General features: G+C 53.2%; 79 protein-coding genes, 2 tRNA genes and 2 pseudogenes. 36 read left to right on the forward strand and 47 right to left on the reverse strand.

The features are described from left to right. Positions 1-185 precede the first annotated feature (185 nt). The 3 genes from JUJ53_RS23275 to JUJ53_RS23285 all read right to left on the reverse strand — a co-directional run bounded on the left by JUJ53_RS23275 (position 186) and on the right by JUJ53_RS23285 (position 2,459). A complete protein-coding gene (locus JUJ53_RS23275; protein ID WP_204154441.1) occupies positions 186-935 on the reverse strand; it encodes a DUF561 domain-containing protein in 750 nt (249 codons plus the stop codon). A 231-nt stretch (positions 936-1,166) separates the two neighbouring features. After that, complete coding sequence (gene petD, locus JUJ53_RS23280) at positions 1,167-1,652, reverse strand: cytochrome b6-f complex subunit IV (RefSeq protein ID WP_343328024.1); 486 nt, start codon at positions 1,650-1,652, stop codon at positions 1,167-1,169. 138 nt (positions 1,653-1,790) lie between these two features. After that, positions 1,791-2,459 (reverse strand): cytochrome b6, encoded by a 669-nt coding sequence (locus tag JUJ53_RS23285; RefSeq protein ID WP_204154443.1) that lies wholly within the window; start codon positions 2,457-2,459, stop codon positions 1,791-1,793. Positions 2,460-2,854: 395 nt separating this feature from the next. Between JUJ53_RS23285 and ctpA the strand changes: the two genes are divergently transcribed. From ctpA to JUJ53_RS23300, 3 genes are all read left to right on the forward strand, one after another. Continuing rightward, positions 2,855-4,090, forward strand: coding sequence for a carboxyl-terminal processing protease CtpA (ctpA, locus tag JUJ53_RS23290; RefSeq protein WP_204154444.1), 1,236 nt, complete (start codon positions 2,855-2,857; stop codon positions 4,088-4,090). After that, positions 4,065-5,336, forward strand: a complete 1,272-nt coding sequence (locus tag JUJ53_RS23295) for an HD domain-containing protein (protein WP_204154445.1) — start codon at positions 4,065-4,067, stop codon at positions 5,334-5,336. The genes ctpA and JUJ53_RS23295 overlap by 26 nt, the downstream gene beginning before the upstream one ends. Positions 5,337-5,488: 152 nt before the next feature. Continuing rightward, entirely contained in the window at positions 5,489-5,785 is a 297-nt protein-coding gene (locus tag JUJ53_RS23300) for a hypothetical protein (protein ID WP_204154446.1), read from the forward strand. Between the two features lie 58 nt (positions 5,786-5,843). Here the strand turns inward: JUJ53_RS23300 and cysC are convergent, their stop codons facing one another. Continuing rightward, the gene (gene cysC, locus JUJ53_RS23305; RefSeq protein WP_204154447.1) at positions 5,844-6,383 is read right to left on the reverse strand and encodes an adenylyl-sulfate kinase; all 540 of its coding nucleotides are present in this window, start codon (positions 6,381-6,383) and stop codon (positions 5,844-5,846) included. 356 nt (positions 6,384-6,739) lie between these two features. Between cysC and JUJ53_RS23310 the strand changes: the two genes are divergently transcribed. Beyond that, the gene (locus tag JUJ53_RS23310; RefSeq protein ID WP_204154448.1) at positions 6,740-8,944 is read left to right on the forward strand and encodes an AAA family ATPase; all 2,205 of its coding nucleotides are present in this window, start codon (positions 6,740-6,742) and stop codon (positions 8,942-8,944) included. A gap of 285 nt (positions 8,945-9,229) precedes the next feature. On the opposite strand, the gene JUJ53_RS23315 is transcribed toward JUJ53_RS23310, so the two are convergent. After that, positions 9,230-9,628 carry a PIN domain-containing protein gene (locus JUJ53_RS23315; protein ID WP_204154449.1) on the reverse strand — a complete coding sequence of 133 codons (399 nt, stop codon included), beginning with the start codon at positions 9,626-9,628 and terminating at the stop codon, positions 9,230-9,232. A 9-nt stretch (positions 9,629-9,637) separates the two neighbouring features. Next, positions 9,638-9,868 (reverse strand): hypothetical protein, encoded by a 231-nt coding sequence (locus JUJ53_RS23320; protein ID WP_204154450.1) that lies wholly within the window; start codon positions 9,866-9,868, stop codon positions 9,638-9,640. Between the two features lie 507 nt (positions 9,869-10,375). Between JUJ53_RS23320 and JUJ53_RS23325 the strand changes: the two genes are divergently transcribed. Further along, positions 10,376-10,606, forward strand: coding sequence for a DUF433 domain-containing protein (locus JUJ53_RS23325; RefSeq protein WP_204154451.1), 231 nt, complete (start codon positions 10,376-10,378; stop codon positions 10,604-10,606). Positions 10,607-10,699: 93 nt separating this feature from the next. Here the strand turns inward: JUJ53_RS23325 and JUJ53_RS23330 are convergent, their stop codons facing one another. The 10 genes from JUJ53_RS23330 to JUJ53_RS23375 all read right to left on the reverse strand — a co-directional run bounded on the left by JUJ53_RS23330 (position 10,700) and on the right by JUJ53_RS23375 (position 22,695). Continuing rightward, the gene (locus JUJ53_RS23330) at positions 10,700-11,452 is read right to left on the reverse strand and encodes a hypothetical protein (protein ID WP_204154452.1); all 753 of its coding nucleotides are present in this window, start codon (positions 11,450-11,452) and stop codon (positions 10,700-10,702) included. A gap of 2 nt (positions 11,453-11,454) precedes the next feature. Then, on the reverse strand, positions 11,455-12,207 hold the full coding sequence (locus tag JUJ53_RS23335) for a hypothetical protein (RefSeq protein ID WP_204154453.1): 753 nt from the start codon (positions 12,205-12,207) through the stop codon (positions 11,455-11,457). After that, complete coding sequence (locus tag JUJ53_RS23340) at positions 12,101-12,829, reverse strand: TIGR04255 family protein (protein ID WP_204154454.1); 729 nt, start codon at positions 12,827-12,829, stop codon at positions 12,101-12,103. The genes JUJ53_RS23335 and JUJ53_RS23340 overlap by 107 nt, the downstream gene beginning before the upstream one ends. A gap of 1,008 nt (positions 12,830-13,837) precedes the next feature. Beyond that, on the reverse strand, positions 13,838-14,407 hold the full coding sequence (locus tag JUJ53_RS23345; protein WP_204154455.1) for a Uma2 family endonuclease: 570 nt from the start codon (positions 14,405-14,407) through the stop codon (positions 13,838-13,840). Positions 14,408-14,620: 213 nt separating this feature from the next. Further along, on the reverse strand, positions 14,621-15,550 hold the full coding sequence (locus tag JUJ53_RS23350; protein ID WP_204154456.1) for a GAF domain-containing protein: 930 nt from the start codon (positions 15,548-15,550) through the stop codon (positions 14,621-14,623). Between the two features lie 4 nt (positions 15,551-15,554). Continuing rightward, on the reverse strand, positions 15,555-15,932 hold the full coding sequence (locus JUJ53_RS23355) for a response regulator (protein WP_204154457.1): 378 nt from the start codon (positions 15,930-15,932) through the stop codon (positions 15,555-15,557). Between the two features lie 19 nt (positions 15,933-15,951). Further along, positions 15,952-19,092: an ATP-binding protein gene (locus JUJ53_RS23360; protein ID WP_204154458.1), complete on the reverse strand. Its 3,141-nt coding sequence runs from the start codon at positions 19,090-19,092 to the stop codon at positions 15,952-15,954. Further along, positions 19,089-20,522, reverse strand: coding sequence for an ABC transporter substrate-binding protein (locus tag JUJ53_RS23365; protein ID WP_204154459.1), 1,434 nt, complete (start codon positions 20,520-20,522; stop codon positions 19,089-19,091). Before JUJ53_RS23365 ends, JUJ53_RS23360 begins: the two co-directional genes overlap by 4 nt. Positions 20,523-20,557: 35 nt before the next feature. Beyond that, positions 20,558-21,691, reverse strand: a complete 1,134-nt coding sequence (gene wecB / locus JUJ53_RS23370) for a UDP-N-acetylglucosamine 2-epimerase (non-hydrolyzing) (RefSeq protein ID WP_204154460.1) — start codon at positions 21,689-21,691, stop codon at positions 20,558-20,560. Then, positions 21,688-22,695: an AEC family transporter gene (locus tag JUJ53_RS23375; protein ID WP_204154461.1), complete on the reverse strand. Its 1,008-nt coding sequence runs from the start codon at positions 22,693-22,695 to the stop codon at positions 21,688-21,690. Before JUJ53_RS23375 ends, wecB begins: the two co-directional genes overlap by 4 nt. Positions 22,696-23,235: 540 nt before the next feature. Between JUJ53_RS23375 and JUJ53_RS23380 the strand changes: the two genes are divergently transcribed. The 3 genes from JUJ53_RS23380 (at position 23,236) to JUJ53_RS24885 (ending at position 26,475) form a co-directional block, all read left to right on the forward strand. Then, on the forward strand, positions 23,236-24,438 hold the full coding sequence (locus tag JUJ53_RS23380) for a bifunctional oligoribonuclease/PAP phosphatase NrnA (RefSeq protein WP_343328021.1): 1,203 nt from the start codon (positions 23,236-23,238) through the stop codon (positions 24,436-24,438). A gap of 3 nt (positions 24,439-24,441) precedes the next feature. After that, positions 24,442-25,461, forward strand: coding sequence for a tRNA epoxyqueuosine(34) reductase QueG (gene queG, locus JUJ53_RS23385; RefSeq protein ID WP_204154462.1), 1,020 nt, complete (start codon positions 24,442-24,444; stop codon positions 25,459-25,461). A 309-nt stretch (positions 25,462-25,770) separates the two neighbouring features. Beyond that, positions 25,771-26,475, forward strand: coding sequence for a hypothetical protein (locus tag JUJ53_RS24885; protein WP_239125317.1), 705 nt, complete (start codon positions 25,771-25,773; stop codon positions 26,473-26,475). Here the strand turns inward: JUJ53_RS24885 and JUJ53_RS23395 are convergent. Then, complete coding sequence (locus tag JUJ53_RS23395; RefSeq protein ID WP_204154463.1) at positions 26,472-27,041, reverse strand: metal-binding protein; 570 nt, start codon at positions 27,039-27,041, stop codon at positions 26,472-26,474. The genes JUJ53_RS24885 and JUJ53_RS23395 overlap by 4 nt on opposite strands. Positions 27,042-27,133: 92 nt before the next feature. On the opposite strand from JUJ53_RS23395, the gene JUJ53_RS23400 reads away from it, so the two are divergent. Further along, a tRNA-Val gene (locus tag JUJ53_RS23400) sits at positions 27,134-27,206 on the forward strand. 332 nt (positions 27,207-27,538) lie between these two features. Beyond that, positions 27,539-28,813 (forward strand): glycosyltransferase, encoded by a 1,275-nt coding sequence (locus tag JUJ53_RS23405; protein ID WP_204154464.1) that lies wholly within the window; start codon positions 27,539-27,541, stop codon positions 28,811-28,813. A 75-nt stretch (positions 28,814-28,888) separates the two neighbouring features. On the opposite strand, the gene bchH is transcribed toward JUJ53_RS23405, so the two are convergent. After that, positions 28,889-32,593 carry a magnesium chelatase subunit H gene (bchH, locus tag JUJ53_RS23410; RefSeq protein WP_204154465.1) on the reverse strand — a complete coding sequence of 1,235 codons (3,705 nt, stop codon included), beginning with the start codon at positions 32,591-32,593 and terminating at the stop codon, positions 28,889-28,891. Positions 32,594-32,928: 335 nt separating this feature from the next. On the opposite strand from bchH, the gene JUJ53_RS23415 reads away from it, so the two are divergent. After that, positions 32,929-36,918: a magnesium chelatase subunit H gene (locus JUJ53_RS23415; RefSeq protein WP_204154466.1), complete on the forward strand. Its 3,990-nt coding sequence runs from the start codon at positions 32,929-32,931 to the stop codon at positions 36,916-36,918. Between the two features lie 132 nt (positions 36,919-37,050). Next, positions 37,051-37,124, forward strand: a tRNA-Pro gene (locus JUJ53_RS23420). A 127-nt stretch (positions 37,125-37,251) separates the two neighbouring features. On the opposite strand, the gene JUJ53_RS23425 is transcribed toward JUJ53_RS23420, so the two are convergent. Then, a complete protein-coding gene (locus tag JUJ53_RS23425; RefSeq protein ID WP_204154467.1) occupies positions 37,252-38,712 on the reverse strand; it encodes a YdiU family protein in 1,461 nt (486 codons plus the stop codon). Positions 38,713-38,908: 196 nt separating this feature from the next. On the opposite strand from JUJ53_RS23425, the gene JUJ53_RS23430 reads away from it, so the two are divergent. Then, positions 38,909-39,757 carry a potassium channel family protein gene (locus tag JUJ53_RS23430; protein WP_204154468.1) on the forward strand — a complete coding sequence of 283 codons (849 nt, stop codon included), beginning with the start codon at positions 38,909-38,911 and terminating at the stop codon, positions 39,755-39,757. A gap of 165 nt (positions 39,758-39,922) precedes the next feature. Here JUJ53_RS23430 and JUJ53_RS23435 read toward each other — a convergent pair whose 3' ends face one another. Continuing rightward, complete coding sequence (locus tag JUJ53_RS23435; protein ID WP_204154469.1) at positions 39,923-40,876, reverse strand: LysR family transcriptional regulator; 954 nt, start codon at positions 40,874-40,876, stop codon at positions 39,923-39,925. Between the two features lie 184 nt (positions 40,877-41,060). On the opposite strand from JUJ53_RS23435, the gene JUJ53_RS23440 reads away from it, so the two are divergent. Genes JUJ53_RS23440 through JUJ53_RS23450 form a run of 3 tightly spaced genes read left to right on the forward strand, consistent with a single transcriptional unit; the run spans position 41,061 to position 43,211 of the window. Beyond that, positions 41,061-41,957, forward strand: coding sequence for an SMP-30/gluconolactonase/LRE family protein (locus JUJ53_RS23440; RefSeq protein ID WP_204154470.1), 897 nt, complete (start codon positions 41,061-41,063; stop codon positions 41,955-41,957). 4 nt (positions 41,958-41,961) lie between these two features. After that, complete coding sequence (locus JUJ53_RS23445) at positions 41,962-42,513, forward strand: antibiotic biosynthesis monooxygenase (RefSeq protein WP_204154471.1); 552 nt, start codon at positions 41,962-41,964, stop codon at positions 42,511-42,513. 47 nt (positions 42,514-42,560) lie between these two features. Next, a complete protein-coding gene (locus tag JUJ53_RS23450; RefSeq protein ID WP_204154472.1) occupies positions 42,561-43,211 on the forward strand; it encodes an SDR family NAD(P)-dependent oxidoreductase in 651 nt (216 codons plus the stop codon). A 494-nt stretch (positions 43,212-43,705) separates the two neighbouring features. Here the strand turns inward: JUJ53_RS23450 and JUJ53_RS23455 are convergent, their stop codons facing one another. The 3 genes from JUJ53_RS23455 to JUJ53_RS23465 all read right to left on the reverse strand — a co-directional run bounded on the left by JUJ53_RS23455 (position 43,706) and on the right by JUJ53_RS23465 (position 47,924). Then, positions 43,706-45,880, reverse strand: coding sequence for a glutamine synthetase III (locus JUJ53_RS23455; protein ID WP_204154473.1), 2,175 nt, complete (start codon positions 45,878-45,880; stop codon positions 43,706-43,708). Positions 45,881-45,976: 96 nt separating this feature from the next. Next, positions 45,977-46,939 carry a hypothetical protein gene (locus JUJ53_RS23460; protein ID WP_204154474.1) on the reverse strand — a complete coding sequence of 321 codons (963 nt, stop codon included), beginning with the start codon at positions 46,937-46,939 and terminating at the stop codon, positions 45,977-45,979. A 319-nt stretch (positions 46,940-47,258) separates the two neighbouring features. Next, entirely contained in the window at positions 47,259-47,924 is a 666-nt protein-coding gene (locus JUJ53_RS23465; RefSeq protein ID WP_204154475.1) for a CsgG/HfaB family protein, read from the reverse strand. A gap of 306 nt (positions 47,925-48,230) precedes the next feature. Here JUJ53_RS23465 and JUJ53_RS23470 point away from each other — a divergent pair, with 306 nt between their 5' ends. Beyond that, the gene (locus tag JUJ53_RS23470) at positions 48,231-48,740 is read left to right on the forward strand and encodes a pentapeptide repeat-containing protein (RefSeq protein WP_239125318.1); all 510 of its coding nucleotides are present in this window, start codon (positions 48,231-48,233) and stop codon (positions 48,738-48,740) included. A gap of 254 nt (positions 48,741-48,994) precedes the next feature. Here JUJ53_RS23470 and JUJ53_RS23475 read toward each other — a convergent pair whose 3' ends face one another. Continuing rightward, positions 48,995-49,708, reverse strand: a complete 714-nt coding sequence (locus JUJ53_RS23475) for a GDSL-type esterase/lipase family protein (protein WP_204154477.1) — start codon at positions 49,706-49,708, stop codon at positions 48,995-48,997. 299 nt (positions 49,709-50,007) lie between these two features. On the opposite strand from JUJ53_RS23475, the gene JUJ53_RS23480 reads away from it, so the two are divergent. The 4 genes from JUJ53_RS23480 (at position 50,008) to JUJ53_RS23495 (ending at position 52,041) form a co-directional block, all read left to right on the forward strand. Then, on the forward strand, positions 50,008-50,238 hold the full coding sequence (locus JUJ53_RS23480) for a DNA-directed RNA polymerase subunit omega (protein ID WP_204154478.1): 231 nt from the start codon (positions 50,008-50,010) through the stop codon (positions 50,236-50,238). Between the two features lie 115 nt (positions 50,239-50,353). Then, complete coding sequence (locus JUJ53_RS23485) at positions 50,354-50,953, forward strand: hypothetical protein (RefSeq protein WP_204154479.1); 600 nt, start codon at positions 50,354-50,356, stop codon at positions 50,951-50,953. Positions 50,954-51,003: 50 nt separating this feature from the next. Then, positions 51,004-51,384 carry a DUF1818 family protein gene (locus JUJ53_RS23490; protein WP_204154480.1) on the forward strand — a complete coding sequence of 127 codons (381 nt, stop codon included), beginning with the start codon at positions 51,004-51,006 and terminating at the stop codon, positions 51,382-51,384. A gap of 66 nt (positions 51,385-51,450) precedes the next feature. After that, positions 51,451-52,041 (forward strand): DUF3122 domain-containing protein, encoded by a 591-nt coding sequence (locus JUJ53_RS23495; RefSeq protein WP_204154481.1) that lies wholly within the window; start codon positions 51,451-51,453, stop codon positions 52,039-52,041. Here JUJ53_RS23495 and JUJ53_RS23500 read toward each other — a convergent pair. The 5 genes from JUJ53_RS23500 to JUJ53_RS23520 all read right to left on the reverse strand — a co-directional run bounded on the left by JUJ53_RS23500 (position 52,038) and on the right by JUJ53_RS23520 (position 56,836). Continuing rightward, positions 52,038-53,423, reverse strand: a complete 1,386-nt coding sequence (locus JUJ53_RS23500; protein ID WP_204154482.1) for an HlyD family type I secretion periplasmic adaptor subunit — start codon at positions 53,421-53,423, stop codon at positions 52,038-52,040. The two genes, JUJ53_RS23495 and JUJ53_RS23500, sit on opposite strands and share 4 nt — an antisense overlap. Positions 53,424-53,559: 136 nt before the next feature. Beyond that, the gene (locus JUJ53_RS23505; RefSeq protein ID WP_204154483.1) at positions 53,560-54,006 is read right to left on the reverse strand and encodes a hypothetical protein; all 447 of its coding nucleotides are present in this window, start codon (positions 54,004-54,006) and stop codon (positions 53,560-53,562) included. Between the two features lie 268 nt (positions 54,007-54,274). Next, positions 54,275-54,505 (reverse strand): hypothetical protein, encoded by a 231-nt coding sequence (locus tag JUJ53_RS23510; RefSeq protein ID WP_204154484.1) that lies wholly within the window; start codon positions 54,503-54,505, stop codon positions 54,275-54,277. 22 nt (positions 54,506-54,527) lie between these two features. After that, positions 54,528-55,382, reverse strand: coding sequence for an S-formylglutathione hydrolase (gene fghA, locus JUJ53_RS23515; RefSeq protein WP_204154485.1), 855 nt, complete (start codon positions 55,380-55,382; stop codon positions 54,528-54,530). Positions 55,383-55,411: 29 nt separating this feature from the next. Further along, complete coding sequence (locus JUJ53_RS23520; RefSeq protein ID WP_204154486.1) at positions 55,412-56,836, reverse strand: sensor histidine kinase; 1,425 nt, start codon at positions 56,834-56,836, stop codon at positions 55,412-55,414. A 588-nt stretch (positions 56,837-57,424) separates the two neighbouring features. Between JUJ53_RS23520 and JUJ53_RS23525 the strand changes: the two genes are divergently transcribed. The 5 genes and pseudogenes from JUJ53_RS23525 (at position 57,425) to JUJ53_RS23545 (ending at position 62,968) form a co-directional block, all read left to right on the forward strand. Next, complete coding sequence (locus JUJ53_RS23525; protein ID WP_204154487.1) at positions 57,425-57,826, forward strand: hypothetical protein; 402 nt, start codon at positions 57,425-57,427, stop codon at positions 57,824-57,826. Between the two features lie 253 nt (positions 57,827-58,079). Next, on the forward strand, positions 58,080-58,730 hold the full coding sequence (gene hisG / locus JUJ53_RS23530; protein WP_204154525.1) for an ATP phosphoribosyltransferase: 651 nt from the start codon (positions 58,080-58,082) through the stop codon (positions 58,728-58,730). A gap of 117 nt (positions 58,731-58,847) precedes the next feature. Next, positions 58,848-61,787, forward strand: a complete 2,940-nt coding sequence (locus JUJ53_RS23535; protein WP_204154488.1) for a glycerol-3-phosphate acyltransferase — start codon at positions 58,848-58,850, stop codon at positions 61,785-61,787. A gap of 141 nt (positions 61,788-61,928) precedes the next feature. Next, positions 61,929-62,129 (forward strand): annotated as a pseudogene (locus tag JUJ53_RS23540) (hypothetical protein); the annotation flags it as partial. 2 nt (positions 62,130-62,131) lie between these two features. Further along, entirely contained in the window at positions 62,132-62,968 is an 837-nt protein-coding gene (locus JUJ53_RS23545) for a hypothetical protein (RefSeq protein WP_204154490.1), read from the forward strand. 26 nt (positions 62,969-62,994) lie between these two features. On the opposite strand, the gene JUJ53_RS23550 is transcribed toward JUJ53_RS23545, so the two are convergent. The 4 genes from JUJ53_RS23550 to dacB form a co-directional block, all read right to left on the reverse strand. Next, positions 62,995-64,242 carry a hypothetical protein gene (locus JUJ53_RS23550; RefSeq protein WP_204154491.1) on the reverse strand — a complete coding sequence of 416 codons (1,248 nt, stop codon included), beginning with the start codon at positions 64,240-64,242 and terminating at the stop codon, positions 62,995-62,997. Positions 64,243-64,314: 72 nt separating this feature from the next. Then, complete coding sequence (locus JUJ53_RS23555) at positions 64,315-66,888, reverse strand: dynamin family protein (RefSeq protein ID WP_204154492.1); 2,574 nt, start codon at positions 66,886-66,888, stop codon at positions 64,315-64,317. A 495-nt stretch (positions 66,889-67,383) separates the two neighbouring features. After that, positions 67,384-70,779: an EAL domain-containing protein gene (locus JUJ53_RS23560; protein WP_204154493.1), complete on the reverse strand. Its 3,396-nt coding sequence runs from the start codon at positions 70,777-70,779 to the stop codon at positions 67,384-67,386. Positions 70,780-71,149: 370 nt separating this feature from the next. After that, positions 71,150-72,649: a D-alanyl-D-alanine carboxypeptidase/D-alanyl-D-alanine-endopeptidase gene (gene dacB / locus JUJ53_RS23565; protein WP_204154494.1), complete on the reverse strand. Its 1,500-nt coding sequence runs from the start codon at positions 72,647-72,649 to the stop codon at positions 71,150-71,152. A gap of 821 nt (positions 72,650-73,470) precedes the next feature. On the opposite strand from dacB, the gene JUJ53_RS23570 reads away from it, so the two are divergent. The 5 genes from JUJ53_RS23570 to ftsH3 all read left to right on the forward strand — a co-directional run bounded on the left by JUJ53_RS23570 (position 73,471) and on the right by ftsH3 (position 78,860). Beyond that, positions 73,471-73,947 (forward strand): type IV pilin-like G/H family protein, encoded by a 477-nt coding sequence (locus JUJ53_RS23570; RefSeq protein WP_204154495.1) that lies wholly within the window; start codon positions 73,471-73,473, stop codon positions 73,945-73,947. A 193-nt stretch (positions 73,948-74,140) separates the two neighbouring features. Next, on the forward strand, positions 74,141-74,620 hold the full coding sequence (locus JUJ53_RS23575; protein ID WP_204154496.1) for a type IV pilin-like G/H family protein: 480 nt from the start codon (positions 74,141-74,143) through the stop codon (positions 74,618-74,620). A gap of 430 nt (positions 74,621-75,050) precedes the next feature. After that, the gene (locus JUJ53_RS23580; RefSeq protein WP_204154497.1) at positions 75,051-75,842 is read left to right on the forward strand and encodes a hypothetical protein; all 792 of its coding nucleotides are present in this window, start codon (positions 75,051-75,053) and stop codon (positions 75,840-75,842) included. Between the two features lie 162 nt (positions 75,843-76,004). After that, positions 76,005-76,841 carry an aminotransferase class IV gene (locus JUJ53_RS23585; protein WP_204154498.1) on the forward strand — a complete coding sequence of 279 codons (837 nt, stop codon included), beginning with the start codon at positions 76,005-76,007 and terminating at the stop codon, positions 76,839-76,841. Positions 76,842-77,018: 177 nt separating this feature from the next. After that, positions 77,019-78,860, forward strand: a complete 1,842-nt coding sequence (gene ftsH3, locus JUJ53_RS23590; RefSeq protein WP_343328022.1) for an ATP-dependent zinc metalloprotease FtsH3 — start codon at positions 77,019-77,021, stop codon at positions 78,858-78,860. Between the two features lie 225 nt (positions 78,861-79,085). Here ftsH3 and JUJ53_RS23595 read toward each other — a convergent pair whose 3' ends face one another. The 8 genes from JUJ53_RS23595 to JUJ53_RS23630 form a co-directional block, all read right to left on the reverse strand. After that, positions 79,086-80,486 (reverse strand): TldD/PmbA family protein, encoded by a 1,401-nt coding sequence (locus tag JUJ53_RS23595; RefSeq protein WP_204154500.1) that lies wholly within the window; start codon positions 80,484-80,486, stop codon positions 79,086-79,088. A 186-nt stretch (positions 80,487-80,672) separates the two neighbouring features. After that, positions 80,673-81,485, reverse strand: a complete 813-nt coding sequence (locus JUJ53_RS23600) for an ABC transporter permease (protein WP_204154501.1) — start codon at positions 81,483-81,485, stop codon at positions 80,673-80,675. Positions 81,486-81,493: 8 nt separating this feature from the next. After that, positions 81,494-82,351 (reverse strand): ABC transporter permease, encoded by an 858-nt coding sequence (locus JUJ53_RS23605; protein WP_204154502.1) that lies wholly within the window; start codon positions 82,349-82,351, stop codon positions 81,494-81,496. Positions 82,352-82,678: 327 nt separating this feature from the next. After that, complete coding sequence (locus JUJ53_RS23610) at positions 82,679-83,995, reverse strand: extracellular solute-binding protein (protein WP_204154503.1); 1,317 nt, start codon at positions 83,993-83,995, stop codon at positions 82,679-82,681. A 114-nt stretch (positions 83,996-84,109) separates the two neighbouring features. Then, a complete protein-coding gene (locus tag JUJ53_RS23615) occupies positions 84,110-85,267 on the reverse strand; it encodes an ABC transporter ATP-binding protein (protein WP_204154504.1) in 1,158 nt (385 codons plus the stop codon). 116 nt (positions 85,268-85,383) lie between these two features. Beyond that, the gene (locus tag JUJ53_RS23620) at positions 85,384-85,761 is read right to left on the reverse strand and encodes a GNAT family N-acetyltransferase (RefSeq protein ID WP_239125319.1); all 378 of its coding nucleotides are present in this window, start codon (positions 85,759-85,761) and stop codon (positions 85,384-85,386) included. A gap of 259 nt (positions 85,762-86,020) precedes the next feature. After that, positions 86,021-86,953, reverse strand: coding sequence for a carbohydrate ABC transporter permease (locus JUJ53_RS23625; protein ID WP_204154506.1), 933 nt, complete (start codon positions 86,951-86,953; stop codon positions 86,021-86,023). Then, positions 86,950-87,915, reverse strand: coding sequence for a sugar ABC transporter permease (locus JUJ53_RS23630; protein ID WP_204154526.1), 966 nt, complete (start codon positions 87,913-87,915; stop codon positions 86,950-86,952). The genes JUJ53_RS23625 and JUJ53_RS23630 overlap by 4 nt, the downstream gene beginning before the upstream one ends. A 686-nt stretch (positions 87,916-88,601) precedes the next feature. Here JUJ53_RS23630 and JUJ53_RS23635 point away from each other — a divergent pair. Together JUJ53_RS23635 and JUJ53_RS23640 are read left to right on the forward strand one after the other, a co-directional pair. Beyond that, a complete protein-coding gene (locus JUJ53_RS23635; RefSeq protein ID WP_204154507.1) occupies positions 88,602-89,519 on the forward strand; it encodes a J domain-containing protein in 918 nt (305 codons plus the stop codon). Between the two features lie 133 nt (positions 89,520-89,652). Next, positions 89,653-90,018, forward strand: a complete 366-nt coding sequence (locus JUJ53_RS23640) for a DUF2237 domain-containing protein (protein ID WP_204154508.1) — start codon at positions 89,653-89,655, stop codon at positions 90,016-90,018. 249 nt (positions 90,019-90,267) lie between these two features. Here the strand turns inward: JUJ53_RS23640 and JUJ53_RS25645 are convergent, their stop codons facing one another. Then, positions 90,268-90,918, reverse strand: a complete 651-nt coding sequence (locus JUJ53_RS25645) for a LuxR C-terminal-related transcriptional regulator (RefSeq protein ID WP_204154509.1) — start codon at positions 90,916-90,918, stop codon at positions 90,268-90,270. 651 nt (positions 90,919-91,569) lie between these two features. Between JUJ53_RS25645 and JUJ53_RS23650 the strand changes: the two genes are divergently transcribed. From JUJ53_RS23650 to JUJ53_RS23660, 3 genes are all read left to right on the forward strand, one after another. Next, a complete protein-coding gene (locus tag JUJ53_RS23650) occupies positions 91,570-92,622 on the forward strand; it encodes a hypothetical protein (RefSeq protein WP_204154510.1) in 1,053 nt (350 codons plus the stop codon). 97 nt (positions 92,623-92,719) lie between these two features. Then, positions 92,720-92,860: a hypothetical protein gene (locus JUJ53_RS23655; protein ID WP_204154511.1), complete on the forward strand. Its 141-nt coding sequence runs from the start codon at positions 92,720-92,722 to the stop codon at positions 92,858-92,860. Between the two features lie 218 nt (positions 92,861-93,078). Next, a complete protein-coding gene (locus JUJ53_RS23660; RefSeq protein WP_204154512.1) occupies positions 93,079-93,315 on the forward strand; it encodes a hypothetical protein in 237 nt (78 codons plus the stop codon). 6 nt (positions 93,316-93,321) lie between these two features. On the opposite strand, the gene crtB is transcribed toward JUJ53_RS23660, so the two are convergent. The 5 genes and pseudogenes from crtB to JUJ53_RS23685 form a co-directional block, all read right to left on the reverse strand. Next, complete coding sequence (gene crtB, locus JUJ53_RS23665) at positions 93,322-94,245, reverse strand: 15-cis-phytoene synthase CrtB (protein WP_204154513.1); 924 nt, start codon at positions 94,243-94,245, stop codon at positions 93,322-93,324. Between the two features lie 94 nt (positions 94,246-94,339). Beyond that, on the reverse strand, positions 94,340-95,767 hold the full coding sequence (pds, locus tag JUJ53_RS23670) for a 15-cis-phytoene desaturase (protein ID WP_204154514.1): 1,428 nt from the start codon (positions 95,765-95,767) through the stop codon (positions 94,340-94,342). A gap of 257 nt (positions 95,768-96,024) precedes the next feature. After that, positions 96,025-97,116 (reverse strand): chorismate synthase, encoded by a 1,092-nt coding sequence (gene aroC, locus JUJ53_RS23675; protein WP_204154515.1) that lies wholly within the window; start codon positions 97,114-97,116, stop codon positions 96,025-96,027. 66 nt (positions 97,117-97,182) lie between these two features. Then, positions 97,183-97,587, reverse strand: coding sequence for a polymer-forming cytoskeletal protein (locus tag JUJ53_RS23680; RefSeq protein ID WP_204154516.1), 405 nt, complete (start codon positions 97,585-97,587; stop codon positions 97,183-97,185). Between the two features lie 252 nt (positions 97,588-97,839). Beyond that, positions 97,840-98,186 (reverse strand): annotated as a pseudogene (locus tag JUJ53_RS23685) (photosystem II q(b) protein); the annotation flags it as partial.

Here is a 98,186-nt window from a genome sequence, read left to right on the forward strand (position 1 = left end):
TCGAAGTCGTCTCCGAACCTGTGGTGTTATCCATCTCCCTGGGCTGCTCGATGTTCTTGGGATACTTGATGTCCTGAGAGCTGTTCCCAGATAGACACCCACGCCAAGGATGGTCACGAACAACCAGAATGAGGCTGTTCAGGATTGACCGCTATCCCAACCGATAACCGCTATCCCAACCAACGTTAGGACAACCGCGACACAGAGGTCGCCGCTTTCAGAGCATCAGCAAGGCTACGAACAACGGCAATCATCGCTACGTCACTATTGAGTTGATTGACCGCAGAGCCAACTCCAATCCCCGACGCACCGGCAGCGATCGCCATGGGAGCCGTGACGTTGGATAGACCCGACGCACACATCACCGGCACCGACACCGCCCGAGAAATTTCATAGGCCGCTGCTAGGGTAGGAGCAGCTTTTTCAATCAAGCCCAACGTTCCAGGATGGCTAGGTTGGCTGCTGGTACCGCCCTCAGTTTGAATGATATCTGCGCCAGCTTGCACCAAGTCTTCCGCAAGCTGTACCTGGTGATCGAGGGTGAGAATATGGGGCACCGTCACTGACAGGGTCACCGTGGGCAAGAGCGATCGCGTTTGCCGAGTCAGTTCCAATACTTCCGCCGCTTCAAACCGTCGTCCTTGGGCATAGAAAGCGTCGAAGTTACCAATTTCGATTACATCAGCCCCGGCCGCAACGGCCTGCGCCAAGACCTCTGCATCCACCGCCGACACGCAGATAGGTAGCGCTGTCGTTTGCTTCGCCAACCGGATCAAAGCTGGATCGGCAGCAATGTCTACAAAATCAGCCCCGCCTTGGTCGGCAGCGCGCACAACGGCCTGCACCCGTGATGCATCGAAGTTCATCAATCCGCTGATAATCTTTAGCGCACGGCGATCGCTAAAGGCAGCTTGCAGCCTAGGATGAATACTCATGGTTGTCTCGACTTACGAAAAATAGCATGGTCTATTGTCCCACCCCTAGCGGTGATTCATCAAACCTAGGCGCTAATTCCTCATGCCAACATAAGTTTGATGACGTTAGGGCTCCAGTAATCCTTCTGGTTAGACACAGCGAAGCCCGTGAACAGGCTGAGTCTATCAAGATCTCAACCCATACACGGGCTATTTAACGGTGAGCTAGCCTAACCAGACTTCAACGACAGATTAGAACAGGCCCAGCGTCAACGAAGTGTCGATGGGGAAGGTTGCGCCGATACCCAACCACAGGGTGACCACAGTACCAAACAAGAATACGGTGGTTGCCAAAGGACGACGGAAGGGGTTTTGGAACTTGTTCACGTTTTCAATGAACGGAATCAACATCAAGCCCACAGGAATCGCAGTTTGAAGGGCGATACCCAAGAGCTTGTTGGGGACAACCCGCAGGATTTGAAACGCGGGATAGAGGTACCATTCGGGCAAAATTTCGAGGGGGGTGGCGAAGGGATCGGCCGGCTCACCCACGAGTGCTGGATCTAGCACACCGAGAGCAACACAGCAGGCGATGGTTCCCAAGATCACCACCGGGAAGGTGTAAAGAAGGTCATTCGGCCAGGCAGGCTCACCGTAGTAGTTGTGCCCCATGCCTTGCTTCAGCATCTCGCGTAACTTGGGATCACTGAGATCCGGTTTTTTGAGAATTGACATGATTCTGCAGGGTTCTCCTTAAATCTCTGGAATAAAAGGCTATAGGAAGGATATGAAGACCAATGTATCGTTAAGTTTCAGTCTATCAGACCAGTTGATAGAGGGTTGCCTAACGTTAGCAAAGCCTAACAGAGGCTGACCTTACAACGGGCCCGAAATCCCCTGCTTGCGGATCATCAAGAAGTGCAGCAGCATGAACACCGCAATCAACCAAGGCAGAACAAAGGTATGCAGGCTGTAGAAGCGGGTGAGCGTCGGTTGACCCACGCTTGCACCACCCCGCAGGAATTCCACCATGGTGGTACCCACGATAGGAATAGCTTCCGGTACGCCAGACACGATTTTTACGGCCCAGTAGCCCACCTGATCCCAAGGAAGCGAGTAGCCCGTTACCCCAAAGGTCACGGTGATCACCGCCAAAATCACGCCGGTCACCCAGGTTAGCTCACGGGGCTTTTTGAAACCACCGGTGAGATAGACCCGAAACACGTGCAGAATCATCATCAGCACCATCATGCTGGCAGACCAGCGGTGGATGGAGCGAATCAACCAACCAAAATTCACGTCGGTCATCAGGTATTGCACGGATGCAAAGGCCTCAGTGACGGTTGGTTTATAGTAAAACGTCATTGCGAATCCAGTAGCGAACTGGATAACGAAGCAAGTCAGCGTGATGCCGCCCAAGCAATAAAAGATGTTGACGTGGGGCGGGACATACTTGCTGCTGATGTCATCCGCGAGGGCTTGAATTTCAAGCCGCTCATTAAACCACTGGTAAACTTTTGAGTCAGTTACCTGTTTAGTAAACATGAAGCCAGAGTTCCAAACAAAGCATTGTTACTAAAAAATGTAACATAGCACTCATGCAAATCTACAGGCTCGGCCACTGAATCCTGGCTTTTCCAGGCCATAGCTCACTGCAATTGTTACATTTCATAACAACTTATTCCATTTATACCCTTCACTGGTTCCTAATATTAAAAAAAAGTGGGAACTTAGTGAGCCTGCACAAACCAGAAGCAGCGATCGCTCCAGGGTTGTGCATCAGCCTTGCCAGCAGTCCCTAAGCCCCCTACCCATCTTGGGTTTGCCCCGGTTCTGCCCTCTCCTCCCCAACCCATAGATGTAGCCCAGATCTAGGCATCTGGGGTCACTTCTCGTTGAGCCCTAGCCAATCTTTTTCGATCAAGGCTAAGATTTGATATATGAGAAACCGCCTTTTTCAAATTAGCCTTTCTTTCATCGTGATGCTGGGTGTGGTTCTTGGACTTGCTGTTCCAGGAAGCTATGCCTTTAGTGATGAACAGCAGCTTTTAAGTGAGGTGTGGCGCATTGTCGATCGCACCTATGTGGATGACACCTTTAATCATCAAAATTGGTGGTTTGTGCGGCAGCGATCGCTCCGTCAACCCCTGCCCGATCGCGATGCCACCTATGATGCCATCCAGCAGATGTTGGCTAGCTTGGATGACCCATTCACGCGGCTGCTGAAGCCCGATCAATACCGGAGTCTGCGCACCAACACCTCGGGTGAGCTGACCGGCGTGGGCCTACAAATTGCTAAGGATCTGGAAACCGGCGACCTGCAGGTGATTGCTCCCATTGAAGCGTCGCCAGCAGACCAGGCAGGCATTCAGCCCCGCGATCGCATCATGCAAATCGACGGTAGACCGACTCGGGATCTCACCCTGGATGAGGCGGCAGACCAAATGCGCGGGGTGATTGGCAGCCCGGTCACGCTGACCATTGCTCGGGACGAAGAGCCAGCCTTTGACCTGACCTTGGTGCGCGATCGCATCACCCTCAACCCGGTCTATGCAGACCTGCGCATTCAGTCGGACGGCTCGCAGATTGGCTACATTCGCCTAAAACAGTTCAATGCCAACGCGGCGGTCACGGTAGCCGATGCGATCGCTGAATTTGAAGCGGCACCGGTGGACGGCTACATCCTCGACCTGCGCAACAATCCTGGCGGACTGCTGCAGGCTGGCATTGAAGTGGCCCAACTGTGGCTCGACGAAGGGCCGATTGTCTACACCGTGAATCGTCAAGGCGTGCTCGATACCGTAGAGGCCAACGGCGAATCGCTCACTGACGCGCCCCTGGCCGTCTTGGTCAACCAAGGTACGGCTAGTGCTAGCGAAATTTTAGCGGGAGCCCTACAGGATCAGCAGCGGGCCAAGCTGGTGGGCGAGCGCACCTTTGGGAAAGGGCTGATTCAGTCTTTGTTCAACCTGTCGGATGGATCGGGGCTAGCCGTCACCATCGCCAAGTATGAAACCCCCGACCACCACGACATTAACCGTCAGGGCATTCAACCCGATCTGGTTGTGCAGCCCATCGCCCTCAACCGCGAAGACTTTGGCACCGATCGCGATCCGCAATATCGAGCAGCGGTAGACCTGCTGACCAACCATGCCGTCGTGGCCAACGCTGCCTAACCTCAGTCGCACCTATCACGACCCCCTGCACGGGGCGATCGCCCTCGATCGCAGTGACCCAGTGGAGTGGTTGTTGATTCAGCTCATTGATACCCCGGCCCTGCAGCGGCTGCGGCGCATTCGCCAACTGGGCCCCGCCAGCCTCACCTTTCATGGGGCAGAGTCATCCCGGTTTACTCATTCCTTGGGCGTGATGGCGATCGCTCGTCGGGCCTTCGATCACCTAGCCAACCGCTATCATGAGCTGCGTCCCCATCGCGCAGCCGTCCTCTGTGCGGCCCTGCTGCATGACGTGGGCCATGGCCCCTTTAGCCACACCAGCGAAGAGATCTTTGGCTGCCACCACGAAGCATGGACGCTGCGGATTTTGAACGAATCCCCGTCGGTGCGCCACCTGTTGGATGCCTTTGATCCAACCTTGATCCAGCAACTGGAGCAGATTTACAGCAAAGAGCATCCCATCCCCTGCATTTGGCAACTGGTATCGAGCCAGCTCGACTGCGATCGCCTCGATTACCTGATGCGCGACAGCTACATGACCGGGGCCTCCTACGGCAGCTTGGACCTCGATCGCATCCTGCTGGCCCTAGACTACGATCCAGTCAGTCAGCAACTGATCGTACAGCGCAAGGGCATGGCGGCTATTGAGCATTACCTGATCGTGCGCTACTTCATGTATGCCCAGGTCTATAACCATCCCAAAAACCTAGCCGCCACCTGGGTGCTTCAGCAAGCGATGGATCGGGCCCGCCAGCAATCGTCCCTGACCGCCGATGACACCGTCACCGCCTGGCTCCATCACGTGGATCACCTGACCCTAGAGCAATATCTAGCCGCGGACGATGGCGTTTTTCTCTACCATCTGCAGCGCTGGCAGCAGCATTCTGACCCCGTGTTGGCAGATTTATGCCGACGGTTTATCCATCGAGATCTGCTCAAAACCCAAGACCTCACCGCTTACAGTCCTGGTGAACAGCAGACCATCCTCGCCGCCGTTCACCAGCAGCTAGAGCAAGCCGGCTGGGCCAGCCAATGCTACGCCGGGTTACGCACCACCGTCAGCCGTGGCTATACACTCTACCAACGCGGCATCCAAATCCAGACCGCCGATGGTCTCAGGGACATTAGCGACCTATCTCCCTTGGTCACCACCCTAGCCCAGGCCATCCCTCGGCACTGGCTGATCTATCCCCGCGAAGTGGATATCACCCCATCGGTTGCCGCAGCCCGCTGCACCTCCATCTAAATCCCAAATCTAAATGCCAGATCTCAACCCCAAATCTGAATCTTTGTAAGCAGAGGAGGGCGATCGCCTGGGAATCTGGGTAGAGTAGCAGCAGGAGTGGGAGCTATGCCCTATCCTTAAATGTTCGTTCAGGTATCCATCCGCTTGAATCTATGCAAAGTCAAGACAGTGTTACCCAACTAACCGTCTACTATCTAGACGGCAGCAGTGAATCCTTCAATATTTTTGACGCGATCGCCGGCCTCGACGCCGAGGAGCAAGATCCAGCGATCGACCTAGAACAGCTTCTTCAGCAGCCCCTCTGGGTATTGCACCTACCCGACCAAACCGTCATGATTCGGTCTGAAACGGTGTTGAAAGTTGAAGTGAAGCCACCTTTATTGCACATCCAAGGGGCCGGCGTGATCAACAACAGCGATCGCGTCACGGCCCTTACCCGTATGAGATAGCCGGCTTCGGGCGGGCCAGCCCCGCCCAATAGGTTGATCTAGAGCAATCTAGTTCCAATCACTCGTTCAAATAGCCGAGGGATTTTAGCCCAGCTAGCACCTTCTCCGTGCTTTCCTCTAGGGTTTCCAGATCCGTACGGCATTCAATATCTGGGTTGAGAGGAGCTTCATAGGGATCATCAATCCCCGTGAACTGCTTAATTTCACCAGCACGGGCCCGCTTATACAGTCCCTTCACATCGCGATCTTCGCAGACCGCTAGGGGAGCATTCACAAAGATTTCTACAAAATCACCAATCTTTTGACGCACCTCATCACGAATGTTGCGGTAGGGAGAGATGGCAGAGACCAAAACAATCACACCATTGCGCGTGAGCAGATGGGACACAAAACCAATACGGCGGATGTTTTCGTCACGGTCTTCCTTGCTGAAGCCTAGCCCTTTGGTGAGGTTCTCGCGCACAATATCCCCATCTAACACTTCTAGGGCATAGTTTTGCGCTCTCAGTTTTTCCTCAACCGCCATACGAATCGTTGTTTTGCCGGCTCCGCTCAATCCCGTAAACCAAACGGTGACACCGCGTTGATTTGCTGCCATAACGTTCATCCTTGTGGTACACATACATAATTCGGCTTGGTGGCTTGGTCTGCCCCGCAGTACCTGCCTCCTAACCCTGACAAACAAGCCTTTTTGATACTACGTCGTTTTTGTGTAGAAATGCGTCGTTTTTACCGGGGTTTGCCCAACAACCCTGGGGATAAGAGACGCTGAGATAGGTCGTCTTGCCTACCTCTATCCCCCCATATCTCCCTTGTTCAGGACGTTAACGCTAAGCCCTGCTCGATCCAAGATGGATCCCATGGATCACGTCGATCGTTAGGGAGATTCGTTCCCAGCCTCAACGCCCTCTCAACGTCCTGCCAACATCGGGCGATCGCTCCCCCCCGTCCCCTATGACCTTATTTGAGCAGCATCGTCAGCGCCTGCTGGCCACTGAAGCACCCTTGGCCGCCCGGATGCGCCCCCGCACCCTTGATGATTTTGTGGGACAGGATGCGATCATCGGGCCGGGCCGCTTACTGCGCCGGGCCATTGAAGCCGATCAGTTGTCCTCCCTGATTTTCTTTGGCCCGCCCGGCACCGGCAAAACCACCCTAGCCCAAATTGTCGCCAACACCACCCGCGCCCAGTTTATTCCCCTAAATGCCGTCCTAGCCGGGGTGAAGGATATTCGGGAAGCGATCGCCTCTGCCCAAGATCAGCGCGGCATGTATGGCCAGCGCACCATCCTGTTTGTGGATGAGGTGCATCGGTTCAACAAGGCCCAGCAAGACGCGCTGCTGCCCTGGGTGGAAAACGGTACGGTGATTCTCATCGGGGCAACCACGGAAAATCCCTATTTTGAAGTCAATCAAGCGTTGGTAAGCCGATCGCGGGTGTTTCAGCTCAAGCCCCTAACCGACGATGATCTGCGCCAAGTGGTTCACCAAGCCTTGGCCGACCCTGAACGGGGCTATGGCGATCGCTCCGTCCAGCTCGATCCCGATGCCCTAGAGCATTTGATTCACGTAGCCAACGGCGATGCCCGCGCCTTGCTGAATGCCTTGGAGCTAGGAGTAGAAACCACGAGCCCCAATGACCAGGGCATCCTGCACATCACCCTAGCGGTCGCCGAGGATTCGATTCAGCAGCGGGCGGTGCTCTACGACAAAGAGGGGGACGCCCATTTTGATATCATCAGCGCCTTCATCAAAAGCGTGCGTGGGTCTGACCCCGATGCGGCGCTCTATTGGCTGGCCCGCATGGTCTACGCCGGCGAAGATCCGCGCTTTATTTTCCGTCGATTGGTGATTCTTGCCAGTGAAGACGTGGGTTTAGCCGACCCCCAAGCGATCGCCATCGTCAATGCCTGTGCCCAAGCCTTTGACCGGGTAGGGATGCCCGAGGGACGCTATCCCCTAGCCCAAGCTACCCTCTACCTAGCCACGGCGGCCAAGTCCAACAGCATCATGGGTTTCTTCGATGCCCTAGCGGCCGTGGAGCAGGAGCGAGAAGCGGAGGTGCCCAATCCCCTGCGGGACGACAGCCGCGACAAGCATAGCTTTGGTCATGGAGCCGGCTATCTCTATCCCCACGCCTATCGCGACCACTGGGTTGCCCAGCAGTATCTGCCCAGCAGCCTCCAGGGCCAGGTGTTTTACCAACCCTCTGACCAGGGCTACGAACACCAGATTCAGCAGCAGGTGGCCCGGCAGCGCGAGGCCCAGTTGGCCGCCTTGGTAGACAGCAGCGATACTCCCGAGGTGTTGACCTTCAGCCCTGCCGATGTCTCCACCGATCGCTGGGTGCAGCGATCGCTCAGCCAACAGGGTCATCATCTGGCCCAGGTGCGCGATCGCCTGTTTGAGCTGGCACACCTGCAGCGCCATCATGTGGTGATTGACCTGAACGGCGGCAGTGGCTTGCTGACCTGGGAGGCGGTGCGCCAAGTGCCGGAGGGCGGCGTCTATGTCTGCGTTGCCCAGTCCACCGATCAAAACGCACTCCAGGAACAGGCCAACGCCTTACCCGACCTACGACAACCGATGATTCTCCCCGTCGCCGCCACCGATCTGGGTAATTGGCTGGCAGAGCATAGACCGGATCTGCGGGGCGATCGCCTTCTGGGTCGCAATGCGATCATGACCACGATCGATCCAGCCCAACTTCTTACCTCCCTGCGGGCTTGGCTACAGGCGGATGGACAACTGGTGTTCGCCGAATCGATTCCCCAGCAAACTCAACGACTCTATGCGCTGCTCGATCGCCTCCCAGACGATCTGTACCAACAGGTTTCTATGGCGGAAGAGGCCATGTACCAATCTGAGGATCCACGCCTGGCTTGGACGGTAGATACCCTGCGATCGCTTCTGGAAACCACCGGCTACAGCGCGAATCTAACCGTGACCGTCACCCAAACGCCCCTGCGGATTACCCCTGCCCTAATCCAGCGCTGGTTTAGCCCAGGGCGCGATCGCCCTAGCTACCAAGATCATCTACAGCGCCATCTTTCTCCCGACCAGATTGCGATCGTGAAAACCCAAGTGCAGCGGCAGTTGGCTAACCGGGTGGTCGATTGGCAGGGAGCGATCGCCTATGGGGTTGCTACACCCACATGACCGATAGTCCTGGGATGCTCATACCTATTCTCGGATTATTCGGGAGCGATCGCCCTTACGCCAACCCCTCTCCCATGCTTTGCCACTCTATCAATCGATGGGAGAACTAGGGCAAGGACTCAACGCAGGGACAGCTGACGCTCGGCTCTGCGGCTGGTAACCTTTGTATCTTCACCAATATTTCTCAACTGTCCGCTGCAAGGGATTTGTTGGGCAGCGTTTGTAACAACAAGCTGACAATGCGATCGCAATCTATACCTCCCAACTAACCTAAGCACCATTTTTCTATCTGACTTGCTGCAACAACTCTTGAATGGATAAAACGGGTATAGGTGAACTCAAAAAACCTTGAGCATCACGAGTCACAATTACTTCTGATCCTTGTTTAACGGCGCTAAAAATTTGAACAGCGTCTTCAAAATCAGCTAAGCCAGAGTTAAAAGCCAATTCCAGAACAACTCGATCAACTGGACAAATCATCATGGCAGTCAGTATTTCTGAGACTGCTTGCCGCGCTCGCTCAATATTACGGGTATATCTGCGTGAGATATAGAAAATATCCGTTAGTGTTGTTGCTGTAACATAGCCAACAATCTCGCCTCCATCAATTGCCTGAAACAGCAGTTCTGCATCCTGCGAAAATGGCTCTCGTTGCAGCAAAAAATCTAGAACAATATTGGTCAACTAAAACTCTCACTGAAGATACTTCTCCGCCCGTCTCTCTTCCAGCATCACTGCCACTTCTTCATCTGTTGGTGCAGGCTGGTCTGTTTTTAACAATCCCCTCATCCGCCAAATTGCACTAGAACGATCTGGTTGAGCAACACTCGTATCTTGTAAGGACTCAACGATAGCAGAGATCAGTGCGAGGCGATCGCTGGGCGGCAACTTGAAGATTTGCGCTTTTAGTTCTTGTAGCAACATAGACTGCTTCCGGGTTCAACGGGATTTAACATCTAGTATGAGCGATCCTATCCTGAATGACCAAACTGGTATTTACGTTACAGCTTCCATTAAAAGATGCTTACTGTGACCAGACGGCTTTTGCTGTCCAACGTTGCCCATCACCCGCCGCAGACAACCTTTCATGCCTACAGATAACCTCTCGGCGATCGCTTGCACTAGCCTATGCCTGACGTAGCCTACTGTGTTGTGTAGATAGAAAACCAGTTCCGAATGTTCCGGGGGGCACAAGCGACTATCTGATGGTGGAGGCGATCGCCTATGGGGTTGCCACACCGACATGACGGACATCCCTGGGATGCTTATGCCAATTTTTGGATCACCTGGTAGCGATCGCCCTCTCCCCAAACCCTCTCCCATGCTTTGCCACTCCATCTCTAGCAATCGACTGATCAGCTAACACCCGTCCGTTGCAGCGAGGTGTTAGCCTGCTCTAAACTTAGACGTATACAAATACCTGTTCTTATAATGAGCTATCGTGACATCATTACGATTGAGCCTGATAAACGTGGTGGCAAGCCGTGTATCCGCCGGATGCGCATTACGGTCTATGATGTCTTGGGCTGGTTAGCGGCTGGCATGTCTAACGCTGAGATCATTGACGACTTTCCAGAACTGACAGAAACCGATATTAGAGCCTGCTTGGAATTCGCCGCTGATCGCGAGCATCGTTTAGTGGCATCAGTGAGTGCCGCTTGAAACTTCTATTAACAGCTTTCTGGTAGTGCTCAAAATTGGTAATGGTAGCGGAATGAGACCCCTGATTCTTAAGGGTTCTAGTGATAGACAGCATTACTTTTGTAGCACTACCGGACTATCAACTGTGACTGTTTGTGCCAAGTACTTAAGAGTATCAATTTGCTCTGAGGCAGTTACTGTCTTACCATCTATCCAATTAGATGGAGGCACAGAAGGATTTAGCTTTCCAAAAGCTTGAAGGCAATGTGAGTAAGCAATTGCCGCCTGCAGTCTGTAGCTTCCTGTAAATTTTCCATCATTGCCAAGGATCGACCACGCGATCATTCCTTGCTTGATCCCATCCAAAAGAGCTACTGCCAGTTCTTCGATATCATTTATAGTCAGATCAAAGTGATGTTGATTAGCTGGATAGAATTCCAGATTATTTTTAGGAGTAAAGTCGTAATAAGTAGTTTTAGGAAGACAAGATATTGGAATGATTAGGGAACCACGTGTACAACTAGACTTCCGTTTAGAGCCTCTATTAGAACGAAAGTTACTTTGCGACATACCTTCTGCTACAACGGCAAAAGCATGTCCACGATCTAGAGGGTCAAGAGTAGCTGAGCTATAAACTGATACACCTGAATCTGCTCCCTCCAAAACAAATTGGATAACTCTATCAACAAGTTCTTGATTCCAACTTTGATTAGGATAATGAATTGCTTCATTAATTATAGTAATAAATTCAACACGATTCCTACAAAGGCGCACTAAATTCTCAGGGTGAAGCTTACTGGGTTTTGAACTTGTAGCCCTCCCTAAAGATATATAAATTCGCTGCAAGAAGTTAGGAAATGATGGCATCATTAACTCAGAAGTTCGCTTATGCCTCTAACAAGTTGTGAATGAGGCAATTTTTGAGTAGCAAGTACTTGAAATAGAAAATCTCTACCTAAACTACCACCGCATGTAAGTAGAAAAGCTGCTGCCGTTTGAGCTAAACGTTTGTCAGTGGATTTAAGGAATGAACTAACAGAGGCAATCAAACTGCCGTTATCAGTTGAAAATTCTGCATCACTGAGAGCCGCGATTAGAATTCGGACGCTCTTTGAAGGGATAGTTTGAATATAACCAGCAAAAAATGTTTGATATTCATGAGGAGCATCCATTAACCACTCAGCTATCAAACTCGAGGTCTCGTATAAATTATTATCACCCTCCTGAAAATGAGAAATTCTGCCAAAGCACTCTCTAACTTTATGAGGAATACTTTTTAGAGTTGCAAATTGGACTGAGGAAAACGTAGATGTCCCTGCTTCTTGTAAATACTGAAAGCTTGCTACACCTTTGTGCAGAAATATTCTCCGAACAGCTTCATTTTGGAGAATTCTTCTATCAGCTGAAATATGATTAATTGAAGCTTGAAAATACTCTTCAAGTATCGAGGAGGTGTCATCTGTAAGAGTTGTCGAAGCAAGAGAAAAAAGTATCCTTTTAGATTTTTCTTTGGTTTCATGTAAGGGGTTTAGGCTGGAGAGCTTGTTGTAATTCTTCTGTGATACACCAGCGGAAAAAGTTTCCTGCTTCTCGGTTAAATTGGTCGAGAGAGTGAGTGACATCGTTTATCTCCGTGTTATTCTCAGTATAGAAATCAGCATCTATTAAATATCCCAATTCGTCGGATTCATCTTCCCTGGCAAGACCATACCGAACCCGTAGAACTGCATCTGCATAATCAAGACGACAAGCGAACACTGATAATGCTTCAGTGAAATCATGCTCTGGCAAATTATCAGCTACGAAAACTCCTAATACAGGAGGTTGAAGCAATCTTCGCCAAGGATGCTGTTCTAATCCAAGTTCCGAGCGGATAATGAGGTCTTGATAACGTAATCCAACTCTAGTGAAGTGTGAAGGAGAATAATACTTAACTAATAAGCTAATAGCAGAAGATAAACGAGATCTAAAGTCTTCCCACTTCTCATAATCTACCGTTGAAAGAGCAATAAAGTCACTAGATAAGACAAGTTTCCACTTTCCTTCCTTGTCAAAAAACTCGTAAGTCAATCCTTGACCCATTACTATAGGAGGTGAGTTAGTCTGAGGATTTGACAAAAATGGTAGTTCAATAGCATGAGAAGTATTCAAAGTTGGGTATTCAGCACGAATTGCTTCCTGAAAAGCAACCGGAACCTCAGTGTCAATCCGTAGAATTTTTGGAAAGCGAAGTTGACAAATCACCTCTAAAAGAGGGTTCCGGGAATACGTTACACGTTGAGATTCAGGGAAATTCATGTCTTATCAAAAAGTTACTACTATGAGTTTCCACATCAAGAAAGACAAAACCATGTGCTTTTTGGCGTACACGTGTGCTAACAATGCATAGGTATGACCCGCCAGGTTAATTATCTGCGTTGCGTTACCCTCATGGCAATGCCCGCTTCCGACGTCATCGCAGCTAATAAGCCCTCCTTATCATAAGCCAGTGCAGCAACTCAACCTATGTAGATCAAGTAGATATAGTATTTATTATAGCCTCTCAGTTGCAACCATTATAGATATGAGGAGTCGAGGGCTAACTATTGTTTATGGTGAACATCCCTCCTCTGATCTGCATAACACCTCTCCCAAGGATGATTAGTAAGACCACAATTGAATGTTACTCCCTGCAGAGGGGACTAGGCTGAAAATTGTCTACATAGTCTTTTATCTGGGTGTTAAGCAGACTTCCATCAGCCTATACACCTAATAGGGGAATTATGCTGATTAGATGCTTGATAAAGCTCTAAATAGGGTAATTATGCAGACTGACGTCAATATAATACGCCCATTTCAGGGTGTTATGCGGCTATCTTCAAACAATCTTCACGGTCAGCCCAGGATCAACGCGTGCAGTATTTAGTACACGGGTTCTAGTTGAAGATTCCTGACTTATGATCGATTCTCAACCCAGAAAACTCTTGGATCAAGTTCGCGATGTGATGCGGCTGAAGCACTACTCCTATCGAACCGAGTAGACCTAGGTCGGTTGGATTCGTCGCTCCATCATTTTTCATCACAAGACCTATCCCAAGGATATGAGTGCCCCTGAGATTGAAGCCCTTTTGACACATCTAGGCGTATGGAAATGTGTCCGCATAAGCATCGCCTTCAACCTCACGAGTTGAAGCGGAGTTGCCCGCAGGAGGAGCGATCGCCCAAGGCTGGAAAGACGACCCCGAGATCATCCAGTTACTGTCACAACCCTAGTCAACCCACCTGCAACACCTGGGTAGCGGTTAGGTTCAGATTGCCCAGCAGCGGCGAGGCCATGGGGTCGTCCCCGGAATATACCGCCTCTTCATAAAGTCCCTCCACCCACTCCAGCACCGTCACCCGCTGTTGCATCGGGTCTACAATCCAATATTCAGCAATGCCCCGTGCAGCATACTCCGATCGCTTATAGCGATAATCCCGATTCTCCTGCCCTGGGCTGACCACCTCAACCACCAACAGCGGCGGCGGCATATCAAGCAAGACAAGCGATCGACTGGCTCCTGCTAATGCAGCGACTCCCTCATCTGAGAAGATCACCAGATCGGGGACACGCACAGATAGGCGAGTGCTACTCACCGCAACCTCTGTCTTCATCGACAGGCGATCAAATGAAATCCCCAGCTTCAGGAACGTCGCCACCAAAAACATTGCGATGCGGCGGTTCAGTTCACTCTCGGCAGGCATCGCAATCAAGTCCCCATTTTCTAATTCATACCAGTTATCCGTTCCATCGTCATAGGACAGGAAGTCCTCAAAGGTCATCTTTGCAACGGCAATCGTCATCTCCCTACCTCCTGACACATGTGACGGCCCCCTGCATGACGTTGAAGCCGAGTCTCTCCATTATCCCAACATCTCCTTCAGTTCAAGCATCCCCTTGTGATGTTGAGTCCGGTTGAAGGGTCATGACTGGAATATCCTGCATTCAATTCCCCGCTTCGCCGCCCCCTTGGCAAGGGAACTACAGATATTGGGGTTCTGCCACAGCCTTGAAGTCTACCGCCGCTGCCGGAGATCCTTGGCCTTTTGCCGCAGCCGCACAAAGAAATCCGACTCGGTGATTTCCGCCACCTGGCTAGCCCGCTTCGCCTCATCCACCTCAATACGCAACTCCTGCAATTGCTCCTGCAGCTTCGCCTCCCGCTGCCGAGCGGCCTCCATTTGCCGTTGGTAGAACAGCGCATTTTCAATCGCCGGGGCAGACTGGAGGGCGATCGCTGTCAGCAGTTTCAAATCCGCTGCGGTATAGGTAAACAACTCCGAGTGATGGATGCTAATCACCCCAATGACCCGATCCAGGGCCTTCATGGGCGCACAGAGGAGCGATCGAATACCGGGGACAACCTCCCCATAGCGAACATCAGCGGCCACATCGTTGACAATTTCGGAGATGCCCGTCTTGGCCACATAGCCAGCAATCCCTTCGCCTAGGGAGGTTTTGGGTTCCGTTACGGCCGGATCCCCCACCATGAGCTGCAGATCCAAGACCTGGGTTTCAGGATTCAGCAGCATCAACACAGCACTGGTGCCATAAATCAACCGCTGCGCTTCCTCTAGGGCAACGGTGGCAACGGTGGACACTTCTCGACAATGGGTTAACTTTGCCGCAATGTTGTAGAGCAGATTAATTTCTCGATATCGATCCAACACCTCATTGGCCAGGGTTTTCTTTTCCACAGCGCGCAGGGCCAGGTCGGAGAGCAGGGACGCTAGGGGCGCAGCTTCTGCACCACCCTGCACCCAACCCAACGTTTCCTCACCAACAGCGATCGCATAACGGTCAGCCTCTGTCTCAAAGGTTTCACCCACCAACAGATTGCCCTGGACATCATAAACCGCTAGGGGGAGATGGCTGATCTGCAGAATGCGCTGGGCTAAGGGCAAAAGCTCCTTGCGTAGGATAGATCGGAGCCGAATTTCTGCCATGGGCTTACAAACCTAAAATTTGCTGGGATTTTTGTAAAATTTCATCTGGATCAAAGGGTTTCGTCATATAGATATCTGCCCCCATATTCTCACCCTTCTGCTTATCAATTTCCTGCCCCTTGGCCGTCAGCATGATGATGTAGATGTTACGAAGATTGCTATCTTGCTTAACAGCAGCACAAACCTCATAACCATTCATCTTCGGCATCATCACGTCTAAAAAGACGAGCTGAGGGCATTCACGGCGAATGAGGTCTAGGGCCTGCTGGCCATCGCCTGCCGTCAACAGTTCTACCCCCTCATCCTCCAGGTCTTCTAGGGTTTGTTCCATCAAAGCCCGAATATGGGGCTCGTCGTCCACAATGAGAATTTTTTGGGTCATGACATCAAGATTCCTAGAGCTAGGATGAAGGATGGGATACACCCTCCGATGGTTGATCAGCTAGCAAGAAAAAGCATAGGTTTTCAGCTCCTTTTTCCCACTGAAAGCGCTTGAGGATATCGTGCTGCTCGGCATCGGTGATGCTGGCGATCAGCATATCAGGCTGGGCCAAGGCCACCTGATTGAGAAACTCTTGGCGGTTGTAAACCTGAACGTTATATCCACCGGTGCGCAAAGCGCTCACCAGCGCACTCGTGGTGGATACATCATCATCCACCACCAAGACGGTTTTCTGGGATGCACCATAGGAGACGAGACGATCGACCTCATGAATGAGATTGCTAACCTCTAGCGGTTTTGTAAAGTAGCGATCGACACCTAGGCGATAGCCACGTTCGCGGTCTTCTAAAACAGACAAGATGATGATGGGGATGCGAGAGGTTTGAGGATCGCGTTTGAGGGTTTCGGCAACCTGAAAACCATCCACCCCTGGCATCACTATATCTAAGATGATCAAACTAGGGCAAAAACTACGCACTTTTGCGATCGCTTCTTCACCATTTTCGGCTTCTTGCACCTCATAGCCTTGCGATTCCAATTCCTGGCGCAGCAGGTTACGAATGTTGGCATCATCATCCACCACCAAGACGCTTTTGGCAGCAGGCAGCAGGCTAGAAGGCTGAGGTAGATAGGCTCTGAGCTGCTTGAGGAGGTCATCCCGGTTCATTAAGGGGCGATCGCTCTCCTCGGAATCAGAGACAGCCTCCTCTAAAACCGGCAGGGTGAAGTAGAACGTACTACCATGGCCTAGTTCACTTTCCACCCACAGCTCCCCGTTGTGGTGTTCAACAATTTGTTTACAAATAGGCAACCCGAGCCCCGTGCCCTGGGGCTTGTCGGTGAGGGTATCGCCCACCTGCCTAAATTTTTCAAACACCTTAGGCTGATCCTCGGGCGCAATGCCGATGCCGCTGTCGGTAATGCCCACCACCAAGCGATCGCCCTCCTGCCTAGCCTGACAGTGCACCACACCGGCGGGGGTAAATTTGACCGCATTGGACAAGAGGTTGATGATCACCTGAATGATGCGATCGCCATCCGCCTGCACCAGGGGTAGCTGCGGCCCGATGTCGCGCTGCAGGTCTAAGGACTTTTGCTCAAACAGAGAGGTGGTGGCAGCGATCGCCCGATCCATCAGTTCATCAATCCGCAGCGGCTGCATATTCCAATCTACTCGACCCGCTTCCATTTTGGCGATGTCAAGTAAGTCATTGATCAAGGCCGTGAGGCGCTCCCCTTCAGACACAATGATGTCGATGTTGTCCCCCACCTGGCGGGCTGTGCGTTCGACCTTGCGATCGCCCTCGGGCACTAACGGCAGCAAAACATCCTGGAGTTTCTTTTTAATAATCTTGGCAAATCCTAGCACCGAGGTGAGGGGCGTCCGCAGCTCATGGGACACGGTGGAGATGAAATCGGTCTTCATGCGATCGATTTCTTTCTCGGAGGTAATATCCTGCACTAGGATTACGGCACCAATATAGTCCGTAGCAACGCCAGGAGTATCTGTTATTTCAGATTTGCCATTCTCAGATTTGCCGTTCTCAGATTCACCATGATCAGACTCACTGCTAGCGGGTCTAAGAATCGCCGTTGCAGATGCCTTGCCCACCCGTCCTCCTCCCAGGTCAAGCTCTGTCGTCCATACATCTTGGGGCGATCGCATGGTGTTTCGAACTAGGTCTGCTACATCATCGCCTAGGAGGGTCTCACAGGACTTATGCTCAATATCTTCTTCCGCAGACAGGCTAAACATTTTTAGCAATGCTGGATTATAGCGGGTCACACGTCCATGAATATCGGTGACCAGCAACCCGTCGGCCATATTGTCAATAATTGAGGATAAGTAAATTAAGGTATCCTGTAGATCGTGCGTGGCATCTGCAACCCGCTGTTCTAGGGTATAGCTATACTCGGCCATCTGCTGGTTCGAGTCTCGCAATTGCCCCGTCATTTGATTAAAAGCGCGGGCCAGGAGCCCAATCTCATCGTCTGTTAACACTGGAGCTTTCAGGGACAAATCTCCATCTGCCAATTGAATGGCAGTATTGGCGATCGCCATGATCGGCTGGGTAATGCGTCGAGAGAGGAGATACACAGCGACGAGGAGCAATCCAGCAGAACTCAGTCCGATCAACAAAATTTGGCGGGCTAGTTGGCGAGCAGGGAGGAAGGCTTCATTTTGGCTAATTTCAGCCACAAGGGCCACGTTTTGCTTAGGCAGCCAGCGATAGACCCCCACAACTGGAGTCCCTTCATAGTTGACAAAGCTCCCTTGGGCACTGCGTTTAGCGATCGCTAGATCAATGCCTGGACTGCTGACGCCCTGGCTAGGAGAAGCATCGGCATCTTGATCCTCCGTCTCGCCCTCACTCTCAGCCTCAGCCTCGGTCTCAGCCTCGGTCGTTGTCCGCGAGATAAACACCGTCTCGGAGCCAGAGCGGCCAATCAAGTACGTCTCTGCCTCTTCCCCAAGCCCTGTATTCTCGCGAATGAGGTTGTCAATATCGGTCAGGTCTAGATCAACAGCGATCGCTCCCATTTGTACGTTCTCTTGGTCTAGCAGCGGGGTGGCAAAGGTGATAGCTGCTCGCCCTGCAGAGGTAAGGTAGAAGTTAGGCACCACAGACTGGGCTCCATCCTGGGTAAAGTAGGTGGTGGGCTCTCCCAGAGCTTTATAACGACCCTCCAGATTTTTATCGCGGGACGAAAACACTACAAAGCCGCCGTTGGTAGTGATAGACACATTACCCAGGCTCGACTTCACGCGGCTCAGTTGGTTAAAGTAATCCGTCAAGATCCCATAGGCTTCTTGATACTCAGGCTCGTCAGGATCATAGATCAGCAGCGCCGCCACCTGTTGCCGCACCTCCGGCAGTTGGCTGATCAGCAGCACATCTTCCCGCTGGCTATCCACCCATTCATTCAGTTGAAACTCCTTCAGGAAGGTCGCCACCATTAAGCGATCGGTCACGGATTCTTCTAGGGCATTTTTCGCCCGTTGGTAGGCAGCGATCGCCACCGTGCCCAACATCACCACCGACAACAACGAGAAATAGCTCACCAACTGAGCCAGCAGACTGCGTCTCCAGAAGTTCATGACCACTCTCCAAAAATCTGTTTCACACGAGCGATCGCCTGATCGGTAGCTTGTTCTGGCGAGACGCCATCGTTCAGGACTTGCAAAATGGCTTTAGCCCACACATTATCCTGCAGAACTTTACTGTAGGCCGGTGCATAGACCTGATAGGAAGGGCGAGTATCCTGCTGATGTTGCTGCAGGGCCAAGGATAGATGGGGATCATTCACCGCATTCCAAAAGGGATCTTGCCAGAGAGAGCGAATGACTGGGAAAATCCGACCTTTGGTGGCCAACTGTAGATATTTATCTATATTTGCAGGCTGAATAAAGTAGGCGGCAAAGCTTTCTGCGGCTTCAAGCTGGTCGGTGTCTTTCAAAATGGCCAGTTGTTTGATGCTGAGAATGGAGCGATGGGGACTGCCATCTGGCTTGTTGGGCCAAGGAATGGTGCGAATCTGGTTGAAATAGTAGTCCGTGGACTGTCGATTGTAGGGCGTATCTGGCTGCCGCTGACTAAAGGGCACCGATAGGGTACTGTTGACCGTCATCAGCGACTGTTGCTCAAGGAAACTGATATTGTTACCTGAATCCGTCCATTCCACAGCAGCAGGTGGAATATAGCCATCTTGGTAGAAGGCAGCGAATTGCTTAATCGTATTGATCAGCCCTTGGCGAATACCTGGTTCCTCAATCCGAAGGTTTCCTTGTTCATCTACCACCTCTAGGTTGTAGGCGTCTAGAAATTGCTCAAATTGCCAGAATGTGTCTGTCCCTAGATCCGAAAGACAAAGACCAATACCATAAACCGTATCCTTGCCCTGATCCCGCAACTGGGTATGGGCAGTCTGCCAAAACTGCCAAAACTCATTCCATGTGTTGGGAATCTCATCGTTATACAGCCCTGCCTCTGTCAAAAGCGGCTGCCAATAGTGCAGATGCACCGTATTCTGCCCAAACGGAAGCGCATAGTAGCTGCGCGCTTGGGTGATATTATTTTGGTAGTATACCGACTCCAAGGCCGTGGGTGTAATGGTGTCTTGAATCGGTTCCACCAAGTGGGAAACATCTGCCAATTGATCGTTCCAGGCAAGGCGAGGGAAGAGATTGGTATCGGCTGGAAAGCTAAACACAACATCCGGCGATCGCTCTTCTTCAATGGCTCGCTGGGTATCACTCAAGATGTCGCGATCGGGCAGGAGAACTAAGTCGGCTTCAAACCCAGACGCTTGCTCCCAATCCGACACCAGTTGCACAATGACCTCATTCTCTTCTGGCAGAAACCCCTGGGTCCACCAGATGGTGAGCTTATCATCCACCACCGTCTCTAATTCTTCGGGCATGGCTTCAGAATCAGACTGGATAACGGGGGTACCCTGAGCACAGGTAATCAGCCCTAGCGTTAAGCTGGCTAGGATGAAAACTCTTAAGATTTGCTTGAAGGTCACCATAGTTTCTTACTATTCATACTGATCCAGATAGCTAATCAAACGACTGTTGAACAAGGTGTTGTCGCTGGGAGTGCTGCACCCCAAACCGCCAAGATATCCACAATCCGCTCCGCTGTATTTCCATCCCATAGGTCAGGAACACGCCCCGTTTTTCCCTGCCCCTCTAGAATTTGAAACACTTCCTGAATGATGCGATCGGGATCTTGCCCCACCAAGGTATTGGTGCCTTCGATGACGGTTTCGGGGCGATCGGTATTGTCCCGCATGGTGAGACAGGGAATGCCTAGCACCGTTGTTTCTTCCTGCACGCCGCTGGAATCCATGAGCGTAAACTGAGCCGACGATAGAGCGCAGATGAAGTCTAGGTAACCCAGCGGTGGCGTCACCCAGACCTGATCTAGGCTATCGAGCCGAGCCTGTAGGCCAAACGTTTCCAGCCGCTGCTGGGTACGAGGATGCATGGGAAACAGGAGGGGCACCCGTTCGCTCACCGTGGCGATCGCCTCTAGCAAGCGTTCAAGCATCACCGGGTCATCTACATTGCCAGGACGATGGAGAGTCACCAATCCGTACTGCTGAGGCTGAACTGGGTAGGTCTCTAGCAGTGTGGATTGGTGACGAGCCCGTTCGAGATTGGCCTTGAGGCTATCAATCATCACATTGCCCACGAAATGAATGGCTTCTGGGGCAATACCCTCCCGCAACAGGTTATCCGTGGCGATCGCCGAGGTGGTGAAGAACAAATCGCTAATGGCATCGGTGCAGATGCGGTTAATCTCCTCCGGCATGGTTCGATCCCAACTGCGCAACCCTGCCTCCACATGGGCGATGGGGATATGCAGCTTGGACGCAGCCAGTGCCCCCGCCAAGGTAGAGTTCACGTCGCCTACCACCAGCACTAAGTCAGGCTGATAGTCCTGCATCACCTCTTCTAGAGCGATCATCGTCCGCCCCGTTTGCTCGGCATGGGACCCCGATCCAATCCCTAAAAACACGTCTGGAGCAGGCAGTTGGAGGTCATCAAAGAAGACCTGAGACATGCGGTCATCATAGTGTTGCCCAGTGTGCACCAATTGCCACTGCATCGTGGAATAGAGATTCATTTGACGCAGAATGGGCGCAATCTTGACAAAATTGGGGCGTGCTCCTACAACATTGAGGATTTTCACGTCATAACTCCGAATAAGAGAACCCAAAGCGGCAGAAGAACAAGCAAGGCTAAACAGCCAAACACAAGCGTCGTCACGGCTAGTTCTCGATCAAGACCATAGGCCTCTGCAAACACAACCGTTGCAAACGCTGGCGGCATCCCCATTTGCAGCACAAGGGCTAACTGGGTTTGTTCTGCTACCCCAAAAAACATCAGGCCGGTTCCTACCACCAAGGGCACAAGAACCATTTTGATGCCAAGGCATGGCAAAGCCTGCTTCAGCTTACGAAGGGACGTAAGCTGACTGAGCTGCATACCGATGAGGACTAGGGCTAAATTGACAATGCCCCAGGCACAGGTTCGGAGACTGGTCTCCGCGAATTCTGGTAGATTCACTAATCGTAGTAGCAATCCGAACCCCAGACTCCAAATTGCAGGATTCTTCAAAATTTTTTCAGAAAGCTTTACAGAACTCCCTTCCCCAACTGTGCCGTATTTAGCAGCGAGAACCACCCCCACACCATAAACCCCAACAAATGTGCCGAGGAGATCGTAGAATAAAGCCCAAGCAAAGTAGTCGGGGCCAACCAGACCAAGAACCACCGGGAATCCCATATATCCAGTGTTGCCCACCATCATGGCCAACAAAAAGCTACCTTGGGTGGCGCGAGACCAGTCGCTATTGCGAAGTATCAAACCCGTGTTGGGAGCATGGTCATCCAACCCTTTAGACATGGCCCGGAGGCGTTCGTCTCCCACCCCTAGGTCAATCCAAACCCAGGCGAAGGCAGCACCCACCGCGATCGCCACCCAGGCGGTTACCGGGGCGATGAGAATCCAGCCCGATAGGTCAGCCCGATACAAAAATGCCACAATGCTAATGGGCAGTCCAATCCAAAAGATAAATTGACCTAGTTTGGCCGATGCCCCCTTTGGCAAAAGACGACCTAACACCCATCCTAAAGAAATCCAACCCATAAGAGGGATGTAGAGTTTGATGAGAGCAGGAATGAGATCAGGCATAGAACTCAAGTAATTAGATAAACTTAGCTAAGTAATCAGCAATCAGCAAATGCAGCGATCTTGGGACAAGGCTCAAGTATCCTTTGGGGATCCTAGAAACCCACCAGAACTCTAAGCCTAATGCTAGTCGATAGATGCTTCTTTTTATACATGTTTAAGGTCTGACCATAGGTTCATGCTCCCATCGCTCCGCCCCTTGGGAAGGAGGCGCACTGGATCGACGGTGTTACTGAATCAGGGGATGAGCCTCGAACGGGAGGCATGAACTGCCTGCCAAGGGTTGCGGGATCCTACGGCTTCTCAAAAACGTCTCGGTTCAACCCCCTCTCCCGTGATGACCGCGTTGATGTCGGCTGCTCATTCAGGAAAACGCGCCACAGAGCAGGTTTTTGCCCTCCCCAAGGATGACGACAGCAAGACGGGCGATCGTTTAAGCTAAAAGAGTGGCAATGAGATGAATTTGGGTCACCCTAGCGTCTTTCTAACCATTCCTACTCCTTGTTTAACCTCACCCCTGTTGTAACGGAGCCAACTCGATCTGTGACTGATTCTGACCATGCCTTGAGCCATTCTCACCCCGACCCGTCTCCCTCTCATCCGGCAGAGAAGCCATCGGCCTCCTCCTGTGACGAAAGCGATCGCAAGATTCAGGAGCTAAAACAGGTGCTCGACCGTCATCGGGGCGATCGCGTTTTGGTGCTGCTCCAGGATTTTCCTGATCCCGATGCCCTATCCTGCGCTTGGGCCTTTCAACTGATTGCCAAACAGTATGAAATCCGCTGTGACTTAGTTTACGCAGGCACCCTCAGCCATCAGGAAAATATTGCCCTTGTGAAACTGACAGGGCTGCCGGTGCAGCGCTGGACGCCGCAAAAAGCCCGAGAGCGAGATCTCTCCACCTATCAAGGCTATGTGCTGATCGACAGCCAGGGCGGCACCACCCAACTCCTATCGCTGGTGCAGTCTGCCAATATTCCTGCCTTGATTATCGTGGATCACCATAACGTCCAGGATGACCTCAAGCCAGAGTTTGCCGACATTCGCTCCCATACCCGCGCCACCGCCACTATTTTTACTCAATATATCCAATCCGGGCTGATTAAATTCGACACAGGTAATCGAGAGCATGTGAAATGTGCGACTGCTCTGATTCATGGGCTGCGATCGGATACCAATGGACTGATGCACGCTCAGGAAGAAGATTTCTTGGCGGCAGGCTTTCTCAGTCGGTTTCATGATTCCCAACTGTTAAATGCCGTATTACAAGCGTCCCGATCGAAGCAAGTTATGGATGTGATTGAACGAGCCTTGCGCAATCGGGTCTTAGAAAATAACTTCTCTATTTCTGGAATTGGCTATCTGCGCTACGACTATCGGGATGCTATTCCCCAAGCGGCAGACTTTTTAGTCACCGAAGAGAACGTACATACTGCGGTGGTCTACGGCATTGTCTATGATGAAGACGAAGATCTAGAAGTGGTGATTGGATCGCTGCGCACCAATAAGATAACCCTGGATCCCGATGAGTTCATCAAAGAGGCCTTTGGGCAAGATAACCAGGGACGCTTCTTTGGCGGTGGACGCGCCATGGCTGGCGGCTTCGAGATTCCCATGGGATTCTTAACCGGATACAATGAAAACTCTGAATATACCCAGCTCAAATGGCAAGTCTTCGATGCTCAGATCAAGCAAAAGCTAGAGCGACTAGTGGATCCAGAAGAAGGCGAGATTCGCACGATGTAGCCCATGACAGATTCAGAACCCCATGCAAATCAGATAAGCTTAAGCGATCGCATTAAACACCAGGCTCAGGCCCTTGGCTTCCATCGGGTCGGCATTGCTAGCGTTGAAGCCGCCGATCGCGACGGGGCTGCCCAGCGCCTGCAGGCTTGGCTCAAGCAAGGCTATCAGGCCGAGATGGCTTGGATGGCTAATCCCAAGCGGCAGGATATTGACCAGGTGATGCCTGGGGTGCGATCGCTGATCTGTGTGGCGTTGAATTACTACACCCCCCACGCCCATAGCGATGATCCTAGCCACGGCAAAATCTCCCGCTATGGCTGGGGGCGCGACTACCATCGAGTTCTACAATCACGGCTGAAGGCGCTGGCCACCTGGATTGAACAGCAGGGTGAAGGTATCGAAACTCGCTACTACGTCGATACGGGGCCGATCTCAGATAAGTTTTGGGCAGAACAGGCTGGCATTGGCTGGGTGGCCAAAAACGGTAATCTGATTACCCGCGACTACGGCTCCTGGGTGTTCCTAGGCGAAGTGCTGACCAACCTCGATCTCACCCCCGATCGCCCCCATATCCCCCACTGCGGCACCTGCACCCGTTGCATGGACGCTTGCCCTACCGGAGCGATCGCCCAACCCTTTGTGGTAGATGCCAATCGCTGCATCGCCTATCACACCATCGAAAATCGCGCCGACCAGCTTCCCGAGGCGATCGCCAGCCAGATGCAGGGCTGGGTAGCCGGTTGCGATATCTGCCAAGATGTTTGTCCTTGGAATCAGCGCTTTGCCCAGGAAACTGACATACTAGACTTTCAGCCCTATCCTTGGAATATTGCGCCAACCTTAGCCGACTTAGCGGCCAGCACCGACGAAGACTGCGATCGCCGCTTTCGAGCCTCAGCCCTCCGTCGGCTCAAACCCGCCATGGTACGCCGCAATGCCCAGGCAGCCCTCGCCCACCGTCCGAGTCCCTCACTGGAACAGGAATCCGGAGAGCAGGAGCGGCAGCAAGAGAGCGATCGCTAAAATCACCACGACCGTCACCGCATCAATATTGAGTACATTCTTCGGTGGTTCTGTCATCATTCCCCTGAGACTAGCTGTCGTCAACCTGCAACCTGAGTAGAAACGACCTAGCCTCAACTCTGCTGCCTACACCACCCATTCTAAGAGACGAGCGACCATTAGGCGATCGCCTGCACCCAACCTTGTCGTATGATCCTCACACGTGCCTGGGAAACACGTTACCCGATCACAACGTCATAGATCTCCTCTGATACTCTTCATGAACAACGCAACACTTTTATGATCAACACTTCTCGATTCTCTCGGTCGATGACAGCATCAGTGCTGGGATGTGTCTTGCTTGGATTGGGGGCGGCGATCGCTCCCCCCGTCTTAGCCAACGAGACCGATGATTTCCTTCTCCTCGACCTAACGCGGGCCCGCAACCTAGCCCGTCAAGCCATTGAGCGCGAGAATGGTGGTCTTGGACAATATCGGGCAGAGGCCGCCATGCATGGCTTCAGCGCCGATACCCCCCATACCGTCAATGCTGATGGAAGCTGGACATTTCTCTTCCAGGGCTATGATCCAAGAACGCTGGCTCCTGGCCGGGCATTAACCTACAGCGTTGAAAGCGAAGTCACGGTTAGCCCAACTGGACAAGTCAGCATTGACTACAACGGCCCCCTGCGCAGCACCTCTGCCACGGCTGGCTCATCCCCCCTCACGGGTAGCGACACTGTTGAAGACTACCGCATCTCTCTCGATCTCAACCGGGCCAAAAATCTAGCACGCCAAGCTGCCGAACGGGAAAACGGTGGACTGGGGCAATATCGGGCCGAGATCGCTATGCATCAAGACGGAGCCAGTGCTCCCCATGTGGTGAATGCTGATGGCAGTTGGACGTTTACCTTCCAAGGCTTTGACCCTCGCACCGCTACTACCATGGGTGTTGTCACCTACACGGTGGAAAGCGTTGTCACGGTGACGCCAGCAGGCGAGATCACGATTGACTACAACGGCCCAATTCGCTAACGCTTTTTAGCCTTGCTCCGGCGGCGCGACGTAGTTTTGGACGAACGGCTGGTTTTGCGGGGTGGGCGGGTGATCTTCTTATAGGTAGACGTCAGCCAATCGGCTCCATAGTGGCTCATGGCTCCTACCTCCAACCCGACGCCCAAGGCTAAGAGTTCGATCAGCCATTGCTGTAGCGATCGCTGGGTGAGCAAACCCAGGTCAGCCCATGTCCAGCCAAATTCTCCTAGTTGATTGGCCAGGGCGATCGCAGCCACCCCTAGCACCAAGAGCCAGAGCAGCAAGTAGAGCACTCGCACCACCGTACCCACCACAGGGCCGTGCGACCAGAGCGATCGATGCTTGAGGCGGCTGCGGTAGGGCAACCAAATCCACCGCAGCCAGCCCCAGCGTTTATATTGCACAGAATGAATATCGAGGTCGGGGCCAAGCATCAAGCCACCCAGCAGAAAACCGCTCAGCACCCAGAGGGTGAGGTAACTGCTGCCCGTGCTCACCAATGCACCGGCTGCAACCAGCGGTAAGCAAAGGATGGTGATGCGATCGTGGGTGCGACCTGAGGGCATTGAAAAAATTATCAGATTTTTCTAATATGTTGCATCTTAGCAGGTGTTTGTCTGCTACAATGTGATCTTGTGTTCAGCAGTTGTCCCCTCAGGGGCGGTTAGCTCAGTTGGTAGAGCGCCTGCCTTACAAGCAGGATGTCACTGGTTCGAGTCCAGTACTGCCCATTTTGATACCCATAGTCTAGGCGATCGCATCTGCTACGGTGACTATCCGTTGTGGCGGTCATTCATCGATGGGTGTGGTTGTCCAAAGCTGCCTTGCCCGCTCTGTCCATCGGGTATGGCAACTAGACGTCGTGCTCATATAGATAAAACCTAACTGCACAGGCTCATGAATATCGGCTTGTTGATGCCAATTTGAACTGTGTAGCCTCGACTTTATCTATCTAGTATATTTACACCGTCACCCCTTCTAGTTCTTCATCGGTTAACTCATAGAGCGATCGCAAAAGCCGCTACCGTAGTCTGTTAGCATACGGTCACCAAAATAAGCACCCATGAAAATCAACATTCTCACGATCGGGTCTCGCGGTGATGTTCAGCCTTACATCGCGCTGGGAGTAGGGCTACAGCAAGCGGGCTACACCGTCCAGCTCACCACCCACGACACCTTCAAAGATTTAATTCAACACTATGGTCTAGACTTCTGGCCCATTGGCGGTAATGTGCAAGCGATCGTCCAAGGAGAAGCAGGGCAGAGCATGATTGAATCCGGAGGCAATTCACTGCAAGCTCTGAGTCTTTTACGACAAGCGCTAGATCCGATTTTGGCAGAGTCCTTAGCCCAGACTTGGGCCTCTTGTCAGGATGCAGATGCCGTCATTAGCAGCGGCACAGCCTTTTTTGGCGATGATGTGGCGGAGTGTCTGGGACTACCGTCTTTCATTGCCCTCCTCCAACCCCTTTTGCCAACCGGATCAATCACCCACCCGATGGCTCCTCCCTTTCACCTGGGAAAAACCCTCAATCGTTGGGTCTATCAATTTTTCAACCGCTTTTACTGGCAGCTCTTCAAGCAATCGGTCAATGATTGGCGGCAGCGCACGCTGCACTTAGCGCCGCACCAAGAATGTCCGTTCTTGAGTCAGCGTTGGCGATCGCTGCCTAAGCTGTTGGGCTACAGTCCAGCAGTCATTCCTCATCCTCCCGACTGGGATGCCCACCACCATATAACGGGATACTGGTTTCTGGATGCGCCGCCGGATTTCACACCACCGGCTGATCTGCTGGCATTTTTGGATGCAGGAGACCCACCCATTTCGATTGGATTCGGCTCTATGACCAGCCGAGATGCAGAAACTATCACAGCGATCGCCCTGGCTGCATTAGAGAAAACCGGTCAACGGGGACTGCTGCTCACAGGATGGGGCGGCATTCAAAATACCGATCTTCCCGACCACATCTTTAAGCTAGACGCCATTCCCCATGACTGGCTGTTCCCCCGCATGAAGGCGATTGTTCACCATGGTGGTGCAGGAACAACAGCAGCAACGTTGCGATCGGGCATACCGGGGATTGTTGTACCGTTTTTTGCCGATCAACCCTTTTGGGGCAATCGCTCTGCTCAATTAGGCGTTAGTCCTCAACCCATTCCCAAAAAACGCCTCTCGATTGATTCTCTGGCCCATGCTATCCAGCAGGCAACCACAGACTCAGCCCTACGACAGCAAGCTCAGCATCTAGGAAGAACCATTCGGGCGGAGGATGGTATTGGTCAAGCTATGCAGGTGATCAACGCCACCCTCACCACTGCCAAGATTGCTTCGACGTAAGTTTGAGCTAGGTAAAGATAAAGCTGAAGTGATTGAGATTCAATACGTTGAGCGTCACTCTCAGCTTTTTTGTTGCTACACCGTCACCCCTTCTAGCTCTTCATCGGTTAACTCATAGAGCGATCGCAACTGACTAAGTTTCCGATCATCCGCAGCCCAAAAGCCGCGACCGTGAGCTTCTAGCATTCGTCCTACAATATTGCGAAACGCTTCGGGGTTAGCCCGCCGTAACTTCTCGGCCATCTCTGCATCAAGGGCATAGGTCTCGGCGGCTTGATCATAGACCCAGTGATCTTGGAAATCTGTCGTGCCGCTCCAGCCGATCAGAGCAGTCATGCGCTGGGAAATTTCGTAGGCTCCGCCAGAACCTTGGTCGGACATGGCTTCAGCCCATTTAGGATTAAGGAGCTTGGTGCGATATTCCATGCGCAGGAGAGATTCTAAACTGCGAGGGGTAGTGTCTTTGGAGAAGCTTTCCACGAAGCTAGCAGTGACTTTCTTGCCGCGTTTCTGTTCGGCTGCCTGTTTCAGCGCGCCGGTGTTAGCGTAATATTCCTGAATATCGGTTAAGCCATATTCCACGGAGTCGATCTGTTGCACAATGCCGTCGGTGGACTGGAGTAAGATATCTAAAATTTCGGGGCGCGACTGCCCTTTATCGTGGCGACCATAGCTAAAGGTGTTGCGACCTTTCCAGGTGTCGGCTAGCTCTTTCCCGGTTTCCCAGTTGGAATCCACGACGCGATCGTTGACTAAGGAACCAAAGTCACCAGCGGGATTGGAAAAGAGACGGGCACAGGGATTTTCGACACCTTGAGCTTGGAGGGCGATCGCATGTTTGCGAATAAAGTTACGCTCAATCGGCTCGTCGGCTTGGGCGGCGCGCTGGAATAGATCGTCGAGTAACTCAATCACGTTGACGAAGCTATCGCGGAAGATGCCGGATAAGTTACCCAGGACATCAATGCGGGGATGATCGAGGTCGTCTAGGGAAATCAGGTCGTAGCGGACAATGCGGCCGGTGCCTTCTTTCACCGGTGCAGCTCCCACCAGTTCCAGTAAGATACCGATGGATTCGCCCTTGGTTTTGATCGTATCCAAGCCCCAGAGCATCACCGCAATGGTTTCTGGATAGGTTCCCTGGGCGTCCTGGTGTTGGGCGATCAACTGGCGAGCGATCGCTTTCCCGCGTTCGTAGGCGGCGGGGGAGGGCATCCGGTAGGGATCGAGGGCGTGGATGTTACGGCCGGTGGGTAAGACGCCGGGGCCGTCGCGCAACAGATCGCCGCCGGGGGCGGGGGGAATATATTCGCCGTTGAGGCCGCGCAGTAGGTTGGTGAGTTCGTCAGTGGTTTGGGCCAGGCGGTGGGTGATCTCCTGGGCGATCGCCGCTTGGTCTTGATCATCGTCAGGGCGATCGCCAAAGTAGGCGGATAAATAGCCCTGCACTTGGTCTGGATTTGGTGCTTCCCCGAGGATGTGCAATCCCGAAGAAAAGAGGCGGGCTTCGAGCACTTGCAGATAGTCGTAGAGCTTGACCAGGTAGTGGCGGAAGCGATCGCTGCTGAACATGCGGACGGTTTCAGGACTGAAGGCTAGGCCAAGGCGCTTGGCATCGTCAAAGGGACAGTCGGCTTCTAGACCAGTATCCAGAACTTTTTTACAGATAATCTCGGTGAGTCCGTCGTTTTTCTCGGGATCCTCGCGATACTCGGCGATCAAATCCCGTAGGGTCACCAGTTCTTTATACAAACCAGCTCGACCGTAGGGCGGTACGTTGTGGGAAATCAGCACGCCGTAGCCCCGCCGCTTGGCCAGCATCGACTCGGAGGGATTATTGGCCGCATAGATATAAAGATGGGGCAGATTGCCTAGGAGGACGTCCGACCAGGAATAGCCAGTGTTGCCGAGGGGGGAGCCGGGCAGCCATTCCACCGTGCCGTGCATCCCAAAGTGGAGCACCACATCGGCTTGGAAGTCGTGCTGGAGCCATTGGTAGAAGGCGGCATATTGGGGATGGGGCGTCAGATCTCGCTCAAACATCAGCCGCATGGGATCGCCCTGGAGACCCAGGGGCGGCTGCACGCCAATCCACAGATTACCCAACTGCACGCCGCCCAGCAGGTAGCGGCTATCCTCGGGATGTTCGCCGGTGAGGGTGCGAATGCCGCTCTGGGTGAGGGATTTCCACTGTTTTTCCACCCGGCGGGTGAGCAGGTAGCCCAGCCATTTCTCCAACTGGCGGGGGGCGACGGTGGTGGTTTGGCCATCGGTCAGCCGAGAGCCGGGGGGCATGGCGGAGACAAACAGATCGTCTGCGGCCTTCACTTGGGCAATCAGGGCTTCCCCATCCTCTGGTAGCGGGTCGTTGCCGAGATCGTACCCCTCAGATTCCAAGGCCCGTAGGACGTTCATCAGCGATTGAGGCACATTCAGCAGGGCGGCGGTGCCGGTTGCGCCGTAGCCGGGGGGAAAGCCGTAGAGAATAATCGCCAGCTTGCGATCGCTCTTGGGTTTGCGGCGCAGGGCAATCCATTGGTTCAGCCGACCCGTCAGCCGTTTCACCCGTTCGGGCACTAGGTAAATCTTGTCGCCCACCAAGCCGCCTAGGGGCACCGGATCGATGGCTCCGTCGAGTTCGGGCAGGGCATAGAGCACCACGCTTTGCAGACCGCCGATACCCTGGCGTGTCCAGGAATGAATATCTTGAATCAGCAGCGGCGCGGAGACGACATAGGGCACATTTTTGGCACTGAGGATGCGCTTGGCTACCTCCACCTGCCGCCCGGCTTCCATGGATCCGGCCGGGCCGCCCACCAGGGGAAAGCCAATGGTCGAGGTAATGGCATCCACCGTCACGGCATCCGTGGAGAGGGAGGGAAGGTCTACGGTGCCCTGCTGGCGCTGGGCCTGTTCGTGGGCGGTGGTCATCCAGTCGCGCACCGCTACGTGGCCTTCCACACCGTTAATAAAGATGGGAATGGGAATCAGCCCGGCTTGCTCAAAATGCCGGATCAGTTGGGGAATGTAGGGCTGGCGGGTGATCACATGCTTGCGGTAGAGCAGCAGACCGACGCGGGGAGCGGTGGCAGCTAGGGAAGATTGGCTCAGGTACCAGTCGAGGTAGGAGCGGGGGGATAGAAAATAGCCGTCGTAGTCGGGATGGAGCAGCCCCATGTTGGGGGTTTCCAGCATCGGCGGAATCTCGCCAACGGTTAGCCCTAGGTAGGTTTTGGCCAGGTACCCGGCCATAGCCGCCACGTTGTCGCTGCCGCCCGCATTCCAATAGCCGTAGATGATCAGCCAGTTGCGCAGATCCTGCACCTTGCCCACGGGGATGTATTTCAGAAGCTTGGGGCCAACCTTGAGGAAGCTGATGTAGCCGGCCAGCTTGTCTTCCTCCCGCTGGCTGCCGCCAAACTTGCTAAGGATAAACTGCACCGGCTTGGGCATACCTTTAGGCTTGTCGCCGATGGCAAACTTGCCCAGTTGGGTGAGGCTCATCAGTTCCAAGGCCGACTCAAACACCAGGCGAATGGGAATCTGCTGTACCCGCTCCCGCAGCCAGAGGACTTGATCGTAGTCAAACATCAGGCTGGCGAAAAACACATCAGCACCCTGGAGCGCCTGCTCAACCGCCTGGGGATCCGCTGCCAGATCGCGATCGCTAAACACCTGCATCTGTAGCTCAGGACAGCGATCGCTCACCTCTCGGGCCGCTTGGCGATAGAGATCGGCATTAAATGACTCAAACCCAGCGATTAACACGATGCGTTTCATGGCAGTCCCTAACGGTTCCAGCTACTTTGATCCTAGGCATAATTCCCAGCAATCGCCCAATCTCGCCCAAAAACGTGACCGATCCCCATCGGTGAAATCCAGAGCTGAAAAGACATGGGAGCGATCGCCCTTAACATTGTTGCAATAAATTTACAATTAAATGAGTGCCTACTTCAGGATATGTCAAATATTGTAAATTTTTGTCTCAGTTTTTTTATCAAATTGTTTCAGATCTTAGGAGGGTGCGGTTTCTGACCTGGTTTTTCTGGTACAAACACTCAATAGTAGTGATTTGAGCAAGCCTCAATCTGGCAGCTTTACAGGAGCCTCACTGAATGTTCACTTATGTCAAGCCCGCGATCAGACACATTGAGCCGGAAAATCTTCAGAACCGTTCGCTGCTCAAGGTTGTCTATGTGGTGCTAGAGCCGCAGTACCAAAGCGCCTTATCCGCGGCGGTTCGCTCGATTAACCAGAACAACCCCAATCTCGCCATCGAAATCAGCGGGTATCTGCTAGAAGAACTCCGCAGCCCAGAAAACTACGAAGCTTTTGAGAAGGACGTCGCCAACGCGAATGTCTTCATTGCCTCTTTGATTTTCATCGAAGAGCTTGCGGAAAAGGTGGTGACAGCGGTGGAGCCCCACCGCGATCACCTCGACGTGGCGGTGGTGTTCCCCTCCATGCCGCAAGTGATGCGCCTCAACAAGATGGGTACCTTCTCCATGGCCCAGCTTGGTCAATCCAAGAGCGCCATCGGCGAGTTCATGAAGAAGCGCAAGAAGCAGTCGGGCAGCAGCTTCCAAGACGCCATGCTCAAGTTGCTCAACACCTTGCCCAAGGTGCTGAAGTATCTACCCATGGACAAGGCCCAGGATGCTCGCAACTTCATGCTCAGCTTCCAGTATTGGCTGGGTGGCTCGGCGGAAAACCTGGAAAACTTCCTGCTGATGTTGGCCGACAAGTATGTCTTCAAAGACCAAGTATCCCAAGATGGGGAAGCTCTGCACTACCAAGAGCCGGTCACCTACCCCGACATGGGCATCTGGCATCCCTTGGCTCCGCGCATGTTTGAGGATGTGCAGGACTATTTGACCTGGTATAACAGCCGTCCTGATATTTCCGATGACCTCAAAGATCCCCTCGTGCCCACGGTGGGCATGGTGCTGCAGCGCACCCACTTGGTCACCGGGGATGATGCCCACTATGTGGCCATGGTGCAGGAGCTGGAATGCATGGGCGCACGGGTGATCCCGGTGTTTGCCGGCGGACTCGACTTCTCAAAACCCGTCGATGCCTATTTCTACTACCCCAATTCCCCCGGCAAGACCCTCGTCGATACGGTGATTTCCCTTACCGGTTTTGCCCTGGTTGGCGGCCCCGCTCGGCAGGATCATCCCAAGGCCATCGACGCCCTCAAGCGCCTCAACCGTCCCTACATGGTGGCGCTGCCCTTGGTGTTCCAAACCACCGAAGAATGGCAGGATAGCGACCTGGGTCTCCACCCGATTCAGGTGGCGCTACAAATTGCTATTCCCGAACTGGATGGAGCCATTGAACCGATCATCCTCTCCGGTCGCGATGGGGCCACGGGGAAAGCGATCGCTCTCCAAGATCGGGTTGAAGCCATCACCCAACGGGCCATGAAATGGGCCACCCTCCGCCGTAAGCCCAAGGTGGATAAGAAGGTGGCGATTACCATCTTCAGCTTCCCGCCCGATAAAGGCAACGTGGGTACTGCCGCCTACCTCGACGTGTTTGGCTCCATCTACGAAGTGGTGAAGGCGCTGAAGGGCAACGGCTACGACATTCAAGACCTGCCCGATTCGCCCCAAGCGCTGATGGAAGCGGTGATCCATGATGCCCAGGCCCAATACGCCAGCCCCGAGCTGAATGTGGCCTACCGCATGTCGGTGCCAGAGTATGAGGAGCTAACGCCTTACCATAAGCGCTTGGAAGATAGCTGGGGCCCTGCGCCAGGACATCTCAACTCCGATGGTCAGAATCTGCTGATCTACGGTAAGTCCTTCGGCAACGTGTTCATCGGGGTTCAGCCCACCTTCGGCTACGAAGGCGACCCGATGCGGCTGCTGTTCTCCCGTTCCGCCAGCCCCCACCATGGCTTCGCCGCCTACTACACCTTCCTCGAACGCATCTGGCAGGCGGACGCGGTGCTGCACTTTGGCACCCACGGCTCCCTAGAGTTCATGCCGGGTAAGCAAATGGGCATGTCGGGCGAATGCTACCCCGATAGCCTGATTGGCACTATTCCCAACCTCTACTACTACGCGGCGAATAACCCTTCAGAAGCGACGATCGCCAAGCGCCGTAGCTATGCCGAGACCATCAGCTACCTGACGCCCCCAGCCGAAAATGCTGGGCTGTACAAAGGTCTGAAGGAACTCAGCGAACTGATTGCCTCCTACCAAACCCAGAAGGAAAGCGGCCGGGCGATTCAAATCGTCAATGCCATTGTGGATAAATGTCGCTTGGTGAATCTGGATAAGGACATCGATCTACCGGAGGTCGAGGCCGATCAGCTTTCCATGGAAGAGCGGGACAATCTCATCGGCAAGGTCTATATCCGCCTGATGGAAATTGAGTCGCGGCTGTTGCCCTGCGGTCTGCATATCATCGGTCAACCACCGACGGCAGAGGAAGCGATCGCCACCCTGGTGAATATCGCCAGCCTCGATCGCGCCGAAGATGATCTGCTGGGTCTACCGCGCATCATCGCCACCAGCATTGGCCGTAACTTGGATGATATCTACAAGAACAGCGATCGCGGCGTTCTAGAAGACGTGCAGTTGCTCTACGACATCACCCAAGCCACCCGCGTCACCGTGGCTGCCTTAGTTCAGGCCCAAACCGATGCAGAGGGTCGGGTGTCCTTGGTCTCCAAGCTCAACTTCTTCAACATGGGCAAGAAGGAGCCATGGCTGCAGGCGCTGACCGATGCAGGCTACCCCAATGTGGATGTGGACGCCCTCAAGAAGCTGATGGAATATCTGGAATTCTGTCTGCAGCAGGTCTGCGCGGATAACGAGCTGGGCGCTCTGCTGAAGGCGCTGGAGGGTGAATACGTCATCCCTGGCCCCGGCGGCGACCCAATTCGCAACCCCGATGTCCTGCCCACCGGCAAAAATATCCACGCTCTCGATCCTCAGTCCATTCCCACCACCGCTGCGGTGCAGTCCGCCACCATCGTGGTCGATCGCTTGCTCGATCGCCAACGGGCCGAAAATGGTGGAGCCTATCCCGAAACCGTGTCCTTCGTCCTCTGGGGCACCGACAACATCAAAACCTACGGTGAATCCTTGGCCCAGGTGATGATGCTGGTGGGTGTGCGGCCGGTGCCAGATTCCCTCGGTCGGGTGAACAAGCTGGAACTCATTCCCCTAGAGGAACTGAAACGTCCTCGTATTGACGTGGTGGTCAACTGTTCTGGGGTCTTCCGCGACCTGTTTATCAACCAAATGAACCTGTTGGATCGGGCTATCAAGATGGCCGCCGAATCCGATGAGCCCATTGAGATGAACTTTGTGCGCAAGCACGCCCTGCAGCAGGCAGAAGAGATGGGCATCCATCTGCGCCAAGCCGCTACCCGCGTATTTTCCAACGCCTCCGGTTCCTACGCCGCCAACGTCAACCTGGCCGTGGAAAACAGCACCTGGGAAAACGAGTCGGAACTGCAGGATATGTACCTGCGCCGCAAGGGCTTTGCCTTCAACTCCGACAACCCTGGCATGATGGACGAGTCACGGGAGATCTTCGAAGCCTCCCTGAAGACCGTGGATGTCACCTTCCAAAACCTGGATTCGTCAGAAATTTCCCTGACGGATGTGTCCCACTACTTCGACTCCGACCCCACCAAGGTGGTCGCCAATCTGCGCAAGGACGGCAAGACCCCGTCGTCCTTCATCGCCGATACCACCACAGCCAATGCTCAGGTACGCAGCCTGTCAGAAACCGTGCGCCTCGATGCCCGCACCAAAATGCTCAATCCCAAGTGGTACGAAGGGATGCTCTCCCACGGCTACGAAGGCGTGCGGGAACTATCGAAGCGATTGGTGAACACGGTCGGCTGGTCGGCAACGGCGGGCGCTGTAGACAACTGGGTCTACGAAGATGTGAACACCACCTTCATGGAAGACGAGGAGATGCAAAAGCGGTTGATGAACCTCAACCCCCACTCCTTCCGCAAGATGGTGACCACGCTGCTGGAGGTCAACGGTCGTGGCTACTGGGAAACCAGCGAAGAAAACCTCGATCGCCTACGCCAGCTCTACCAAGAAGTGGAAGACCGCATCGAAGGCGTTGAGTAGTCTATGACAAGGAGGGTAGGGTCTGCCTACGGGTTGCCCCTACCCCAGCTTTGGCAGAAAATTTGACGCTGAAGGCGTCACCTGAATTACAATGTATGCTATTCTAGTTAAGCATTGTAATTCATTGCAATTCGGGGCGTAGCGCAGCTTGGTAGCGCACCACTTTGGGGTAGTGGGGGTCGTGGGTTCAAATCCCGCCGCTCCGATTTTAAGAAATCTCGCATCACTGCGGGATTTTTGATTTTTAAATCCTGCTAGGTAGGTGAACTCGGCATTGCAGAATAACAGTATGATTCCGCAACGCCGTCCCCAACCACCGTTCAAGCATCCCCCCTACAGCACCGGAGCTGATATCTTCACCGATGCCCAGATACGCTTGAGCAACTGTTCAAAAGGTTGCCAGTCATCATCCACAGTAATCGGCTCCCACACCGCTTCAATCTGCGATCGCAGCAGGATGGTATCGGGATTCCAGCGATTGAGCCTTGCCGCCACCGCCTCATGCTCTGCCGCAGCGATCGCCCTATGGTAGAGCGATCGCCATTCTTGGAGATGGGCTGGGTGAAATTGGGACTCATCCAGTTCACAGCCAGGCTGGGCGATCGCCCCATTCAACATCAAGGATGCATCCTGCCACCACAGGGGCGACACCTGCTGCCGCAGCATCAGGAAAAAGGCATGGTAGCTGATGTCGCTGTCCACCAAAAGCTGGAGCGTCGTTTGCAGCAAAGGAATACCGAGGTCATCCGGCACATGCGCCAAGCCCAGTTTTTGCAGCATCAACCGCCGATACTCTGTGGTGAAGCGATCGCCAAATCCAGCTAAGGCATCCTTCATGACATCCGCCGACAGTACAGCCTTCAACGGCACCTGAAGCCGCTCTAGATTCCATACACAGGCCGCCGGTTGATTAGCGTAGCAGTAGCGACCGCTGTAGTCAAAATAGGCGGCCGTGAAGCGAGGATCGTAGCGATCCAGGAAGGCATAGGGGCCGTAGTCAAAGCTTTCGCCGGTGATCGACATGTTGTCGGTGTTTAACACCGCATGGCAAAAACCCGTCATCATCCACTGGGCCGTCAAGTCCGCTGTCCGCTGCACCAGCTCTTGGTAAAACAACTCGTAGCGATCGCTCTCCTCCCAGAGATGGGGATAGTAGGTGACAATCACATGGTTGAGCAACCGCTGAATTAAGTCTGGACGCTGAATATAGTGCAGACGCTCAAAGGTGCCAAAGCGAATATGGGAACGGCTGAAGCGCACCATCACCGAGGCACGGGTGGGGGACGGTTCGTCACCCCGCCATAGGGAATCGCCGGTTTCCACCAAACTTAGGCAGCGAGAGGTGTTGACCCCCAGCACATGCAGCATTTCCGCCGCCAACACCTCCCGCACGCCGCCCTTCAGGGTGAGGCGGCCATCACCGCCTCGGGAGTAGGGCGTTGTCCCCGATCCCTTGGTACCCAGGTCGTAGAGATCGCCATCCGTACCCCGCACCTGACCGTATAAGAAGCCGCGACCATCCCCCAAAAAGGGATTATATTCCCCAAACTGATAGCCATGGTAGCGCAGGGCCAGCAGCGGTTCCCGTCCCTTAAAGGCTGCAAAGGCTTCGATAAAATCGCCATCGGTCACCGACTCAGGCGATAGCCCTAACCGGGGTAACAGGGCATCGTTACGAAAGCGCAGGATCTGCTGAGGAAAATCTGCAGCGGCGACCACATCATAGTAATCATCACCGATCGCTTCTAGGGCTGGCTCGTAGTCTAGATTGAGAAATGGGTTAGCAGAAACCATGGCGAGTCCAAAACAACGGGCGGGGTATGGGTGTGCCGTACCCAGGCTATCCTCTCATGGACTTGCGCCCCAGATGGATAGAAATCTTACCCATGAAGCAATTGATAGAGCCCATGGTCAGCGATCGCCCCCAAATTCTCTGCTGCCGATGCTTTCATGGCACCATACGAACAGTACAAGAGACGATTGGTCGCCTATGAATCCGCCGCCTTCTGCTCAGCCTGACCAGCCTGCCCCACTCACCCAAGTCTCCGAGACCATCCGCGAGTTGCTGCGAGAACCCGCCCTCAGTGACGCGATCGCTCAGGTGATCATCCAGCATTTGCAAGCCACGGGAGCGATCGCCGCCGACGAGCCCATGATCCACACCCAAGTCACCTCCCGCTATGGTGGTCTCACGGCCCTACGTCAGGTCATGGGAGCGATCGCCCTGGTACTGTTGATTCTCTGTGGACGCAATACCCTGCAAGCCATTCAGATGGATTCCCCCAGTCATGCCCTAGGTCTATGGCTCTCCGGGATCTCCATTAGCAGTGGTCTAGGATTGGTTATCTTACTCATTCTGGAAGTGTTTCTAGGCGCAGGGAAAGAGCAGGAAGTCGAGCGACTCCAGGGAACCATGCGGGTGCGAGACTATACCTTCACCCCCGCCATCAATCGCCTGCCTGTGGTTCTAGCGCTCTTATCCATCGGCTTTTCTGCAATTATCCTTGGCTTCTCCAGCCTGTATAGCGAACTGGTACGCCAAGATCCCAGCCATTTTTCTGGACTCGATCCAGGTTTGGTCGCCATCTATTTTGCCTTTGTCACCTTTTCCACCGTTGGCTTCGGTGACATCCATGCCGTCTCTCTGATCGCCCGAGCTGCTGTGACCAGCGAAATAGCGATCGCCATGTTTTTTAGCTTGGTTGTACTGTCCACAACCCTATCCTGGATCACCGCCTACGAACGGCAGCAGCATGAAGAATTTATCAAGCAGCGCGTTCAGGGGCTCCAGGCTCCACCATCTGTGCCATCCAATACCTCAGCGTCATCTAGGCAATAAGTCGCAAGGCTGTCACCAGAGTCGGGAGTGTTGCTGAATCACAGATGAACCTCAAGCTAGAAGCGCTATCCCCTACAAACGTCTGCGGAGTCGTACTGCTATGGCATCCACCCTGGCGACTGTCCTAGAGCCAGCGGGTGTTGACTAGTGGGCATTCAAAGTTATTTACGTCTGGAGAGTTTGACGATAATCTGAAGCAGTTAGAATTTTCTGGCAAGCTTGCTGAATCATCTGTCTCAGCCAAAGATTAGCAGAGTCGCGATCGCTTAGCCTACTCCACACCATAGACACCGACCAAGTGGATAGATCGAGAGGAATTTCAAAGGATTGCAGGGGATAGTGCTTAGTCAGGTGCATCTCCAAACAAGCGGGAATTGCCGCCAGTAGATCCGACGAAGCGATCGCATTGGGTAGCGCAAACCAATAGGGAACAGTGAGGGAAATGCGGCGTTGTAATCCCTGTTGGGCTAGCGCCTGGTCGATAGCACCAACAGCATCTCGCCGTAGCGTAAACAGGGCATGGGGAAACGCAGCAAACTTTTCCAGGCTGATGGCACCCTGTTCAAACGCCGGATGTCCCACGCGACCGATACCGACAAATCGCTCTGGGAGTAGGTTTTCCTGCATAATATAGGGCGGCAGATCCGTAAAGGTTCCCAGAGCTACATCAACTAGGCCGTCTTCTAACACATCTGTAATAGAGGATTTGTCTACCGGCAGCAGACGTAGATCGACTTGAGGAGCCCGATCGCTCAAGATCATCAGCAGTTCGGGCAATACTAAGCTAGCAAAATAATCGGATGTGGCGATGGTGAATATTTGCTGGGATTGGGCAGGGTCAAAGATTTTTAGGTCTGCCAGAGTGGCTCGAATAGTATCCAGAGCAGCAGCAACCTGGGGAGCGATCGCCACAGCTTTTACGGTTGGCTTCATCTCTCGCCTCACCCGCACAAATAGATCATCGGCAAAGAGCGATCGCAATCGCCCCAAGGCCGCACTCATCGCCGGCTGCCCCACATGGATGCGTTGGGCAGCTCCCGTAACGCTGCGTTCGATGTAGAGTGCTTCGAAGGCCACGAGGAGGTTGAGATCGATCCCACTCAAGTCAATTGATTTCATTGATAGATGTAATTTTCACAATCAATTTGATTTATCTTGATTGTGCCACTATCTTAGTTTGTAGGCAAGAACTTTGGCGTTGCTGGTTAGTAAGATGACTCCACAACGTGAGGACGTGTTGAGCGAAAACGCGCAGGTAATTACAGAGCTAAACATCGATGGCCATTTATTCTAAAGTACTCTTATGACCTTGCCCCCTATCTATACCAATACACCTACCAACCTGCTTCCAGCAGAATCTGTGGCTACCTTCCCGGTCAATACGTTTCTAGAAAACTTGGCGATCGCTCCTTCCGGCGACATCTATATCACCAATCACGAAATCGGTGAGATCGTTAAACTTGCCCCAGACGGTAGCCTGACTGTATATGCCCAACTTAGCGGTAAAGTCAGCGGCATTGCCTTGATTTCTCCAAATCAATTATTAGTCAACGGTTGGAATAGAGAAGGAGTCCCTTTTGTAGCCATAGTGTCAAACGGTGAGGTAGAGGTTCTGCTAACCTTACCCAATGCTATCTTCCTCAATGGCATCACGCCATTAACGGCTAACTGCTATCTCATGGCTGATTCCTATCGGGGAGCGATCTGGTCATTCGATACTACGACAAAAACCGTCAACCTATGGCTGGAGCATCCTCTCCTAGCTCGGAGTGATGAAACGAGCGTATTTCCGGCAGCTAATGGGTTAAAGCGATTTGGCCAGACCCTTTACGTATCCAACACTCAGCAAATGTTGCTCTTACAGATTCCTCTAGATGAAGCGCTCAATCCCCAAGAGCCAGAGGTTTTTATTCAAGGCACGAACCTTGATGATTTTGCCTTTGACGATCACGGCAATCTCTATGGAGCGACCCATGTTTACAACAGCGTGATTCGCATTGAGCCCAATGGCCACACCACCATCGTGGCCCAGGCTGAACAGGGAGTAACAGGCTGCACCGCCGTGGCCTTCTACGGCACCGACTTGTATGTCGTCAACAACGGCGGCATGTTCTTACCTCCAGCGACGGGGGTAGAGCCTGCCCAGGTGGTGCGCTTAGCGGCTAGGGTCAGCGGTGCGCCACTGTTGCTTGAGGATTAGAGTCATGCAGCCCGATCCTCCGGTCACAGTGGATGTGGTGCAGCGGGCTAGACCTGGCAAAGCCAGGGAGTTTGAAGCCTTGCTAGAGCAAATTCTCAACACCGCCAGCACCTTCGAGGGCTATTTGGGCGCATCAGTGTTTCGTCCTAGCGAACCAGGAGATGGAGAATACCGTATTGTCTTCAAGTTTGATCGGCTAGACCATCTGAAGCAGTGGGAACATTCGACCCTTCGTCAACAGTTTCTGAATCAGGCTAAGGAACTAACAGTTGATACCGGTCACTTCTCCATTATAACCGGGTTAGAAACTTGGTTTACCCTGTCTGCAAAGCCAGGAATGCAGCCACCTCCCCGCTACAAAATGGCACTGGTCTCTGGCATGGCAATTTTTGGCATTAACCAGCTTTTGAGACTGTTGCCACTCATCTGGCTAGCACCCTTGCCAGATCTACTGGAACGACTGATTTTGGTGTTTATCACCACTACCTTAATGACCTATGGGGTAATGCCAAGGCTCACCAAACTATTGGCGAGATGGCTGTATCCCAGACGTTGATCACGCAAGTCATATCTCAATAAATTACTCAACAAGGAGAGACTACAATGGCTAACTATTGCATCATTGTCGGCATGGGCGAAGGTAATGGCATGGCGATCGCTCGCCGGTTTGCCAAGGAGGGGTTCACCCTTGTCATGATGGCTCGCAATGAACAAAAGCTCCAGAGCTACCAATCGACGCTACAAGCGGAAGGTATCACCTCCCACTATTTCTTGGCGGATGCTGGGGATGAAGCGGAGTTAAACACCGCGTTGACTGCAATTCAAGACCAGTTGGGAGTTCCTGCAGTACTTATTTATAATGCCGCTGTTCCGCGAATGGAAAATATGTTGCAGACCAGCTATGAAACGCTGGTGAATGATTTTCGGGCCAATGTGGCCGGGGCAATGACCTGCATTCAAGCCGTTCTCCCAGCAATGCAGAGTCAGCAGCAAGGCACTATTCTGTTCACAGGAGGTGGATTTGCCCTGTATCCCCAGCCCGACTTTGTGTCGCTGTCTATCGGCAAAGCTGGACTTCGCGTCTTGGCTAATACCCTCCATGCGGCCCTCAAAGATTCCCCCATCAAAGTAGGTACCGTCACCATCTGTGGCACCGTCAATGGGGATGACCCCAAATACAGTAGCGATCGCATTGCCGAGGAATATTGGCAACTCCATGTATCTGACAACTTAGACTATGAAACCGTTTACTAACCATTGAAGGTCGCCCAAAGATAATGCTATTCATCTAGCCAGAAAGCTACAGGATACATTTCTTATCCTAGCTCTCTTTCTAAACTTGGGACAGCAACTAATCTGAGCCCTTCCTCCTGCGGGCTACTGCATGCACAGGTTCAAAGTTTGTGACCACAAGTTCTGGAACCTTTGCCTAGTAGGGTGTTGTTAGGCGCGGACGTAACGCACATTCTATGAAACTTGGATGCGTTACGCCAATCGCTTCAGCGGCGGTACGGTGCGGACTATAGGCATCCTACTAGAGCAGAAGGCTTGGCTGAATTGCAATATGATTTTCGCCAACGAACTTTGAGCACGATGCTCAAAGTTCGTTGATCGTGCATGAGGTGTGAGCGTCTCGCTCATATTCTGATGTCATATCTTCATTCATCAACATCACATAAAAAAGTCTGAGGCTAGGCGAACCCAACCTCAGACAGCAATGGAAACTAAGGTATTGATTGAGTAGAGTACTACTTGACGAAGAGCATCTCCTGATAGGTTGGCAAGGGCCAGAAGCTATCAGCAATTTCTCCTTCTAGGGCATCTGCGTAGCCACGAACATCATCCATCAATGGACGAAGGGTTTTGGCACAGTACTGCATCTTCTCTTCGGTGCTAGCAAAGTCATGCTTACCTAGAGCATCACTCAACTGCCCCACAGCAGCAATCATCGAGTTGGTCAAGGTTGCAATCGTCTGAACGCTGCCCTTGTCTAGCTCAATCCCCAGACTAATTAGGTCAGTCATGGTAGATGACAGAGAAGACAGGTAGTTAATTGCCGCTGGATAAATCAATGTTTTGGCCATGCTGATCACCAGCTTGGCTTCCACTTCGATCGACAGAATATACTGCTCTGCATAAACTTCGAAGCGACTTTCCAGTTCAACGGGCGTCAACACTCCTGTCTTTTCAAACAGATCTTCAATGTACTCTTCTTTCAGAACTGGCAAAGCGTCAGCCGTGGTGCGTAGGTTCGATAAGCCACGCTCCTCAACCGCCATTTTGTGCCATTCATCAGAGTAGCCGTTTCCTCCAAAGACTACCGCACCGTGCTCTTCCATGACCTCCTTGAGCACTGTGATGATCGCCGTGCTGCATTCCACGCCCTTGGATAATTCACTCTCTAAGCGATTACCGATCCAATCCAGGGAGTCAGCCAGCATAGTATTCAGGACAATCAACGGCCCCGATACCGATTGACTCGAACCCACGGCGCGAAACTCGAAGCGGTTGCCCGTGAAGGCAAAGGGAGAGGTTCGGTTGCGATCGCCCGCATCCTTAGTCAGATAAGGCAAGACATCTACACCCAAGTCCATGACGCCTTTCTGCCGCGACTCGGTCACCGTTCCGGTTTTAATTTGCTCGAAGACTTCTTCTAGCTGCGTGCCGAGATACACAGACATGATCGCTGGAGGCGCTTCATTGGCACCCAAGCGGTGATCATTACTGGCCGTGGCAATCACAGCCCGCATCAAAGAGCCGTACTTGTGAACCCCACGAATCACCGCACCACAGAAGACCAAAAACTGGGCATTATCATGGGGCGAATCACCGGGATCTAGTAAATTCCCCTGGGTAGCATTCCCTACTGACCAGTTGACATGCTTCCCGGATCCGTTGATGCCCGCAAAGGGTTTTTCATGGAGTAGGCAGGTAAATCCATGCTTCTTAGCGGTATGACGCAGGACGGTCATTAGGAGCTGCTGGTGGTCGCTGGCAACGTTAGCGGCTTCAAAGAAAGGAGCAATTTCAAACTGCCCAGGAGCCACTTCATTATGTCGCGTCTTGGCTGGAATCCCCAGTTTATAAAGCGTTGACTCCACATCCTGCATGAAGACCTGTACCCGTTCGGGAATGGCTCCAAAGTAGTGGTCATCAAACTCTTGCCCCTTCGCTGGCGCTTTGCCAAATAGGGTACGTCCAGCTAACAGCAAATCTGGCCGCTGGCTGGCAAAGTTAGTATCCACCAAGAAATACTCTTGCTCGGCACCACAGCTAGAGTTCACTGGCGCAACGTTTGTATTTCCCAGGATTTTCAATACCTTATTTGCAGCTTTATCCATCGCCGTGATGGAGCGCAGGAGAGGAACTTTTTTATCTAATGCTTCACCTGTCCAGGATACAAACACCGTGGGAATACACAGGGTTGATCCATTGTCCGTCTCCATGATGTAGGCGGGGCTCGTCACGTCCCAGCCGGTGTAGCCCCGAGCTTCGAAGGTATCGCGAATGCCGCCGTTCGGGAATGACGAGCCATCCGGCTCCCCTTGCACCAGCACCTTGCCCGAAAATTCTGAGATGACATTACCATCCCCCTGCACCGAGATGAAGCCATCATGCTTCTCGGCCGTGAGGTTGGTCATGGGGTAGAACACGTGGGCGTAGTAGAGCGCCCCCTTAGACATGGCCCAGTCTCGCATTGCCGTTGCAACGGTATCAGCAATGGAAGGATCGAGCCGCTCTCCCGTCAAGATGGTGTTTTTAATCGACTTGAAGACAGGCTTAGGGAGACTCGCCTGCATTTTGCTGAGGTTGAAGACATTCTCTGCCCAGATCTCTTCGAGACGCTCCGGGGGCTTGGGCGGCATCAGCTCTCGATTAATAATCTGATGGACGGCTTGAACACGGGCAGCATTTCCACTCATACAGGTTCCTTAGGATCGAACTTCTTGATAGTACTCAAAGCCGATCGTTGAAATAGACAGCAGAGATACCAAACTTCAACTATTCGGTCTTGGATCTTACGTTCTACACGAGCAAGAGTGCTGACAGGTTGGACAATCTAGGTGAATCTGGCGGCGTTCGGTGGGTAGCCTAAGCTTTTGGCAACACACTGGGCAGTCAAAGGTCACCTTCATCTCTCCATCCACCCATTCAAATCGATAGTCGGCAAACTGCGATCGCTTCCCCGTCTGAGGCGATCGCTTCGTCCACCACCGCCGCCCAAGATAGAGCCACCGCCACCATATCAGGCTACGAGCGAAAGGCGGTCTCGCTCCTTCCCTGCGGGCTATACGCAAGCCTTGACGATAAAGCTCCCGCGCCTGGAGCGTCAGGAGGCGATCAATACGTTCATTGAACAGCAGCGATCGCTTAGCCAACACATAGGCAAATTCCTCCGGCGTTAGGTAGCCTACCTTCGATGCCGAAAAATGGCGTATGGTTCTAGGGCCAACATAGCCAAAGTCAAGAGAGTCCTGTACTGAGATCCGGAATGCATTCAAGCAGGGCCATCCTACCCCTAGATATGTTGCAGCGGTATCGGTAAGAATTTCGTTCTCCAGAACATTTGGAAACGCTATCTTTAGGCGATATAAAAAGATATGAACAATTTCATGGGCAAGCAGGGCTGGAATATCTTGGCTATCGAAACGATAACGCTCATGCAAGCGCACCAGATAATCATCTGCAGAAGACAGTTCTACTTGGGCAGGGCAGGGCAAGCTAGAACTAAAATTCACCAAGATTCTACCTATCGGCAAGCCTAGATAATGCGCGATGCGTCCGGCTAGCTGCTGCACCTCAATCACAATATCTGCTGATGGATGAATGAAGATATCTGCGGGTGGAAGACTAGCTGCATACATCGACAGCTTTTGCTGAGGCAAGCGTTGATGCAGCAGCTTAATTGATGTCTTGACGCTGCTCAGGTGCGGGTATCCTCGCACAATTTTTGCCGTTGAATGATCGGTTGGTTGTTTCATGCCACAACAGGAGCCCAGATGATGATGGGTGGATCAACAGACAGGAAAACGGCATAAAGGAAGTCATTCTAGGGCGTGTTTTACAACTCACCTAAACCCTGATTCTCTCGTACGAAAGATCAAGGGGTTTAGCAGGTTTTAAACCAGAGCCTAGCACTATGACTTGAGGAAGATTGTGCAGCAAGGTAAGCCTGAATGAGAAGGAAAAGCGATCGCCCTTTGAGTCGATAAGAATGACGGCTTGCCCCTAACGGTTGCAACCAGTGCTAATCTTACTCATCTCTAAAAGAGCGATCGCTCCTCCGTGGTCTTGCAAAACCTAATCCGTCAGGTCTTCCACCAGCATAGTTACGGCATCCTCAACAGCCTCGCTGAGCAGTTCATTCTCACGGCTGCTGCTAGAGCCGCCGCCAATACCTCTAAATGAGCCGCTAGAGGAACGTCCACTCGCCTCACCATAGCCCTGCATGGCTTGCACAACTGCTCCATCTGAGGTGCTAATCATGCGTGCCGTGATGCCCACATTGGCAACCGTAGAGCGACTTGAGGCACCAATCCCCAAAAAGCTGCCCCCAGACGACTCTGTTTCCACATTAAACTCAGTCACCGACCCAATGATCACATAATCAACCCCTAGTTCTCGTCCAATTTCTACAGCCCGAGCCACATCGGTTACATAACCTTGTCGTTCCCCAACCAAGCTACTGTCAATCACCGTGTAGGCACTATCGCCCACCAAGGCATTCACTACCAAATCGCTAATTCCCGCCGCACTTCCCTGCCGCCAATAGGACAGGTAATAGTTGCTATTGCTGGTGGCAGCATAGTCAAAATCCAAAACAACGACCCGCTGCGGCGCTTGCTTGGTGTGTTCTGTGATCATGGGGGCAGCGATCGCCGGTGCCATGAGCTGAGGCACTCCTGTTCCAGTGAGCAATAGGGCACCTGCCGAAATCGTCGCAAGGCTGGCAAAAAGATGATTCATGGTTTTACTCTACGGTTAGATAGACAACAAGACTTGGATGGTCGTGGACGCTAGCTTATAGATATTCTTGGCGAAACGTTGACCCTATGCATTTCTCCACAAAGAAGCTGATCGTATTCAATCATAACCCGCCACATCTTTATGATTCTTAATATGAAGCGATCGTGAAGCCTCCAGTCACCTCGTCCCTACGGATGCGGTCTTCATCGTGGATCACCATAGAAAAAAACCACTAGAAGCGATCGCTCCCTACCCCGCCGTCCCCAAACTCGCTACCATAGAATACGGTCTTGCATGGGCATTAGTATGGGAAGCAATAGTCTACGTCAGGGTATCAAAGTGTTGGTGATCGCGATATTGGCGGTTTTATGGATGTTGCTGAGCGCCACGCCAGCGATCGCCCTGGAAGACACGGTTAACTACACCAACGCTAGCCTCAACGACGTAGACTTTTCTGGCGAAGATCTATCGGGCAAGTCCTTCATTGCGGCAGAAATGCGCAACGCCAACCTCAAAGGCGCAAATCTCACCAACGCCATGCTCACCAAAGGCATCTTGCTGGATGCTGACCTAGAGGGAGCCAACCTAACGGGCGTACTAGCCGATCGCGTCTTTTGGGTAGGAGCCAATCTAACCAATGCCATCCTGGAAGACGTGACCGCCACCCGCACCAGCTTTGACAGCGTCACCATTACGGGCGCAGATTTCACCAACGCCATCCTCGATCGCTACGAAATTAAACAACTGTGTGCCAGAGCAGACGGGGTAAATCCAGTCACAGGCGTCTCAACCCGCGATAGCTTAGGCTGTCCTTAAGCTCAAATTCGTAAAATTCGTAGAATGCATTAGCGACAGCGTAATGCATCAAAGATCTATAAAACAGTACGTTACGGCTTCGCCTAACAGCACTCTACAAAGCAACTTATTTTGCACCCGTAGGATGCATTAGCGACAGCGTAATGCATCAAAGATCTATAAAACAGTACGTTACGGCTTCGCCTAACGGCACTCTACAGGGCAACTTATTTAGTGAGGAGACGGTGCGTTCTAACCACCATCAGCGATGCACCCTAGGAGGTCGCCAGCGATCGATTGAGCCAATGAATCATCGGGTACCAGTTCAACACATCTTGCAGGAGGGCTTCATACCCAGCCGTATTAGGATGGAGACCATCAGGGCCAAGACGAGGCATCCACCATTGCTCGCCCCGAGATAGCCATAGATCAAACACATCGAGATAAGGAATATCGCGATCATGGCAAGCGTTTTGAGTTGCCGTCTTGTAGCGCGCTTGATCAAGGTGGTTGTAGTACAAGCAACCGGAAAAAGGCATATGTGCGCTATTGACAGGCGGCATTCCTACAAACAGCACCGGACAGAGTTGCTGGGCTCGGTCTAACAGATTCTCCAAAACCTCAGTAAACTTGCCAAAGTCTGTCAAGTTACGTCCATCAGGTTTACCAAGGCGGGCAGAATCATTAACGCCTACCGATAAGATAATGACATCGGGTACCTTGTTGCGCAGTTCACCCCGATAGCGAAACTCTGCTTCTAGGCGATCGCTCACTTGCTGAACACCATCACCGCGAATTCCCAAATTATAGAGAGCATGGCCAGGGCTAGTCGGATGCATCCAACTGCGTCGCAGTCGCTCTACCCATCCTCCTCCCTCTAGATCGCCATATCCATAAATCAGGCTGTCTCCTAAAGCCACCACTCGCAGGGAGTGATGGCTTTGCATGAGCGGCGATCGCGATTCAAAAGGATTCACCAGTGTTTGCATAGAAATAGCAGTTGTAGAGCGTCGTGATGGACAGTCGATACATCGAGATGAGAACACAGACGGAACTGTGTTTAAAGTACCCAATCCTGTGTTTCATTCTTTGTGGATCTGTGGACTTTTGTAAACCCCTTGGCATAAATCTTCGAAAAGTCGAGACCTATATCCGGGGGCGATCGCTTCATAATGCTTTTTACGCATAGCATTGTGCAGATCCGTCCACCTCTATGTCAAACTTTACATGAACGAAACCCTAAGTCTTGCTAAACTAGGATGAATGTTCAAAAAAACTGGGATTTTCTATGCTGAAGCGTTCCACTGTGGATAATGCCCAACTCATGCGTCGGGCCGAGGATTTAGTCAGTGCCGCTTCCAATCGGTATCGCATCACCGTTCAAGTAGCAAGCCGGGCCCAGCGCCGCCGCTACGAAGACTTTGAAAATCTGGATGATCCCAAGATGAAGCCGGTGATCCGCGCCATCATTGAAATGTCGGACGAACTCACTCAGCCAGAAATTATTGGCGACGAATAGCGTTGACGGTAAGACACCTATGATTTTGACGTTGAAACAGCGCCTGATGCTCACCTTGCGACGCCTGAGGCCGTTGTTATGGATGGGGCTTGGGCTTGCTTTGGCGTTCATACCAATGCTGGCAACGCCTCAGGCAGGCGTTGCCCAGGTGACCCAACCCTTACCGATCGCCCCAACACCGATCGCCCAAACGCCGGGACGCAGCATTACGCCTGGAACGGCTAATACGGCCGACACCACATGGCGCACGGTCTATCAACTACTTCCAACCCTGCCGCAAGAAAACTACTACATCAGTCGAGACACCAACGATGTAGCAACAGACAATACTCTTGTGGGGCGGATTGTGCAGTATCACATGAATGTTCAACAGCGATCGCCTTTCTTTCGCTTGGACTGGAAGCTTACCCTGGCAGATTATTTAAGAGTCAATGAGGGGATCAACACCAGCAGCTATCCCGGTGCCAACACCCTGGAGGAGAATCCCCTTGAGGGCGATCGCCAGGCCATTGCAGCTCTTAGCCGCGCCCAGCGAGATGAGCTAGTTGAAGTTTTGGTCATCCTCTTCAATCCAAACTACATCAGCAATCTACAAGCTACGCCCATCCACGATCTCTCCAGCCCCACCCCCACGCCAAGCACCCCAATAGCACCGCCACCGTCCAGCTTGCCATCCCTACCCCAACCTGGCGACGCCCAGCTTTTAGCGCCCTAAGGTCAGCTCCTTTTACAGGTTTTTGTCAGGTAACTAGCGTTCAACCGACCATGGACAGCAGGACATCGACGCGACAGGTTAAAGAAGGCGATGGCTGGCGGCTAGGCTGGAATCCAGAATCAGAGCCGTTTGTTGGCCTTGTGGGCGGTGCCGGTTGGGCGATTGAACTCACCCGTGAAGAATGGCAGGATTTTTGTCGGCTGGTGCTGCAATTGGCCGAGACCCTTGAGCAGATGAGCCATGAGCTGATGGATGAGGAGCGGATTTGCTGCGACGTGGAAAGCGATCGCCTTTGGCTGGAAGCAGAGGGCTATCCCCATGCCTACGAACTCCACATCATTCTGCGGCAAGGACGGCGGGCAGAGGGCACCTGGGCTGCGGAGGCCGTGCCAGGACTAGTGCAGGCTAGCCAAACCCTGCATCTGTTTTAATGCCCGCGATGGATGACAGAATCAGTACAGCCAGATATGGTGATCCATAGGACTACCTGGTGACTCATGGTGTTGACTATCCGTTTTCCCCATGCCCTGCTCAATCGATGGGGGCGGGCGATCGCTATCCTTCTGATATTCATCACGCTGACCCTTGGGTCTGGGGCACCAGCACGGGCTGACGTTCGTACCCATCTGGAAACCCCAACCCAGATGCTCTACCAGTCTCGCCAAACCCTACGGGATCGCGATCGCCATACCTGGCAAGCGATCGCCTTCAAGCGAGTCACCCCCCACGACGAAACCCTTCTCTACCTGCGGCTCGTCAGCTTTCCTGGCAGTGTCGATATTGATCAAGACCAGCCGCTGATCCTGCGGGATACCGTCGGGCATACCCATCAAGCCCCCACCGCCATTGATGAACTGTTTACCCAAGGACGTCCCGGCAACAATGTCGGCCAATATCGGCTGACCGCAGCTCTCGCAGATCTACAAGGCGATAGTCCCCAGTGGCTGGTGATTCCTACCCATGATGACACCCTAGTGGAACTGAAAGCGCCGCCCATTGCCCTGCGAGAATGGCGAGCGATCGCCCAGTGCCATAGCTTCACCTGTTCGGATCCCGCCTGGCAACAAACGCCCGACCACCTGCCCTAGCGCACCGAGAAAGCTTCATCAAAGCGGCGGGTAATCGGTTCCAGCAAGAACGTCAGCACCGACTTTTGACGGGTGACAATTTCCGCTGTCGCCGCCATGCCTGGCGCTAAGGGCACCAACGTTCCCCGCACCGCTACGGCGGATTGATTGAGGCGAATCTGAGCCATATACACCAGCCCCAAATCTTCATCCAACGTGGCATTGGGACTGATGCGCACTACTTCACCCTCAATTACGCCAAACTCTTGGAACGGAAACGTTGCCACCTTGACCTTCGCCCGCATCCCTTCGGCAATAAAGCCAATATCACGGTTCATCACCTTCACCTCTAACCAGAGGTTGTCCCCGTCCGGCAAAATTGACAGCAGTTCTTCGCCAGGTGCGACCGTCCCTTCCGCCAGGGTGACCTGAATGTTGTACACCCGTCCTGCCACCGGGGCCCGCACCGCATCGCCACCGCTGCGAATCTCCGCGAGGTTGAGCTGTCCTTCGATGTTCGACAATTCTTCCTGACGGCGGGTGAGCTGGCCTAGAATTTCACTGCGGCGCTCGGAGGTCAGTTGTTCGATCGCACTTTGGGCAGCCTGAAACGCTGCTTCCGCCTGAACAATCACCTGCTGCTGTCCCTCAATTTCTCGCTCAATGGACGACACCTGATCCTGGGCTTGGGTGAGGCGATCGATGGCTTCCAGGTAATCAAAGCGCGGGATGGCATCGCCCACCAATTCCCGCAGGCTGGCTTCCCGGCGCTCAGCATTCTCTAGGAACTGATAGGCATTTTCCAAATTGCCCTCCAGCCGAGCCAACCGCGATCGCGCTTCAGCAATCGTAGACTCCTGACGAGCGGCCTCGGCGATCGCTGACGTACGGCGGGTATCAAATTCCTGCAGACGCGCATCCAGCAATTGATCCTGCAACGGCACCCCTGTGGTGGCATTGCCGCTCCGCTCTGCCTCTAGGCGAGCTAGGTCTTGACGCACCAACTCCGCCGCCTGCTGTAGACGATCGACCTCAGACTGATTGAGATCGGGATCCTTCTCCAGCAAAATATCTCCCGTTTCCACCCGATCGCCCTCTTCAACATTGATGCTGCTGATCACGCCACCTTCCAGAGCCCGCACGGGTCGCACCTGCATCGACGGAATCAGTTCACCGGGAGCGATCGCCACTTCATCTATTTCGCTGAAATGGGCCCAAGCGATCGCCCCAAAGACCAGCAGCGTTAAACTACCGGCCAGCAACCGCGTGTAGAGCGGCGGTAATTCTTGAACCGCTTTTCCCAATTCGTAGGACAGGTAATCCTCTGGCGATACAAACTGCTCACGGGTTTGGCGCACTTGAGCAGCTTGGGACGAGGGCGGCGCTGAGTTCGAAGATTGCATCATAAAATCCAGGGCACGAGCAATAGGGCAGTCTAGGCAGCGGTGCTGCCCAGCCCTAGTGTTCCCAGGTTAGATCAATCTGCCCGCATTGGTGAACTATCTCCAGCAGGTACAGGTGAGATACAGGTATGGCCAGCTACCCATCCAGTTGCCCATCAACGGGAGGGCGATCGCCACCATGGGACTGGGACAGCAGATTGAGCACCTGTTGGAAAATAGCTTCCTGGGGACGGGTTGCCAAAATTGATTGAACCAAGGCAATAAAGTCCGTATCTGCCTGGCTATCGTCTTGAATGAGCTTGCTGGCCGGATACTCTAGAGCCTGGGTTGCATCTAGTTCATTCGTATTGCCAGTGCGGATCAGGTTGCCCTTACGATCCCAGGTGAGCGATCGCCCCCGCAGGGTAAATTGAAACCACTGAATGTCGCCGTCCTGCACGTCAAACAGCACATCAAAATAGGTTTCACCACCGTAATACCAAACCCGCCCAGGCTTAAGCTGCTGCTTCACTTGTCGGAGAGACGCGCCCAGTTCAGCAATATCATCAGGGCTAACGGCATATGTCCAATTGGAAGAGACCATAGGGGGTACTGTTGAAACAATAGGAGACCGGATGCAGGGCATCGAGCCTCTAGTTCTATTAGACAAAATTGTCACGGACAACTCCGGAGGAACCTTGCCACTTTTTTGACTGGCAGCTAGCACCCCGGTGACCAAACGTCGCGGCTATGCAGACCAAACCCGCCGGCACAGGTTCAAAACACCCTAATCTCTGGCTATCCTAACCCATCTGGCTCCTACCATATCAGGCAGCTAGCTTCTACAGGCTGCTTAGGTATCAGGACATGAGTCAATCCGGCTCAGACGGCGGCGACTTGAACACCTGATCTTCAAGACCAACCCACCATTCTCCCAACTTCATCATGTCCTGATAGATATCGCTCATTTCCTGCACATAGGCCTCAGTAGACAAGCTAGCCTTGCGCTCTTGGAGTTTTTTCAGCCGCAATTGCACCAACAGCCAAGGCTGAGACAGGCCATCGGTGGCTTCAATGTAGGCGGCAAGGTCGTGGCTATTCATAGGGTTTTCCTGAGGGCGATCGCTAATCAATACACAGTGCTACCGCATGGTGACGGATGTGGTCGTCCATGAACGTGGCGATGAAGAAATAGCCGTGGTCGTAGCCCTCCTGCATCCGCAACGTCAACGGTTGTCCAGCTTGCCGACAGGCCTGCTCAAACACCTCGGGCAAGAGCTGCTGCTGCTCCAAAAAAGGATCGGCGGTGCCTTGATCGATCAAAATGGGGCGATCGCTGGCCATGGTCGCGACGAGTTCACTAGCATCGTAGGCCGCCCAAGTGGATGGATCATCTCCAAGGTAATGGCTAAAAACCTTTTGCCCCCAAGGACAGCGCATGGGAGCGGCGATCGGGGCTAGGGCCGAGATGGATCGGTAGCGCTCCGGATGGCGCAAACCGCAGACTAGCGCCCCATGACCACCCATAGAATGGCCGAAAATCCCTTGGCGATCGCGGCGGATGGAAAACTGCTCAGCAATCAGCTCGGGCAACTCCTGCACCACATAGCTATACATCTGGTAGTGCTGGCTCCAAGGCTCCGCCGTCGCGTCTACATAAAATCCAGCTCCACTGCCCAAGTCCCAATCGTCATCTTCCCCAGGAATACCCGTCTTGCGCGGGCTGGTATCGGGAGCCACCAGCATCAGCCCGTGCTCAGCCGCATAGCGCTGGGCTCCGGCCTTGACGGTGAAATTATCCTCCGTGCAGGTCAATCCCGACAGATAGTACAGCACCGGCACCGGGCCGGCCGCCGCTTGGGGCGGAATAAAGACCGCAAACCCCATCTCACTGCGGCAAGTCTGGGAAGCATGGCGATAGTAGGCAACGGTGCCGCCGAAGCAGGCATGGGATTGAAGCAGGGTGGGAGATGAGGTCATGGAGCCAGGAATGGGTGTTACTGGTCAGATTACACCAGCGGCAACAGAACTTCAAACGCCGCCCCTGCCGCATCTTGATGGGGCGATCGCCACCGGAGATATCCACCATGGGCGGCAATGATGCGATGACTGAGGGCCAGGGGTTGATGCCAGCGATCGCTGGACAGGGTATCGGTCAACTCCTGCTGCTGGGTTGCCGTCCAGGGGGCACCATTGCGGCTGACTTGAATCGAGATCCAGCGCTGGGTAGACGGGGCGATCGCCTCCGATGGAGCCGTAGCCTGCATCCAGGCTTCAAAAGCCCCCTGACCGCGACTCATCCAGCCCGGCTGATCGTGGTGGGGCGACAGCACCTGGGTAGTAATGGCAATCTCAGGAAGGGGCAGGGCGATCGCTGCCTGGGAAAACAATGCCCCAGCTAGATTCGCCGCCACGGAACGGTGGGCCACGTCGCTCAACAGTTCATCCACAAACTGCAGCAGCAGCGACATCAACACCTGATTCAGTTGCCCAATATGACAGGTGAGCGGCGGCAGATGCCCATAGGTACGCGTCAGTTGGATCTCCCCCTTCAGGCGACTATTCACCAACAGCACCAAACTATCAAGGGCTTCATGCATATCGGCGGGCTTGGGATATACCTCATCCATATGGCAAAAGTTTTGTAGGCTAGACGCTAGATTTTTCAAGCGTTTTGCCCCAGATTGGATGCTAGCGATCGCCTTCGGTAAATCCTGCTGCAGGTAGTCTAGCTCCTCTTCATCCAGCCCCATCTCAGGTAGCGCTCCCCCCTGCTGGCGATAGGCCGCCACCACCTGCAACAGTTGATCGGTATAGTCGGCAATGTGGCTGAGATTTCCCCAGATAAAGCTTACCGGATCGAGAATTTCATGGGCTACCCCATCCACCAAGCGTCCTAGGTTAGCCATCTTTTCATGGCGAATCATATGGATCTGGGTGCGCTCATAGCGGCTTTGCACTTCAATGCCCCGCAGTTGCCAATGGGCCACATTCAGCTCATGGGCATCCAGCAAGCTATAGTCCCCCGTGCTTTCCTGCACCATAATAGGTGCCGATTGGTCAGGCAGCGATCGCTGCAGAGCCTGCTGGGCTGCCGTCAAAATTGGCGTCTCGGCTGCAACACAGAGAGGCATCTGAGGACGATAGCTGTGGGCGATCGCCAAGGTTAGGGTCTTGAGATTGCCCTCTAGGTGCGATCGCAGCATCAGCTCCATTAACGGCAGGCGCGGGATCATGCCATGCCAATCGCCCTGGCGCAGCACCACCACGCCGGGCAGCTTGGGATACTGGTTGAGGATGGGCCAAATCTCGGCGCAGCTCAGCGTTGCCTCAACCTGAAAGTGGTAGCGCCCAAGGTCGCAGACGGTAGACTCCAAACTCAGCAGAGAATGAGTTGGGGGCATATGCCGAGGACGAGGAACCAGAGCACTCATGGTCAACTATTCACACTAACAACAGCACCCGATCACCCCGATCGCCCCCCAATGAGCCGCAGAGAGCGATCGCCCTAAACTAGGGTATCAACGGGCGGGCAACGGCAGATGGCTGATGCAACAAACTCAGAGCAGGGATGATTACAATCTCAAATCAGTCTGATCACAAGAACTGAATTGTAATCGTCTAGTCATGACTGCGTCTTCACCTGTAGTATTTAGGTAAGCTCAAGGTTTAGTTTAGATTTAAAGTATCCAATTAAACCGTTCCACCTAAAACTATTTGAACAAAGACGTCCTAAACACCCCCATTCTCGTTCACGAGCCCTTCATCGTGCAGGCCATTGGTGCCTACACAACCTGTTGGGCTGCAAGTAGGACGTAGGGCATTCCTGGGCGATCGCGTCAGCCTGAATCAGCATCATGGTTCATCGCTGAACAGGAAACATCCACGTCAAACCGCGATCAGGGCAGCATCCGGTGTTTAGTCCTTGTTCAGATTCTTATAAGATCAGAGCATTAGGCGTTCAGATAGGCTCGCATCCTGTCTTGGCCGCCCGCAGGTTGACTATAGAGAGGTATTCACCCATGGCTACAGACGCTACCCAAGATAACGGAACGCCTAGCTCCGAACCCCCGAAGGACAAGCCGTCCTCGTCTAGAAGTAAAGCATCGTCCACTCAAGGAGCCGCCCTCACCGTGAAATCAAAAGAAGAATCTAGTTCCATTGAAGTTGCTCAGCCTCGCTTTTTCATGGGCAACCGTCCCATCGAGCCCAGCAACCTGCACATCTTTGGCATGACGGCCGTTGGCAATCGCCCCGTGTTTTCTAGCGAGATGGAAATTGTTAGCTCCGACTTGTTGCCGGGTCATCGCCCGATCGTAGCCAGCAGCGCCGATCTTTTGAATGCCCATATGGTGCTTGGCAATCGCCCCATTGCCTCCAATGAACTTGATGATCCCCTAACGCTGATGGGCTATCTAGACTAGCGATCGCCCCATGGTTTCGCACCCCTACAATGCAAACCACGACCGTGCCAACCAACCTGGATCAGCGTCGTCTGGTCTAGGTGGGCGGATCATCGGGGCATGAGCCCCTATTTTTATGGCAAGGGCTGGTAGAATACGTGAGCGATCGAACCGGTCATGTTCACCTGCCGCCCCTTGCGTCGGCTGGGACGAGGCAACAGATTCGTTCAACATGTTCGTTCATCGTTTAGTCACCCCATTGCGATCGCGTTCCATGATTACTGTGGCATTACCCAAAGGCGCACTCCTGAACGACAGCATCCGGCTGTTTAAGGCGGTGGGTCTCGACTTTAGCGCCTTCCTCGATAGCTCCAATCGGCAGCTTGAAATTTGGGATGCAAGCCATCGAGCCAAGGCGCTGTTGGTGAGAAATTATGACGTGCCCGTGTATGTTGAATATGGGCAGGCGCAGCTTGGGGTGGTGGGCTATGATGTGCTTTGTGAAAAGCAACCCCAAGTTGCTCAACTGGCTGATTTGCAATTTGGGCAATGCCGCATGTCGGTAGCGGTCAAGGCTTCCAGCCCCTATCGTTCCGCCCTCGACCTACCGCCCCACAGTCGGGTGGCGTCCAAGTTTGTCCACTGTGCCCGCAGCTATTTCCAAGGGTTGAACCTGCCGGTGGAAATTGTGCCGCTCTACGGTTCCGTAGAATTGGGGCCGATTACGGGCATGTCGGAAGCGATCGTGGATCTAGTAGCCACAGGGCGCACTCTTCAGGAAAATCATTTGATTGAAATTGAGCCGTTGTTTACCAGCACCGCTCGGCTGATTGCCCATCCCCTCAGCTATCGTATTGACCTCGACGGGGTGCGATCGGTGATCGACCAAATTCGTCACTGTACGGCAGCGATCGCCTCCAACTAATCAGCGCTTGACATAGCCCAACCCCTGCATAGGCAGTCTTGCTGCAGATCCGGCAGGTTTGTTATACAGTGCGATAGGACAGGCGTCGTTGCGCGACTCAGGCACTGACTAAAAACTATGACCCCTACACAAGTGTTGGGTGCCTTATTGATTATGGTGATTGGCCCACTGCTCGGCGGGCTACCCTTGATCCGTTGGCTAACCTATGGGCTCACCCGCAAAGATTTGGCCCACCTAGGCACCGGGAATCTTAGTGTCTCGGCAGCGTTCTACCATGGCGGAACGATGGCGGGAGTGATGGCTGTTCTCCTAGAAGCGGGTAAGGGCATAGGCGTTGTATGGCTAGCGCGATCCTATTTTCCTACCAATCCAACCTGGGAAGTGATTGCCCTGATTGCCCTAGTGATGGGGCGCTATTGGGGAGGACGGGGAGCCGGTACCACCAACGTTACCTGGGGCTACATCGTCCATGATTGGCTAGCCTCCGGTCTTGTGCTGCTGCTGAGTTTAATTAGCTTTACTATTTTTCGAGAGAAGCGCCAGGGTCGTTTAGTCGTCCTGGTGCTGCTGCCGGTGTTTGCGGCCTTGCTGCATCCCACCCAGGGCGATCGCGTAGTCGCAACTCTCATCCTCAGTGTTCTCATGGCTTGGATTTATCATAAGATGCCGGACGATTTAGACCTATCCACCGGGCAAGCCCAACCTGGATCAAAAACCATGTTTCGTTTCTTCCGAGGCGATCGCGCCGTCCCAACCCTCGCTCAGGCCAATGATGCCAAAAAATTTGGTGCGAAGGTTGCCACCCTTGCCCAGCTCACAACCTGGGGCTACCCCGTGCCCATGGGCTGGGTGTTGCCGCCGGGGGATGACCCTTCGCCGATGATCGAGATGCTCAATCCCACTCCAGAGCAGCCGCTCATTGTCCGTTCATCCGCGATCGGCGAAGATTCTGAATCCACCTCCGCTGCTGGACAGTATGAATCTATCGCCCAGGTCACCAGTCGCGAGGCCCTGGCCCAAGCGATCACCCAATGCCAAGCCTCATACAACCGGCCCACGGCAGTGCAGTATCGACGCGATCGCGGCATTCGAGATGAAGCGATGACCGTCCTCGTCCAAGTTCAAGTATCGGGCGTCTTTTCCGGCGTGGCCTTCAGCCGTGATCCCATCAGCCGTCAAGGGGACAGCGTGGTGATCGAGGCGCTACCGGGTTCCGCCGCACGAGTCGTCTCAGGGCAGGTGACCCCAGAGTCTTACCAAGTGATGGTGACCGAGGCAGATTTGACCACCACCCAGGCGGTGGCTAATCCACCGTGGCGTTTGCCAGAAGCGATCGCGTTCCCCATGGAAGGTGAGGGCGATGTGCCGCCGCGATTAATCCAGCAAGTGGCCTACCTGGCCCGCCATCTCGAAGCCCGCTACCACGGCATTCCCCAGGATATTGAATGGAGCTATGACGGTCAGCAGCTTTGGGTTTTACAAAGCCGACCGATCACCACACTCCTGCCGATTTGGACAAGAAAAATTGCCGCTGAGGTGATCCCTGGCTGGATTCGTCCCCTCACCTGGTCGATCAACCGTCCCCTGACCTGCGGCGTATGGGGCGAGATTTTTACCATCGTCCTCGGCGATCGCGCCCGAGGGTTAGATTTCACCGAAACCGCCACCCTACACCACTCCTCCGCCTACTTCAATGCATCACTGCTAGGACAGATTTTTCGGCGCATGGGTCTCCCGCCCGAAAGCCTAGAATTTCTTACCCGAGGCACCCCCTTCAGTAAGCCGCCGATCCTCTCCACCCTCAAAAATGTGCCGGGATTGCTGAAACTGCTAGGGCGAGAACTGCGCCTAGCGCAAGACTTTGAGCAAGACGACCAGGATCTCTTTACCCCCGGTCTACGCCAACTCATCGCCCATCCCGCCAAGGGACAGCAGCCATCCGCCATCCTCGGCCGCATTCAGTTAATTTCGACCCTCCTGCGCCGCGCCACCTACTACAGCATCATGGCTCCCCTCAGCGTTGCCCTGCGGCAAGCGATGCTCAAGGTATCCGACAACGACCTCAATGTTCAAACCCAGCCAGAAATTGCCTCCCTGCGATCGCTGCAACGGTTAGCCCAGTCCTGCCGTCCCCTAGTCGGAGCGATCGCCCGGGCCCAAGTCCCCGATTCAGGCTCAGCCCTGTTTGCCAGTCTGAGCGAAACCACAGATGGCCAAGCTGTTCTTACCCAGTTCAACCAATTTTTGAACGAATATGGCTATCTTAGCCAAGTAGCCACCGACATTGCCGTACCGCGCTGGCGGGAAGCCCCCCAACCCGTGCGCGAACTGTTTTTACAGTATCTAAACCAGCCCACCCAGATCATCAGTCCGCCACCGGAGACACAATCATGGCGATCGCAACAGGTGCAGGCTCGCCTTACCCTCAAAGGTCGCGTCACCGAGGTCTATAACCGCCTCTTAGCTGAACTACGCTGGAGCTATGTCGCCATCGAACTGCATTGGCTCGCCAGTGGGCTCCTCACGGATCCTGGAGATATCTTTTTTATCACCGATGAAGAAATCCACCGTCTGTTGAATGAGCCCGAAGGTGACCTAGCCGCTACCTTATCTACCCGCATCAGCGAACGGCGATCGCAATTCCAGCAGGATCAAGCCACGCCAGCTGTACCCTGGCTAGTCTACGGCAACGAACCCCCTCGGGGGCAGCGATCGCTTCAGGTTTCCGCGTCATCGTTGCGGGGAATTGCTGCAAGTCCTGGCTATGTGGAAGGCACGGTTAAAATCCTGCGCACCCTGCAGCCCGGCATGGCCATCGATTCCACGACCATCTTAGTGGTGCCCTACACCGATGCTGGCTGGTCGCCGGTGTTGGCCCGAGCTGGAGGATTAATTGCCGAGGTGGGTGGCCGTCTATCCCACGGGGCAATTTTGGCCAGGGAGTATGGCATTCCAGCGGTGATGAATGTGCAGAATGCGATGGAGTGGTTGCGGGATGGGCAACGGGTGCGGCTGGATGGTGAAGCGGGCACCGTTGAAGTGATCACCGATGTATAGCCAAGTCCGCTGATGTCTGCCACAAGGGTAGTTAGGGGAGCGATCGCTTTCCTGTTCATGGGATGCTTTCAGGACTTTTTTAACATTCCGACTACTGCCCACTAAACTTTAAGTATGGAGTTTTAAACTGGGAGACCGCACATGACTTTATCTGAAGTTCTTCCCTCTGTTCGTCAGCTCTCTACTGTTGAGAAGCTGAAGCTGATTCGGATTCTGGCAGAGGATCTAGAAGCAGCAGAGGATATCTCACCTCTAGAACCCTTCAAAACCTATGATTTGCCGACTCCTTACAATAGCTTTGGGGCTGGTGTCGTGCTTATGCAAGCGTTAGAGTTATCTGACCCATGTTCCTCACTATCCCTCACCATCGCTGGATGCGGGCGATCGCTTTCGTCCTCAACACCCTTGGGTTGATCATCGGCATCAGCGTGGGGATTTGGCTGCCGGTGCCGGGGCTGCTGGTGTATGCCACCGGGGCAGTGGGGGGCGCGATCGCTCTGATATCTAGTCTTTACCTCACCCATCGATTCCTCGGCCCCAGGTTACCCCTCGGCACCATTCAATCCTTAGCCTTCTTAGGCATCCTTCAAGGGCTCATCTTCACCGGCCTCTTGATCCATGTCTTGCCGCTCTTCTACGCTACCTGGAACCAGCCCCGCGAGCCGATTCCCGTGGCGATCGCCCAACTTCCCACAGCCCTGCCAGCCTATGTCAGTCTCACGGGCTACCCGCAACCCCAACTGACGGTGACGGATACCTATCGTCTGCAGCCCACCCCAAATAATCGATACCCCCGCACCCTGACGGTCACCTGGGTGCCGTTAGTAGCTCAGGATTGGCGTCCGCCCCAAGCGGTTCAGGTGATGGTGGAAAGGCAGGCGTTGGGCAGATATCAGGAGAGCGATCGCCCTGTGACGGTGACGGGCATGTTATTTTCTCTCCACCCCAAAGACCGCGCCGACTTTGTTCCTGCAGATATGACCCTTTATCTCAGCGATGGCGTGGGCGTCAGTGATGCTTGGCTTCGCCGTCGGGCTGGGTTTCAGGTCGATCCTGATCAGGTGTATCTTCTACGAGACCTAATGCCTGCCCAAAGTCGCACGGTGGTCATGATTGTGTCGATATTGATTTTGGTGATCGTAGGAGCGATAGCTTGGTTGACCCTTGCTGCCCTTAAGTGATCTTGTCCCAGGCAAAGAAAACATATCTATTGATATTCGAACTCTTGATCTTCAACCTTGAAGTAAATTGATAGATTAGCAATGTTCCAAGGAGATGCCGCCTGAAGATTCTGTTTTGTTAGTGCATTCCAACCTTTATTCGCAGCGCGTTGAGTAATATAATCCTCCTGCCGTCCTCTAAGACCAGCGTCAATCATTAGTAACAGACCATCACGTATCGCAATCGGATGAGACTGTGTTTGAGCATCATTATAAATCTGATACTCCACAGGTTTATTTAGCGCAATGCTAACATCCTGATCTTCAACTTCTGACATTGCATCAGACCCAGGTAACTCTTGCAGTTGCTTCAATTCCGACGGAGGCAAGCTCTTCTGCCAGCTAGTATGATTTTGCCAAGCTTCCACTAGGGCAAGATCGTGATGATAGATACGAGTTATCTCAGGAAATAGAAATCCTAGCTCACTGTCAATAGAGCAAGATGCAACAACTGAGACCATGTCTTTGCGCATAACTTGTTGTATGTGTGACAAGTGGTCGCATACGGCACTGAGTTCACCTTGAAGCTGGTATGTCATTGCTATAGCTTGCTCTATCGCCCATGCACACTCCTGTCTACGTAATCGCGCTGCTGAACATACATTATCCAAAATTTGATCATTTCTATAATCGGCTAGAGCATCAAACAACATGCCTCGCGCTGCTGTAATTTCATCATAGCGAAGGCTAAGATCTTGAATGCTGACGGCTATTTTCAGTCGAGCGATCGCCTGTTGAAAAAGACCATAAGCTCTAACCAAGATGGTGCGATGATTGCGAAACTCAACATCCGCTGCAACCAACTGAATATGTTGAATAATCTCACTGCCCTGGTCAGCCAATGCTTTTTTCATGTCCAAAAAACCATCTTGAACCTCCAGCCGCATTTGCTTAACATCTTGCCGTAATTTCAGCGTTTGCCATAGATTAACGGCTGTCAATGCTGCAGTAACAGCCGTGCCAACACCAATCACGGCTGTGGTCGCCTGTAAAGTAGCAACTGAAGTCGATAGACCTTGGAGCGACTGAAATATTGCTGATCCTGGCACCTGAATACCTGTTATAGAGCTTCCAGATAGTATATCTCCATTATCATTAAACATACCCACTGCATGAGCAACAAATCTACCTGAAGCATCCCGTACCATGCTCAATGGCACACCATTTGAGAGGACGGGGAAATATTTCCCAGATGCAATTCCTTGTTGAATGAGAGGCGGAAATATATATATCATGATCAAATCCTTTAGAGTTGAGATAAGGTTAACAGAGCTAAAGCAGTGCGATCGCTAATTAATACTTAGACATCAGGCATCTGACACTAAAAATTCCAAATCGCGCTGGAGCTGACTTAGCCTACCAAGACACTGATGAACATAGGCTTTCTCAGATTCTCTATTTTCGACAGTTTCATGAGTTATGCGTTCTTGTTCTTCAAGAAAGAGGTTGAGAATTGAGATTGACTGCCGAACCGCTTTGGATGATGCTTCAACTCTTCCGTCAAATGCGGCTTGAATAGTGTCGGTAACCTTGTCTAGGAGTTCGTCTGATGAGTTTGAAAAATGCTTTAGCCCTTTTTGCAAGACTTCATTTCTGCAGTTTTCTTCCGTGCTACTACTTGTTAGCCAGCCAATAATTACACCAGCAGCAGCACCAATGAGCAAAACAGGAACAAAACTCACTCCCAAACCAGCTAAGGCAATTCCACTTAGCAACCCACTACCTCCTCCAAAGCCAAGAAACCCCATAAAACCGCTACCTTCGGCTGGATTTAGTGAATTGGAAAAGTTGACGTTAATTCCTAGATTTTTAAGGGATAGATTAAACTGCCCCCCCAAGGTTGAGCCAATTTTGGAATCTAAGGCTTCTAAATTCGCCTGAATAGCACACATTTCATCCAGGATAAAATCATCTAGGGCATCCAGGTTAGGGGAAAGGATGTTGTGAACAACCTCTCTCTCCAATCGAGTGTCAATCTCATGGGAGATGTCTTGTATAAACTGATTCGAGAAATCTCTGGTAATCTTATCTTTTTGATGATGCTCTGTTTTCCAGGTTGCACTTTTCTGTCTTATTTCTCCACCTATTTCCAGAGTCCACCCTTGCCAGCCCTCAGTGACTTGGTCAAAAACTTTATTAGCTAAGGACTGAGCTAATGCTCGAATTTTAAAATCCCGACTGCTCACCTCGCCAATTTGATCAACTATTTTCCTCTTGTCCGATTCCACAAGTTGAATATTATCGTCTAGAGTCTTAAGAGACTGCTGCAGTTGCTCCTGAAATTTCTGAGCTATAGTCTTCAGTTGTCGTGCATTATGCCGGACTACAATCATACCTCGATCATGAATGAGGAAACGTTCGAGGGCTGATGTAAACGCCTTAAAGGACTCTAGAAACTCATTACCTTCACCTTCAATAATTGCATCTAGAGCAGCTTGAGCAGAAATAAAATGAACCCGATTATCACCAGAGACAATCGGATTGCTACCTTGCAAAAAGTTTTCAACGAGCTGACGAACCTGTTTGCGATCGGACTGGCGACGCAGAAGATCCATGAAGTTAACCAACACAAAGAGATTGTCCGCCGGACTATCCTGATCTCCTCGATTAAGTTGAGAACGTAAGTCCTCCAGCAAGAGTCGCTCACCTTGCGTCAGGGGACGAGACGCGTTAGCTAGGAATATGGCTGCATCGGTTTTCTGCAGCAAGCGCTGGGTAATTTCCGTCCGGTTGGGATGTTCATTTAAGCCTGGAGAATCAACAATTTCAACATTATGTCGGCATAGTTCTAAGCTCGGATGCTCTAAGATAATTTCCTGGATGGTAGACTGTCCAAGTTCATCACTCAATCCACACAGTGCAGCCTGCTCAGAAATTGATGCTTTTTCCTGGTAGTTTTCAAATGGGATCTCTTCTTGTCGTCCATCAGTATAAACGCACAATACACGTGTTTTTTCGCCAAATCTTAGCACTGTTACCGTACCACTACAGGGAATAGCACGAACAGGTTGAATTTCTTCACCCAAAAGAGCATTCAGGAGCGTTGATTTACCCTGGCTAAATTCGCCAACAACTGCAACTCGGAATTTCTGATTACGGACTTGGTCTAAAAGACTGAGAATATCCTGCGCTTGTCCTGGAATTTGACAAACGTTTTCTTCATAGTCTTGTGTAATACTCAGCAAAGACTGGCACAAATGCCGCAATCGATCCTGATCTACCTTGAAATTCTCCAGTTGTTTGTAGCTCAGAGCGGACGCTTCACCAGAGATATGGACATCATGAGTCTTCGGTAGTTTCGACGTTATGTAATCGGCAATACGCACAAAGACAAAGTCATGAGCTTGAAATCGACTAGGATCTAGAAGGTTATGAACATCAAAAACTGAATTGGGGTCTGCAGACTGAGACTGGGATTGAAATGCTGAGAGGAGAGTCTCTAAGTAGTCAGACCTTAGCTCAAGATGACCGCTAACCTTTTGAAGGTAGTGCATTTCTTCTGCTACAACATCGCTATCTGCAGTTGCAATTTCACAGGCAAACGCCAGAACCAACAGCTTTTCAGACTCAGAGAGACCTTGAACAAGCAGGGAAAGATGGCTTGGATCCTGAAAAAGACCACGTTGCTGGACACTTTTCTTAAGCCCCCTAACAAGTTGCCCCATTTTGCTCTCTGAAGGGAAAAACTGATTAAAAATCTTTTGGAAGGTTTCTTTTTCTTCTTCTACCACAACACCATCGGCACACAGTGCTCCCAGCATCGCAGTCACAAGTGCTGTCATAAAGAGAAGTTTGGGATTGATCTGCTGGCTTGTTACAGGTTGGCCAACAATATCTGATAAGAGACTTATGGTTTCTTGGGAGTAGGATGCTGTGGTCATTCTCACTAATGATTGCAATACTAAGGGGTCTACAAGTGTCACTTGCTTAATTGTTCAAACTGAAGTTGAGTCATTCGCTCATGGCGCATCGACCAAGATAGTTATGCTTTTGATCGAGGTGCTTGCTACATTTCATAGATAGAGCAGTCGTATTCTTTGAAAGATTTTCACTTGATCAACTGCTCTGGCTCCATGCTAAATAATCATTCATAAATGGGGATTGAGTCTTAATGAAGCTTGACCTTTCGCAATTAGCCTTGTTTATTGAGTACAGAATTTAGTATTCCCCTAAATCTAGTATCGATACCAAGAATCTCGGAAAATCTGCGTTTTTCGATCCATGAAGCTCTCAAGCCGGTTGCAGATAGACCGTGCATGTCTTGTTAATATCGTCCTAGATAGGACGATCAAGAACAGGGCTGAAGCTGATGGAGCATTGAAGAATCCTCATGTGTCGTGCGATGCTAAACCGACTCAATGATTCTTCCCAGCATGTCAATAGCGAAAATAGTGCTGCGTGATAAACGCCTCTACATCCTGAGCCGCCATGGGTTGAGCAAAGAAATAACCTTGCCCTAGTTCACAGCCCAGTTGGCGCAGGAGATCAATTTGTTCAAGACAGTCAATACCTTCAGCGATCGCTGCTATGCCTAGCTGGTTGGTAAGATTCACAATTGTTTCCACAATTTTGTGGTTGCGATCGCCCTGTTGCATTTGATGGACGAACGAACGATCAATCTTGAGAGTATCGACGGGTAGCTGATAGAGATAACTTAGGGATGAGTAGCCCGTACCAAAATCATCAATACTAATTTGTAACCCCTGTTGCTTAAGCTGTAACAAGAGAGCGATCGTGTCACCGACATTATCAACGAGCATACTTTCAGTTAGCTCCAAATTCAGACAGTGGCTCTGAATTCCCGTTTGGGCTAAAATGTCGATGACATCCGGCAGCAGGTGCGGATCGCGAAGATCAAGGGCGGATAAATTAACGCTCACCTTAAGCTGCTTAGCATCCTGAAAGCGCTCATTCCAGGATGCTAACTGTTGGCAGGTGGTACGCAAAACCCAGCGATCGAGGGGGACAACCAGACCCGTCTCCTCGGCAATGGGAATGAAGTCATCGGGAGGAATGCGCCCTCGCACAGGATGCTGCCAGCGCACTAGCGCCTCAAAACCTATCAATTCACCGGTTTCTAACGCCACCAGCGGTTGGTAGTAGACCAAAAATTGCTGACGGGCGATCGCTCGTCGTAGATCATTTTCTAAGTGCAGTCGTTTTACCACCTGGGTATGCATGGCGCTATCAAAAATCTGATAGCGGGCGCGTCCCTTCGACTTAGCTTGATAGAGAGCGATATCAGCATCTCGAATCAGATCTGATGCATGACGATAGGTCGCAGATCCAAACACGATGCCAATACTGGTACTGAGGGTAATCTCTCGACCATCTAAGGATAGGGGCGATCGGAATACGGTTAGGATTTGGTTGGCTAAATGCACAACATCATCTGATGTGTTGATGGAATCTAGAACGATCACAAATTCATCGCCCCCCAGCCGGGCAACGGTACCTTGTCCATCCACGATCGCCAGCAACACCTGTGCCACTTGGATCAGGAGCTGATCGCCTGCTAAATGCCCTAAACTATCATTCACCACCTTGAAGCGATCGAGATCAAGGAATAGGAGAGCGAATTGTACATGGGGCAGACCTAGCTGTGCGGTGCGGCGCAGTTTTTGCCGCAGTTGCTCCATCAAATATTTACGATTCGGCAAGTCAGTGAGAGAATCATGCAGAGCATTATAGATAAGCTGTTCTTCTGCCCGCTTGCGATCGCTCACGTCGAGCACCAGCGTATCCCATACCGTACAGCCATCTGGACGACGTTCGGGCTGGCCAACGGCCTGAATCCATTTAAGCTGACCCGAGGGGGTCATAATCCGCCATTCTTCAGACCAGGAATGGAGCGTGCGGGCAGATTCGACAATAGATTGCTGGATGCGAGGTAAATCATCCGAATGCACCGGCCGCCAGAGCAATTCAGGATTTTGCCTCACGGCATCGGCATCCACTTCCCAAAGATATTCACAGCTCGGGCTAATGTAGGGAACTGAATCGGTGCCATCTGGATGCAGCACGTAGCGCAAAATTGCGCCCGGCACGTTGGCGGCGATCGCTCGAAACCTGGTTTCACTATGCTTCAGAGCAAGTTCAATGGCGCGGCGATCGCTAATATCTTGGAAGCCAGCGATCGCGTAGGCGATATTACCTTGTTCATCCCAGATAGGCATGGTTTGTACGGCAACGGTAATCACCTGTCCATCCCGTCGCAGTTCTATATCTGTAATATGTAATGCTTGACCTGCGAGGGTCGGCTTAGCTAACACATCTTGCAGCGACTGGGCATGGGGTTGATCAAGTTGATAGATCAACCGTTGCTCTAGGGCGCTGAGGTCAGCTTCTGTTGTACCCACATGACCGCTGAGAATCTTACGGCCAACGGGGTTGACATAGATCAAACAGCTAGCCGGATCAAAGACCACTACACCGACCGGCAGCGCTTCTAGGAACTGGGTTAGACGGCTTTCGCTATTTTGCAGAGCCTGGTTGAGCACCTGCAATTGATGGAATGAGGTTTGGAGATTGTGCCCCATTTGGGTGAACGCTTGCCCTAACTCCGCCAGTTCTTGAATGCGGCTACCCTTAATTTCCGTCGTGAGCTGGCCGTCGGCGATCTGTTGGGCAGCTCGGTTGAGGGTCAGCAGCGATCGATTCAGCCAACGGGCCGTTAGCGTGCTGGAATAGGTTGCTAGCACCAGCGCCGCTAGACAAAGCAGGATCGTTCTGCGCGTATTGGCATGAATGGTCGCCATAAAATCTGCTTCAGGCACAATCACCACAATCAGCCAATCCAAACCATGGACATCCCGATAGGGCAACACATCGATAAATTGGCGATCGCCCCCTAGGGTCACATCGAGCTGCTGCACCGCCGTAATCTGATCCAAGGAGCGAAACTGCTGCTGAAGATGCTGCACCGTTGCCCGCAGCACGTCGTCATCGCTCTCGGCTGCAAGAAGCCGCTGGGTTTGTCCATCGTTATCGATCTCAAATGGCTGGGGCAAGCGAGAGCTGGCCACCAATTCTCCCGATCGCTCTAGGATCAACGCCTGTCCCGATTGCCCAATCGTCAGATCCTGCAGAAAATCACTCAGGCTCGTGAGCGCTAGATTATTGCCCAGAACTCCCTCCAGGTTGCCATCAGCCGACAACACCGGCACGCTGGCCGGCAGGTCAATCCGAGGCACGACCTGCAACGCAAAAATATCGCCCCAGGTGAAGGTACCCTGATCTACTCCTGCGGTGTACCAAGGACGTTCACGGATATCAATGAAGTTGGGAATAATCGAAACCTGTTCCGCTAAACCACCTTGATCATCGGCAGAAAACACCTCCGCATCTGAGGGCGGCAGCTCTCGTTTCACAAACAGAAATTCGCCTTCCAGACCCCGCTGAGCGGCAATAAAACGACCATCGGCTTGACCGTAATAGATCACCCCCATCTGGTCAAATTGCTGAAGCTGTTGCCAAAAATGCTGCCCGAGGTCGGGTAGATCCTCACCATCTAGGCGATCGCTTTGGAGCAAATCAAGGTTGATGCGGTTGAGCTGATGGGCAATCATCAATTCTGCATCGAGATGTTGCCGAATGCGCGCTCCCACCTCACCCCGCAGTTGACCCGATAAATCCTCCACAGCCTGCTCACCGCTGCGGAAGGAGAGCCATCCAGTTAGACCCACAGCGATCGCAATTTGCAGGACAAACGGTAGCACCAGCAGGAGCCGCAGAGAAATCGAACGATTGAACCATGGAGACGAGTGGGCCATGCTGACAGCTAGCAGTCTTGCAGGAGAAAACCTACTTCTAGGTGTACGGGGAGACCTGAGGAAGGTACATGGAGAGCATAGGGGTAGCTGATATTCAAACCCCTCCTGATGTTAGCAAGGGAGACCCCTCAATCATCGCCACTGGATCGAGGTGTTCTCTTGTTCTAGAGTATCAACCTAAGCACGCGATCGCATGGAATTGTGATGTTGAGACATCTCAAGGTATATCGCACCATACCCGATCCATCGATGCTAGCACTAGTCGTCATGGCTACATTTGGGCGATCGCCTGATCAGCAATCAGTAGGGTAGACACCGACCATCGTTAACGTATTTATCTAATCTGCCAGTCTAATCTACAGATACGAAGTTAAGAGCAAGACTGGAGTTGTTGGAGCGTTAGGATAATATCGTCCATAGCCTGCCGTGCCGCGCCCAAAGATAAATTTGGATCATTGACCAAAATACTAAACACCACCGGATCATAATTAGGGGGATACAGATAGCCAGATAAGGCTACAACATCTCGCAGCGTACCTGTTTTACCCCACAGACGACCCGCGACGGACGTATCGCGAAATCGGTTGCGCAGGGTGCCGCTGGTGCCGGCTACGGCCAAGCTATCGCGATAGAGTTGGGCATCGGGCGATCGCCCCATCACTTGTAAGGTATCCACCAAAGCGGCTGGAGTTACAGAATTTTGTCGAGAAAGCCCCGATCCATCGGCCAGGCGAAACTGGCTACTATCAACGCCAAGGGGAGCCAAGACGGCCGCGATCGCCTCCTGCCCTGCCTGCAGAGCCGAGGTACGAGCGCGATCGCCATTTTCTGCCACCGCCAATTGCCGTAGAAGCGCTTCTGCATAGAGATTGGTGCTGTGGCGATTGGCTTCCGTCACCAGCGCCACCATCGGTAAGGATTCCACCGCTGCGATTTCGATCCCTGGATCCGGCATGGAAGCCCGCACCACTTCTGCTTGCCCCACAGTGATGCCCTGCTCTGCCAGAACCTGCTGAAACCGTTCTAGGAAGCGATCGCCCGGTTGGGTGACAGCCACGGCAGATAGATCGGGTTCAGAGCCCACCCAAAGCTGACCGCTCAGGTACAGGATCGACTGCACCATGTCTCGACCCACCACAATATATTCCGATGCTGTTCGGGGCACCGTCGTTGTATTGTTACGCACCTGCCAGCCCGGTGCATCATTAGGATTGTCCCACTCTAGGCGCAGGGGCTGACCCACGGCCTGGGGGTAGAGATTTACGCCGATCGCATTCTGGTTGAGGATTAGGCTATTGGTGGGTGCGCCATAGCCCGCCTGTAGATCCTCCGCATCCCAGCTAGCGCTCACCGTTTCGCCCTGGAAGTAGGAATCATCGCCAATCAGCCAATCAATATGCGTGATGCCTTGGTCGCGCAGTTGCTGGGCGAGGCTGAGGAGCTGCTGATCGCTCAAGCTTGGGTCACCGCGCCCCACCACCCGCAAGATCATCGGACTGCCCAGCTCCGTAGAACCCATGCGATAGATCGAGGTGGGAATGCGGTAGTCGGGGCCAAACCGCTGTAGCGCGGCTGCGGTCACCAAAACCTTGGCATTCGATGCCGGCACCAGAGCGCGATCGCCCCCCTGGTCATACAGCCGCTGGGTAGGAGCACCGGAATGGGGAAAGAGAGGTGAATCGGGCGTTAGGGTATCGACGACAATGCCCCACTGGGCACGGCTCACCGCCGATCGCCGCGTAATCGCCTGGATTTGATCACCCACCTGGGCAGGACAGATGCCCGCGATCGCTGGACTCGCTAACACCACAGAGGCGATCGCCCCTGCCAACGGCCCCAGCAGCCAGGCCCCTCGCTCCATCGTCACCATATATAAGACCCAACCTAGACGCCATTCTATTGTCCGCTAGACGGCGCACCCTTCCGGCAAAGTTCCGCAGAAAACCCTCACCCTAAATCCCTCTTCCAGAAGACCCTCACCCTAAATCCCTCTCCCAGAACGGGCGAGGGACTTTGAAATACCTACACCTTCTTGCTCCCCTTCTCCCCTCGTGGGAGAAGGGGCTGGGGGATGAGGGGGCAAGATGGGGCACCTGACAAACCTCGAAGACCCTCACCCTAAATCCCTCTCCCAGAACGGGCGAGGGACTTTGAAATCACCTACACCTTCTTGCTCCCCTTCTCCCCTCGTGGGAGAAGGGGCTGGGGGATAAGGGGGCAAGATTCGTCGATCAACCAGGATCTTGGTTCAATCTGAGCAACCTCGAAGACCCTCACCCTAAATCCCTCTCCCAGAACGGGCGAGGGACTTTGAAATACCTACACCTTCTTGCTCCCCTTCTACCCTCGTGGGAGAAGGGGCTGGGGGATGAGGGTCTTCGGACAAGGATCTTCGGGGTGAGGATCTGCATAAATTCCTCAGCACTGATGGACTTGAGCGTGTTGTTCGACACATCTGCATCCCTCCCCAACCCAGGGCGATCATGGGAGGAGCCCAACCGTGGTTTGATAAAGACGCAGATCAACCCTTGTGGTTCCTGGGGTCTAGCCGATCTGAAAAAAAAATCCAAAAAAAGTTTTGGGAGAGTGATATCAAATTGAAACCGGGTGGGCAAGTTATAGTCAGGAGTTAGAAATCCGAATCCCGCAACTTCAAACCAACAACGTTCCCGCAACTCTAAGGAGAAAACAATGAACTCTGCACTCAAAGCCAAACTAATCCAACACTTCGCTGGCAAGAACACCAAGGGTTTCACCTTGATCGAGCTACTGGTTGTGATCATCATCATCGGTATCTTGGCTGCCATTGCTCTTCCTTCCTTCTTGAACCAAGCCAACAAAGCTCGTCAGTCTGAAGCACAAACCTACGTCGGTGCTATGAACCGTGCTCAGCAAGCCTTCTACCTAGAAAACCGCGAGTTTGCTGCACAAGGTAACTTCGCTGACCTTGAGCTAGGCTTGAGCGATACCGAAAACTACACCTACACCATTGACAACGGTGGCGCAGGTTCTACCGAAGCAACCAACGTTGCAACTCCTACTGGACCAGATCTGAAAGGCTTCGCTGGTACAGTTTGGCTAGGTACAGGTGATGACGGTAACGCAACCACACTTGCCAAGCTATGTGAAGGCGACCCCGGTGTAGTTCCTCCTTGCCCCATCGACTAATTTAGACTAAGCAGGAATGAACCGAGCGAGCACATCGCCATCCTTCATTTCCTCTCTTGACGACCTGCAAGCTACCAGTCGCATTCCCAGTCGCCTGGTAGCTTTGCTATACCCTCTGTTTACCCCAAGCCTCGTTGCCCCCTAGGCGTGTATCTGCGTCATTCCGCACGAGACCTTTATTCCCTCACAACCCATGACGACTTTCCACAACCGCCTTCTTCTTCAGGTTCTCCGCCGCCGCTCCGGGCAATCGGGCTTCACCCTGATTGAGCTACTGGTGGTCATCATCATCATCGGTATCCTAGCTGCCATTGCTCTTCCTTCCTTCTTGAACCAAGCCAACAAAGCTCGTCAGTCTGAAGCACAAACCTACATCGGTGCTATGAACCGTGCTCAGCAAGCCTTCTACCTAGAAAACCGTGAGTTTGCTGACCAAGCTGGTTTTGCTGACCTAGAACTTGGCATCAGCAACACCGAAAACTACACCTACACCATTAACGGCGGTGGTGCTGGCTCTGTCCAGGCTACCAACGAGGCAACTCCATCTGGGCCCGATCTCAAAGGCTATGCCGGTACAATTTGGCTAGGTACAGGTGGCGATGGTAACGCTACTACTCTGGCTAAGCTATGCGAAGGCGACCCTGGCGCAGTTCCTGCATGTGACCCCGATTAATTCTAGTCTATGACTCTCTTCTCCGTGGGGCATCTGCCGCTTCACCCCGTAGCCCCCAATCAAAAAGCTACCGGACGGTTTCCCGCTCGCCCAGTAGCTTTGATTTGAAGAGAGGTGATGCAACCACCTCCCTGTTATGAAATCCCGAATTACAACTTAAGTATTCCCGCACTCAAGCGTTGCACCCAGCATAACTTCTTTTTTTTCGATCCGCTAACCCTCGTACAATTACGGAGAAAGGCAATCCGAGGCTGATTCTGCCTAGGATGTAGCACTATTCAGCGATCGATCACTTGTTTACAAAAATTTACAAAAACCTGAGCCACGGCTCGTTCCCTCAAGATTGACGCTGAGATTGTCCCGAAAAACCTTGTCCACAACCCTCCATCCTCCTACCCTAGGGGGATGTTGACGTTTCTCACCCCCAGCCATGGAACTTGCATCCCCCCGACACCATTGGCGACATACCCTAGCCGCCGCCCTCACCAGTCTGGTGGCCCTAGGAGCGATCGCCTCCCTACAGGTGCCCGAACTGCAGCGCATCAAAGGCGATCGCACCTTCACCGACGACGAGCTGCAACAGCAACTGACCCTAGAAGCATCCCGTCTGGAACTCTTGAAGCGATCGCCCGCCTTTGGCTACGACAACCTCATGGCCAACTGGGTCTTCCTCAGCTTCGTGCAATATTTCGGCGATGAGGAAATTCGCCAGCGCACCGACTATTCCCTCAGCCCAGAGTATTTCGAGATCGTTCTGCAACGCGATCCTCGCTTCATCCTCGCCTACACCTTCCTGTCCACCAGCACGTCTCAATATGCCGGTATGCCAGAAAGGGCCATCGAGATTATGGATCGCAATGTGTCTCGCCTAGAACCCAACGCACCGTCCAATTCCTATTTTGTCTGGCGACAAAAGGGAATTGATGAACTGCTCTTTTTGGGCGATGGCGAAACAGCTCGGCAATCCTTTGAAACCGCTGCCGACTGGGCCGAACAATCCTCCTTTCCCGGTAGCGACAACGCCGCTGCCCTCTCTCGCCAAACCGCCCAATTCCTAGCCCAAAACCCTGACAGCAGCTCCGCCCAAATTGCCGCCTGGATGCTGGTGTTGCAAAATGCCGTGGATGAACGCACCCGACAAAACGCCCGCGATCGCATTGAAGCCCTCGGCGGCGAGTTCGTCGAAAATCCCGACGGTAGTTCCACCATCCGCATTCCCTAAATTCCGCCACCCAATCCCCAAGGGATGGGAAGATGCACAGGATTTAGGCGCGCGTTACGCTTCGTTAACACAGGCTACACTCAGCCGTGCGTTACGCTTCGCTAACACAGGCTACATCCCATAAAAAGGATTTAAACCAGCCAGACATCGTACATTCCACCCATGTCTCCGCCAAGTTGGTACAACGGTCAACTGCATACCGGCGATACGCTGCCCATTGCCCCCGATGATCCGGCGCTGCTGTTTGGCGCAACGGTATTCACCACCCTGCGCATCTACGATCGCCTCCATGATCCCCGCAGCCATTGGAGCGATCACGTCCAGCGCCTGCAAACTAGCCTGGCGGCCCTAGGATGGCGATCGCCCGATTGGTCTCAGGTGGAACAGGGCGCAATCTATCTCGCCGACCACCACCCCGTTCTGCGCGTCACCCTGTTTCCCGACGGCCGCCATTGGATTTTGGGGCGATCGCTGCCCACCAACCTCGATCATTGGCATCAGCAGGGCATCACCGCCTGGGTGGCCACCTGGGACGATCTAGGAGATTTGGGCTATGGGGGGCGATCGCTGCCGTCTCATAAAACTGGAAACTACCTAGCCCCCTGGCTGGCCCGCCAACGGGCCCAGCAGCACCAGGCTCAGGAGGCCATTTTGGTGGGTTTGGATGACGCGTGGCTAGAAACCAGTACGGGAAATTTGTGGGGTTGGGGAGCTGGATGCTACTGGACGCCGCCGATATCCCAAGGAATTTTGCCTGGTTTGGCGCGATCGCACCTCATTTCTAGCTTAAAGTGCCAAAATATAGAGATACGTGAGGAGCCATGGTGCGCGCAGGTTCGTTCTCATCTAGAGGCGATCGCCTACTGCAATTCTGTGGTCGAGGTTGTGCCGATTAGCCACGTCCTCAGCGGCGCAGATTGCCGATCCTATGATCCTCACCATCCCGGACTAGAGTTGCTTCAAGAAGCGATCGCTCGTCCAAATCCCGTAGATTTCTGAAATGCGTTAATATTAGTTAACAATAGAAATCAAGCTTAGGGCTTATCGCACGTTCTGGTTTGTGGCGCAGGGTTTTGGCTCTAGCGTTCTCCCGGTTTCAAGACATGGCGTAAGTCCTGGCCTTACAGTCCTCGGTTTAGGGCTACTTCAATATAAGTATTAGGAGGATTGACCTTAGTGAATAAGCGGTGGAGAAACGCAGGACTATACGCACTCTTAGCGGTCGTGGTGATCTTTTTGGGAACATCGTTGCTCAGCGATCGCCAGCCCCAAGTGCAAGATACCTGGCGCTATAGCGAATTTATTGAACGGGTTGAGCAAAATCAAGTTGAAAAGGTCAGCATCAGCTCTGATCGCGCTCGCGCCACCATCACCGCCCAAGATGGCAGCAAGGTGCTCGTGAACCTCGTCAACGATCCAGACCTGCTCAACATCCTGACGCAGAACGACGTCGATATTTCCGTTGCCCCTCAGCCTGAAGATAACGTGTTTGCAAGGGTCTTCGGCTCCCTGCTGATTCCCTTCCTGCTGCTGATTGTGCTGTTCTTTGTGTTGCGTCGCGCCCAGAGCGGCCCCGGCAACCAAGCGATGAACTTCGGTAAGTCGAAAGCTCGGGTGCAAATGGAACCCCAAACCCAGGTCACCTTTGGTGATGTGGCCGGGATTGAGCAAGCCAAGCTAGAGCTAGCAGAAGTGGTGGACTTCTTGAAAAATGCCGATCGCTTCACGGCCATCGGTGCCAAGATCCCCAAGGGTGTCCTGCTGGTGGGCCCTCCTGGAACCGGTAAAACCCTATTGGCGAAGGCTGTTGCTGGTGAGGCAGGCGTCCCCTTCTTCTCCATCTCCGGTTCTGAATTTGTGGAAATGTTCGTCGGGGTGGGTGCATCCCGCGTCCGCGACCTGTTTGAACAAGCCAAGTCCAATGCTCCCTGTATCGTCTTTATTGATGAAATTGATGCCGTCGGTCGTCAGCGGGGTGCGGGTCTCGGGGGCGGTAACGATGAGCGTGAGCAAACGCTAAACCAGTTGCTCACCGAGATGGATGGTTTTGAAGGCAACACCGGTATCATCATCATCGCGGCAACCAACCGTCCCGATGTGTTGGATGCCGCGCTGCTGCGTCCCGGCCGTTTCGATCGCCAAGTCGTGGTCGATCGCCCCGACTATGCCGGTCGTCTCGAAATCCTCAACGTTCACGCCCGTGGCAAAACCTTGGCGAAAGATGTGGATCTCGATCGCATCGCCCGCCGGACTCCCGGATTCACCGGCGCGGATCTCTCCAACTTGCTGAACGAAGCAGCCATTCTTGCTGCCCGTCGCAACCTCACCGAAATCTCCATGGACGAAGTCAACGACGCCATCGATCGCGTCTTGGCTGGGCCCGAGAAGAAAGATCGGGTGATGAGCGAGAAGCGCAAGACCTTGGTGGCCTACCACGAAGCCGGTCACGCCTTGGTGGGTGCCCTGATGCCCGACTATGACCCGGTGCAAAAAATCAGCATCATCCCTCGGGGTCGTGCCGGTGGACTCACCTGGTTCACCCCCAGCGAAGACCGCATGGATTCTGGTCTTTACTCACGCTCCTACCTACAAAACCAAATGGCCGTTGCCCTAGGTGGACGGATTGCTGAAGAAATCATCTTCGGCGATGAAGAAGTCACCACCGGCGCGTCCAATGACCTGCAGCAGGTAGCCCGCGTTGCTCGGCAAATGGTAATGCGCTTCGGGATGAGCGATCGCCTCGGCCCCGTTGCCCTCGGTCGTCAGCAAGGCAATATGTTCCTCGGTCGCGACATCGCCGCTGAGCGGGACTTCTCCGAAGAAACCGCTGCCGCTGTGGATGATGAAGTCCGCAACCTCGTTGACCAAGCCTATCGCCGCGCCAAGTCGGTATTGGTCGATAACCGCACCGTCTTGGATCACCTAGCCCAAATGCTCGTCGAACGGGAAACCGTTGATGCAGAAGAACTGCAAGAGCTGCTAGCCAGCAGCGACGTGAAAATGGCCACGATTGCCTAGGTCACGCTACAAACAAGCGATCGCCCCTAACGAACCAAAGGGAGCGATCGCCACCTAAACGGGGGAGCCATCCCCTGTTTTTTTATGCCTATGTTTTTTTATGCCTACAGTAGCTCCCTTGATTCAGAGCAAGGTGAATTCGTAGGGTGGCAGCGCACATCTTGTCAGGCCTTAGGGCATGACGCTGTCTACAGCCATTGCAGCAGGGGGCGATCGCTCCTCCCCCTAGATATCTGCCTCACCGCCGACAACAACATCCCGAATCCGTAAACTTGGGCCACCACAGCCGACCGCTAAGCCGCTCTGGCCGCCCTTACCGCAGCCGCCCGATTCATCCCAGAAAAAGTCATCGCCGATCGCGTCAATATCCGCCAGGGTGGTAAACACATTGCCCGACAGGGTGACATCCCGCACCGGCTCCGCCACCTTGCCATTGCGGATCATCCAGGCCTCCCCGGCCGTGAAGGTAAACATTTCCCCGTTGGTCATGCCGCCGAGCCAGTTGCGGGCATAAACCCCCTCTTGGATGCCGTCAAACAGTTGATCAACCGGCGTATTGCCGCGCTCAATCCAGGTATTGGTCATGCGCACAATCGGCGGATAGTGGTAGCTGAGGCAGCGAGCATTTCCCGTCGGTGCTTCGCCCAGCTTGCCCGCTGTTTCCCGCGAGTGCAGCCGTCCCACCAAGACGCCATCTTCAATGAGCTGAGTGGTGGTGGCAGGCACCCCCTCATCATCGTAGTAGTAGCTGCCGCGATGCCCTTCAGGGGCCGCACCGTCAAAAATCTGTAGCTCTTTGGGGCCAAACCGCCGCCCCAGGGTCATCACTTCCAAAATATCGGGATTTTCGTAGGCCATATCCGCTTCCGAAAGATGCCCGAAGGCTTCATGGACAAACAATCCACTCAAAATTGGGTCAATCACCACGGTGTAGGTGTTGCCGCGCACGGAAGGCAGGGCCAGGGCATCCACGGCCCGCTGGGCCGCACTGCGCACCTGATGATCCAAACCGGCTAAATCTTCGTAGGCCCGCCGAGAGCCAGTGGTTTCCCGTCCCGTTTGCACCGTTTCGCCACTGCGGGCCGTGGCCGCAAAGCGCATTTCCATATCCACCCAGGATTGTTCCAGCAGCGTTCCGTCGGAGGTCATCAAAATAATCCGCTGGGCATTATCACCATAGCGGACGGAGGTGGTGGCAATCCGATCGTCCACACTGCGCAAAATGTCGGCATAGCGATCGCACAAGGCTTTTTTGTCGGACAAGGCAATGCGTCGCGGATCCGTTCCAGTTAAGGGCAGCGATCGCACCGCTTGCACTGGATCAACCTCGGCTAAGAGGGTTTCTTCATCGCCCACCATCCGAGCCGCAGCGATCGCCCGTTCAAGATGGGCACGAATATCATCAATGCGGTTAAAGCTGGCGAATCCCCAGCCGCCCTTATGGCAAGCGCGAATTTGTCCGCCGAGGGCAATGCCCTCGCTAAGAGCCTCAATCTTGCTACCCCGCAGCAGAATATCTGTGCCTGCCGATTCTTCGAGGCGAATGGCGAGATAGTCCACTTGGGCACGATAGCGGGTGAGCAACTCATCCAGCAGCGTTTTGGCGTCATCCAGAGTTATCGGCATAGTGGCATCCAGGGGTAGAAAGATCGTCAGTAGTAGGCAGATCGGGCCATGGCGTCACGTCACCCTCATGAAGGCAGATGGAGAGCGATCGCCGAAAGGTGCAGGACACGTCGATTCAGATGATATCAATCCGCTATGGCCTCCTACTGCCTCTATTGTGCCTGAGGTCGGGCCCTTCGGGCCAGGCTACTTTTGCCGCTGGGAAACCCATTGGTAGGATACAAAGGCGATGGTGATCACCAAAAAGGAAAAGACGGTGGTCACCGTGCCCAAAGCGTAGAGGGCTGGGGTGGTGACGTTGGTGGTCATGCCGAAGATTTCTAACGGCAGGGTATTGCGACCGCCGGACACCAGAGACGTGCGGATAAATTCATCGTAGGACAGGGTGAAGCCAAACAGCGCTACACCAATCAGGCTGGGGCCAATTAAGGGAAGGACAATTTCCCCAAAAGTTTTGAGTTCACTGGCTCCTAGGTCACGAGCCGCTTCTTCATAGGAGCGATCGAAACGGTTGAACACACCCACCATAATCAAGAAGGCGAAGGGTAACGTCCAAGTCAAATGGGCGGCAAGACCGGAGGTATACCAGTTGGTCGACCAGCCCAGCAGGTTGAAGGCAATGCCGATGCCCAGGGAGACCAAAATACTCGGCACAATTAGGCTAGAAATCGTGAGGTAGAAAATCACCCGCGATCCCACAAATCGTTGCCGGAAAGCCATGCCCGCCATCAGCCCCACCACCGCCGAGACCAGCATCACCACAATGCCTAGCAAGAACGATCGCTGAAATGCTCCCACAAAATCGCCCACCCGCTGCTGCCCAAAGAGGGCGATGATCCAGTGAAAGCCAAAGCTGCGTACGGGGAAGGTGAGGGCACCATCGGGGCCCTGCAGCGACAGGATGAAAATCACCAGCATCGGCCCGTAGAGAAACAGGACGAAGAGGCTAAAAAAGGCGGCTAGGAGATAAAAGGAGAGCGATCGCCGTTGGGAAAGCATAGCGAGTCCTACAGTTCTTTACGGATATCGACAAGGCGCATGATGGCGAAGATCAGCACAAGGGTCACCATCAGCAAAATCACCGCATTGGCGGCGGCTAGGGGATATTGCAAACTGCCGATTTGATTGCGAATCAGGTAGCCGATGGAAGCAGACTGACCGCCACTCATCAGCCGAATGGTGACAAATTCACCCATGGTCAAAGTCACCACAAAAATAGAGCCGATGGCAATACCAGGGAAAGCCAGGGGAACAATCACCTCTTTGAGCACCTGTAGACTGGAAGCACCAGCATCCTGAGCAGCAGCAATCAGCGATCGCTCGATGCGCATCAGGCTATTGAAAATCGGCACGATCATAAACAGGGTGTAGAGATGCACCATGGCCAGCACCACGGCAAAGTCGGAGAAGAGAAAAATATCAATGGGAGAATCCGTCACCCCGATGCTGATCAAGAGATTATTCAGAATGCCCTCTCGCCCCAAGAAAGGAATCCAGGAAATCATACGAATAATGTTGGACGTCCAGAACGGCACGGTGCAGACCAAAAACAGGATGATCTGTAGCCGCACATCCTCGATGCAAAAGGCTAGGAAGTAGGATACCGGAAAGCCAATCAGCAGGGTGAAGAGCCACACCAGTCCCACAAAGCGAAAGGTGCTGAGGTAGGTACCCAGGGTAACTTGGGAAGTAAAGATACCGATGTAGTTATCGAGGGTAAAGGCCGGCGTCATGGAATAGCCGGTGAATTCCCAAAAACTGACCACGACGATGGTGGCGATGGGAAAAATTAAAAATAAAAGAAAAATCAGCGTCTGGGGCGCAATTAATACATAGGGGGCGATCGCATTCCAACTCTTAATCATGTCCTTGTTTGCGGCATCTCGCCATGAAAGGATATCTGGTAAGTGGGAGGACGTAAGGATTGGTAAGCATTTCGACGTTGCACAAAGCTCAAAGCCTAATGAGAAGAGGGTTGAGCGAAGCCGAAACCCGACACAAGGCGCAAATCCCAATAAGAAGAGGGTTGAGCAGAGTCGAAACCCGTCACAAGGCTCAAATCGTGATGAGAAGAGGGTTGAACGACGTCGAAACTCGGCAGCTTCCTTGAATGGAGTCCACTTACTTAGCAGGGGGGCATGGCATGGCCACACCCCGGTATGCATCAGCCCTAAGCTGACCTAAGTCATGAATTAGGCCGCGATAAACTCATTCCACTTCTGCACCAAGTAGACTTGCTCCTCCATCACCGAATTCCAGACCACAACATTGCCCATGCGTTCCTCAAAGGAACCGCCATCGCGCACGGCTCCAGCTTTTTCTAAGGTCTTGCCGAAGGGGTCTACCATGTCTTCGCTGGCGGCTTGTCCTTCATACCAGAAAGCCCATTCCGCCTCAGACATGTATTTCCGAGCATTTTCAGGAGCAGCACTGTAGTAGCCTTGGCGACCGAGGAAAGCTCCCACCCAGCCTTCTAACATCCAGTTAATGTATTCATAGGCGGCATCCCGCTGAATGCCGGACAGATTGCGGGATAGACCAATACCGCCGCCCCAGCCGCGATAGCCTTCTTTAAGCGGCGCATAGATACATTCAATGCCTTGGGATTTCACCGCTGTCACCGCAGGCGACCACATAGACTGCAGCACCACCTCACCGGAGGACATAAAGTTGACCGATTCATCAAAGGTCTTCCAGAAGGCACGGAACTGACCAGCCCGCTTCCGCTCAATCAAGATCGTGGTAATTTGATCCAGCTCTTCCCGAGTCATATTGCCTTTATCGGCAAACTCCATGAGCCCCAAAGCTTCAGCGACCATGGCCGCGTCAATAATGCCAATGGAGGGAATATCAAGAATGGAGGTTTTGCCTTGGAATTCATCGTTAAAGAGTTCTGCCCAGCTCTCGATGGTGCGCCCCACCAAGTCAGGACGGTAGCCAAGGGTGTCAGCGTTGTATTGGAAGGGAATCAGGGTCGCCCAGCCGGTGGCTTCGGTGGCAAATTCGCTAGAGTCTTCGCCCTGCACATACATAACCCGGATCGGCGAGGTGCCCTGGGAGGTATTCACCGGCGCGCCATCATAAAGCGATCCGGTGGTAAAGATCGGCACAATTTTGTCGAAATCGGTAATTCGGCTAATGTCTACGGGCTGTAGGTTCCCCGACGGCACGACCAAGGGCAGGCTGAAATATTCTCCGTCAAAAATGTCGTACTGATCGGGCTGGGTAATCGCAATCTGGTTATTTTCTTCGGTACTCAGGGCGCGCAATTCTAGCTTGAACCCTAGATCTTCTTCGGCTTTCTCTTTAATTTCATTAATTTGCGATACCCCGGTGCCAATCATCCGCAGGGTGACATCCGCAATTTGATTAGTATTGACCTCGGGCCCCTGGGCCGGATTATTGGGGGTGCCAAGGGGAGCTGGGTTCTGGGCGCAACGGGTGGTGGCCGCAAAGGCACCGGCAGCTAGACCAGTTTGAATGAGTTTGCGACGGGTAATTTTAGTCATCTTAGGTCTCGTAATTAAATTGAGCTAGGAGGTGGTACTAAACGCGAGGAGGCGATCGCTTGAGACGCATCAATTCTGGTGAGGAGAGCGATCGCAGGTTGAACGTCCGCGATGTTAACTCAGCAGAATACTACAATGCTCCGGCATCCATGAAAGCCTGACCTGCTCTCCCTCATCTAGGGCGAGGGTCTGCCAATCGGTTGTTCGAGCTTTATAAAGAATTTCGGTTTCCGTCTGTTCTACCATGAGGGACACGCGCGTAATGTAGCCCGTGAACTCAATGGAAGTAATCCGCGCCATCACCTGGTTCAGGTAGTCGGCCGGCAGGGTGCCATCGGTTGGGGTGAGCAGGAGGCGATCGCTGCGGACACAGCAGGTGGCCGCCATGCCAACGCTGGCGCTACTGCCCTTCCCCACAAAGACACCCAGGCCATCCACCTCAATTTGGGCCATCAGATTTTGATCGGCACCTTGCAAGATCCGGCCATCAAATAGGTTGTTGTCGCCGACAAACTGAGCCACAAAGCGGGAGGCCGGCTCTTCAAAAATGGCGCTGGGGGTGCCGATCTGGTCAATATGCCCGTGATCCATGACCACGATCTGATCCGAGAGAGAAAAGGCTTCATCCTGGGCATGGGTAACCTGGATAAAGGTCATACCAAACTGCTTTTGCAGCTTGCGTAATTCCCCCCGGGTCTTGACTCGAAGACTTTCATCCAGAGCACTCAGGGGTTCGTCCAAGAGCAACACTTGGGGACGAGTCACCAGCGCTCGGGCCAAGGCCACCCGCTGCTGCTGCCCACCGCTGAGCATATGGGGACGACGGCTAGCAAACTGCGCTAGTCCCACGATGTCCAACATCTCATCCACCCGCTCCACCCGCTCTTGGGCAGGAATATTCCGCATTTTTAGGCCAAACTCCACATTTTTCCATACCGTTTTATGGGGGAACAACGCGTAGTTTTGAAACACCATAGCGGTATTGCGCTGGGCGGCAGGCAGGCCATTCACCCGCTGATCGCCAATGAACACCTCACCGCCGCTGATCTCTTCGTGACCGGCAATCATCCGCAGCGTTGTTGTTTTGCCACAGCCGCTCGGCCCCAACAAACAGCAGTAGGAGCCCGCCGCGATGTCTAAATTGATATTTTCAACCGCCGTGACAGCTCCGTATTGCTTGGTAACCGATCGCAAGGTGACGCCCCTTGCAGCAGCGGCGATCGCAGCCTGGGCTGCCAGATGCTCGGCTTGAGCCTGTTCTGTTCCAACCATGGTGTCGGGACCAGTATGATAACGCTGATTAAGTACCCAAACTGTACGCAGGGATGTACTCAGAAAACGTATTCATCACTACAAAGCGCTAGAGTCCCTTCTTCTAGCGGCGGTGATTAGAGATCTGGGTCGAGTTTCATACCAAAGTGAAACGCGGTAATCGTCATACCTCGCCCAAAGTAGAAGCGATGAGCCCCCGTCCGCTGCACGCCGCTGTCTAGATGGATCGATGCGCAGTCTTTTGATCGCGCATAGTCTAGCAGCCAATCGATCAGCGCTTTGCCATAGCCATTGCCTTGGGCGACACCATCGGTAACCAGGTCGTCAATATACAGCACCTTACCGTTGGCAAGGGTTTCCACAATGCGGAATCCAGCGATCGCCTGCACGGCGGCATCCACATCTAAGTACACCAAATGGTAGCCAACCTGCTGCTGGCGCTGCACTTGGCTGACAAATTCCGCTGGGTCTAGGTGCGGTCGTAACTGCACCATGATCGGGAAGCACTGGGCAATATCCAGGTCTGATCGAGCGAACTGAATCTCCATAAACCGCCACATTCAATGATGGGAGTATATCTCAGTTATTCCTACGATGCGGTTGGGTATGGCACATCCTCGACGCTGAATGCTCTAGGTATACCCATCCGATCCATAGCCCCCGATTCCCAAAATACTGCATTTTGCACCGCTGGCCGTTCTTGCAGGCGATCGCTTCTGGGTTCCCTAGTTGGCTGCCCCAACGTGAAGACCCTCACCCCTTGAGCGACCCGGCAAGAATACCTCGGACAAACTGACGCTGGAGGGCGAAAAACACCGCCAACGGCACCACCATGGTAACAAATGCGCCAGCGGTTAACAGGTGCCAGTCTTGGCCACGCGAGCCGACTAGGCGACTGAGTTGCACCGTCACCGGAGCAACCTCATTAGCCGCCCCCAGATACACTAGCGCCACCAAAAAATCATTCCACACCCAGAGGAACTGAAAGACAGCAAAAGAAGCGATCGCCGGTAGGGAAAGGGGTACCACCAGCTTGGTCAACGTTTGCCAATGGCTGGCACCATCGATGGCGGCAGCGTCCAGCACCTCGCGGGGCAGGCTGCCGATGTAATTGCGCAATAGGTAAATGCCTAGGGGCAGGCCGTAGCCAGTATGGGCCAACCAGACAGCAGCAAACTGACCCACAAGCCCCAGATCTCGGTAGCTTCGCAGCACCGGAATCAAGGTCATCTGCAGCGGCACCACCAAAAGACCGACGATGCCCACCATGATCATCTGCCGCCCTGGAAAACGCATCCAGGCTAGGCCGTAGGCGGCTAGGGTGGCGATCGCTACGGGAATCAGCGTAGCGGGGAGGGTGATCATCAAACTATTGAGAAAGGCTCGCCCCATATGTTCCGCCGTCAGCACATCACGGTAGTTTTGTAGAGAATATTGGGTGAGCTCAAAGGGATGTTGGAACACCGTCCACCAGCCGCTCTGGGATAGATCGGCCGCTGGCCGCAGGGAGCTAATCCAGAGGCCAGCCGTCGGTAACGTCCACAGGAGAGCGATCGCCACCAGCGTTAGGTGAACGGGAGCGGCGCTCAACCAGGTTTTCAGCCGTACTCCTCTGCGCTGCTGCCGATAACGAGCCAAGGGTGGCTGGGAGCGATGCCAGGGATTCAAGACATTCAACAGCTTCATAGCCCATCCTCCCCATCCCGAAAGCGCCGCATTGAGCTGACCATCACCGGCACCACAGCCAAAAGCAACAAGACAGCGATCGCACTACCGCGCCCAAACTCGCGAAAATTAAACATTTCCTTGATCATGCGACTGGCCAATACCTCAGTTTCCTGCTGACCGCCCGTCATCACCCAAACAATATCAAACACTTTTAGCACCACGATCACCACCGTCGTTGCCACCACAGCGATCGTCGGACGAATGAGCGGCACGGTCATCCGCCAAAAAATTTGCAGTTCCGTAGCGCCATCCACACGGGCCGCATCCACTACATCTGCCGGAATCCCTTTCACCGCCGCCGAGAGCAACACCATGCAAAAGCCTGTTTGTAGCCAGATCATGATGGTCATTAAAGCCAGGGTGTTGAGAAAGGGGATCCCCCAGCAAGACCACTCCCAGCCCACCCCCGGCAGCGTGATGGGTGCCCAATCTGCCAGCGGCCAACAGGTTTCCACCGTCCAGCCCATGGGTTGCCCCCCCAGAGCCGTGACGATCGCATTCAACAGGCCAAGCTGCTCCTGACCGGCTGGGCGATAGGCATAGACAAACCGCCAGATGACGCTCGCACCCACGAAGGAAATCGCCATGGGCATAAAAATTAGCCCCTTGATGATTGGTTCATAGCGCACCCGATCCAGCAAGACCGCCAGCACCAACCCCAGCCCCACGCTTACGCCCGTAACCCCCACCAGCCAAAGCAGATTATTGCGCAGAGCGATCCCCGTTGCCGGATTGGTCAACAAAACGCGGTAGTTATCCCAGCCCACAAACTGCTGCGATCGCCCATCTAAAAAACTCAGGTAGACCGTTTGTACCGTAGGCAACACCAAGTAGAGCAGCAGAAACAACAGCGCTGGCCCCACATAGAACCAGGGGAGGAACCCCCTCAGCCCTCGGCGATAAACGTTAGCTAAGATCATTCCAAGGGCGATCGCACCGATACCTATAGCCACCATCACCTCGCCCCATCTCCCATACCCTGCATATTCATAGCGTATGACCTAAACCCTAGACCATGAGCAAATCTTGACCCATACCCTTGCATGATGACGGCATTCCTGTTTGCATAGGACTGAAGGCAAGGTGCGGTTCTTCCTGCCAACCATTTCAGCTTTTTCCGTAGTGTTACCCCGATGTATCCAAAACCCTCCTGTATATTTACATAGGACTCATACGCATAGGGCTCCCCCATGGTTGGGCTTCCCCAAAAGGAAACCTCCTGCCAGAGACCCATCACCCACAAGAGAGGTCACCGTTGAGAACCTGCATCCGTTGGTTGCAATCCCGGTCAAGGTTGAGCGCATAGCTCCAGATTCATGCCCAAGACCAACGTTTTGAGGGATGATGAAGGGAGAACTGGAGTCTATACCTGCCGTTTGATGTAGGGCTACGTGAAACGATGGATGTTTAGGGTTGATCGTTAACCTCTATACCATGCGACCTCTGCGAGGTTGATCCAACCATCCAGCGGGTGACCGTTATATCTGTGCGATCGCTCCCCTAACTATCAACAAGAAATCTAGGCGCAGACCGTCTTGTTGCGTCGTTCCGCTGCTTTAGGCCAACCCAGCCAGCGGTACCATCGACTTTATCCTCCACGGCTCCCATGGCTCAGAACTCTTTTTCCAGTGAATGGCTCAAAACACTGTCCGACCCCTATGCCGTCTTAGGACTGTCTGTATCGGCTGATGATCGCCGGGTGTTGAAACGGTATCGTATTGTAGCCAAGCAGCTCCACCCCGATGTTTATCAAGCAACGGAAGACGCCACCAAGAGTTTAGCCGGCCAAATTCTAGCTCGGTTGGTGAACCCTGCCTATCAAAAACTAAAGCAAGACAGCGGACGGGCGGAAGTGATGGCAACGCTGCGTTTTCGGGTGCGCCGGGCTGCCAAAGATGCCCCGATCGCCCCCCAAGGTAGCTTGGCCAAGCGGCTGCTCACCGTGCCGTCCCATTCCCTAGAAACCTTTTATGAAGAAGCGATCGCTTCTCTAATTGACCATCAATACCAGGCACTCGATCAGTTTGAAGCCACCACCTTGCAACTGGGCGAGCTGAATCTGGTGTATTTGCAACTGAAAATGGGCGAGCCGCTTCTACGGGAAAAACGCAGCGGCATTGTGCCGAAAAAAGAAGCGCAGCCGATTCAATTTGCCAGCATTCCCACGGAAGAGCGCCAGCCAGAACTGAGCTACGCCCAGCGGCACTATCATCGAGCCCAGGAATATATTAAGAAGAAAAACTGGTCGATGGCGGTGCAAGAACTACGGGATGCCATTCGCCTAGAGCCAGAGCATAGTCAATATCATGCCGTCTTGGCTCGGGTATACCTGGTGCAAAACCTCCAGGGCATGGCCAAAGTACATTTTCGCCAGGCCCTGAAGCTCGATCCTGAAAATCCCCTAGCGCTAAAATACGCGGAGCAAGTCAACCTGACGGTCAATGGTGCCCAGCCTGCCCCCAAGCCCACAGAACCCCAGCAGAAGCGGAATGGTCTTTTGGGTATTTTTTCCCGCAAGCGCTAGACCGTGCTTATTGACGGCGAACCGTCGCAGGTTTGACGATGGTTTTAGGGGCGATGGTCTCAGGGATGATGGTCTCAAGGGCGATCGCATCCTATCGCCTGCCGTCGCCCCCTTATTGTGTATGGAGAGTATGATGGCTGAGGCAATGAATGTGTTGGGTGAACCCCTAGCGGCCTGCTGCACCGATCCGGTCACGGGATTTTATCGAGATGGCTACTGCAACACCGGCGGAGGTGATTTTGGTGCCCATGTAGTCTGTGCTCAGATGACGGCAGAGTTTTTGAACTATACCCAAGCCCAAGGCAATGACCTGAGCACCCCCCGCCCGATGTTTAACTTTCCAGGACTAAAGCCGGGCGATCGCTGGTGTTTATGTGCCTCTCGCTGGAAGGAGGCCCTAGATGATGGCGTGGCTCCTCCGGTGGTTTTAGCCTCGACCCATGCCTCTGCCCTAGAGCATGTTTCTTTGGGTGACCTGAAACGCTACGCGGTGGAGTAGGGACAGGTCATCGAGTAGACGCGCACACGTCTTTGGACTTCAAGCACCACCGTTGGAACCGAGTCGGTCGAAGCCCTAGGATCACCCTTCGACAAGCCCAGAGTGATCAGGTGATCCTAGGTAATCTCTTCGAGAGTTCAGGCTAGGACTCTGAGGCGTAAGTAACCCGCCTAGTTGCTGAGGCAGGAAACATTGCTTGCCCTGGAATTCCTTTTCGCTTTTCTGTCTTCGTTCTTCTGTCTTGCGCTACTAGTCGGGCTGTACCGATCGCCGCTTGGACAGAATATTTTTGATATGTTTCTTCACGGTATTTTCCGAAATATGTAGCTCTTGAGCCATCTGTTGATAGGAATAGCCTTGCAGGCGGTACTGCCAAACTTCCGCTTCCCGAGGCGTTAAGCCATACTGATGCATAGCGGCGATCGCCAATTGTTGGGCAACTTGGGTCAAATCTTCTAGGGTCACCAAGAGGCAAGCATCGTGATGACGCAAACCGCTGAGCCAGCGCACCCGCGCCCGGACATTCACCTGTTCATTCAGCAAAACTTCCGCTTCCAAAATGAGATGTTGCTCATCTTGGGGATAGTCATTGCGGTAGGCGATCGCCCATTGGCAAAGGTGCCAGATGCAGGGCGGTAGGCTAGGATTCTCGGTGTGGGTTGAACTAGAGGCTTGCTGAAAAAGGCGCTGGGCCGCTCGGTTGGTGTGCAACACCTTGCCGGTGCTGGTGACCAAAACAACGCCATCCATAAATCCTTCTAGGACGGCTTGGAAAAAAGCGAGATCATCCAGATCCTGGGGCTGGCGATGGGGCGATCGCTCGGCACGTTCTGGTTGAACCGCTTGGGGATGACTAGATGGCTGTGACCGTAACAAGGGGGTATTGAGAACAGCTAGCACAATTCGTCTCCTCTCGACAGATAGTCCAGTGCAAACGAAAAGGGGGCTTTATGGATGCTCTCCGAACAGGATGCGTTGCTCCATGGGTTAAGTGGTGGTTCGCGATCTGGACGTCGTACCGATGTGAGCACGCCAGATCGCTGGGTTCTAACTCAGGTGGCTCTAGCTATCCATGGGACGATCGCCATCAAGAACCGACTCTGGCAACAGAGTTAAGTCCCGAAGCGCTAAGGAGTGCACCCATACCTTTTCAGTGATGCTACTGAGTATGAATCGGGTCTTTATGAAGCTGCCATGAGGCAGGCGATCGCGCTCCAACAGCCGTGAGGGTGGCTGATAGGTGATGTAGCTCCGTGAACCTATCCGAAGTGAGGTGAAGTTTAGGTGAAGTACTCAGTAATCATCAGGGGCTATGGATCGTCAAGAGCTACGAATTGACTTAAAAACGGGAAGACTTGAGATGATCCCCATCTTCAAGCCTGCTTGTCTTGCTGCTTAGCAACACGGGTGTGGCATCGACAGCCATAGTCCCACGGGTAGGACATCCAGAAACCCTAGAGACGTGCAAGCTGACGTTGATCTAGACCATGTCTTGCCCAAACTGGCTACAGCTATAGCTTTGTTGTTCAAACTCAGCATTCTACTAAAGCTATGCCCCCTCTTCATCCTGCGTCACTCGAAGACTGGTTTGCTCAGTCCCACCAGCAAGCCTATATCGACCATTTACGTCACATCAAAGGTCTCACGGCCCGCCGGGCTACCTGTTTCATCCGGCTGTGGGTGTATCTGATGCTCAAGCACCTCCATCAAGCCCAACGCTTACAGACACCTATCCATGCGCTCATCCCCCTTTCAGATGCGATCGCCTGCACCCATCGAGAAGCCGCAGAGGTGTTCTATGCCCACGGTGAACGGGGAAGCGATCGCGCTGCTGGACTGATGATCGATCGCCTAGTCGCCCTAGGATTGCTGGACAAAACCTTTGATGGCAACACCACCCTCCTCAAAGTGCGGGCAGTGACCGATCTGCTTATACCGCCTACTGCAACCAATATTGCCCTCTATCCAGATCAGTTTAATCCGCGCCGAGATGCTGTTTTGGTCGCCGCCTTTTTAGCAAAACAGTACAACTGGCTAACGGCAAATACCAATGCCGTTGCCCATCAGACTGCCCGCCAGCTTCGGCATTGGGCTAGCCTGTATCCCAAGGGAATGCGGGTGCTAAGACGGACGGACAACCACAACCCGGTAGGCTTTTACATTATGTTTCCGGTGTCCCGCATATCGGAAGAACGCTTTTTTCAGCCCCCTCGCCAAAGCCTCCATTTATCGAAAATCCACCAGTCCGATCATCCCGATGCAGACCCCATAGCGATCGCCCATCCTGGAGACGACACCTGCTGGTCGGTGTTTGTCCGCAGTTGGCACGTTGATAAGCCTTATGTGACGCAGACCGTCGCGGCCCAGTTCCTGCAAGATTCCCAACAGATCCTGGCAGCCATGCGCACCGACTTCCCCAACCTATGCGATATCCACACCATTCCTATCCATCCTAGCCATGAGGCCCTAGCCCAAGCTCTCGGATTTCAAAAAACCATTCAAGATTCTCAAACCTTTCTGTATTGGGTCTACTCGTCGTTGGATCAATTTCTAGAGCTGGATATTCCTGCTCTTGCCCCCCATCTCCCAATCGACGAACTATAACGATGGCCGATTGTCAACAAAATATCTCGAATAGTCGGATAGTCCTGCCGAGATGGGTAAGATGAAAATACAAGCAGTAGTTATTGATACAAAAGCCATGTTTTCTTTTGCCGCTGACCTCACTCAAACCGCCGATCTAGCTGCCGGGCTGTGGATCGTTTTCATTGTCTCGATCGCCGCCGTCGTGTTGTGTCCGTTACTGTGCTGGACATTACCCAACCGCACTCGGCACGTATAGTCTGCCCTATGGGTTCCAAAGCCCCATGGCTTGCTAGAGTTCGCTAGATTAACCTGAGTTCGAGATAAGCTGAAAGCCTCATTCTCTCGTAGACTGAGAGCTTGATTCTTTCGTCCAACAAGCTGAAAAATTCCCTTAACCCGAACTGACGTTAGATTAGAGATGACGGCTTACCGTCACGCTGATCGCCATGAGTTTTCACTCACCACATCCCACGCATGGTACTTAAGAACATCCGATCTCAGATGATTGCCCGGCGACACGATCGCCCGTCTCGCTTCCTGCTCATTGCTGGCTCTGTCGATGCAGTGCTAGGCAGTGTGACACTGCACCTGCCCCTGCTGATCCTGGGGGTGGCGCTGATGGGAACGGGTGTTGCCCTAAGGCTACGGCGTCCGCAACGAGCGATCGCTTCCCCAGCCATCCCGCTGCATCCAGCCGCACCGCCGTCTTAACTTGCCCTACCGCACTTCGGCATAGAGCTTGGCGATCGGTAGACATAGAAGCTTCCGCAGGCGCGGCACATAGGCACGCTGCCGGAATACGTCATAGTTATTTTTTTCGATCACATCTAGGATTTGGCGGTAGAGGATGAGCGCCGACCACACCGGCCATCGAGCATCGGGGCTAAGTCGGCTAATTCCGCGTTCGGCCTGGGTGTAATAGTTGCGGGCCCGCTGAATCTGATACTGCATCAAAGCCCGCCAGCGGTCGTCCACAACGCCGTTCAGCAAATCCCGCTCGGTGTAGTTAAACAGCGCCAGATCTTCGAGGGGTAGGTAAATGCGTCCACGACGCGCATCTTCCCCCACATCTCGCAAAATGTTGGTGAGTTGATTGGCAATGCCGAGGGCGATCGCTTCCTGCTGGGGAGAGTGGTCAGATTCTTGGTGCCAAGGCGCAACATCTTGGGCTTCATCAACCCCCATCACCGCTGAAGACATCAACCCCACCGTACCCGCAACCCGGTAACAGTAGAGGTACAGGTCGTTAAAGGTCTCGTAGCGGTTGCGATATAAGTCCATTCGCTGTCCCGCAATCATATCGCGGAAGGGTTGAATGTCTATCGGGAAGCGCTCTAGGGTATCCACCATCGCCACATCCGAGGGATGAACCGGATGTCCTGCAAAGATAGATTCCAATTCTTCCTCCCAGCGATCGAGGGTCGCATCGGTGGTAGCGGCGGCCTGGGGGCCATCCACTAGCTCATCCGTTCGCCGACACCACACATACACCGCCCAAATTGCCCGCCGTTTTTCTTCTGCCATGAGCAATGTGCCCATGTAGAAAGTCTTAGAATACTCAGCGGTAATTTGGCGACAGTATTCGTAGGAATCGGCAAGGGAAGCAGTTGTGATGCGCGGGGATTCAGGCAGTTGCAGCATTACATTGCAGGCTGGGGGGTTCACTTTCAGACTATCAGCCATTCGTTTGGAGTCTTATAAGGGCCAGAACAGTCATGGATATTGCACCAAACAACTAGGAAACTGGAACACTTCCAGTTACGGGCGTAGGTGTGGGCAATGGCTCGGATTGGGTTCGATGATCAATGGTCTGCGCCGTAAGCTTACCAGAAAGTACGGCCCCTTCCATACTGGCCAGATAGCGCTGCATCGTGAAGTCGCCGGTCAGATAGAAGTTAGAAATGGGGGTGACTTGACTGGGGCGAAACGGCTGACGACCAGGCGTGGCTTTGTAGACCGAACGGGGAGTCTTGACCACCTTTGATTTCAAGAGCTTAGCTGCATTGTCGCCTGTTAGATGGTCAGGAAACAACTTTTGTAATTCTTGCAGAGTGGCCGCCACAATGTCTTCATCGGGTCGAGTAATCCAATCCTTGGCGGGTGCTAACACCAACTCCAGCATAGAGCGATCGGGGTTAGCATACTCACGACAGGTGTTGCTCATGTCAGCATACACACTGAGCAGGGGCGATCGCGAGAAGAGCAGATGATCAATATCCGTGAGCTTGCGATCAAACCAAAGGTGGATGTTGATGACCGGCACACCTTCTAGACCATCTAAGCGCTGGAAGAAATCCAGTTGTCGCCAGGGTTCGGGCAGCATCACCTTAAGAGGATCGACGGGCATAGCAGAGACGTAGGCATCAGCGGTTACAGTGCGATCGCTCTCGCCGTCTAGACCACGCAACAAAAAGCCGCAGACGCTGCCGTCGTCATTCAGCAAAATTTCTTTGAGCGGGGCATTCAGGTGAACTTCTCCGCCCCGCTCGGTGACATAGTCTACAACGGGTTGGCAGAGGCGCTCGGGCGGCGCACCGTCGAGGAAGGCCATTTTGGAGCCGTACCGCTCCTGCAGGAAGCGGTTCATGGCCGTCAAGATAATCGTGGAGGAGATTTCATCGGGGCCAATGAAGTTGAGGGATTTGGCCATGGCGATGAAGATTTCATCATTCACCCGTTCAGGAATACCGTGCTTTTGCAGCCACTGCGTCCAAGAATACTCATCCATTTCCTCAACGTAGGCCTGCCCACGCAGCATGACCGGGATCAGCCCTAGGCCAAACTTGATTTTTTCTTCCCAGGTGAGCATGTTGTTGTTTCTGAGGATTGCAACAATGCCATTCCAGGGGGCAGGAATATCGGGAAAGTCAAATCGTGAATACACACCGGGATTATCCGGCTGGTTCATGATCATGCTGTGCTCTTTCCACTGGAGCCGGTCTTCAATGCCCAGCTCGCCCATTAATTGCAGCATATTGGGATATGCGCCGAAGAAAATGTGCAGACCGGTTTCATACCAGTCGCCATCTTCATCTTTCCAGGCAGCAACTTTGCCACCTAAAACATCTCGACGCTCGTACACAATGGGGGTGTGCCCAGCATCGACAAGATACTTGGCACAAGAAAGCCCCGCTAACCCAGCTCCGGCGATCGCAACTCGCATTTAACCTGTTACCTTTCGAAATGCTTGCGTATAGTTCTTTTCATTATACGCCCTAAGGTTAATGCTTCTTAATAAAGAGGAGCAATGGCTTAATCATTTATGAATATTGGTACAAGGGCTCCGGATGATTGAGCCGCTGGTTGAAGAGAAGTTTGCTGCTTAGAAGAACCCTGAGGGTGAGGACGAGAAGATGATAGCCACTGCCGATCTAAGCCAGCGCCAGGCTGGCCCAGATCTCAATCATGAAGCGATCGCTCCTAGGGGAGCACGTGGCACTGACCAGATTGGCGCAGAAGATGGTCGCAGAGCACCAGGGCGACCATAGATTCCACCATGGGCACAGCCCGGGGCAGCACACAGGGATCGTGGCGACCTTTGGCGGCCAGCAGCGTCTCTTCACCATCTTTGGTAACCGTGCGCTGCTCCTTGCGGATCGTAGCCGTAGGCTTGAATGCGACCCGGATGATGATATTCTCACCGTTGCTAATGCCGCCCTGGATGCCGCCAGAACGATTGGTCACCGTGCGCAGCCTGCCCTGCTCGTCGGTATAAAATTCATCGTTATGTTCGATGCCGGTGAGCAAGGTGCCGGCAAACCCTGAACCAATTTCAAAGCCCTTGCTGGCGGGCAAAGACATCACTCCTTTGGCCAAGTCAGCTTCCAGCTTGTCGAAAACAGGGGAACCCAATCCCATGGGCACCTGCCGAGCCACGCATTCCACTACGCCGCCAATGGAATCGCCCGCTCGACCCGTTTGTTCGATCAGATCAATCATCCGCTCTGCGCAGTCCATATCTGGACAACGAACGATGTTGCTCTCAACCTGCTCTAGGGTGACGGTGTTGGGATCAATCTGGCCTTCCAAGGCCTGGATGCGCTTGACGTAGCCAATGATCTCAACATTAGCTACCTGCTGCAGAATTTTTTTGGCGATCGCCCCTGCCGCCACTCGACCAATGGTTTCCCGAGCCGAGGAACGCCCGCCGCCCTGCCAGTTGCGGATGCCATACTTGGCGTCGTAAGTAGCATCCGCATGGGAAGGGCGATACTTCTGGGCCATCTCGTCATAATCCTGCGATCGCGCGTCCTTGTTGCGCACTAAGATCATGATCGGGGTGCCCAGGGTCTTGCCTTCAAACACACCGGAGAGAATTTCGCAGCGATCGGCCTCCTTACGGGGCGTGGTGATTTTACTTTGCCCTGGACGGCGGCGATCGAGTTCAACTTGAATCTCCGCCTCAGAAATTTCGACCTGGGGTGGGCAGCCGTCAATCGTAACGCCAACTCCTCCACCGTGGGATTCGCCAAAGGTGGTAACTCGAAACAAATGACCAAACGTATTGCCCATACTCATTCTCCTGCGCTCTAGGGCATCTTATCTCACTTCAGCCTCTTCCACCGCTAGCCAACGTCGTTAGTCCCCTCGCCCTAGAAGTTCCGGGAGTTTAGCCGTTGATGGCAAGGGTTTCGAAGGATTCGGTTCCGTAGTAGCAATATGACCGATATAGAATGCACCCGCCTCAATGTCCAGAGAGTTGGCCGTCACATCACCCTCTAGCCGAGCAGTGCTGCTCAGGGTAAGTCGCCCATCCGCCACAACTCTCGCCTTGACCACCCCATGGAGTGTAATGTTATGGGCCCGAAGTTCTGGCCCTTCAATTAATCCAGTTTGAGAAATTTCCACATCACCAATCACATCCACTTTGCCGTGGATGATGCCATCGACCCGTAGAGCCCCTTCCACATGGATATCGCCTTGGAATTCACTGGTGGCGCTCAGATAGGTTAGCGACCCGACTGGCTTTTTCCGTCCAAACATCGATATGTCTCCCCATGAACTCAGTCTTGAACTGCTTTGCCTACACCTGATCTAAGCCACCGATCATCTATGGCCACCCTGAGATAGCAGTCGCTTGGTCAACGTGGTTGATTCCGTGGTTGTTCTCAATCATAACGTGTTGATTACGATGCTTAGAGTGCCCCCAGCTTCCATCCAAATTAACCCATTCATGCAAAAAGCGCCCCCGAGGGAGCGCTCTTCATCAAGCTATCAGACTAGCTCAGCGATGGATTAACCGATTTCAGGTGCATCCACAGCAGCCAAGTCAAGCGGGAAGTTGTGAGCATTACGCTCGTGCATCACTTCCATACCTAGGTTGGCGCGGTTCAACACATCCGCCCAAGTTCCGATGACACGACCCTGAGAGTCAATCACGGACTGGTTGAAGTTGAAACCGTTCAGGTTGAACGCCATGGTGCTAATACCCAGGGCGGTGAACCAGATGCCCACTACTGGCCACGCACCCAAGAAGAAGTGCAGTGCGCGGGAGTTGTTGAAGCTGGCGTATTGGAAGATCAAACGACCGAAGTAGCCGTGAGCCGCAACGATGTTGTAGGTCTCTTCTTCTTGTCCAAACT

The organism is Leptolyngbya sp. CCY15150, assembly GCF_016888135.1.
GTDB lineage: Bacteria > Cyanobacteriota > Cyanobacteriia > RECH01 > RECH01 > RECH01.

Bases quoted from the DNA above. Each gene is read 5' to 3' on its own strand.
- JUJ53_RS24885 (WP_239125317.1), top strand. From the start codon at position 25,771: ATGACAGCATCAGTGCTGGGATGTGTCTTGCTTGGATTGGGGGCGGCG.
- bchH (WP_204154465.1), bottom strand. From the start codon at position 32,593: ATGAAACGCATCGTGTTAATCGCTGGGTTTGAGTCATTTAATGCCGAT.
- JUJ53_RS23450 (WP_204154472.1), top strand. From the start codon at position 42,561: ATGGCTAACTATTGCATCATTGTCGGCATGGGCGAAGGTAATGGCATG.
- JUJ53_RS23520 (WP_204154486.1), bottom strand. From the start codon at position 56,836: ATGAGTGCTCTGGTTCCTCGTCCTCGGCATATGCCCCCAACTCATTCT.
- JUJ53_RS23445 (WP_204154471.1), top strand. From the start codon at position 41,962: ATGCAGCCCGATCCTCCGGTCACAGTGGATGTGGTGCAGCGGGCTAGA.
- JUJ53_RS23475 (WP_204154477.1), bottom strand. From the start codon at position 49,708: ATGCAAACACTGGTGAATCCTTTTGAATCGCGATCGCCGCTCATGCAA.
- JUJ53_RS23345 (WP_204154455.1), bottom strand. From the start codon at position 14,407: ATGACGATTGCCGTTGCAAAGATGACCTTTGAGGACTTCCTGTCCTAT.
- JUJ53_RS23600 (WP_204154501.1), bottom strand. From the start codon at position 81,485: ATGCTTTCCCAACGGCGATCGCTCTCCTTTTATCTCCTAGCCGCCTTT.
- JUJ53_RS23500 (WP_204154482.1), bottom strand. From the start codon at position 53,423: ATGCAATCTTCGAACTCAGCGCCGCCCTCGTCCCAAGCTGCTCAAGTG.
- dacB (WP_204154494.1), bottom strand. From the start codon at position 72,649: ATGGTGACGATGGAGCGAGGGGCCTGGCTGCTGGGGCCGTTGGCAGGG.
- queG (WP_204154462.1), top strand. From the start codon at position 24,442: ATGACAGATTCAGAACCCCATGCAAATCAGATAAGCTTAAGCGATCGC.
- JUJ53_RS23415 (WP_204154466.1), top strand. From the start codon at position 32,929: ATGTTCACTTATGTCAAGCCCGCGATCAGACACATTGAGCCGGAAAAT.
- JUJ53_RS23325 (WP_204154451.1), top strand. From the start codon at position 10,376: ATGAGCTATCGTGACATCATTACGATTGAGCCTGATAAACGTGGTGGC.
- JUJ53_RS23490 (WP_204154480.1), top strand. From the start codon at position 51,004: ATGGACAGCAGGACATCGACGCGACAGGTTAAAGAAGGCGATGGCTGG.
- JUJ53_RS23575 (WP_204154496.1), top strand. From the start codon at position 74,141: ATGACGACTTTCCACAACCGCCTTCTTCTTCAGGTTCTCCGCCGCCGC.
- hisG (WP_204154525.1), top strand. From the start codon at position 58,080: ATGATTACTGTGGCATTACCCAAAGGCGCACTCCTGAACGACAGCATC.
- JUJ53_RS23495 (WP_204154481.1), top strand. From the start codon at position 51,451: ATGGTGTTGACTATCCGTTTTCCCCATGCCCTGCTCAATCGATGGGGG.
- JUJ53_RS23320 (WP_204154450.1), bottom strand. From the start codon at position 9,868: ATGTTGCTACAAGAACTAAAAGCGCAAATCTTCAAGTTGCCGCCCAGC.
- JUJ53_RS23375 (WP_204154461.1), bottom strand. From the start codon at position 22,695: ATGCCTGATCTCATTCCTGCTCTCATCAAACTCTACATCCCTCTTATG.
- JUJ53_RS23550 (WP_204154491.1), bottom strand. From the start codon at position 64,242: ATGATATATATATTTCCGCCTCTCATTCAACAAGGAATTGCATCTGGG.
- JUJ53_RS23650 (WP_204154510.1), top strand. From the start codon at position 91,570: ATGCCCCCTCTTCATCCTGCGTCACTCGAAGACTGGTTTGCTCAGTCC.
- JUJ53_RS23585 (WP_204154498.1), top strand. From the start codon at position 76,005: ATGTCTCCGCCAAGTTGGTACAACGGTCAACTGCATACCGGCGATACG.
- JUJ53_RS23660 (WP_204154512.1), top strand. From the start codon at position 93,079: ATGGTACTTAAGAACATCCGATCTCAGATGATTGCCCGGCGACACGAT.
- JUJ53_RS23300 (WP_204154446.1), top strand. From the start codon at position 5,489: ATGCAAAGTCAAGACAGTGTTACCCAACTAACCGTCTACTATCTAGAC.
- crtB (WP_204154513.1), bottom strand. From the start codon at position 94,245: ATGCTGCAACTGCCTGAATCCCCGCGCATCACAACTGCTTCCCTTGCC.
- JUJ53_RS23335 (WP_204154453.1), bottom strand. From the start codon at position 12,207: ATGTCACTCACTCTCTCGACCAATTTAACCGAGAAGCAGGAAACTTTT.
- JUJ53_RS23610 (WP_204154503.1), bottom strand. From the start codon at position 83,995: ATGACTAAAATTACCCGTCGCAAACTCATTCAAACTGGTCTAGCTGCC.
- JUJ53_RS23310 (WP_204154448.1), top strand. From the start codon at position 6,740: ATGACCTTATTTGAGCAGCATCGTCAGCGCCTGCTGGCCACTGAAGCA.
- JUJ53_RS23525 (WP_204154487.1), top strand. From the start codon at position 57,425: ATGGCTACAGACGCTACCCAAGATAACGGAACGCCTAGCTCCGAACCC.
- JUJ53_RS23425 (WP_204154467.1), bottom strand. From the start codon at position 38,712: ATGGTTTCTGCTAACCCATTTCTCAATCTAGACTACGAGCCAGCCCTA.
- JUJ53_RS23680 (WP_204154516.1), bottom strand. From the start codon at position 97,587: ATGTTTGGACGGAAAAAGCCAGTCGGGTCGCTAACCTATCTGAGCGCC.
- JUJ53_RS23465 (WP_204154475.1), bottom strand. From the start codon at position 47,924: ATGAATCATCTTTTTGCCAGCCTTGCGACGATTTCGGCAGGTGCCCTA.
- JUJ53_RS23555 (WP_204154492.1), bottom strand. From the start codon at position 66,888: ATGACCACAGCATCCTACTCCCAAGAAACCATAAGTCTCTTATCAGAT.
- JUJ53_RS23625 (WP_204154506.1), bottom strand. From the start codon at position 86,953: ATGAAGCTGTTGAATGTCTTGAATCCCTGGCATCGCTCCCAGCCACCC.
- JUJ53_RS23615 (WP_204154504.1), bottom strand. From the start codon at position 85,267: ATGGTTGGAACAGAACAGGCTCAAGCCGAGCATCTGGCAGCCCAGGCT.
- JUJ53_RS23355 (WP_204154457.1), bottom strand. From the start codon at position 15,932: ATGACCCAAAAAATTCTCATTGTGGACGACGAGCCCCATATTCGGGCT.
- JUJ53_RS23365 (WP_204154459.1), bottom strand. From the start codon at position 20,522: ATGGTGACCTTCAAGCAAATCTTAAGAGTTTTCATCCTAGCCAGCTTA.
- ctpA (WP_204154444.1), top strand. From the start codon at position 2,855: ATGAGAAACCGCCTTTTTCAAATTAGCCTTTCTTTCATCGTGATGCTG.
- JUJ53_RS23435 (WP_204154469.1), bottom strand. From the start codon at position 40,876: ATGAAATCAATTGACTTGAGTGGGATCGATCTCAACCTCCTCGTGGCC.
- JUJ53_RS23580 (WP_204154497.1), top strand. From the start codon at position 75,051: ATGGAACTTGCATCCCCCCGACACCATTGGCGACATACCCTAGCCGCC.
- JUJ53_RS23605 (WP_204154502.1), bottom strand. From the start codon at position 82,351: ATGATTAAGAGTTGGAATGCGATCGCCCCCTATGTATTAATTGCGCCC.
- aroC (WP_204154515.1), bottom strand. From the start codon at position 97,116: ATGGGCAATACGTTTGGTCATTTGTTTCGAGTTACCACCTTTGGCGAA.
- JUJ53_RS23595 (WP_204154500.1), bottom strand. From the start codon at position 80,486: ATGCCGATAACTCTGGATGACGCCAAAACGCTGCTGGATGAGTTGCTC.
- JUJ53_RS23455 (WP_204154473.1), bottom strand. From the start codon at position 45,880: ATGAGTGGAAATGCTGCCCGTGTTCAAGCCGTCCATCAGATTATTAAT.
- JUJ53_RS23655 (WP_204154511.1), top strand. From the start codon at position 92,720: ATGTTTTCTTTTGCCGCTGACCTCACTCAAACCGCCGATCTAGCTGCC.
- JUJ53_RS23505 (WP_204154483.1), bottom strand. From the start codon at position 54,006: ATGGTCTCTTCCAATTGGACATATGCCGTTAGCCCTGATGATATTGCT.
- JUJ53_RS23360 (WP_204154458.1), bottom strand. From the start codon at position 19,092: ATGAACTTCTGGAGACGCAGTCTGCTGGCTCAGTTGGTGAGCTATTTC.
- JUJ53_RS23570 (WP_204154495.1), top strand. From the start codon at position 73,471: ATGAACTCTGCACTCAAAGCCAAACTAATCCAACACTTCGCTGGCAAG.
- pds (WP_204154514.1), bottom strand. From the start codon at position 95,767: ATGCGAGTTGCGATCGCCGGAGCTGGGTTAGCGGGGCTTTCTTGTGCC.
- JUJ53_RS23560 (WP_204154493.1), bottom strand. From the start codon at position 70,779: ATGGCCCACTCGTCTCCATGGTTCAATCGTTCGATTTCTCTGCGGCTC.
- fghA (WP_204154485.1), bottom strand. From the start codon at position 55,382: ATGACCTCATCTCCCACCCTGCTTCAATCCCATGCCTGCTTCGGCGGC.
- JUJ53_RS23535 (WP_204154488.1), top strand. From the start codon at position 58,848: ATGACCCCTACACAAGTGTTGGGTGCCTTATTGATTATGGTGATTGGC.
- JUJ53_RS23295 (WP_204154445.1), top strand. From the start codon at position 4,065: ATGCCGTCGTGGCCAACGCTGCCTAACCTCAGTCGCACCTATCACGAC.
- JUJ53_RS23460 (WP_204154474.1), bottom strand. From the start codon at position 46,939: ATGAAACAACCAACCGATCATTCAACGGCAAAAATTGTGCGAGGATAC.
- cysC (WP_204154447.1), bottom strand. From the start codon at position 6,383: ATGGCAGCAAATCAACGCGGTGTCACCGTTTGGTTTACGGGATTGAGC.
- JUJ53_RS23330 (WP_204154452.1), bottom strand. From the start codon at position 11,452: ATGCCATCATTTCCTAACTTCTTGCAGCGAATTTATATATCTTTAGGG.
- JUJ53_RS23470 (WP_239125318.1), top strand. From the start codon at position 48,231: ATGGGAAGCAATAGTCTACGTCAGGGTATCAAAGTGTTGGTGATCGCG.
- JUJ53_RS23285 (WP_204154443.1), bottom strand. From the start codon at position 2,459: ATGTTTACTAAACAGGTAACTGACTCAAAAGTTTACCAGTGGTTTAAT.
- JUJ53_RS23395 (WP_204154463.1), bottom strand. From the start codon at position 27,041: ATGCCCTCAGGTCGCACCCACGATCGCATCACCATCCTTTGCTTACCG.
- JUJ53_RS23350 (WP_204154456.1), bottom strand. From the start codon at position 15,550: ATGGCAGAAATTCGGCTCCGATCTATCCTACGCAAGGAGCTTTTGCCC.
- JUJ53_RS23510 (WP_204154484.1), bottom strand. From the start codon at position 54,505: ATGAATAGCCACGACCTTGCCGCCTACATTGAAGCCACCGATGGCCTG.
- JUJ53_RS23545 (WP_204154490.1), top strand. From the start codon at position 62,132: ATGTTCCTCACTATCCCTCACCATCGCTGGATGCGGGCGATCGCTTTC.
- JUJ53_RS23405 (WP_204154464.1), top strand. From the start codon at position 27,539: ATGAAAATCAACATTCTCACGATCGGGTCTCGCGGTGATGTTCAGCCT.
- JUJ53_RS23275 (WP_204154441.1), bottom strand. From the start codon at position 935: ATGAGTATTCATCCTAGGCTGCAAGCTGCCTTTAGCGATCGCCGTGCG.
- JUJ53_RS23640 (WP_204154508.1), top strand. From the start codon at position 89,653: ATGGCTGAGGCAATGAATGTGTTGGGTGAACCCCTAGCGGCCTGCTGC.
- JUJ53_RS23630 (WP_204154526.1), bottom strand. From the start codon at position 87,915: ATGATCTTAGCTAACGTTTATCGCCGAGGGCTGAGGGGGTTCCTCCCC.
- JUJ53_RS23440 (WP_204154470.1), top strand. From the start codon at position 41,061: ATGACCTTGCCCCCTATCTATACCAATACACCTACCAACCTGCTTCCA.
- JUJ53_RS23620 (WP_239125319.1), bottom strand. From the start codon at position 85,761: ATGGTGCAGTTACGACCGCACCTAGACCCAGCGGAATTTGTCAGCCAA.
- JUJ53_RS23485 (WP_204154479.1), top strand. From the start codon at position 50,354: ATGCTGGCAACGCCTCAGGCAGGCGTTGCCCAGGTGACCCAACCCTTA.
- JUJ53_RS23430 (WP_204154468.1), top strand. From the start codon at position 38,909: ATGAATCCGCCGCCTTCTGCTCAGCCTGACCAGCCTGCCCCACTCACC.
- JUJ53_RS23480 (WP_204154478.1), top strand. From the start codon at position 50,008: ATGCTGAAGCGTTCCACTGTGGATAATGCCCAACTCATGCGTCGGGCC.
- JUJ53_RS23635 (WP_204154507.1), top strand. From the start codon at position 88,602: ATGGCTCAGAACTCTTTTTCCAGTGAATGGCTCAAAACACTGTCCGAC.